Genomic DNA, 115,343 nt, shown 5'->3' on the forward strand with positions numbered 1-115,343 from the left:
CGCGCGTGCTGCGCACCGAAACAGCGGGCATCGCGATTCTTGCCGCGCTGGCGGCACGTTGGGGGGGGTGGTAGCTCGCTGGTTTTCCGCTGGCGCAAAAAAACAAAGAGCCCGCCGATCGGCGGGCTTGCTCTTTCATCGCGCCCGTTCAGGCGCGTCAATCACACATTACGCGAACGAATAGAACACGCGGAACGCCACCTTGCGCTCAGCCCAGAACTCGGCAGCTTCACGGAACACGTCGAGCAAGGTCTCACGGCCTTCCTTGTCGAACTTCTGCGCAACAGGCAATGCTTCGAGCACGATCACGAAACCCGGCTGCGTGCCTGCTTTCGCGACCAGATCGGTCAGACAATCGTATAGCGCGTCGTAGTTCTTGCCGAAGTGCTTCGGAAACGTGAACGACGTCGCGATCGTTTCCATCACTTCCTGCTTTGATTGCGCATTCCCACAACAGGCGTAAAGAAAATGCTGCCCGAGCTGCTGCGCTTCGTCAGCAAGATCCTGCACGCGGAACGCGCGGATCGACTGTACGATGTTCGGTCGTACGGTCTTGAAAAGACTCATGGGGCCCTCGTTCGATGAAAGCAAAGTGCTGGCTTCGTTCTGGTTGTCCCCGCCAGGCGTGGCACTGCGCATCTGCATGACGCGCTGGAACAGATTGCCGTCGCCAGCCGCGAAAAGATCCGTCGCGACCCCGGAGTCGTGCGCGTAGACGTTGTCGCTCATGCCGTTCATCCCGATGTCATTCAACAATACGTTTAAAACTCGTGTAGTGGTCGTCGGAGTAATAACAGTTGTCGGTTCGCCCGGGCGGACCACCGCAGACTATGCGGCGCGCGCCCCGATTGCGGGCACGTGGCGTAGGGACGGTGTATTCGTGGTAATAGCCGCGCTTATGCGGCGTCAGCAACCGCTCGTGATTGCCGAATACGATGCCGTCCTTCTCATACGGGTAAGGCCCGCCTGCTGCAATCAGGTTCAAAGTATTGACTGCTTCCGGCGGCAGTTGTGCCACCGCGATGGTGCCCTGCGCCTGATCCGTGGCCGCTGCGGTTTCCCGTGCGAAGGCGCCGGGAACGGCATTCCCAAGCAGGCTGACGACTATCAGGGCGGCCGGAAGCACGCCGTTGCGGAGCCACTTGCGTGCCATGAACCAAGGTTCCCGCTGTTAGATCACGAGTTCGACGACCATGAAAGGTGTAAGGGTATCGCTAATGGCCCCTGGAATCAACGTTCGTCAGGCCAATCTGAGGCTCCACTAAGCCGTCCACCTACCACGGGCGGGCGTCCCGGCGGCATTTCGACGATGAATTTATCTTTTGGGGAGCAATGATCTGGGGGTAAATTGACGACAAAAGGGGCCGGAATGCCGCGCCAATCCGAAAACGAAAGGAAATTGCAATATTCCGGGCAGGATTGCCCGAGGAGAGACCTCGGCAGGGCATTCCCAAAGCGGAAACGCCCTGCCGCTTCAAAACACCGCTTAACGCGAGGCGACCACGTCCGCCACCAGCAGCGCGGCCATGTTGACAATCCGGCGCACGGTTGCCGACGCCGTCAGCACGTGCACTGGCTGCGCGGCGCCTAGCAGCATCGGGCCGATCGCAATGTTGTTGCCCGCGGCCGTCTTGAGCAGGTTGTACGAGATGTTCGCTGCATCGATGTTCGGCAGGATCAGCAGGTTCGCATCGCCTTCGAGCGTCGAATCCGGCAGCACTTCGCGGCGCAGATTCGCGTCGAGCGCGACGTCGCCGTGCATTTCGCCGTCCACCTGCAGATCCGGTGCACGCTCCTTCAGGATCGCGAGCACATCGCGCATCTTCTGCGCTGACGGCGCATTGCTGGTGCCGAAGTTCGAATGCGACACAAGCGCGATTTTCGGCTCGATGCCGAAGCGGCGCACTTCTTCAGCCGCCATGACCGTGATCTCGGCAAGCTGTTCCGGCGTCGGGTCGACGTTCACGTGCGTGTCGACGATGAAAATCTGCCGGCCCGGCAGCACCAGCGCGTTCATGGCAGCATAGGTGCAGCAGCCTTCGCGCTTGCCGATCACCTGATCGATGAAGTGCAGATGGCGATGCGTGGTGGAAACCGTGCCGCAGATCATGCCGTCGGCCTCGCCCTTCTTCACCAGCATCGCGCCGATCAGCGTCGTGCGGCGGCGCATTTCGAGCTTGGCCATCTGCTCGCTGATGCCCTTTCGGACCATCATCTTGTAATAGGTCTTCCAGAAGTCGCGATAGCGCTCGTCGTGATCGGTGTTGACGACCGAGTAGTCCTGACCGGCGACGAGGCGCAGGCCATAACGCGTGATGCGCTGCTCGATTACCGCCGGCCGGCCGATCAGGATCGGCGTCGCGAGCTTTTCGTCGACGACGATCTGCACGGCACGCAGCACGCGCTCCTCTTCGCCTTCCGCGAACACGATGCGCTTTTTCTCAGCCTCGACACTGCGCGCGACCTGGAAGATCGGCTTCATCGTCGTGCCGCTGTGGTAGACGAACTGCTGCAGATGCTGCTCGTACGCGTCCATGTCCTCGATCGGACGGGTCGCGACGCCCGAATCCATCGCCGCCTTCGCGACGGCCGGCGCGATCTTCACGATCAGACGCGGATCGAACGGCTTTGGAATCAGGTATTCCGGCCCGAACGACAGATCCTGGATACCGTAGGCCGTCGCGACGATATCGCTCTGCTCCTGACGGGCCAGTTCGGCAATCGCGTTCACCGTGGCGATTTCCATTTCACGCGTGACCGTCGTTGCGCCGGCATCCAGCGCGCCGCGGAAGATGAACGGAAAGCACAGGACGTTATTGACCTGGTTCGGATAATCGGTGCGGCCGGTGCACAGCACCGCGTCCGGGCGCACTTCGAGCGCCAGTTCCGGCAGGATTTCCGGCGTCGGATTGGCAAGCGCGAGGATCAGCGGCTTGTCGGCCATCTTCTTTACCATGTCCTGTTTCAGGACGCCGCCGGCCGACAGGCCAAGGAAAATGTCCGCGCCTTCGATCGCCTCGGCGAGCGTGCGGGCGGACGTTTCGCGCGCAAAGCGCTCCTTGTCCGGATCCATCAGCTCGACGCGGCCCTTGTAGACCACGCCTGCGAGGTCGGTCACGAGGATGTTTTCGAGCGGCAGGCCGAGGTCGACGAGCAGGTCCAGACAGGCGAGCGCGGCGGCGCCCGCGCCGGATGCCACCAGCTTCACCTTCGAGATGTCCTTGCCGACCACCTTCAGCCCGTTCGAGATCGCGGCTGCAACGACAATCGCGGTACCGTGCTGGTCGTCGTGGAACACCGGAATCTTCATGCGCTTGCGGCATTCGCGCTCGACGATGAAGCAGTCGGGCGCCTTGATGTCTTCAAGGTTGATGCCGCCGAAGGTCGGCTCGAGCGCGGCGATCACGTCAACCAGCTTGTGCGGATCGGACTCGTTCAGCTCGATGTCGAACACGTCGATGCCGGCGAACTTCTTGAACAGCACCGCCTTGCCTTCCATCACCGGCTTCGACGCGAGCGGCCCGATGTTGCCGAGGCCCAGCACCGCGGTGCCGTTCGTCACGACGCCGACAAGGTTGCTGCGCGCGGTGAAGCGCGCCGCGTTCAGCGGGTTCTCGACGATCTCCTCGCACGCGAAGGCCACGCCGGGCGAATACGCCAGCGCGAGGTCGCGCTGGTTGATCATCTGTTTGGTTGGCGCAATCGCGATCTTCCCCGGGGTCGGGAACTCATGGTAGTCGAGAGCGGCTTCGCGAAGTTTGGTATTGGCGGGAGTCGACATAAGGCGGGCTTGGAAGTGCAGATTAGAATAGGTGTTCGACGCATTGTAGCGCCAATCCCGAGGCCAATTCCTTCAATAAGGGTACAACTGCCGCGACAGAAACAGCGCAAACGGCAGCGAATCCGCCGAATAGCCAGGTCGTCCGGGCACACTGGCGCCCGTACAATTCGCTTGCCGGCACGCGCTCCTGGGGCTTCCGCGTGCCTCGTGCGCTTTTCCGGCCTGGCGTCGCGGCACGACAATGTCGCTTACCCGCTGGCGCCGGTTACCCTGTACCCATCACCGCTCACTTGCCTTCAGCCGCCCTTCCGCGCAACGGACCCACACCATGCTTTCCGAGTTTTCGCTGATCGACCGCTTCTTTGCGCGCCGCGCACGCATCACGCCACGCGCCGTACTCGGCATCGGCGACGACTGCGCGCTATTTGCGCCGCGCGCCGGCGAGATACTGGCGATATCAACGGACATGCTGGTCGAAGGCCGGCACTTCCTTGCAGATGTCGATCCGCACGCGCTTGGTCACAAGGCTCTCGCGGTCAACCTCTCCGATCTCGCCGCAATGGGTGCAAAACCGCAGGCGTTCACGCTGGCGCTCGCGCTGCCGCAGGCGCGCGAGGAATGGCTCGCCGCGTTCAGCGAAGGTATGTTCGAGATCGCGGAGCGCTTCGACTGCGAACTGGTGGGAGGCGATACGACAGGCGGCCCGCTGAATATCTGCATCACCGTGTTCGGCGAGGTGCCGCCCCAGTTGGCGTTGCGCCGCGACGCCGCAAAGCCAGGCGACGACATCTGGGTTTCCGGCACGCTTGGCGACGCCCGCGCAGGCCTTGGCGTGCTGCGCCAGGAGTGGTCCGTCGATGCCGGCGATGCTGCGACATTCTGTCGCGCGCTCGAGCGGCCCGAGCCGCGTGTCGCGCTTGGCCTCGCGCTTCGCAGCCATGCGCGCGCCGCGCTCGACATCTCCGACGGACTCGCCGGCGACCTGCTGCACATCCTCGAACGCTCACGCGTCAACGCCACCGTCGATGTCGACGCGGTACCGCGCTCCGCCGCCCTGCGCCGCCTGCCGTCGGACCTGCAGCGCCGCTGCACGCTTGCCGGCGGCGACGACTACGAACTGTGCTTCACCGCTCCGGCTGCCGCACGCGTGGCAATCGAAGCGGCGGGCAACAGCGTCGCCGTACCGGTGACGCGCATCGGTACAATAAGCGCTCTCCAGAATGCGGCGGCCGAGCCTGCCATCACCTGGCACGACGCCGCAGGCATGCCACTCACCCTGACATTGCAAGGCTTCGATCACTTCCATGCGAACTGAACCCCCGCTCGGCCCCGCCGGCGACTTCAATCCTGGCCCCGATCCGCAACCGCCGCGACCGCGCCGCGCCACCGCGCGCTTCATGCTGTCGCATCCGCTGCACCTGATCTCGCTCGGCTTTGGGAGCGGCCTGTCGCCAATCGCACCGGGCACCGTCGGCACGCTGTTCGCATGGGCGTCGTTTGCGGTCTTCAATCACTATTTGACCGTGCTCGAGTGGGGCATCCTGATCGCCGTCGGTTTTGTCGCCGGAATCAGCATCACGGGCTTCACGGCAACGAAGCTCGGCATCGACGATCCGTCGCCTGTGGTGTGGGACGAAATCGTCGCGTTCTGGCTCGTGCTCCTGATGGTCACGCCAGTGACGTTCACCGGTCAGCTATGGGCGTTCGTCGTGTTCCGCTTCTTCGACATGGTGAAACCACCGCCGATCCGTTACTTCGACCGCAGACTGAAGGGTGGCTTTGGCATCATGTTCGACGATCTGGTTGCTGCGTTTTTCACGCTGCTCGTGATTGCGCTGTGGCGCATGTCGGTCTAACCGACGTACATCGAAGCAACGCACGTCCTCGCACGCCCACGGACCCCATATGCCTACCGACACCGTTGTCCATCAACTCGCCATCCGCGTCGGCAATCGTTTGCGCGACGAACGCCTGATGCTCACGACCGCCGAGTCCTGCACCGGCGGCATGGTCGCCACGGCCCTGACCGATATTTCCGGCAGCAGCGGCTGGTTCGAACGCGGCTTCGTCACTTACTCGAACGTGGCAAAAAGCGAAATGATCGGCGTCCCTGCCGAACTGATCGAAAAACACGGCGCGGTGAGCGAGCCTGTCGCCCGTGCGATGGCCGAGGGCGCGCTGCGCAATAGCCGCGCTCAGGTGTCGCTGGCTGTCACCGGGGTGGCCGGCCCGGGCGGTGGCACGGAAACGAAGCCAGTCGGCATGGTGTCGTTCAGCTGGAGCAACCGGTTGCACACGACAGTCGACACGGTTGTGTTCAAGGGCGACCGCGAACAGATCCGTGTGCAGGCCGCCGCCCACGCGCTGCGCGGCGTGCTGGCGTTGCTCGACGAACGTGAGCGCTGAAACGTCACGCCCTTGAACCCTCCGACAAACGCATTCCCGATGCCTACGACCGACGCTCAAAAAGACGAACTGATTCGCCGCTTCGATCTGCAGCCACATCCGGAAGGCGGATTCTTTCGCGAAACGTATCGTTCGGAAGCGGCGGTTTGCCGCGAAGGTTCGAAAGGGACGAGGTCCGCGTCGACGGCGATCTACTATCTGCTCGCCGATGGCGCCCACTCGGCCTGGCATCGGATCAGGTCCGACGAGGTCTGGCACTTCTACGCGGGCGAACCGTTGCTGGTTCACGTGCTCGATCACGTCGGAAACCTGACGTCGCACAGGCTCGGCAACGCGCTCACGCATCCCGGCGCGGCATTTCAGGCCGTCGTGCCGGCTGGGCTGTGGTTTGCCGCTGAATGTGCTGATCCGACAGGCTTTGCGCTTGTCGGGTGTACCGTTGCGCCGGGATTCGAATTCAGCGAATTCGAACTGGCCAGCGTGAATGCGCTGGTGGAGGCCTGGCCGGCGCATCGGGAGATCATTACGCGGATGGGTTCTGACGCGGGCTCGCCGAAGTGACGTCCCGCAGCATCACGCCCTCGCACGACGCCGGATCAACGCGTCCGAACCGCAGGCCCTTACCGCACGCCGCAACGTGATGCGGCAACCGGGGCAACCGGTTCGACCTGCGCCGGAACGCTCACCTCAACGATACTGATTGATCCGGTCCCGTGTGTCCCGGGCAGCCTTTGCCGCGGCATCCACAAAGTCGTCGCCCTTGCCGGCATAGATGATCGCGCGCGACGAATTGATCAACATCCCCGTGCCCGCTGCCGTGGCGCCAGCCCGTACTGTCGATTCGACATCGCCGCCCTGGGCGCCGATGCCAGGAATCAGCAAAGGCATGTCGCCGACAATCCCGCGCACGACTTCGATTTCCTTCGGAAACGTCGCGCCGACCACGAGGCCGAGCTGGCCGCTAGCGTTCCACTTTTCCGCAGCAAGCTGTGCGACGACCTGATACAGCGGACGTCCGCCGGTCTCGAGAAACTGCAAATCCGAGCCGCCCGCGTTCGACGTCCGGCACAGCACGATCACACCCTTGCCATGATGCTCGAGATACGGCTCGATCGAATCGAAGCCCATATACGGGTTCACCGTCACGGCGTCCGCACGGTAGCGTTCGAACGCCTCGCGCGCGTACTGCTCGGCGGTACTGCCGATATCCCCGCGCTTGGCATCGAGAATCACCGGCAGCCCAGGATGATGCGCATGAATGTGCGCGATCAACTGTTCGAGCTGGTCTTCCGCACGATGAGCGGCAAAGTAGGCAATCTGCGGCTTGAACGACGACGCGTACGGTGCGGTCGCATCGACGATCGCACGGCAAAATTCGAAAATCGCGTCAGGCCGGTTCGCGAGTGCGCCCGGAAACTTCGTGGGCTCGGGGTCGAGGCCGACGCACAGCAGCGAATTCGTGCGCTGCCACGCGTCGTTAAGCGTCTTGATAAAAGAGGTCATGATGAAGAACTCGCGACGAGCCATAAGCGGATGAGGCGCGTATTTTAACCGGCGGCAGGCCTGCTACCCCATGCAACCCCTTGTCAACGCTTTGCGCTGCGCGCCTCTGCCTTCCGGCGCCGGTTACCAGCCCCTTCCCGCCTACGACCGCTTGCTCCCTCGCCCACCCGCGGCTGCACGCATGCCGGTGCGTTGGACCGTGAACGTGAATTGCCGCGTCAGGCGCTCGCCGCGGGTCAACACTGTCATGCCGTTCGCCGTTGCGCCGCCGGGCAGATTCATCGCGTTGATTGGATGATCGACCGGTTCGAAACAGAAGAAGTCCTTGTCCGCAGGCGTGTACAGCACGTAATAGTCGGTGTCCGCTGCGATCGTCAACGACAGGTGCCGCTTCGGCCACACGACTGCCGAACGTCCACTCCAGCCGGTAAAGGCGTGATTGACGACGGTCTTCGGCAGCGGATAGGCGACACCGAATTGCCAGGCGGGCGGGGCCGGCACGTGTCGTACGGGCAGCCATTCGTCGTCGGCGAGCCACAGGCCGCCCGCGGCCGCCGACAGCTCCGTAACGGCATCGCGCGGCAAGAACGGATGAATGCCGAGACCGAACGGCAGCACCTCGCGTCCGGTGTTCTCGATTTCGAGCGTGACGATCAACGTCGGCCCGTCGAGCGTATAAGTTTGCGTCGCGTGATACGCGTACGGCTTGTGACGGCTGCGATCGAGCGTCAGGCGCACGCTCTCGTGATCCGCGTTCGCGACCTGCCAGGGCGCGAGCCAGCCGTCGCCGTGAATCGGCAACGGCTCGCAGTTGCGATTGCGGGGCACATCGATTGCGCGTCCGGAAAAGGTGAACTGTCCGCCGCCGATCCGGTTTGAATACGGCAGCAACGGATAACACGCAAGTTCGTTCGGATCGGTGTCGCTGGTGACGTGCCGGCAGCGTCGAAAGATCGGCGTGAGACCGCCGTCGCTGCGCCAGTCGAAGCGTGTGATGCCGCCGCCGAGCGTCGGCGCGACGTCGAGCCTGAGTTGTGCGTTGGCGAGCGTGATCGCGGCGACATCGCCCGTCACTGCCGACCCCACCGCCACGGCGGATGTGCCCGGACCCGCCAGCACGGGATTCGCGGCCGCGGAGAGTCTTGCGCGGCGCGACTGCGATGAAGACGAGCCAACGGAATTCGTGACGGTCATGTCAGTCTCCTCGAGAGGCGTAAAACGTTGCCGTCATGGCTGACGGAAGTTTCGTTCTGGGCGACTCGGCGAGCCGGCCGCCTCATTGGCGTCTACTACGTCGTACCGCGTGCTGCTCACTGCCGTGCGTCCCTCTGCCCTGGGTCCCTACCGGTAAGAGGAGGAAACTTCCCGGCGACGCGCAGGCGAGCCCTGAAAAAACGGTTCCTGCAAACCGCGTGCGCCCGGCGTGGCGATGAAAACGCCACCGGCGCGCGAATCTTTAGCGAGCGCCGCGGCGTCAAGACCGACACGCGCACTCGTGATGTACAGCGTACCCAGCTGCGCGCCGCCCAGCGCAACGCAACTCGGCTGCGCAGTCGGCACCGACACTCGCGCGGCTTCGACGCCGTCCGGGCCATAACGCACCACCCGGCCGCCACCCCACTGCGCATTCCACAGCCCGCCGTCACGGTCGACTGTCGAACCATCCGGTTCGCCGGTCGCGTCGGTCAGCGTCGCAAACACGCGGTCGTTCGTGATGCTCCCACCCGCGGCATCATATTCGCAGGTACGGATCGTGCGGGTCGGCGAATCGCAGTAGTACATCGTCGCGCCGTCCGGGCTGAACGCAATACTGTTCGCAATCGCGGGCGCTGGCAATGGTAAACGCTCAAGTGTCAGATCAGGATTCAGCCGGTAGAAGCCGCCGATTGCCTTCACGGGCGACGCCTCATCCTTCGTACCGAAGACAAAACGCCCCTGGCGGTCACAGCGCCCATCGTTCACGCGCGTGTTGATGCCCGGTTCGACGTCGACGATCTTCTGCGTTTCACCGGTCGACAGATCGAAGAACGCGAGGTGAGTCGCGAGACCCAACAGCAGATAGTGCGGATCGGCGCACAGCGCGAACGTCGCGAGCCGCTCGGGCATCGGCCAGCACGTGCTGCGGCCATCACGCGGATCGTAGCGCCACAGTCGCGCGCCTTCGATATCGGTCCAGTAGAAACGGCCCGTCCGCGCGCACCATGTCGCGCCTTCGCCCAGCGTGCATTTCGAGTCGATGAGGAGCGCGGCCTGCAACTCTCGCGCCGCCACGCTCATGCCCAGCCTCCGTCGACGATCACATCCTGCGCGGTGATCATGCGGCTATCGTCGGCGGCGAGGAAGAGCGCCATGCGGGCCAGATCCTCCGGCAGCAATTCGCTGTCAATGCACTGGCCTTCCTTGATCGAACGCCGTCCGGCGTCATCGAGCCACAGGCGCTTCTGTTTCTCGGTCATCACCCAGCCGGGCACCAGCGAATTGACGCGGATATTGAACGGCCCGAGATCGCGCGCGAGCCCGCGCGTGAGTCCCTGCACCGCCGATTTCGATATCACGTACACCGGGTAACCGCCGTTTTTCAGCATCCAGCTGATCGAGCCGAGATTGATGATCGAGCCGCGGCCAGCTGCTTTCATGTCGTCCATCACAGCCTGCGCCGCGAAGAACTGGTGACGGATGTTCACCGCAATACCCGCATCGAACGATTCCGGCGTGACTTCGGCGATCCTGTGACGGCGGTCATTCGCCGCGTTGTTCACCAGCACGGCGATCGGCCCGAGCGCCGCGCGCACATCGGCGATCGCTTTCCTGAGCGCATCGATATCGGTGAGATCGCACGGCAGAAAAAGCGGCTGGTGGCGCGAATCGCCCAGTTCATCTGCGAGCGCTTTACCCGCGCCCGCGTCGATATCGAAGAAGGCAACGCGCGCGCCCTGCGCCGCGAAGTGCTCGACGAACGATGCGCCGATGCCGGTTGCGCCGCCCGTGATCAACACCGTGCGGTCGGTCAGACTCGGATAGCGCGCGTAGACACTATCGGCCTCGCGTTCATTCGCATTGGCAGGAGACGACATCGTTCGATTCCTTTATGAGCAGATGGGTTGGGTCGCCGTTTCGGCAGCTTAATCGCGCGCACCGCGGTTCTTCAACTGGTCGAGCAGCACAGCGGCGAGCAGGATCGCGCCGCGCACGAGGTACTGGTAGAACGCGTCGATGTTCATCAGGTTCATCACGTTCTCGACCGTGCCCATGATCAGCACGCCGATCACGACACCCGAAATCGTCGCGCGGCCGCCGAGCAGCGACACGCCGCCCAGCACGCACGCCGAGATCACGTTCAGCTCGAAGCCTTCGGCGGCATTCGGCTGACCCGACGTGATACGCGATGCGAGTATCACGCCGGCAAGCGCGGTCACCGCGCCCTGAATCAGAAAAATGTAGACGCGCGTGCGCTCCACATTGATACCGGCAAGACGCGACGCCTCCGGATTGCCGCCGATGGCGAGCGTGTTGCGGCCATACACGGTCTGGTTGAGCATCACGCCGAACACGATGAAGCACAGCAGCGTGACCCAGATCGGCAGCGATACGCCAAACAATGTCAGGCCGCCCAACGCGATAAACGAATCCGACGACACGCCAACCGCCTGCCCGTGCGACACGATGAAGCCGAGCCCGCGGACGATTTCCATCGTCGCCAGCGTCGTGATCAACGCATTGATGCGCAAATACGCGATGACCGCGCCGTTCACGAAACCGATCACGCTGCCTGCGGCGACCGCTGCGACAATCGCGATGAACGTGTTGCCGGTCGCATTGAGCACCATCGCGCACAGCACGCCGGCGAACGCGACGATCGAGCCGACCGAAAGATCGAAGTCGCGTGACGCGAGACAGAACATCATCGTGCACGCGACCATGCCGATCTGCGAGATCGACAGTGCGAGGCCCAGCATGTTCTCGATCGAGAAGAAGTGATCGACGCTCAGGGACATCGTGATGAACATCACGACGAAGATCACGATCAGGCTGTACTCGGTGACGTGCTGCCACCATTTCTGCCTGTCGTTGCCCTGTGGAATGAGTGCTTCAGCGGCGCTCTTGGCGCCCTGTTGCGCGAGATTTTCTCTGGCTTGCATTTTGTTGACTCCTCCCGTTACCTACGGGTTGTCGGACAGATGATGGAACGATCGGCCCGGTGAATTCAGGCCGCCTGAGCGGCGGGTTCGGTCGCGCTTTGCGGCAGCGCAAGGCTCAAGACGGTCTGTTCGGTGGCCTCGCTGCGCGTAAGCTCGCCAGAGATCCGGCCCTGACGCATGACGACGATGCGATCCGATACGCCAAGCACCTCCGGCAACTCCGAAGAGATCATCACGATCGCGCAGCCGCGTTCGGCGAGCTGATAAATCACGTTGTAGATCTCGTGCTTGGCACCGACATCGATGCCACGCGTCGGCTCATCCAGAATCACCACTTTCAGATCCGGCTCCGCGAGCCAGCGCGACAGAATCGCTTTCTGCTGATTGCCGCCCGACAGAAAACGGATCTTCTGCCGGCGGCTCGGCGTCTTGATCTTCAGCAGTTTGATGAAGCGGTCGGCCGTTTCAGCTTCCTTCTTGCGATCCAGGAAGACCCCCGCGTGCAGATAGTGCCGGCGGCAGCTGATGTTGATGTTTTCCGACACGGTCGCCATCGCGACGATGCCCTCTTCCTTGCGATCTTCCGGGCACAGCACGATGCCGTGGCGAATCGCTTCGCCTGCGCTACGCACCTTGATCGGCTTGCCGTCGAGCAGCAGCTCGCCGCCCTTCTTGTGATCGGCGCCGTAGACGAGGTGCATGAGTTCGCTGCGCCCGGCGCCCACCAGCCCGAAAAAGCCGACGATCTCGCCACGGCGCACTTCGAAGCTCGTCGGTTCCTTCAACGCTTGACCTTCGATCGCCTTCGCCGCAAAGCGCACTTCGCCGAGCGGACGCGGCGAATAGTTGTAGATATCCGAGATTTCGCGGCCGACCATCTCGCTCACGATCGTGTCGCGCCTGACGCCTTCAAGTGTGGGGTGCGACGCGACCTTGCGACCATCACGGAAAATCGTGCATGCGTCGCACAGCTGATAGATCTCGTCCATCCGGTGCGAGATGTAGATCAGCGCACGGTTGTCCGCGCGCAGGTCGCGCACGAGCTTGAACAGCACTTCCGTTTCACGGTGCGACAGCGAACTGGTCGGTTCGTCGAGCGCGATCACGCGGGCGTTGCGCAGCAACGCCTTGCAGATTTCGACCATCTGCCGCTGGGCGATGGACAGTTTGCGCAGCTTCGCGTTGGGATCGAGATTGACGCCCATCGCGGCGAGCCGCTCGCGCACGAAGCGCTTCCCTTCGCGCTTGTTCACCCAGCCGAACGAATTCGGCAACTGGCCGAGCAGCAGATTTTCTGCCACGGTCAGATCGGGCACGTACTGCAGTTCCTGGTGAATCACGGCGATCCCGGCCGCAATCGACGAGGCAGCGCTCGAAAAGCGCACCTCCTTGCCGTCGATCATGATCTGACCGGAGTCCGGCTGATACTCGCCACCGAGAATCTTCAGCAGGGTCGATTTCCCCGCACCGTTCTCGCCCATCAGGCCGTGCACCTGGCCGACGTTGACCTCGAAGGACACACCGTCGAGCGCGCGCACGCCTGGAAACACCTTGCCGATATTGTCAAAACGCAGCGTCGCTGACACTTCGCTTCCCCTCACTTGATGGACACTTCGCTCACGTACTGGCCGTCACGCGCGGGCGAAAGCCCTGTCATCCTCCGGGCGACCGCGGACCTATGTCCAACGGATGCCGCCTGATACCGGTAGGGGCGACCCGATGCGTCACGCATCCGGCCGCCCGTCCGCTACTGCCTGTTACCTGCTTCGACTTACTTCGATGCGAGACCCATCTTTTCGCGCACTTCGCTGACGTTATCGCGCGTGGCCAGCATGCCGGACGTCAGCGTGAGCATCGGCGGTTCCTTGCCTTGCGTAATCCAGGCATACATCAAATCCGAGGTTTCCTCGCCGTGGCGCTTCGGGCTGATGATCACGGTACCGAAGAAGCCCGTCGGGTTCGGCTTCTTGAACTCATTCAAGGCCGATTCCGAGCCGCCGATACCGATGCCGATCATGTTGTCGGCCTTGAAGCCGCGGCCTTCTGCTGCGCGCACCGAGCCGAGCACGCCTTCGTCGTTCAGCGCGTAGGCCACCCAGTGCTTGTACTGCGGGTTCTTCGTGAGCGCGATGTTGGCGGCGTTGAAGGCGTTTTCCGTGTCGGTCTTCGCCTGCGGCGCCGCGACGATGTTCGCCTTCGGGAAGCCGGCGGCGACGAGCGCATCGGTCGCGCCGGTCGTGCGATCATGCGCGGTCGGCAGTTGCTCGTAGGTGACATCGATCGCGCCGACGTCCTTCATGTCCCAGCCGCGCTTCTTGATTTCAGCCGCGAGGCCATCGCCGACCTGCTTGCCGATGTTGTAGGCCGAAATGCCCATGTGCGGCACGGATTCGATCGGCTTGCCCGCACCGTCGACGAGGCGGTCATCGACCGTCATCATCTTCAGGCCGTCAGCCTTCGCCTTCGCGACGATGCCCGGCCCGAGCTTCACATCCGGCGTGCAGATCACGAAGCCCTGCGCCTTCTGTGCCGCGAGGTTGTCGATTGCGCTCATTACCTTCTCGCCCGACGGCGCGCCGATCTTCACCAGCGTGAAACCCTTCTCTTTTGCAGCGACCTCGGCAAACTTCCATTCGTCCTGGAACCACGGCTCTTCCGGCTGCTTCACCAGAAAGCCGATTTTGACCGGGTCGGCGGCCTGCGCAGCCGTTGCGCTGAAGAGCACACCCGTCGCCGCTGCTGCCAACGTGAGGAAAATTCTACGTTTCATGATGCGTGTCTCCTGACTAATTCGTTGATAACGAGAAGGTAGTGGCCGCGTCTTCTTTTATCGGCTTTCTGTGACGCACGCGGCCAGTGCGTCACCCGACTGAAACTATCCGTTCGTCCTTCGTTTTCCCAGCTCAGCTGCGCCCCGCTCAGTCGTGGTAAAGCGCCGAGCGCCCGCCATCGACCGTGATGCAACTCGCGTTGATAAACGGCGCCTCGTCCGACGCAAGGAACACCGCCGTCATCGCCACTTCCTCCGGACGGCCGATGCGTTTCATCGGCTGCAGATCGAGCGTCGCCTGTTGCGCGGAAGCCGGATCCGCTTGCGCGTCCCACCAGTCGCGCGTCAGCTGGGTTTCGATATAGCCCGGCGCGATCGCATTCACCCGCACATTGCGCGGCGCGTATTCGATGCCGAGCGCGCGCGTGAGACCCAGCACGCCGTGTTTCGCAACCGGGTACGGAAAGCAGCCCGGAATGATCTTGAAGGCATGCGTCGAGGCGATATTCACGATGCTGCCCGCGCCGCGCTCGACCATGCCCGGCAACACCGCGCGACAGCCGTTCCAGACGCCGTCCAGATCGACTGCGAAGCAACGGCGCCAGTCGTCGTCGGTCATTGTCAGCGGATCGCAGAACACGTTGATGCCCGCGTTGTTCACCAGCACGGAGAGCGGACCGAACGCGCGCTCGGCTTCGCTTACTGCGTGCTGTACCGACGCGGACTGCGTCACGTCGGTCTCTACCGCCAGCACTTTCACGCCGTGTTGCCCGTGTCGTGCGGCGATCTCGCGTGCGGTGCGCTGCGCCGTTTCGATATCCAGTTCCGCCAGCACGACCGCCGCGCCTTCCCGTGCGAACGCGTGCGCAATCGCCGCACCGATTCCGCGACCGGCCCCGGTGATCAACGCGACCTTGTCGGCGAGCCGGTTCATCGACTTGCACCTGCCTTCGCGATGCGCAGGCCGTTGATGAACGCCTTCGCGTGCGACGCCGTGACCGCTGCGCTCTGGCCCGGCTTGTAGAGTGCTGATCCGAGGCCGAAGCCGTTTGCGCCGGCCGACAGGAACGGGCCCATGTTGTCCGGCGTGACGCCACCGACCGGCACGAGCGGCACTTCCGCCGCGATTACCGCGCGCCATGCCTTCACGACATGTGCGCCGAGCTGTTCAGCGGGGAACATCTTCAGCACGTCCGCGCCGTTCTTCAGCGCGATGAAGGCTTCGGTTGGCGTCGCGACGCCCGGCGCGCAGGCGAGGCCCTGCGCTTTCGCGGCGCAGACGACTTCCGGGTCGCTGTGCGGCATCACGATCACTTCGCCGCCGGCCGCCTTGACGTCGGCGACGAAGCTCGGGTGCAACACCGTCCCCGCGCCGACTATCGCATCGGCGGGCAACGCCTGACGGATCGCGGCAATGCTGTCGAAAGGCTGCGGCGAGTTAAGCGGCACTTCGACGATCCGGAAGCCCGCTTCGTACAGCGCGCGGCCGTGATCGGCGGCGTCGGCCGGTGTGACGCCGCGCATGATCGCAATCAGCGGGCACGCCTCGAACGCCGCGATCAGTCTCGCGTGCGGCATGTACGGTGCGGGCAGATTGATGTGAGGTTGCATGTCGAGTCCTTGGGCGTGTCGTGGGCTACGTCAGCCGGCGGTGCGCGTGGTGTTGCCCGCGCCGGCCCCGTTCGCTTTCGCGTTGTCTGCTGAGGGCACGGCGGCCATTGCGTGCGGATCGACCAGACCCGCCTGGGTGGCGATGCGCCACAGGCCGTGTTCGGTCGCCTGCTGGACGAGAGCCGCCTGAGTGCAGCCGAACTGCGCCAGTGCAAGCCGGTAGCGTTCGCACAGCGCGTCGTTGCCGATGAGCAGCAGTGACTTGCTGGCGAGCGTCGTTCCCTGCTGTGTGAGTAAGGTGTCGAGACCAGCCAGTTCATGGCCGATCAAGAGCCCGGACAGATAGTCCGGCTGCTGGTCGGCCGGAAGCTGCCCGGTCAGGCCGAGCGTGCGCGTGCTGAAAATCGTCGCGAGCACACCGGCGCGGCCTCGGGTTCGCGCGACGTTCACACCCCGGAGAAAGGCTTCGGTATCAGGAAGGTCCGGTGCGACCATCGTGCGGCCAAGTATCGTGTGATCGCGCAGCGCGGCGAACACTTCGCCCGTCATGAAGGTGTGAAAGCGTTCGATGCGGTCATCGCGCGCGACCGCCCATTTGGCGTGCGTGCCGGGCAGGCCAATCAGTACGCCGGCGTCATCCGGCGCTGCAGGCCGGGCGCTCAGCGCACCGAAGATCTGCGTTTCCTCGCCGCGCATCACATTTGGCAGTTCGCCGTGTTCGAGCACGCCCGGCACGATGTGCAGGGTAACGCCGCGCGCGGTCTGCACGCGAACGATGCCGGCGACGAGCGCGTCGGCACTGGCTGGCGTGTCAACGTACGGCGCTTCGAGCCAGCCTTGCGCACTGCCGACCATGCCCGCTGCGATGACAGGCAGATCCGTCCGGTGGTCGAGCCATACACCGCAAACCGCCTCGAACGCGACATCGAAGCCGCCTTCGGCGGCGGGACGCGGCAGATTCATGATGCCGGCCGCCGATGCGCGCGTCGCGAGCACCTCGCCCGACGCATTGAACAGATACGCACGCAGTGACGTCGTGCCCCAGTCGAGCGCGATCAGCGCGGCATGCCCGAGGTTCGCGACATCGGCGGCACGCGGGGCGTTTGCCGTACCTGACGACGTGTTCGCCGCGCCTGCGACGTCCATTGCGGTGGCAGCGTCTGCGGCAGACGCGCCACCTGCGCGGACGACGGGCGCGCTCCTCGACTGAGTCATCGTTTGATCCTGCGTGTGGCGGGTTGCGGCGCACGCCAGCCGAGTTCTTCAGAGATCGCGCGCGCTTCGCGCTGCACGACCGGGATCAGTTCATCCATGCGTTCGAGCGACATATAGGGAATCGTGCTCGCCACCGATAGCGCCGCGACTATCGCACCCGACGCGTCGCGCACGGGCGCGGCGACGCAGCGGATCGACGCTTCGTTCTCTTCGAGGTCGAAGGTATAGCCGCCCGTCGAGTAGTTGGTCATGCGCTGCATGAAAGTCAGCGAATCGGGACGGTTGTCCGGCTTGAAGGTGACGCCCGCGAGCGCGCGCCGCGATGCCTCGAAGAGCGAACGCCACGCGTCCGGGGTGAGGTCGAGCATCATCGCCTTGCCGATGCCGGTCGACGCGAGCGGCATCCGGTGACCGACGCGCGAGCGCATTTCGAGGCCGCGGGTGCCGGGAATCTTGTCGATATAGAGCACGTCATCGCCATCGCGCACACCGAGGTGGATCGTGTCGAGGGTCTGCTCGGCGAGCGCTTCGAGATGCGGATGCGCGACGGCGGTGAGCGGCATCTGTTCCAGCGCGATGGTGCCGAGTTCGATCAGCTTGGGTCCGAGGAGGTAGCCGCCCTGCACCTGACGCAGGTAGCGCGCCTGGACGAGGCTGCTGACCAGGCGATGCGTCGTGCTGCGGGTCGTGCCGAGCGCGGCGCCGAAGGTACGCAGGTCGCGCACGCCGGCGGCGGCGGCTTCAAGGATCGCGAGACCGCGCAGTAGCGTTTGCGTGCCCGCCTGCTGCGGCGTGACGTCGAGGAGCGTGCTCGGCAAACCGATGGAGTCGCACTGAGCCGCCTGCCCGGAGTGCGGCGCGGCGGAGCCGTTCGATCTCGCTGCCGTGTGGGGCGACGACGGATGCGACGGAAGCGCGTCGGCGTCGCGCGTCTCTTCTCGCCTATCGATGACGGACATGGCTGGTTTTGTCTCCGATTCGTTTTCTTGTACCTGCCCTTTCTCGCTGCGGGGCAGCCGGCGGTACTTTTCGCCTTGCGGCTTTGCTGGTCTGGATTGTAGGGCGGTTTTTTTGAAATCTCCAATATGTGAGTGATGGATTCATATATTGGGATTTTTTTGCTGCGCGGGCTGGGGTGGGGTTTTTGGCCTTTCCTTGTTTTGCTTCTGGTTTATTGGCGTTGCCCCTGTGCGGGGCGGCACCTACTTTTCTTTGTCCCCCAAGGGGACTTCCTTCGGGGCGTCTTCCAAAGAAAAGTAGGCAAAAGAAAGGCGCTTCGAAAACTCACCTCTTCAGGGTGTGTCGCTGACGGAGAATGGCCACCCATGAAGTGTCGCCCTCGCAGAAATGGCGACATAGGTCCCACACCAGACCGTCCCTCGCACAGTACCGCCCGTGACAAAGGACTCATCCATCCCACTCCGCACTGCGTGCGTCGCGGACCGGGTTGCTTCGTGGTGGAATTCAACGCGGCAGCGGCGTGTGAAGCGCTGCCGCGCGGCATCCGCCTCTTGCAAACGGCCATCATCATTGTCAACGCTGGTAGCCAGTTGCCGGTTAGCGTTCACCTTTTGATTGTTTGATCGTCCAGGTCGTCCGTCGCGGCGAAGTCCCGATACTCGCCAGTCTTCAGTACAACTGCGACTGAAGCGGTCCGCGACGCACGCAGTGAGGAGTGGGATGGATGAGTGCGGTACTGTGCGAGGGACGGTCTGGTGTGGGACCTATGTCGCCATTTCTGCGAGGGCGACACTTCATGGGTGGCCAATCTCCGTCAGCGACACACCCTGAAGAGGTGAGTTTTCGAAGCGCCTTTCTTTTGCCTACTTTTCTTTGGAAGACGCCCCGAAGGAAGTCCCCTTGGGGGACAAAGAAAAGTAGGTGCCGCCCCGCACAGGGGCAACGCCAATAAACCAGAAGCAAAACAAGGAAAGGCAACAACCAGAACCAAACCAGAGAAAAAATTTCACTGCGGCAATTCAGCCGCCCCCATCCGCCGTGCAATCACCCCGGCCCGCTGGGCAAGATATCCAGACCCCCGATGCTCGTCGAAATACTTAGGCCTCGGCAACATCACAGCAAGCCTCGCGGACTGCGCCGCGCCAAGCTTCGCGGCCGAAGTCCTGAAATAGTAATGAGCCGCCGCCTCGGCGCCATACACGCCATTGCCCCATTCGACGGAGTTGAGATAAATCTCGAAGATCCGTTCCTTGTCCATCAGCGTTTCGAGCATCCACGTGATGATCAGCTCCTGCCCCTTGCGGATGTAGCTCTTCTCCCGCGACAGAAACAGGTTGCGCGCCAGCTGCTGCGTAATCGTCGATCCGCCCCGGACGATCTTTCCGCGCGCCTTGTTCTTCTCCCACGCCTGCAGGATGGCGTCGGTCTCGTAGCCGTTGTTGCTAACGAAATTCGCATCCTCGGACGCAATGATCGCCCGCTTCAGGTTGCGCGAGATCTGGTCGTACGGCACCCACGTGTGCTGCACCGACAGATCCGGCCTGTCTTCGGACAGGCGCCACGCATCCGAGCGCATAAACGCGGTCGACTGGGGATTCACCGTCGTCCAGATCGCGATCTGCGCGAAGTAGAACAGTTGCGTCGCCACCCACGCGCACGCAAATACCGCGAACACGTAGACAACCCAACGGATGCCGCCCCGGCCCGCGTGCCTCGTTCGTGTCATCGTCGAAGTCCCCGGTTCGCCTGATTCTGAAATGTTCTGGCCGGCTCGCGCCGCATCTGCCACGTATGTCACGCCCGCCGCGCCCTCTGCACTTCTGGCACGCACATCGTCAGGCCGCCGACACCCGCATCATCTCGCGCAGTGCCGCCAGTACCGGCGCACCGTCCGGACGCATGCCGCGCCATACAAAGAACGATTCCGCCGCCTGCTCGACCAGCATGCCCAGACCGTCCGCCGGGCGCGCGCCAAATGCCTGCGCGTGACGCATGAAAACCGTAGGTTGTGCGCCGTACATCATGTCGTACGCAAGCGTGCCCGCACCAAACGCGCGGTCGTCGCAATCTGGCAGCGACGCATCGAGACTGCCGGCCGTCGCGTTGACGATCACGTCGTAAGCGCCCGGTTCGATCGCGTGTACGCCACCACCTTTCAGACGACAGCCAGCCTCGCGCGCCGCCCCGGCAAATTGCGCGACGAGCTCTTCGGCTTTGGTTCGGGTACGGTTCACGATAGTCAGTGTGTGCGGCAGGCGTTCGAGTATCGGCAACACGACGCCGCGCGCCGCGCCGCCGGCACCGAGCAGCAAAATGCGCGCGCCCTTCAGCGGGACGCCGAGATTGCGCTCGATGTCGCTCACGAGGCCGACCCCGTCCGTGTTATCGCCATAGATACCGTCCGCGCCAAAGCGCAGCGTGTTGACTGCGCCCGCCGCCGCGGCGCGCGGCGACAGGGTGTCGGCCAGCGCGTGCGCTTCGAGCTTGAACGGGACGGTCACGTTCATGCCGCGGCCACCCGCTTCGATGAACGCACGCACATGTGGCACGAACGCATCGACGGGCGCCAGCAGATGGGTGTATTCAATGGGTTCACCCGTTTGCTCGGCGAACCGCGCATGGATCAGCGGCGACTTGCTATGCGCTATCGGATTGCCGATGACCGCATAACGGTCGCGTGGCGTGTTCGACTCGCTCATCGTCCGGGCTCCGTCACTTGCTGGTCGGCCGAGGCACTGTCGCCAGCGGCTTCGCTTTCGTTGTCCTGCTCGCCTTCACCGTTCGCACCGTCGGCTTCGGCCTGTGCTTCGGCTTCGCTTTCCGCGGATTCGTCGGCGGCGTCGATCAGCTCTTCTTCGGCTTCGTCCGCTTCTTCGGCTTCGGCGCCGCCCGTCACCTGCGGCGCATCAAGCACATGCAGCGGCCGCACGGATGCTTCGACCGTCAGCTCATCGATCGACATCACTTCGAGCATGATCCGCGTGCCCCGTGCGTGCACGCCGAGACCCGGCACATGCAGCAGCAAGGGCACTTCTTCGAGCCGCACCAGATCGCCCTTCACCACCGATGCGACCACCTGCTTGCGGCCTTCCTGACGGATCCAGCGCAAGCACCAGAAATACTCCATGCGCCGCTGATGATCGGCGTATGCGCTATAGGTATCGTCGAAACCCTGCACGACTGCGTACAGGTCCGCGTCCTTCGGTTTGAACGGTGCGGCGAGCTTCGCGGTCACACCGTGCTGCACGCAGGCGAACAGTTGCCACTGGTTCACGAGGTCGACATAGCGACGCAGCGGCGACGTGCTCCACGCGTACTGCGCCACGCCGAGACCTTCGTGCGGTGCGGCGGAAGTCTGCATGCGCGTGCGCTTCGGCCCGGTGGGCGCGCCGAACGCGCGTTGCGACCGGTAGATGCCCGGTACGCCGTGGTCGTGCAGGAACGCCCCCCACGACGAGTTCGCGAGAATCGCCAGTTCCGCGACGATCGTGTCGAGCGGCGAGCCGCGCCGGCGCGGCGTGATCGTTATATGCTCGCCTTCGACGTAGAAGTTGAAATCGGTGTTGCGCTGCACTTCGCGCCTCAGACCGTAGCCGGCGCGCGCCTGCTGGCGCTTTTCAAACAGCGCCTGCGCAAACGGCCACAGCACGGCGATGTCGTCCTTGTGCGGATACTCGCCGGTGCCGGCCGTGAGAGCCTCTTCGGTGACGAGCTCGTCCAGCGTGTTGTGCCGCAGGTTGTTCTTCACGAACACGAGTTCGGCGCGTGTCTCGGTCGCGACGATGTCCAGGGTTTCGCGATTGACGATCACATACAGCGACAGCGCCGGCCGCAGCCCGCCTTCCTTCAGCGTGAACGCATCGACCACGTCGTCCGGCAGCATCGTAATCTTGTCGCCGGGCATGTAGACCGTGGACAGACGCCCGCGCGCGATCGCATCGACCGCATCGCCGCGCTCGATGCCAAGCGCCGGCGCCGCGATGTGCACGCCGATCCGCACACGGCCGTCGGACAGATGCTCGACAGAGAAGGCATCGTCGATTTCAGTCGTGGTGATGTCGTCGATCGAGAAGGCTTCGACTTCGGCTTCCGGCAGATCCTCCGGCAATCCGCCGACCGTCACCGGTGGGAAACCTGTGCCGTGCGGGAAATATTCGGACAAAAAGCGCGCTTCGTGCAGCGCACGCGCCGACGGAATGCCACCGCAATCAAGCATCAAGCGCGCCATCGAAATGCCGCGCGCCGCAGCGGCCGCTTCGAGCGCCTTGTATTCGATCGCGTTCTTGTCAGGCTTCGTCAGGAGGCCGAGCGCCTTGCCGGCAAATGCCTCCGGCAGACGTCCCGCCTTCAGTTCATCTTCGTAGCCGGCCTGCACCAGCGCCTGCTGGCGCTTGCGCTCGAGACCCGCGAGCGCCATCTTCAGCTGCTCCTGCGGCGCGCGCTGATATTGCCCGCGCCCCTTGCGGCGGAAATACACTGGCGCGCCATGCATGCACAGCACCAGCGCTGCGCGCTCGATAGCGCCGAACGCGTCGCCGAAGTACTCCTTGCCGAGTTCAGCGAAGGCAAACTCCTCGTCCGGCGCGCATTCCCACAGGAAATCCAGATCGATGTCCTGCGCGGCGGCGTCGGCCTGCTGCATCAGTTCGGCGGCGGTGGGCTTTTCGAATTCGATCAATACGTCCTTGGCACGCACTTTCGCACGCCGGCCGCCTGGCAATTCGACCTGAAAGGCGTCACCTTGACGCGACAGCACGCTGCCCGCCTTGAAACTGCCCGATTCCTCAAAGAAAACGTTCACTCAATACTCTCGCTCAGACTTCCATCAACCGGCGCGCATCGCGGCGCGCGTCCGGCTTCGTGTTCGTGGTGGTGGTCCGCGTGCCGCCGCCCAGCCGGGTTAGCGTGCCTGGCGTGCGCCCGCGGAATAAGGAATCATGTCGCCTTCGGCTGCCGGCAGCGCATCGCAAAATGCGAGCACATCGTTGACATATTCCGGAAACTCGCTGATCGCGTGGTCGCTGCCTTGTATCAGTGTGGTCCGTGCGCCCGGATAATGCGCGAGCATTTCGCGGTAATCGAGCACTTCGTCGCCGGTTGCGGCAATCAGATAATAGCGTTCGGGCCGCGTGACCGCCTCAACTCCGAGCGCACGCAATTCGTCCAGATGATGCGGCTCGACGACGATGCTGCCGCCGCCGTGCCACAGCGGCTGCTCGCCGAGGTACTGGCTCAGGTCGCGCTGCGGCACGATTGCCGGATTCAGCAGCACCGCCGGCCAGCCGTGCTTTTCGGCGAGATGCGTCGCGAAATAGCCGCCGAGCGAACTGCCGATCACGGTCACCTTCGAGGCACCGGCGGCGAGCGATTCAGCAAGCGCTACCGTCTCGACCGGCGACACCGGGAGCATCGGGCAGCACCATTCGTCGCTGCGCCCCAGTTCAGCAAGGCGCGCCGCCAGCACGCGAGCCTTGAACGAGCCTGGCGACGAACGGAATCCGTGCAGATAAAGAATCACCCGACGCCTCGTTCGCGTACAGCCGGCCGTGCCGACAACGCATCGAGCAGCTTCTGGTGCACGCCGCCGAAACCGCCATTGCTCATTACCAGCACCTGATCGCCCGGCTGGGCGAGCGCAACGACGGCTTTGACGAGCCCGTCCAGATCGCTGAACGCCTGCGCCTTGTCGCCAAGCGGCGCAAGCGCTTCGCCGAGATCCCAGCCGAGCGCATCGCGGCCGGTCGGCGCGCCATAGCCAAAAACGAGATCGGCGTCCGCGAGACTCGCCGGCAGTTGCGCCTTCATCACACCGAGCTTCATCGTGTTCGAACGCGGTTCGAGCACCGCCAGAATCCGCGTGCGCTCACGCCCGACGCGCGTGCGCAGACCGGCGATCGTGGTTTCGATGGCGGTCGGATGATGCGCGAAATCGTCGTAGACGGTCACGCCGTCGACGCTGCCGCGCACTTCCATCCGGCGCTTCACGTTGCGGAAAGTCGCGAGCGAGCGCGCCGCCTGCGCGGGCGGCACACCAATGTGGCGCGCCGCGGCGATCGCGGCGATCGCATTCATCCGGTTGTGATCGCCCTGCACCATCCATTCGACGACGCCCGTGCGTTCGCCGTTGTGATACACGGCAAAACACTCGTCGACCGGCACGCCGTCTTCCGCCGGCAACGCCTGCCAGCCGCCTTCGACGCCGAAACGCTCCACCTCGCTCCAGCAGCCGCGCGCGAGGACACGCTCGAGCGCACTTTCGCGGCCGTTGGTGATGATCCGGCCAATGCCGGGAACCGTGCGGACGAGATGATGAAATTGCGTTTCGATCGCCGCCAGATCGGGAAAGATGTCGGCGTGATCGAATTCCAGGTTATTCAGGATCGCCGTGCGCGGCCGGTAGTGGACGAACTTCGAGCGCTTGTCGAAGAACGCTGTGTCATATTCGTCCGCTTCGATCACGAAGAAGCTCGAATCGGTGAGCCGCGCCGACACGCCGAAATTCAGCGGCACGCCACCGATCAGAAAGCCGGGGTTCATGCCGGCGTCCTCGAGAAGCCAGGTCAGCATCGACGTCGTCGTGGTCTTGCCGTGCGTACCGGCCACCGCAAGCACCCATTTGCCGTTTAGCACGTGCTCGCCGAGCCATTGGGGACCGGACGTGTACGGCAGGCCGCGATCGAGGATCGCTTCCATCAGGGGATTGCCGCGCGACACGACGTTGCCGATGACGAACAGATCAGGCTTCAGATCGATCTGCTCCTTGCCGTAACCCTCAATAAGCTCGATGCCGAGCGCCTCGAGCTGTGTGCTCATCGGCGGATAAACGCCGGCGTCGCAGCCGGTCACCTTGTGGCCCGCGGTGCGCGCGAGCGCGGCGAGGCCGCCCATGAAGGTGCCGCAGATGCCGAGGATGTGGATGTGCATAAGCCTGTCGTGCCGCGCGGGCGTATTTTTTGCGTGGGAAGGATTGCGCAGGACGGGTCTGCGCGACCGTCTGCAAAGGACGGTATTGTAACCGACGCCCTTTGCAGGCCCGCGCGCCGGCGTACCGCAGCCCCCGAAAAAGGCCGCCAGGCAATCTCTAGTATGATTGACGGATGGTTCGCAAATCACATTTCGATCCGCAGCGCGTGCGCGAGGAAATCGCGATCGCGGCTGCGAGGATGATCGCCGAAGACGGGTTGGACTACTCAACGGCCAAGCGCAAGGCTGCACGCCAGGTCGTCGGGGAAACGCGCGTCGCTGGCGAATGGCTGCCCGATAACGATCAGATAGAAGAGGAAATCCGCGAGTATCAGGTGCTGTTCCAGGGTGACAGCCAGCCGCACGTACTGCGCCGTCTGCGCGAAGTGGCGCTCGACTGGATGCAGCGCCTCGCTCCGTTCAATCCTTATCTGACAGGCGCCGTGCTGGGCGGCACGGCAGGCGAACATTCCGACGTGCATCTGCAGGCATTCTGCGACAACCCGAAGGAAGTCGCGATTTATCTGCTGAATGCGAACATCCCGTATGACGTCTCCGAGACGCGCCATTTTGCTGGGCGCGGTTACGTCGAGACCCTGAGTTTCATGTGGCGGCCGGAGCGCGAAGGTCGCGACGCGGACCCGGTTGGCGTACACATCGCGCTATACGATACCGACGATCTGCGCGGCGCCGTGCGCGCCGATGCGCGCGGCCGCCTCGCACGCGCGAACGCGCAGGCGGTCCAGACGCTGCTCGACGACAGCGGCGCGACCTCTTCAACCAGTTAGTAAGCAGACAGAGAACGATGAAGCGGATTCTGGCAGGCCTGACGGTAGCCATCATCGCCGCAGCGGGCGGCGCAACAGCAGGCCACTGGCTCATGCACGACAACGACGCCGAAACGGCGCATGCCGCCACACCTGCGGAGCGTGACGCGGTAGCCCGGTTGTGGACGGCCGCGGTGACCAACCCTGACGGCAAGCCGCAATCGCTCGAGATGTTCAAGGACCATCCGGTCGTGATCAATTTCTGGGCTTCGTGGTGCGGACCGTGCGTCGAGGAAATGCCAGCGCTCTCGCAGCTTCATCGCGAGTACGCAAAGAAGGGCATCGAGTTTGTCGGGCTCGGCGTCGACTCAGATAAAAACATCAAGGCGTTCCTTCAGAAAGTGAAGGTCGACTACCCGGTCTACGTCGCCGGTTTCGGCGGTGCGGATATCGCACGTGCTTTCGGCAACACGGCAGGCGGCCTACCCTATACGGTCGTTATTGACGCAAAAGGCACCGTTCTTTCGACAAAATTAGGACAAATCCAGCCAGCCGAGCTGAAGCGTACGCTCGACGCGCTTTGAGCGAAATATCCTGGAAGAATGCAACTTGTTCGCCGAACGGCTTTTTTTCGGGGTAGATTGAGCGAACTTACCCGATTATCGTGATATCGATCTGGCGCATGCGATGCGGCGGATCTCCGTGTACGACCGGGAAACTAGACAAGTTTCTCTAATCAGCGCTAAAGTTCGCGCAATTCCACGGAAAAAGAATCGACCATGACGCGACTGCTGGTTCTGCACGGCCCCAACCTCAATCTTCTCGGCACCCGGGAACCCGAGGTCTATGGCCGCGTGACCCTGCCGCAGATCGATCAGGCACTGGCCGATCGCGCAGCAGACGCCGGCGCCGAAATTGCGTCATTCCAGAGCAACCATGAGGGAGCGCTGGTCGATCGCATCCAGTCCGCACGGATCGAAAAAACCGATTTCATCCTGATCAATCCCGCCGCGTACACGCACACCAGCGTGGCGATTCGGGACGCACTTGCGGGGGTCGACATCCCGTTCGTCGAGATTCATCTCTCGAACGTGCATCGTCGCGAACCGTTCCGGCATCATTCGTATTTCTCCGACCAGGCTGAGGGCGTGATTTGCGGTCTTGGCTGGAAGGGATATCTGTACGCACTCGAATTCGCACTTGACCGGCTTTCCGCCGGCTCGGCGCGCGGCTGACACCAACACACTAATTCAGAGCCGGTCGGCGTCGACCGCCGGCACTTCACGCATTGAAAGGGGATGCCCAATGGATCTACGTAAACTGAAAACTCTGATCGACCTCGTCTCCGAGTCCGGCATTTCGGAACTCGAAGTCACCGAAGGCGAGGGCAAGGTCCGCATCGTCAAGAATGCGCCGCCGGTTTACGTGCAGCCGTCCACCCCGTATGCACCGCAGTACTCCGGTCCGGTTCCGGCGCCGGGCGGCGCGCTCGAAGCGCCCGCCGCCAGCGCGCCCGCCACGCCGGCTCCAGCCGCACCGCAGGGCCACGTCGTGACCTCGCCGATGGTCGGCACGTTCTATCGCGCGCCATCGCCGGGCGCCGATCCGTTCGTCCAGGTGGGCGACACGGTCAAGGAAGGCCAGACCATCTGCATCATCGAAGCGATGAAGCTCCTGAACGAGATCGAATCCGACATGTCGGGCGTGGTCAAGGAAATCCTCGTCGAAAACGGTCAGGCGGTCGAGTACGGTCAGCCGCTCTTCGTGGTCGGCTAACCGGCGCGTCTTTTTTCCGCCGCCCGCGTGTGCCCGTCCCGGCGTGCGCCACCGATCCTCTGAGGCAGCCGCTGCGTCGTGGTCACCCCCGCGCCGCGGCGCCCATTGATGAGTCGAAAATCCGCTATGTTTGAAAAAATCCTCATTGCCAATCGCGGCGAAATCGCGCTCCGTATCCAGCGCGCGTGCCGCGAACTCGGCGTCAAGACGGTCGTCGTCTATTCTGAAGCCGACAAGGAAGCCAAGTACGTGAAGCTCGCCGACGAGGCCGTCTGTATCGGCCCGGCGCCTTCGAACCTGAGCTATCTGAACATGCCGGCGCTGATCAGCGCGGCCGAAGTCACCGACGCCGAAGCGATTCACCCCGGCTACGGCTTCCTGTCTGAAAACGCCGATTTTGCCGAGCGCGTCGAACAGTCGGGCTTCGTGTTCATCGGCCCGCGTCCGGAGACCATCCGCCTGATGGGCGACAAGGTCTCGGCCAAGCAGACAATGATCAAGACGGGCGTGCCGTGCGTCCCGGGCTCGGAAGGCGCATTGCCGGAAGATCCGAAGGAAATCGTCAAGATCGCCCGCGCGGTCGGCTATCCGGTGATCATCAAGGCGGCCGGCGGCGGCGGCGGGCGCGGCATGCGCGTCGTCCACACCGAAGCGGCGCTCGTCAACGCGGTCAACATGACGCGCGAAGAAGCCGGCCGGGCGTTCGGCAATCCGCAGGTCTACATGGAGAAATTCCTCGAGAACCCGCGGCACATCGAGATCCAGGTGCTGGCCGATTCGTTCAAGAACGCGGTCTGGCTCGGTGAACGTGACTGCTCGATGCAGCGCCGTCACCAGAAGGTGATTGAAGAAGCGCCGGCGCCGGGCATCGCGCGCCGCCTGATCGAGCGCATTGGCGACCGCTGTGCGGAGGCCTGCAAGAAGATGGGCTACCTCGGCGCGGGCACGTTCGAATTCCTGTACGAAAACGGCGAGTTCTACTTCATCGAAATGAACACGCGCGTGCAGGTCGAGCATCCGGTGACCGAGCTGATTACCGGCGTCGACATCGTGCAGGAGCAGATCCGCATCGCGGCCGGCGAAAAGCTCGCGTTCCGTCAGCGCGACATCGTCTTCAAGGGTCACGCGATCGAATGCCGGATCAACGCTGAAGATCCGTTCAAGTTCATCCCGTCGCCGGGGCGTCTCACGTCATGGCATATGCCGGGCGGCCCGGGCATCCGTGTCGATTCGCACGTGTATAACGGCTATTTCGTGCCGCCGAACTATGATTCAATGATCGGCAAGCTGATCGCCTACGGCGCAACGCGCGAGCAGGCTATCAAACGGATGCGCATCGCGCTGTCGGAAATGGTGGTCGAAGGCATCCAGACCAACATCCCGCTGCATCGCGAACTGATGCTCGACGCGAAGTTCGTCGAGGGCGGCACGAGCATTCACTACCTCGAAAACCGGCTGGCCGCGAAGCTGCAGGCCGCACCGGAAGAGGCGTAAGGAATGAGCTACCGGGAACTCATCGTCGAGCTGGACCGCGCGCACGCGGAGGACCTTTCCGACGCGCTGCTCGATCTGGGCGCGCTGTCCGTGTCGGTGGAAGACGCCGATGCCGACACGCCCGACGAGCAGCCGCTCTTCGGCGAGCCCGGTCTTATACCTGAGCGCACCGCGTGGGAGCGCTCACGCGTGATAGCGTTGCTCGCAACGGAGCATGACCCGGCGGTGCTGCTCGCCGCCGCGGCCAACCAGCTCGGCCTTGCGTCGACGCCCACGTTCGCCGTGCGCGAAGTCGAGGAGCAGGACTGGGTGCGGCTGACGCAGTCGCAGTTCGATCCGATCTCGATTGGTCAGCGGATCTGGGTCGTACCCTCGTGGCACGATGCGCCGGATCCGGACGCCCTCGTTCTCGAACTCGATCCGGGTCTCGCTTTCGGCACCGGCAGCCATCCGACGACGCGTCTCTGCATGGAATGGCTCGAGCAGAACGTGAAGCCCAATCAATCGGTGCTCGATTACGGTTGCGGCTCCGGCATACTTGCAATTCTCGCGAAGAAGTGCGGCGCGAACCCGGTGATCGGCATCGACATCGACCCGCAGGCGGTTGAATCGGCTCGTCACAACAGCGAGCGCAACCGCGCGGAAGTCACCTACGGCCTGCCCGATGAGTGCCCGGACGGCGAGTTCGATATCGTCGTTGCGAATATTCTGTCGAATCCGCTGAAGCTGATGGCTTCGATGCTGTCGTCGAAGGTAAAACCTGGCGGCCGGATCGCCCTGTCGGGCATTCTCGCGCGGCAGGCGGAAGAAGTGGCACGCGTCTACGAGCGGTGGATCGACATCTCGGTCTGGCGCGAACACGAAGGTTGGGTCTGCCTCGGGGGGACCAGACGCGAAAGCCATTAGAATAGGCTGTATTGTCCATTCAACAGCCTTTTGGCGTCCCGGCTCAATATGCTCCTGGCAACTCGCTGCCCTTTTTGCGAAACGGTTTTCCGACTTCACCCGGCCCATCTTGCGTCGCGGCGTGGCCTTGTGCGTTGTGGATATTGCCAGGAAGTCTTCGACGCCTCGACCAGTCTGTTCGAAGTCGACCCCAACGGCGATTTCTCGACGGCGAAGCCGGTCATACCTGAGGCCATATCGACGCTGACGTCCGGTGAAAAACCGGGCGAAGCGGCTGCGCTTCCCACGAACGAGTCGCACGTTACGAAGGATGCCGGGCCGGCTGCGGACGAAATCGAGCCGCACGGCCCGGCGGCGAGCACTGCGCCGCAAACGTCGGACGAAGAAACGCACCAGAGCCCAGCAGGCCGACCCAACTTCAAGTCCGACGCCTGGAACCCCTGGGCACCCGTACCGGACGCCGTCATCGACGAGCGGCTCAAACACTCGGCGAAGAATCTCCCTTACCGTCCACTGTCGGAATCTGCGACAGCGGTGCTGAAGCAGGCACTGGAGCGCGAAGCACGGCATCGCAACAGCGAAAACGGAGCGGATCACTCACAGGAACACGACGTCCCGATCGTTGACGAACCCGTGCACGAAGCCTCGGGCGAACGCGCGCACGACCGGACACACGGTCATGAGATCAACGGGCGGCAGGCGCCAGCCTGGCCCACGGTTGAACCGGTCGCAGAAGGGCCGGTCGCAGCCGAACCGCTTCCCGGGCCGCATATCGAACCGGTTTTCGCAGTTTCGCCCGCGGCGGACATTCCGGCCCAAGGCCAGGTCTCCCCTGACAGCGAACCGCATTTCGGCAGGCCCGCCCCCGAACCGTTCGCCGCCATGACACCGGATAGCGGCGCGGAGCCGTTTGCCGTCGTACGCGAAGAGCGCGCGGCCGAACCGCGCCGGCTTGGCTGGCGTATCCTCGGGGCGCTCGTGGCGCTCGTGCTGCTGGTCGTGCTGCTTGCCCAGCTCGCGTGGTGGCAGCGCGAAACCGTCATGGTCTACTGGCCACGCTCGCAGATGCTGTTCGCACAAGCCTGTGCGCAAATGGGCTGTACGATCGCGCCGCCGCGCGACCTCGACGGCCTCCAGCTCGGTGCGTCGGATCTGCGGCAGGTGGACAGCCCGCATCAGCTCGAGCTGAGAATGCCGCTACGTAACCGTTTCGGCGTCCCGCTGGCGTATCCCGGGGTCGAACTGACGCTGCTCGACACGCACAACAACGTCGTGCTGCGCCGCGTGCTGCAGCCGAAGGACTACGTCGCACCCGGCACGCCGATCGAAGCCGGCCTGCCGCCACACACGACGCAAACCATGATCGTTCGCCTCGACACGGGGGACGCGGTCGCCTCTAATTTCCTCGTACAGATCTTCTATCCGTAACGGTCCTCTCGCGCGCCCGGGCTGAAGCGGGCGCGATTCTCGTCAAACCCTGACACATTTGGAGCACAACATGAGTCAAGTCACGCTGGGTGGCAACCCGATCGAAGTAGCCGGCACGTTCCCGTCCGTGGGCCAGAAGGCGCCCGCGTTCTCGCTCGTTGGCAAGGATCTGAAGCCGGTTTCGCTGGCGGATTTCGCCGGCAAGCGCAAGGTGCTCAACATCGTCCCGAGCCTCGACACACCGACCTGCGCCACGTCGACGCGCAAGTTCAACGAAGCGGCCGCGAATCTCTCGAACACGACAGTGATCGTCGTGTCCGGCGATCTGCCGTTCGCCGCATCGCGCTTCTGCACGACTGAAGGCATCGAGAACGTCGTCACGGCGTCGACGTTCCGCGGCCATGACTTCGCGAAGGCCTACGGCGTCGACGTAACGAGCGGCCCGCTGACCGGCCTTACGGCGCGCGCCGTAGTCGTCATCGACGAAAACGACAACGTCGTGCATACGGAACTCGTCAGCGAAATCAAGAACGAGCCGAACTACGACGCCGCGCTCAACGCACTGAAATAGACCTGTCGCACGTGAGCCCGCGCCGCGCAACCGCGCGGCGCTTTTGCATCGGGCTTCACATATCGGGCGCCATGCATCGGACCTGAACGCGCCGCGCCCTTTTCTTTCATCGATATTTACAGGAACGTTCGCCTTGGCCACCCTCATTTGCGGTTCGCTCGCCTACGACAACATCATGACCTTCGAGGGTCGCTTTCGGGAACACATCCTGCCTGAGCAGGTTCACATCCTGAACGTGAGCTTTCTCGTCCCGACGATGCGCCGCGAATTCGGCGGCTGCGCCGGCAACATCGGTTACGCGCTGAATCTGCTCGGCGGCGACGCGCGCATCATGGCCACGATCGGCGCCGTCGACGCGCAGCTCTATATCGACCGGCTCGACAGCCTCGGCCTGTCGAAAGAGCACGTGCGCGTTCTGCCGGACACGTACTCCGCGCAGGCGATGATCACGACCGATCTCGAGAACAATCAGATCACCGCGTTCCATCCGGGCGCGATGATGGAGTCGCACCTGAACCGCGCCGACCAGGCGAAGAACATCACGCTCGGCATCGTCGCGCCGGACGGCTACGACGGGATGGTGCAGCACTCGGAGCAGCTCGCGGCGGCCGGCGTGCCGTTCATCTTCGATCCGGGCCAGGGGCTGCCGCTCTTCGACGGCGCATCGCTGCGCCGCATGATTGAACTTGCCACTTACGTAGCGGTCAACGATTACGAAGTCAGGCTCGTGAGCAACAAGACGGGCTGGTCGGTTGAGGAAATCGCGAGCCGCGTCGATGCGCTGATCGTGACGCGCGGCGAGCACGGTGCGCAGATTCATCACGCTGGCGGCATCGAAGAAATTCCGGCGGTAACCGCGAAGCAGGTGCTCGACCCGACCGGTTGCGGCGATGCATTCCGTGGCGGCCTGCTCTATGGGCTGGAGAAGAGCCTGGGCTGGGCGACGACCGGCCGCCTGGCCAGCCTGATGGGCGCGCTCAAGATTGAGCATCAGGGGCCGCAAAACTACGCGCCGACGCGCGCGGAAATCAACGAACGATTCAAGCAGGCGTTTGGATATGACCTGCCGTAATTGGAGCAACGGGAAATGAAAGCGATGAGTCGCGTAGCAGTCGAAGTGGTGTTCGGCGGTTCGCTGATCATGACTGGATGCGCGTATAACAGCAGCTCGGCGGACGTCTACACGGCGTCGCAGGCGCAGCGCGAAGAGACGGTCCGGATGGCTGTCGTCGACAGCGTACGGGCGGTCAAGATCAGCTCGAATAACGGCCAGCCGAGCGGCATTGGCGCCATCGGCGGCGGTGCGCTGGGGGCGGTGGCAGGCAGCGCGATTGGCGGCGGCCGTGGCTCGATCCTGACGGGTATCGTCGGCGGTCTGGCGGGTGTGGTAGCAGGCAACGCAGTAGAAAACGGCGCAGCCATGCGCGACGGCCTCGAAATTACCGTGCGACTCGATAACGGCGACATGCGTGCCATCACGCAAACCGCCACGGGCGAAATCTTCCGCGCAGGCGATCGCGTTCGCCTGCTCTCCAGCGGCGGCGTGACACGCGTCACGCACTAGATCCGTTTCCCCTGAGCCGCCGCGGCACGGATTGCCGTTGCGGCGACCTCACGCGCATGCCCTCCCCTGTGCATGCGCTTTTTTTCGTCCGTCTGAGGCGTCGAGGTTGATGCAGTTCTTCGCGTGGCCTCGCGCGATCGTCGACGGCTCGACAAACGCACGCGCCGCCGCACGCCAACCCGGCAGACAAAAAAAATCCCGCCACCGGAGACCGGTGACGGGACGGTGATTGGGTCCTGTTCTACCCAATCATCGGGCACATTGCGAAGTGCCGAGTGACTGCTTCAGCTATTACGGACGGCTGCCAGTCGGAAACGGCCATGCAGCAGCCGGATTCAACGCAGTCTTCACCGTCGCAGCCGGCGCGGTCGATGCAGCAGGCGCAGCGGGAGCAGGTGCGGCCTTCTTCGCGACAGCCTTCTTCGCAGGGGCGGCCTTCTTGGCAGGGGCAGCCTTCTTCGCGGCAGCCTTCTTCGCAGGGGCAGCCTTCTTGGCAGCAGCCTTTTTCGCAGGCGCCTTCTTCGCAGCGGCCTTCTTGGCCGGTGCTGCCTTCTTCGCTGCAGCCTTCTTAGCCGGCGCGGCCTTCTTTGCAGCAACCTTCTTCACTGCGACTTTCTTTGCAGCGGCCTTCTTGGCCGGTGCTGCCTTCTTCGCTGCAACCTTCTTCACAGCGACTTTCTTGGCAGCGACCTTCTTCGCTGCAACCTTCTTCGCCGGCGCAGCCTTCTTCGCTGCGACCTTCTTCACTGCCACTTTCTTGGCAGCAACCTTCTTCACGGCGACCTTCTTGGCCGGTGCAGCCTTCTTCGCCGGAGCAGCTTTCTTGGCTGCAACCTTCTTCACAGCCGCTTTCTTCGCAGCTTTCTTTGCCATTGCCATCATTTTCTCCTTCAGGTTCAGATGAGAGTCAGTTCAAACAACACCCTTCGTCAAAACCCGCTTCCCGCTGACGCTTCTCACGGCGCGCGCTGCGAAGCGGGCTATTCATCGGCGTACGCAGATGCTGCGTGCTTACGCTAATGAATACGGTAAGGCGCGCCGTGCCACGAGGCACCGCGCGCCAGATCCAGTCGGCGTTGGATTTCAACGCCGGCAATCGCTTGATCGAGCCGTTGGCGGTTGAGCCAGCGACTTTTTCCGGGGGGAAGTTTGCCCATCCCACTGAAGGGTTCGCAAAGTACGTGTGGTCGTTGTGGGCCGATAAGGCACCGGGCACGCTTTGCATCAGGCGATCATGCTCCTAACCATGTCTGCCGCGGCCACTGCCAGCGGCATCCCCATCAATTTAGTCTACGACGCGTTCCCGATTATTCCCAGGAGAGTGCGCCGCCGGTCTGATATTCAATGACCCGCGTCTCAAAGAAGTTGCGTTCCTTCTTCAGGTCGATCATCTCGCTCATCCACGGGAACGGGTTTTCCTCGTTCGGGTACAGCGGATCGAGACCGATCTGCTGGCAACGGCGGTTGCAGATGAAGCGCAGATAGCTCTTGAACATCGACGCATTGAGGCCGAGCACCCCGCGCGGCATCGTGTCTTCTGCGTAGCGATATTCGAGATCGACAGCCTGCTTGAAGATTTCGCGGATTTCCGCGCGGAACTCAGCCGTCCACAGGTGCGGGTTTTCGAGTTTGATCTGGTTGATGAGGTCGATGCCGAAGTTGCAGTGCATCGATTCGTCACGAAGGATGTACTGGTACTGTTCCGCCGCGCCGGTCATCTTGTTCTGGCGGCCTAGTGCAAGAATCTGCGTGAAGCCGACATAGAAGAAGAGGCCTTCCATCACACAGGCGAACACGATCAGCGAGCGAAGCAGCGTCTGATCGGCCTCGACCGTGCCGGTCTTGAAGGCCGGATCGGTCAGCACATGGATGTACGGAATCAGGAATTCGTCTTTCGCGCGGATCGAGGAGACTTCGTGATACGCATTGAAGATCTCGCCTTCGTCCAGGCCGAGCGATTCGACGATGTACTGGTAAGCGTGGGTGTGGATCGCCTCTTCGAACGCCTGGCGCAGCAGGAACTGGCGGCATTCGGGCGCCGTGATGTGGCGGTAGGTGCCCAGCACGATGTTGTTCGCGGCGAGCGAGTCCGCCGTCACGAAGAAACCGAGGTTACGCTTGACGATCCGGCGCTCGTCTTCGGTCAGCCCGTTCGGGTCTTTCCAGAGCGCGATGTCGCGGGACATGTTGATTTCCTGGGGCATCCAGTGGTTCGCACAGCCCGACAGGTACTTTTCCCACGCCCACTTGTATTTGAACGGCACCAGTTGGTTGACGTCAGTCTGGCCGTTGATGATGCGCTTGTCGGCGACATTCACGCGCGCTTCGGAGACAGCGGCCGGTGCAGTCGGCGCAGTGCCTTGAGCGCCGTGACGGGTAACAGGAGGAGCGACGGCGATGTCGTTCGCGAAGATATCCTGAGCCGAGGGAGCCTGATGAGCGGCACGCGTTGCAGCCTGCGTCCCGACAGCCGATCCCGCAGCGTTGCGCAACATATCTTGTTGCGAAGCGCTCGAGGGAGTTACGGCAGTGATCTCGTCATCCCAGTTGAGCATAAATGTCACCATCAATTTAGAACGGTTTGTACCATCTTTTCGTTAGCGATAAAAGGGTTCGCTCACGAAAAATCCTGTTTTCGATTCACGCTGCGACCTACATACAACACTTTGCTCAACAGACTGTCTGCATCGCTTCGCGTGAAGCGATCAAAGCATGTGTGATCGTTGGTCTTCGCTTCATCAAAAGTGCCTCGCTTCGAACTGACCTGGCGAGACTCGAAGCAACGTTGAAGTGTCGTTGCTGCGATGTCGAAGCACCGGGTCGTGCATGCGTTGCGCCTGCGTCGCTCGTGCTCCGCCTGTGCGTTTCGAGGCACTTCAAATCTGTGTCGCCTGACTTTCTCTACTGCGCTACCTTCTCTATCGGGCTACGCGACGAGAGCAAGGTTCAGGGTTTTCTCGCAGTCATCGACTGGGCGTCGATGATGCCGCAATGCGCGTTGCGCAAGGTGTTGCCAGTTCGATGTCTTGCTGCTGCGAGGCAGAAGTCTTCCCTCTGCTTCACTTCGATGAGCGGCGCCTCTTTCCAGGAGCACCGCTCACCGCTTCCTTCACGACCGGCTTGCGCCGGCCGTCTGCCTTACTGGCACGCTTCGCACTCTTCGAAGCCCGGATCGCCCGGACGCATCATGCACACTGGACCGTCTGCTTCCGGCGCTGCTTCCACCGCGACTGCGGCGGGCGCCACGGAGGCTGCATGAGCCGCCGCTGCCTGCAAGCCACCCGACGATGCTGCACCGCCGCTCGCGCCGAAACCAGCCGCGCCGCCTGCCGCACCGCCCGAGCTTTCGCCGCCGCCCGAGGACACCGCGTTAAGGGCGCCGTGCGCGACCGTCGACTTCTCGACGTGCGTCGCCGCCATCGTGCGGAGGTAATAGGTCGTCTTCAGACCGCGCAGCCACGCGAGCTTGTAGACCTCGTCGAGCTTCTTGCCCGATGCACCGCCCATGTAGATGTTGAGCGACTGCGCCTGGTCGATCCACTTCTGGCGACGCGATGCCGCTTCGACCAGCCACTTCGGATCGACTTCGAACGCGGTCGCGTAGATCGCGCGGAGGTCCGCCGGGATGCGGTCGATGCGCGACAGCGTGCCGTCGAAGTACTTCAGGTCGGCGACCATCACTTCGTCCCACAGGCCACGTTCCTTCAGGTCGCGCACCAGGTAGTCGTTCACCACCGTGAATTCGCCCGACAGGTTCGACTTCACGTACAGGTTCTGGAACGTCGGCTCGATGCAGGCCGAGACGCCGATGATGTTCGAGATCGTCGCCGTCGGCGCGATCGCCACGCAGTTCGAGTTGCGCATGCCGTAGGTAGCGATGCGCCCACGCAGCTCCGTCCAGTCCATCGACTCGCTCGAATCCACCTCGACATAGCCGCCACGCGCTTCGGCGAGCAGCTTCAGCGTGTCCTGCGGGAGGATGCCGCGATCCCACAGGGAGCCGCGGTAGCTCGAATAGCGGCCGCGCTCGGCAGCCAGCTCGGTCGACGCGTAGTACGCGTAGTAGCAGACCGCTTCCATCGACGTGTCGGCGAACCTGACGGCCTCTTCCGACGCGTACGGCGTGCGCAGCAGGTGCAGGCAGTCCTGGAACCCCATGATGCCCATGCCGACCGGACGGTGCTTCAGGTTCGAGTTACGTGCCTTGGCGACCGCGTAATAGTTGATGTCGATCACGTTGTCGAGCATGCGCATCGCGACGCTGATGGTGCGCTTCAGCTTGTCGTGGTCGAGCGCCAGCGTGCCGTCGGCCTGCTTCGTCAGGTGAGCGACGAGGTTGACCGAGCCGAGGTTGCAGACGGCGATTTCGCTGTCGCTGGTGTTCAGCGTGATTTCCGTGCACAGGTTCGACGAGTGCACCACGCCCACGTGCTGCTGCGGTGAACGGATGTTGCACGGATCCTTGAAGGTGATCCACGGATGGCCGGTTTCAAACAGCATGCCGAGCATCTTGCGCCACAGTTGCGCCGCCGGGATCTTCTTGAACAGCTTGATCTCGCCGCGCGCCACCTTGTCTTCGTAAGCTGTGTAAGCCGCTTCGAACTCGGCGCCGAACTTGTCGTGCAGATCCGGGCAGGTGGACGGCGAGAACAGCGTCCAGTCGCCGCCTTCGTGCACGCGCTTCATGAACAGATCGGGAATCCAGTTCGCCGTGTTCATGTCGTGCGTGCGACGACGGTCGTCACCGGTGTTCTTGCGCAGCTCGAGGAACTCTTCGATGTCCAGGTGCCACGATTCGAGGTACGCGCAGACCGCGCCTTTGCGCTTGCCGCCCTGGTTCACGGCGACAGCCGTGTCGTTGACCACCTTGAGGAACGGCACGACGCCTTGCGACTTGCCGTTGGTGCCCTTGATATGCGAGCCGAGCGCCCGCACGCGCGTCCAGTCGTTGCCGAGGCCGCCGGCGAACTTCGACAGCAGCGCGTTCTCCTTCAGTGCTTCATAGATGCCGTCGAGGTCGTCGTCGACCGTCGTCAGGTAGCACGACGACAGCTGCGAGCGGCGCGTGCCCGAGTTGAACAGCGTCGGCGTCGAGCTCATGAAGTCGAAGCTCGACAGCACGTTGTAGAACTCGATCGCGCGTGCTTCGCGGTCGATCTCATTCAGCGCGAGACCCATCGCGACACGCATAAAGAATGCCTGCGGCATTTCAATCCGCACGCCGTCGCTATGCAGGAAGTAGCGGTCATACAGCGTTTGCAGGCCGAGGTAGCCGAACTGCAGGTCGCGCTCGGCGTCGAGCGCTGCGCCCAGACGCTTCAGGTCGAACTGCATCAGCTTGTCGTCGAGCAGTTCAACCTGCACGCCGCGCTTGATGAAGGTCGGGAAGTATTCAGCGTAACGCTCGCCCATTTCGCCCTGCGTGACTTCCTCTTCGAGGATCTCGCGGCGGATCGTGTGCAGCAGGATGCGGGCCGTGACCTGGCTGTAGGCCGGATCCTTTTCGATCATCGTGCGCGCAGCGAGGATGGCCGAGTCATAGACCTGGCTCATCGGCACGCCGTCGTACAGGTTCTTCACCGTTTCCGCGACGATCGGTTCGGCGCTCACGGCGTCGCCCAGGTTCGCGCAGGCCGATTCGATGATCGAGCGCAATGCGTTCATATCGAGCGGACGCGTCACGCCGCCGTCGACCACGTTCAAACCAGGCGCGCCCGCTGCCGCTTCCGGCTCATGGCTACGCTCCTGCGTGCGCTTCTCGCGATACAGCACGTACGCACGTGCGACGTTGTGTTCGCCGCCGCGCATCAGCGCGAGTTCGACCTGATCCTGGATGTCTTCGATGTGGAAGGTGCCGCCGTTCGGGCGGCTGCGCAGCAGTGCGCGCACGACGTTCTGCGTGAGCTGCTCCACCAGTTCGCGCACGCGTGCCGACGCCGCGCCTTGCCCGCCGTTGACGGCCAGAAATGCCTTCGTCACCGCGATGGCGATTTTCGACGGCTCGAACGACACGACGCTGCCGTTACGACGGATCACCTTGTAGTCGGCGAAGGTCGCCTGCGGGGTGAGCGGCTGGCCGCCCTGTGCCTGTCCGCCGAGGGAGTGACTGGGTGCGCCCTCGTACCGGGTCGTCACGTTGTCGGTCGTTTGCATGTGCAAAGCTCCTGGTCTTGGAATGGTGCGGAGAAACCCGCGGATTAGTACGATCGCCGCGCCGTATCCGGCGCGAACGTTGGGCTGCGGAGAATGGGCCAGCAAGGCCTGATGACCGGATGCGACACGGCGGACTGGACGACGGTCTTCATCATGCGAGTCGCGATCACTGGCTGTGCCCTTTTCCCGAATTTGCCGGCAGTGCCCGCTCTCATCGAGCCATGCCGGACCTGTATTTTTTCAATGCCTGGAATGCATGCGGCGCCATGCTCATGGAGCGGGGCGCCGCCTGATCTACACAACATTTAGTGCGAAATCGAATTCATGACACAAAGTATAGTGGAACTCGGGACTATCTCAAATTATTTTATTTGCGCTCCCCCGCTTGACTTTTCACATGGGCAAGCCGGACGGGACTGCCCGGAAAGCAAGGCTGTGCAACGTTTTCGGCCCGTTGCGCAAAGCCCTCCCGAATGCCCCTTATGACGCTGCGGAAAACTTGAGATAGGGGAAATACCGATCCGCGAGCCTGGTGTCGCGCTGAAGACGGGGCCACTCGAAATGCGGACCCGGATCGGTCTTGCGACCCGGTGCGATATCGGAGTGGCTGGCGAGGGCTTCGATGGGATAGTGTCCGACGAGGGCTGTCACAAGCGCGCTCAAGGTCCGGTATTGCGCCGGTTCGAACGCGGTCGTGTCGCTGCCTTCCAGCTCGATGCCGATCGAGAAGTCATTGCAGCGCTCGCGACCGAAGAAGCTCGAGACGCCCGCATGCCAGGCACGCTCATCGCACGATACGTACTGTTCGAGCGCGCCGTCGCGATGGATCACGAAGTGCGCCGACACCTTGACGCCGCGCAGGTGCGTGTCGAAGTACGGATGCGCGTCACAGTCGAGACGGTTCTGGAAGAGCTCAGCGATCGCGCTGCCGCCGAACTCGCCGGGAGGCAGGCTGATGTTGTGAACGACGATGAGCGTAGGCGGCACGCCCTCGGGGCGCGCTTCGAAATTCGAGGTTGGCAGTTTGCGTGCGGCTGCGACCCAACCGTCAGCATCGACGGTGAAATCGTCGCTCATCGGGCGTCGCGGCCCGACTGCCGGGCCGCGTTGCGCTGTGCATGATCCGCGCTGCAGAAGGGCTGACCGCCGACGACGACCGAGTCGCTTTCCGGCGCATGCACGCCGCACTCGGCGCAAAGGATCATGGGCTCGGCAAGTTGCGGCGCGGCGGACGAGCCCTGTGCGCCGGCGGCGCCCTTGCCCGCGCGCTGCCCGCTCCCGGCACCGGACGACGAGGCGCCCGTACGCGACGACGTACGCGCATCAGCGCGGCGCAGCGCCTTCACGAGCCAGTTCCCGACGATGAACAGCAGAATCAGCAGAAAGATTTGTCGCATGATGACGGTCAGACCACAGGGCGGTGCAACAGCACCTCGAAAACGAAACGGCTGCCGACATACGCAAGCAGCAACGCAACAAACGACGCGAGCACCCAGCGCAACGCCGCCCGACCACGCCAGCCGGACACCTTGCGGGCAGTCAGAAGCGCGCCGAACATCAGCCACGAGAGAATCGCGAACACGGTCTTGTGATCGAGGCTGAGCGCACGATCCACGAGCTGCTCGCTAAAGAGAATGCCCGACAGGAGCGTCAGCGTCAGCAGCACGAAGCCCGCGCCAATCAAACGGAACAGCAGCTTTTCCAGCGTCAGGAGCGGCGGCAGTGTATCGAGCCAGCTCGACAGCCAGCCGTTCCCCGCCGCCGAGCTCTGGCGTTGCAGTGCGGCGCCGCGCATCGCGTGCAGCCGGCGCTCGACGAGCAGCATCAATACAGCGTGCAACGCCGCAATCGCGAAGAGACCGTATGCGACGTTGGCGATCAGAAAATGCAACTTGAACATCGGCGCCGCCGAATACGGCAGCACGCGCGCGCCGTTGAACGCGAGCGGCATCAGCGACGCCACGCACGCGAGCGGCAGCACCAGCAGACGCAAGCCATCGAGCGGGAAGAAAAAGCTTTCGATCCAGTAGATGCCGGCACCAAGCCAGAACATCGCCGACAGCGCGAACGCGAACCCGAACACCATCGCGTTCTGCGGAAAGATGGTGGTGTGCAACAGCACCCCGTGCGCCAGCAGCGCGACCAGCAGCAGCCCGCGGCCCGCCGGACTCATTCCAGAGGCCACCGACAGGCCCGCCACAGCCGACACCGGCGGCACGCTCTCGAGCACCGGGCGCACGGCGGTGTGCCGGTGCGCGCGCCACCCGGCGACGGCGAGGCTGCCGTACAGGAGAGCGGTGAGGGCATACAGTACAATATCCATATTCGAAGTTTACACCAGGCCCCTGCCTAGCGACGTCTCCTGCTTCGCGCTGCACGGGCCGCACTGTCCATCGCTCCCCATGCTCGACAATCTGACTCAACGGATGGCGCGCGTCGTCAAGACGCTGCGCGGCGAAGCCCGGCTCACCGAGGCGAACACCCAGGAAATGCTGCGCGAAGTGCGCCTCGCGCTGCTCGAGGCCGACGTGGCGCTGCCCGTCGTGCGCGAATTCATCGCCAAGGTGAAGGAGAAGGCGCTCGGCGAGGAAGTGCTGAGCAGCCTCTCGCCAGGCCAGGCGCTCGTCGGTGTGGTGCAGCGCGAGCTGACAGCGGTCATCGGCGGCGACTACGAAGGCAAGGCGGCGGAACTGAATCTCTCCGTGACGCCGCCGGCTGTCATCCTGATGGCGGGTCTACAGGGCGCCGGCAAGACGACCACCGTCGGCAAGCTCGCCAAACTGCTGCGCGAGAAGTACAGGAAGAAAGTGCTGACCGTGTCCTGCGACGTCTACCGCCCCGCTGCTATCGCGCAGTTGAAGACGGTGACCGAACAGGTCGGCGCGGACTTCTTCCCGTCGGAACCCGACCAGAAACCGGTCGACATCGCGCGCGCCGCCGTCGACTGGGCGAAGCGCCACTATCACGACGTGCTGCTCGTCGATACGGCCGGGCGTCTTGGCATCGACGAACTGATGATGCAGGAAATCGCCGCGCTGCACAGCACGTTGAAACCGGCGGAGACGCTCTTCGTCGTCGATGCGATGCTCGGTCAGGATGCCGTCAACACGGCGAAGGCGTTTAATGACGCCCTGCCGCTCACCGGGGTCGTACTGACGAAGCTCGATGGCGACTCGCGCGGTGGTGCGGCGCTATCGGTGCGCCACGTGACCGGCAAGCCGATCAAGTTCGTCGGCGTCGCGGAAAAACTCGATGGCCTCGAAATCTTCTATCCGGACCGCATGGCGAACCGGATTCTCGGCATGGGCGACATTATGGCGCTCGTCGAGGAAGCCCAGCGCGGCGTCGATGTGCAGGCCGCGCAGAAGCTCGCCGACAAGGTCAAAAAAGGCGGCGACTTCGACCTCAACGATTTCCGCGCGCAGCTTTCGCAGATGAAGAACATGGGCGGCCTGTCGACGCTCATGGACAAACTGCCTGCCCAGTTCCAGCAGGCCGCAGCCGGCGCCGACATGAACCAGGCTGAAAAGCAGATGCGCCGCATGGAAGGCATCATCAACTCGATGACGCCGCAGGAGCGCGCCAGGCCCGAACTGATCAAGGCCACTCGCAAGCGTCGCATTGCAGCAGGCGCGGGCGTGCAGGTACAGGAAGTCAACCGCATGTTGAATCAGTACGACCAGATGCGCACGATGATGAAAAAGCTGAAGGGCGGCAACCTGCAGAAGATGATGCGCGGCATGAAAGGTATGCTCCCCGGCATGCGCTGATTGCGCACCCCCGGGCGGCGCGGCGGCGGCACGTGCCCGGCGCCGCTCCGATGCGGTACGCGCGTTTTGCGACGCGCGGGCTATGCGGGTTTATGCTATACCGTGTGCCGCCGTTCTCTCCCACACTATGTATACAGTTACCGCCTGCCAGACGTCATGAATCGCGAAGAAGCTCTCCACATTTTCAGCCACTCCGAAGAAATCGTTTCGGCCGGTGACGTCAGCGCGTCGATCACGCGGATGGCCAGCGCCATCGGCGCCGAAATGAGCGAGGATTTCCCGCTTGTGCTGTCGGTGATGGGCGGCGCGGCGGTGTTCACCGGCATGCTGCTGCCGCACCTCGATTTCCCGCTCGAATTCGACTACATCCACCTGACCCGCTATCGCAACACGACCAGAGGCGGTAACGAGATGCAATGGCGCGTCGCCCCGGCGGAATCGGTGAAGGACCGGGTGGTGCTCGTGCTCGATGACATCCTCGATGAAGGCGAGACGATGGCCGCGATCCGCGACCGTATCCTCGCGATGGGCGCAAAGCGCTTCCTGAGCGCGGTGCTGTGCGAAAAGATCATCCCGAAGGCCAAGCCGCTGCACCCGGACTTCTGTGGCTTCGAAGTGCCGGATCGCTATGTGTTCGGCTGCGGGATGGACGCGAAGGGTTACTGGCGCAATCTTCCAGCGATCCGCGCGTTGACCGAGGGCGCTTAATACGCCTTCTTCACCGGGTAGCGCCAATGAAAAAGCGGCCCGCGGGCCGCTTTTTTTTACACACTGACCGGCTGCAACCGGTTCGAATCAGAGCTGATGCACGAAAGCCTTGATACCCGCCAGCATCATCTCGACTGAAATGGCCACCAGCACGAGCCCCATCAGCCGCTCGAAGGCCATCACGGTACGCTCGCCAAGCAGGGCCTGAATCCGCTCCGCCAGCAGCAACACGATCGCGCAAACGATCATCGTGACGGTCAGCGCACCGATCCACTCGAAGGTCCTGCCCGGGGCCTGCGATGTCAGCAGCATCACAGTAGCCAACGCTGATGGGCCAGCGAGCGCGGGAATCGCAAGCGGCACGATCAGCGGCTCGCCGCCTCGAACATCGCCACCGAACGGGCCGTCCGGATGCGGGAAGATCATCCGGAGCGCGATCAGGAACAGCACGATCCCGCCACCGATCCGCAATGACAGGTCCGTGAGACTCATCATTCGCAGAAAGCGGTCGCCGACGACCATGAACACCAGCAGGATCACAAACGCGATCACGATTTCCCGCAGAATCACGACGACCCGCCGCTTCGGAGTCACGCCCCGCAGGCAGCCGATGAACAACGGAATATTGCCGAGCGGATCCGTGATCAGGATCAGCAGAACCGTCGCCGACAGGAAGTTGTACTCCACCGTCCGCTCCGCTTAGCGGACAATCGCTGCACGAATCTTCTCCGTCACTGTGACGGCTGCGCTGTCGACCGGCAGCAGCGTCGCCTCCGTATCGCGGCGGCCCTGATACTCGACCTTACCGTCCTTCAGGCCACGATCGCCGATCACGATCCGGTGCGGCACGCCAACGAGCTCCCAGTCGGCGAACATCACGCCGGGGCGCTCGCCGCGATCGTCAAGAATCACGTCGATGCCAGCGGCGACCAGTTCCGCGTACAGCTTGTCGGCCTGCTCGCGCACGGCTTCGCTGCGGTCATAGCCCATCGGGCACAGCACGACTTCGAACGGCGCGATCGATTCCGGCCAGATGATGCCCTTGTCGTCGAAATTCTGTTCGATCGCGGCGCCCAGGATACGTGTGACACCGATGCCATAGCAGCCCATGATCATCGGCTGCGGCTTGCCGGATTCGTCGAGGAAGGTCGCGTTCATCGCTTCCGAGTACTTGCTGCCGAGTTGGAACACGTGGCCGACTTCAATGCCGCGGCAGATGTCGAGCACGCCCTTGCCATCCGGCGACGGATCGCCCTTCACCACGTTGCGGATGTCCGAGACAATCGGCTCAGGCAGATCGCGGCCCCAGTTCACGCCAGTGGTGTGGAAGTCGATCTCGTTCGTGCCGACAACGAAGTCGCTCATGTTCGCCACCGTGCGGTCCGCGACCACCTTGACCGGCTTCTTCGTGCCGACCGGGCCGAGGTAGCCCGGTGGCGTGCCGAACCACTCGACGATCTCTTCTTCCGTCGCGAAACGGAATTCTTCGAGACCCGGGATCTTGTTCGCCTTGATCTCGTTCATCTCGTGATCGCCGCGCAGCATCAGCAGCCAGATGGTGGGCTCGGCGCCTTCGTTTTCCGTCGCGAGGACGATCGACTTGATCGTGCGTTCGAGCGGAATGTCGAGGTACTCGGCGACGGTTTCGCACTTGGCCTTGCCGGGCGTCGGGGTCTTGTTCATCGGCTCGGTGGGCGCCGCGCGTTGTACGATGAGCGGCAGCGCTTCTGCAGCTTCGACGTTCGCCGCAAAGTCGGAGGTGGGACAGTACGCGATTGCGTCTTCGCCGGTGTCTGCGATCACGTGAAATTCATGCGAGCCGCTGCCGCCGATCGAGCCGTTGTCGGCCGCGACTGCGCGGAAATCGAGGCCGAGGCGCGTGAAGATGCGCACGTAGGCGTCGTACATCTTCCGGTACGACTCGCGCAGACCGTCCATGTCCTTGTCGAACGAATAGGCATCCTTCATGGTGAACTCGCGGCCGCGCATCACGCCGAAACGCGGACGGATTTCGTCGCGGAACTTCGTCTGGATCTGATAGAAGTTCACCGGCATCTGCCGGTAGCTCTTGATCTGGTTGCGCGCAATATCGGTCACGACTTCTTCGTGCGTCGGCCCGATCACAAAATCGTTCTGCTTGCGATCCTTGAGGCGCAGCAGTTCCGGACCGTACTTCTCCCAGCGGCCCGACTCCTGCCACAGTTCGGCCGGCTGAACGGCCGGCATCAGGAGTTCGATGGCACCTGCCCGGTTCATCTCCTCGCGCACGATGGCTTCCACCTTGCGGATCGAGCGCAGCCCGACCGGCAGGTAGTTGTAGATGCCGCCGGCGACGCGACGGATCATGCCGGCGCGCACCATCAACTTGTGGCTGACGATTTCGGCGTCAGCGGGAGCTTCCTTCAGGGTGCCGATAAAGAAACGGGAGGCTTTCATTCAGAATTTTCCAAAAGCGGCGGCACAATCTGAGCCGTCCAAAGAGATCAAACGGGGAATTCGCGGACCATGGCGCGGACGCGGCGGCACCATGCGCGGACGGCTGTGCCAATCCGCAGGGTCTGATCCGGAGACTACCTCGACGACGCCCTGTTGCGGCAAATCGTTCCAATCTGGTGCGATTCGGTGCGTCAGGACCGTTATCTGTTTATAATCAAAGCAATTTTAAAGGATTCGAAGGTGGTTGTATGCTGGATCGTGAAGGCTTTCGCCCGAACGTCGGCATCATCCTCTTGAACGCGCACAACGAGGTGTTTTGGGGCAAGCGGCTCCGTGAACATTCCTGGCAGTTTCCGCAAGGGGGCATCAAATATGGTGAAACCCCCGTGCAAGCGATGTATCGGGAGTTACACGAAGAAACCGGCCTGCTTCCGGAGCACGTCAAGGTCATCGGTCGCACGCGCGACTGGTTGCGTTACGAGGTGCCGGACAAGTTCATCAAGCGTGAAGTACGCGGTCACTACCGCGGCCAGAAACAGATCTGGTTCCTTCTCCGGATGGTTGGGCGCGACTGCGATATTTGCCTGCGCGCCACCGATCACCCGGAGTTCGATGCGTGGCGCTGGAACGAGTACTGGGTGCCGCTCGACTGTGTGATCGAGTTCAAGCGGGATGTGTATCAGTTGGCGCTGACGGAATTATCGCGTTTTCTGCGCCGCGCGGCGCCACGTGGGGAAAAGCCAGGCGGGCATCATGCGCCGCGCTATCCCCGCATGGTAACGTCCGTGGCGGCGTCGGAAGACTCGTCAGAGCCGCTGGTGACGGTCGAGACGTCGATTCGCACGACGATCGAAACGGATTGTGGGGAAACCGAAAGCTCCATCGTCCGCACGTCGACGTACATGCGCGATTGAACCCCTGTGCGGCAATCCGGTTGCCGCATCTGCCGGCGCGGCAACCGGATTGCCGCGCCGGTGTTTCGAGGAAATCATATTGAAAGCATTTGGTCTCGCCGTGGCGTGTGTCGCCACGGGCGCTCTGCTGGCTGGCTGCGCACATTCGAACACCCCCAGCAACAAGGACGACAGCGCGTTCGCCTATCTGCTCGACAAACCGTCCACGTGGGTCGAAAACAAGGTCGACACCCTGCCGCCGTTGCCGCAGGATAGCGACCTTCTGCCGTTCGACGTGTCACAAAACACGCCGCTGCAGTTCTCGCTCGATGCCAAATCGGTGAGCGTCGGTTCGGATGGCGTTGTGCGGTACACCGTCGTGGTGACAAGCCCGAGCGGCGCGCGCAACGTGAACTACGAAGGCATTCGCTGCGATACCTACGAGTGGCGACTGTATGCTGGACTCAACGAGGATCACAACGGCTGGGACCGAACGGTTGCCAACGACTTTACTCGCATCGAAAACGGCAACTTGAACGCCTATCATGCGTCGCTATATCAGGACTATTTCTGCGCGAGCAAGATCCCGTTGGGGAAAGCGAAGCAGATCGTTGATAACGTTCGCTATCACCGCACTCAAAGCGTGCTGGTACGCTGAAATTCAGTTGCACCGGGCACACCCCGGCTGTGGATACGAAAAAGCCGCTTCGATCAGTTGAAGCGGCTTTTTTGCGTGTGTGACGCCGTTGGTCACGCTGCCTGCGTCGCTTACCGCGTCCGAATTTCCGTCATCTGGGCTATCGCTCGGCACAAACCTCGGTAAGACGAAGGGTACGCTCAGACGAGCACGAGGTTGTCCCGATGGATCAATTCCGGTTCCAGCATGTAGCCAAGCACCGCCTCGATATCACCGCTGGGCCGCCGCTGAATCAGCTTCGTTTCCGCGCTGCTGTAATTCGTCAGGCCGCGTGCCACCTCCCGTCCCGCAACGCTCAGGCAGGCAATGACCTCACCGCGGGCGAACGCACCCTGCACGCCAACAACGCCGATCGGCAACAGACTCTTGCCTCCCGCCGTCAGCTTCTCGACGGCCCCGTCGTCGATCACGACATGACCGCGCACCTGCAAATGGTCAGCCATCCACTGCTTGCGCGCAGCCATCCGCGCCGTGCGCGCAATCAGTTGGGTTCCAATTGCCTCACCGGATGCGAGCCGCGCGAGCACGTCGGCTTCCCGGCCGCTGGCGATGACTGTGTTTGCGCCGCTATGCGCCGCTCGCTTTGCAGCAAGAATCTTGGTCAGCATGCCGCCGCGGCCGATACTCGAACCAGCGCCGCCCGCCATCGCCTCGAGTTCAGGCGCGCCCGCGTCGGCCTGCTCAACGAGCGAGGCTGACGGATCCCTGCGTGGATCCGCGGTATACAGACCTTGCTGATCGGTGAGGATGATCAGCGCATCGCCTTCGATCAGGTTCGCGACCAGCGCCCCCAGCGTGTCGTTGTCGCCAAACTTGATTTCGTCGGTGACGACCGTGTCGTTCTCGTTAATGATTGGCACGACACCAAGACGCAGCAGCGTAAGCAGCGTCGAACGTGCATTCAGGTAGCGTTCGCGATCGGCCAGGTCGGCATGCGTAAGCAGGATCTGCGCGGTACGGATCGAATGCTGAGCAAACCGGCTCTCATACACCTGCGCGAGCCCCATCTGCCCGACTGCGGCAGCCGCCTGCAGTTCATCAATCTCGCGCGGCCGCTTTGTCCAGCCAAGGCGTTGCATTCCTTCCGCAATCGCGCCCGAACTGACGAGCACGACTTCCTTGCCCTGCGAGCGTAACGCGGCGATCTGCGCGGCCCAGCGGCCGATCGCCGCGTGATCGAGCCCGCGCCCGTCGTTGGTGACGAGGCTCGAGCCGACTTTCACTACAAGGCGCCGGGAATCGGCGATGACGGAACGCATTGTGCGCGGTCTCCCAAGATAATGCGTGGTGCCTGATAACGCTCCGCGAAACCGCGTCGCGGGAGCCTGAACGGTCAGAGGCTGCTATTCCTGTTGCTGCCCAGCTTCTCCGCCGGCCTCGCCTTCCTGCTTCTCGCGAAAGCGCACGTCTGCGGCGAGATCTTCGGCCTCGGCTGCACGCTGTGCGTCAGAGTGGGCCGCGATGTAGTCATAGATTGCGTAGCAAAGATTCTCGCAGCCCTGCCCGGTCAGTGCAGATATCTCGAACACCGGACCGTCCCATTCGTAGCGCTTGAGGAAATCCGCCACGCGCGCTTCGCGCTCTTCTTCGGGCACCATGTCGAGCTTGTTCAGCACCAGCCAGCGTGGCTTCTCGAAGAGCGTCTCGTCATATTTGCGCAGCTCGTTGACGATGGATCGAGCTTCCGCGACCGGGTCCACCGCGTCATCAAACGGTGCAAGATCGACGATGTGCAGCAGCACGCCCGTGCGCTGCAGATGGCGCAAGAACTGGTGGCCAAGTCCGGCACCTTCCGCCGCGCCTTCAATCAGACCTGGAATGTCGGCGATCACGAAGCTGCGGCTCGGCCCGACGCGCACGACACCGAGGTTCGGCGCGAGCGTGGTAAACGGGTAATCGGCGATCTTCGGTTTCGCGTTCGATACCGATGAAATAAAGGTCGATTTGCCGGCGTTCGGCATGCCGAGCAGACCGACATCCGCGAGCACTTTCAGCTCGAGACGCACCATGCGCCGCTCACCGGGTTTGCCATCGGTTTTCTGTCGCGGCGCACGATTCGTACTCGACTTGAAATGCAGGTTGCCGAGACCGCCCGCGCCACCCTTCGCGATCTGGACCGTTTGATTATGTTCGGTGAGGTCGGCGATCAGTTCGCCTGTGTCCATATCGGTAATGATCGTGCCGACCGGCATGCGCAGCGTAATGTCGTCGCCGCCTTTGCCATAGCAATCCGCACCGCGCCCGTTTTCTCCGTTGCGCGCCAGATGCTTCTTCGCATAACGATAGTCGATCAGCGTGTTGATGTTGCGATCTGCCACCGCATACACGCTGCCACCACGCCCGCCGTCGCCGCCGTCCGGACCACCGAATGGGACGAACTTCTCGCGGCGCATCGACGCGCTGCCATCCCCTCCGTCGCCGGCGATGACTTCAATCCTCGCTTCGTCAATGAACTTCATGAGTTACTCCGTCCCGTGTTTGATGCTATTTTGCCGCGCCCTTTGCGCGTTGACCAATCGTACGAATGGCCAGCCACCGTTGCAGGCGGCAATGAAAAAGGCCCCGCCAACTTCGCGGGGCCTTTGTTCCGGTCCTGAAGCCCGTGCCTGATTAAACTCAGGCGGCTGCCGGGACTACGTTGACCAGATGCTTCTTGTCAGCGCCTTTCGTGGTGAACTTGACGTGGCCGTCCGTCAGCGCGAACAGGGTGTGATCCTTGCCGATACCGACGTTTTCACCCGGGTGCATACGCGTGCCGCGTTGGCGCACGATGATGCCGCCAGCGTTGATGGCCTGACCGCCGTACACTTTCACGCCGAGACGTTTCGACTCGGAGTCGCGGCCGTTCCGGGACGATCCGCCTGCCTTTTTGTGTGCCATGTGATTGCTCCTTGACCGGTGCGCTTACGCGTTGATCGCGTCGATGCGCAGTTCGGTGTAGTTCTGGCGGTGGCCGCCATGCTTCTGGTAGTGCTTCCGGCGACGCATCTTGAAGATGGTCACTTTTGCATGACGACCTTGGGACACGACGGTAGCCTTGACGGAAGCCCCACTGACCAGCGGCGTACCGAACTTAATCGATTCGCCTTCGCCCACTGCGAGAACCTGGTCGAGCGTGATTTCAGCGTCAATGTCTGCCGGTATCTGTTCTACTTTAAGTTTTTCGCCGACAGCAACCTTATACTGCTTGCCGCCGGTTTTTATGACCGCGTACATTGAGAACCTCACTCTGTATTCATTTTCCCGACGCACCACGCGCGGAAACCCGTGATTATACATAGAGTTAGCTGTTCGGTCAAAAGCGGTTGACAACCGGCCGGAAGGCCGCCATTCCTGGCTGAATGGCCAAACAGGCGCGGATCTCGCGGTCTGCGGCGCGGAATGGACGCGATTCGCCTTATAATTCGCGGCACTACCCCTATTCGCCATCATGTCGTCGACTGCCACCCCTTCCCCCAACGCCGCCAGCCTCCTCGCCCCGATTGCCGAAGACATGCAACAGGTGAATCGCGTTATCCGGCACCGTCTGGCGTCCGAGGTGATGCTGATCAACCAGATCTCCGAGTACATCATCGGCGCCGGAGGCAAGCGCCTGCGCCCCGCGCTGCTGCTGCTCGTGGCTGGCGCACTTGGCGAGATGAGAGGCGCGAAACACGAACTGGCTGCGGTTGTCGAGTTTATCCATACGGCCACGCTGCTGCATGACGACGTCGTCGACGAGTCCGATCTGCGCCGCGGCCGCCAGACCGCCAATGCGCTGTTTGGCAACGCGGCGAGCGTGCTGGTGGGCGATTTCCTGTACTCGCGCTCGTTCCAGATGATGGTCGGGGTTGGCAAGATGCGCGTGATGGAGATTCTGTCCGAGGCGACCAACATCATCTCCGAAGGAGAAGTGTTGCAGCTTCTGAATATGCACGACGCCGACGTCGATGAAGCCCGCTACATGCAGGTGATCCGCTACAAGACGGCAAAACTGTTCGAGGCCGCGGCCCAACTCGGCGCCGTACTTGCCGGCGCCGACGCTACGATCGAATCGGCCGCCGCGGAATTCGGCCGCCGCATCGGCACTGCGTTCCAGATCATGGACGATTGGCTCGACTACACGGGCACGGCAGAATCAATGGGCAAAAACGCCGGCGACGACCTCCGCGAAGGCAAGCCCACGCTACCCCTCATTTATCTGATCGAGCGCGGCACACCGGAACAGTCAGCACTTGCGCGCGAGGCGATCGAACAGGGCGGCACCGACCGCTTCGAAACCATTTTCGAAGCCATCACACGCTCGGGCGCACTGGATCACACGCTCGAATGTGCGAAGAAGGAGGCACAGGCCGCCGCTGCCGCAATTTCTTCGTTTCCCAATTCCATTTACAAAGAAAGCCTGCTAGAATTATGCTCTTACTCGACGGCGCGGCAGTCCTAAACAAGACTGGAACGCTGTTGTAGTCCAAGCAGTACAATTCGGGGTGTAGCTTAGCCTGGTAGAGCGCTACGTTCGGGACGTAGAGGCCGGAGGTTCGAATCCTCTCACCCCGACCAGAATTTTGAAAAACCGCGCAGAGACTGCGCGGTTTTTTTTCGCCTGTACAGCGTGCACGGGCTACCTGCCTATGCCATTCGGCCGGGCCAGCGCATCTGGCACCCTCTGCTATATTCTGCCCATCCCATCTCCAATACTTCGCGACGCGTGGAACAAATTCCCTTATGGGCGCAAATAGGCGCCATCCTCCTGTTGCTTGTCTGCTCGGGTTTTTTTTCCATCTCGGAGACGGCAATGATGGCGCTGAATCGCCATCGCCTGAAGCACCTCGCAAATCAGGGCACGCTCGGCGCGAAGACTACGCAGGCGCTTCTGGCACACACCGACCAACTGCTGAGCGTCATCCTGATCGGCAACAATCTGTTGAACACGATCATTCCGGTGATGACCACGTCGATCGCTCTGCGCACCTTCGGCCATGATAATCTGGTGCTGTCGATCGCGACCGGCATCGTCGCATTTCTGATCATCGTATTTGCAGAAATCACACCCAAAATCGTCGGCGCAACGTTTCCGGAAAAAATCGCACTGCCTGCCAGCCTGCTGATCGCGCCGATGATGCGCATCGCGCGGCCTGTCATCTGGTTCGTCAATCTGTTCGCAAATGGCATCCTGCGCCTGCTGCACATCAACACAAAGGGGGGCCGCGACCAGCGCCTGTCCACCGAGGAACTGCGCACAATCGTGCTTGAATCCGGCAGTTTCATGCCGACCAAGCACCGCAGCATCCTGTTGAACCTGTTCGACCTCGAAAACATCTCGGTCGAAGACGTGATGATTCCGCGCCGCCGCATTGAGGCACTCGACTTCGACGCACCGTTCGAGCAGATCCTGCATCAGCTCGAGACCTGCTATCACAACAAGCTTATCGTCTATCAGGGCGACATCGACCGGGTGCTCGGCGTTCTGCACGTGCGCAAGACGCTAGCGGCGCTTCACAACCAGGAGCTGGAGCGCGAAACGTTGCGTGAACTGCTGGCCGAGCCTTATTTCGTACCGACTGGTACCCCGGTGTTCCAGCAACTCCAGTATTTTCAGGAAAGCCGTCAGCGCACCGCGCTCGTCGTGAATGAATACGGCGAGCTGCAAGGTCTGGTGACACCGGAAGACATCATCGAGGAACTGATCGGTGAGTTCACCACGTCGATCCCGCGTAGCGCAAGTTCACGTGGTGGCTGGGATGAGAACGGCGAATGTATCGTGGCCGGCAGCATGCCTTTACGCGAGTTGAACCGCTGGCTGCACCTCACGCTGCCCACCGACGGCCCGAAGACGCTCAACGGCCTTATTCTCGAGATCCTCGAAGAGATTCCCGAAGGCGACGTCTGCGTGCGCATCGGCGACGTGAAGCTCGAAGTCATGCGTAGTGACGATCAGGCTATTCGCACCGTCAAGATATTCCGTCCGGGCCCAGGTGCTGGCACAAAAGTAAAAAAAACACATCGAGACTAGCCGGATGGCCGAATGGTGCATCGGCACGCGATTCACGATGATGGAGCCATCGTGTTCTACAGGCGGCTTCCGGCCGGTTTTCGATGCACTCCTCCGCTCCTCATTTCAAGCCCTCCAACGCTGCGTGGTCTCGCCCGGCAACTACCGCTGGATCGCCGGTCAACTCCGTCGGCGGTGCCCCGGATGCTCCATCTGCAGCAGCGCCGCATGCAAACCGCGCTTTCGCCGTTTCAGTGACTGAAGCGTCCCCCGCTGTCGGCGCCGACAGCACTCCCGCCGTTCAGCTCCTGACCGATACGCTCCTGGAAGCAACACGCCGCGACGCGTCGGATCTGCACATTGAACCCGCTGAACAAGGTTGGCGGATACGCCTGCGGATTGACGGCGTATTGCATGAGTTCGCACGGCCGCCCTCCCATCTGCGCGATGCGTTTATCACGCGCGTGAAAGTGCTCGCCCGCATGGATATCGCCGAGCGTCGTATCCCGTTGGACGGCCGGCTGCGCCTCACGGTGGCACCAGGTCGGACCGAAGACTATCGCGTCAACTCACTTCCGACGCTGCACGGTGAAAAGCTCGTCCTGCGGCGTCTGGAAGCGCTGCCGTCGACTTTGTCGCTCGACGCGCTCGGACTTGATCCCTTGCAGGGCGAAGCAGTCGCCGCAGCGATCCGTGCACCACACGGCCTCGTGCTGGTAACCGGACCGACCGGTAGCGGAAAAACGCTGTCGCTGTATTGCTTCCTGCAGATGCTCAACGCAGAAACGCGCAACATCTGTTCGGTCGAAGACCCCGCCGAAATCCAGCTGGCAGGCATCAATCAGGTCAGCGTCCGCGAGAACGCGGGACTTACGTTCGCCGTCGCGCTGCGGGCGTTCCTCCGCCAGGATCCGGATGTGATCATGGTCGGCGAAATTCGCGACGAAGAAACGGCGGATGTCGCGGTGAAGGCCGCGCAGACCGGCCACCTCGTACTCTCGACGCTGCATACAAACGATGCGCCCGCCGCCATCGCGCGCCTGATCGACATCGGCGTGGAGCCGTACAACCTCGCGGCAGCATTGCGTATGGTGACGGCACAACGTCTCGTCCGACGGCTCTGCGAAGCGTGCCGGACACCGGAGAACGAGTCGGGGACCGCCCTGCGCGCGGCCGGCTTTTCGGCGGATCAGGTCGGCGGCTGGCATCCCTATGCGGCGCGCGGCTGCCCCGCGTGCCACCGTATCGGCTATCGCGGTCGCATCGGCGTACATCAGGTGATGGCGGTGTCCGACGCGACCCGCGAACTGATCGTCGCGCGCGCGGGCGCTCATGCCGTCGCGAAGCAGGCACATGCCGAGCATGTCACTACGCTCCGCGAAGCCGCCCTGGCGCGGGTGCGGGACGGTACAACCAGTCTCGCAGAAGCGCTCGCAGCCACCGAGATCGCATGAGGACCTCCGGCTCATCCCTCGAGGCATCGCCCGATCTGCGCTTTTCCTGGCGTGCCGTTGATGCCAACGGTCTGCGACGTGCGGGCAGCGTGATTGCGCCGGATGCAGGCACCGCCCGCGCAATGCTAAAGCGTGACAGCCTGTACGTGTACGAACTCGACGCACGTGGTGAAGCGCCTCGCCCGAAAGCGCGCGCCACCGAAGTCACCTTGTTCACGCGCCAGCTCGCAAGTCTTCTTCGCGCCGGTTTGCCGCTCGCGCCAGCGCTTGAACTCCTCGCGCAATCATCGGGACGACGCGACGGGCGCGGCATGTCGCGAATCGTCGGTGCCCTCGCTCGCGATATTACCTCGGGGCTGCATTTTTCCGACGCGCTCGCGCGACACCCCACGCAGTTCAATTCACTTTATTGTCAGTTGATAAGAGTAGGTGAAGCATCGGGTGCGCTGGCTACGGTGTTGGCGCGCGTCGCCGACGACCGCGAACGCGCCGCCGCGCAGCGTGCGAAGGTGCGCGCCGCCCTCACCTATCCGGCAGCGATCCTGCTGCTCGCACTCGCCATTACAGCTGCGCTGCTGGTCTGGGTTGTGCCGACGTTCCAGCAGATCTTTGATGGCTTCGGTGCAAAGCTCCCTCTGCCGACCCAGTTCGTGATCGCGCTATCTGCGGGCGTCGCAAGATGGAGCGTGCCCACGCTCGCATGCATCGTGATGACTGTGCTCGTGACGGCATACGTGCTACGGCGATCCGACACCGCGCGTAAATCGTTCGCACGCTTTTCGCTCCGGCTGCCCATCGCAGGGGCTCTGCTGACGACGCTCTGCGCGGCCCGCTGGAGCCGTGCCCTCGGCACATTGCTGTCCGCGGGCACGCCGCTTATGGACGCATTCGACTCACTGACACACGCCACCGGCAATGCTTTCTTCGACAGCGCTACAGTCGACATTGCCGCACGCCTGCGGCGCGGGGAACGGCTCGCAGCCGCGATGCGCGCAACGCGCTGTTTTCCAGCAGAGATCGTTCAGCCCGTCGCCGTTGCCGAGGAGTCAGGCGCCCTGGGAGCGATGCTGAACGACGTGGCTTCGCTTGGCGACCGTCAGGTCGACGAAAAGATCGGCACGCTCGCAAGCCTGTGCGAACCGCTCGTCATCGTGGTACTGGGTGGGCTGGTCGGCGGCCTTGTAATCGCGATGTATCTTCCCATCATTCAACTCGGCAACGTGGTGTAGCATCGCTGCCAAATCCAAATCATTTTGCCATGCGCGCTATCCTGTCCGTGCCCGAGTCCCCGTTCAACAACCCGTTGAGCCACATCACAGCCAACCTGAGCGCGGCGTTCGGTACGCTCCCCACGGGGTTACAGATCGCGTTCGCGATTGTGTTCGGACTCGTCATCGGCAGCTTCCTGAACGTCGTTGTACATCGGTTGCCTATCATGCTCGAACGTGCCTGGCGTGCCGAGGTCAGCGAAACGACTGGACAGCCGCCCGCAGACGACGGTTTGCCCGGCCGCTACAACCTGTGGCTGCCACGCAGCGCCTGCCCGCACTGCGGCCATACGCTGAAGGCGTGGGAAAACATTCCGTTGTTGAGCTATCTGGTGCTGCGTGGCCGTTGTTCGCAATGCCACACGCGGGTCAGCCGGCGCTATCCGGCAATCGAACTCGTCAGCGCCGCGTGTGCGGCAGGTGCACTCGTCACGTTCGGCGCGACGGGCGCAGCGCTGGCCGCGTTCGGTCTGTGCGCCGCACTGCTCGCCATGAGTGCCATCGACATCGATACGCACCTGTTGCCGGACTCCATAACGTTGCCGCTGCTATGGGCCGGGCTGATCATCAACTTCGACGGCACGTTCGCAACGCTGCATGACTCAGTGCTCGGCGCGATCGCAGGATATCTTGCGCTATGGTGCGTGCATTGGCTGTTCAAGCTCGTGCGGGGTATCGAAGGGATGGGCTACGGCGACTTCAAGCTTCTCGCCGCTTTGGGCGCGTGGCTCGGCTGGGCCGCGCTGCCTCAGATCGTGTTGATTTCGGCCGTGACGGGCGCGGTGGTTGGTCTCCTGGCAACCTGGCGCGGCCGCATGCGCTTCGAAGAGCCGCTGCCGTTCGGTCCGTACCTTGCCGCCGGCGGCGCTGCTACGCTCTTTCTCGGCACGCCGCTTTATCAGATTCTCGGAGGCTGAGACATGTTTGCTGTGGGACTGACGGGCGGAATCGGCAGCGGCAAATCGACAGTCGCGGATCTTTTCGCCGCGCGCGGCGTTCCGATCATCGACACCGATCTGATCGCGCATCGCATTACAGCATCCGGCGGTGCAGCGATGCATAAGATCACGAGCGAATTCGGCACACCGTTTGTGGCGCCGGACGGCTCGCTCGATCGCGCGAAAATGCGCGCGCTGATCTTCAGCGACGACACCGCCCGGGAACGGCTCGAAGCGATCACGCATCCGCTGATCCGCGGCGAGACCGAACGCGAACGCAACGAAGCGCGTGGCCCGTACCTGATGGTCGTGGTACCGCTGCTCGTCGAATCGGGCAACTGGAAGACACGCGTGAACAGGGTGCTGGTCGTCGACTGTGCAGTCGAAACGCAGATTGCGCGCGTGATGCGCCGCAACGCGTTCACGCGCGAACAGGTCCTCGCGATCATCTCGCGGCAGGCGACCCGGGACGAGCGCATCGCTGCTGCTGACGACGTGATCGTCAATGAAGGTGCGTCCGTCGAATCACTTGCTGAAGAAGTCGATGAACTGCATCGCCGGTATGTTGCCCTTGCTGGCGGTCCGTGACACGTTGACGTCACCCGACCAGCACGGATGACTGCAGCCGTATTGCGCACGCCGCAGCGAAGACGCTGGCAAGCAAAGGCAACGCTCATGCTGCGCAAGGCGTGCAGAACACGGGCGACGCGCCTTGCGCAGCACCCGTCCACCGCAAGCGTAAATGCCGCGCAGAAAATGCGCGCGAACCCGCGGAAAAAGTGTGTGATTGCTAGGGTAGTCGCACGGCATTAGAATGTCCTGCAATCCCGTCACCGACCACGCCAGAGGCGAGCGCGCTTGATCCTTTACGAGTATCCCTTCAACGAGCGAATCCGTACGCTGTTGCGCCTCGAGGACCTGTTCGAGCGTTTCACGTTCTTTCTGACCCAGGAGGACGCCAGGGAGCACCACGTCGCGCTGACAACCCTGTTTGAAATCTCCGAAGTCGCGGGCCGCGCGGATCTGAAGTCGGATCTGATGAAAGAGCTCGAGCGGCAACGTCAGACGCTTGTGCCGTTCCGCGGCAATCCGGGTATCGAGCAAAATGCGCTCGAGGCTGTCCTCGGTGAGATCGAGCAGACGCTGGCAGGACTGACGCAGATGCAGGGTAAGACTGGCCAGCATCTTGCAGACAATGAGTGGCTCACTAGCATTCGCAGCCGCGCCATCATTCCCGGCGGAACCTGCAAGTTCGATCTGCCGTCTTATTACGCATGGCAGCAGACGCATCCCGATCAGCGCCGGCAGGACATTGCCAAATGGGTTACTCCGTTGCTGCCGCTGCGGGACGCCGCAACGATCGTGCTGCGGCTCGCGCGCGAATCCGGTCAGGCGTCGAAAGTGATGGCGATGCAGGGAAGCTACCAGCAGATGCTATCCGGCCGGTCGTATCAGCTAATGCAGGTGCGTGTGGTGCCCGAATTGCGAGTGATCCCTGAAGCGAGCGCCAACAAGTACATGCTGTGGGTGCGCTTCACCGTTCAGGATGGGGATCTGCGACCGCGCGCAGTCGACGTTGATGTGCCGTTCCAGCTGACTCTGTGCAGCCTGTGAAGTTAAGCGAAGCAGGTCGTGCAGAACCGGCCCTTTGAACGGGCTAAAGCCGCCCCCATATTTGGGCTTGCCCCTGTTTTCGATTGATCGCCTGACCGTATGCCCACTGTCGTCAAATGCCCAACTTGCGGAAAGGACGTCCGCTGGACACCCGAAAACCGCTTCCGCCCATTCTGTTCCGAGCGCTGCAAGCAGATCGACCTCGGCGCCTGGGCTGCCGAGAAGTACAAGATCGGCGGCACTGATGAAGAACCGCCTTCTGACGAAACACCTTCGAGCGGCTACAACCCGCATTGATACCAGGCGACTGGTCTCGACCGGCCGCGAGACAATCCTCTACTTCTCCGCCGCGAGCCACTCCAGCACCGGAATGGTCGCCGGCAAAAGAGGCGACACGTCTGCGGGCAACGTCTGCCAGACGAAGGCCTGACCTTCCCGTCCGTGCGGCTCGCCGCTCCAGTCCGTCACCTTGCAGAAATAGAGCCGCACGTATGCATGCGGGTAATCGTGTTCGAGCGTATGCCAGCGATGGCTCGTCTTGACGTCGATCCCCAGTTCTTCATGCAGTTCGCGGCTCAGTGCGGCTTCGACCGATTCACCGTGCTCCAGCTTGCCACCGGGGAATTCCCAGTAGCCTTCATACGGCTTGCCGGCCGGCCGCTGCGCGAGCAGATAGCGTCCGTCCGGCTGCACCAGCACGCCGACGGCCACTTCCGTCACCGGCCGGGTGCCGGACTTCTCCGCCGCGCCGGTCATGCCAGGGGCGCCGGCGAAGCCTGCGACTTCCGGCCGGACCAGTCGCGCGCGAACTGCCACGCCACGCGGCCCGAGCGCGACCCGCGTTCCAGCGCCCACACCAGCGCATCGCCTCGCGCCGCTTCGACTTCGCCGTCACCGCAGCCGAAATGCCGCAGCCAGTGACCGACGATCGACAGATAGTCGTCCTGTTTGAATGGATAGAAGCTCACCCACAGCCCAAAGCGCTCAGACAGTGAAATCTTTTCTTCGACCACTTCGCCGGGATGAATCTCGCCATCGGATGTGTGCTTGTACGTCTCGTTGTCGCTCATGTATTCGGGCAACAGATGGCGTCGGTTCGAAGTCGCGTAGATCAGCACGTTGTCCGACTGCGCGGCCACCGAGCCATCGAGCGCCACCTTCAACGCCTTATAGCCCGATTCACCTTCCTCGAACGAAAGATCGTCACAGAACACGATGAAACGCTCCGGGCGCTGTGCGATCAGATCGACGATATCGCCGAGATCGTGCAGATCGTCCTTGTCGACTTCGATCAGGCGCAACCCGTCTTTCGCGTAGGCGTTCAGGCAGGCCTTGATCAGCGACGACTTGCCCGTGCCGCGTGCGCCCGTCAGCAGCACGTTGTTCGCCGGCTGCTTCTGCACGAACTGGCGAGTGTTCTGTTCGATCAGCGATTTCTGCCGCTCGATGTTCTGCAGGTCGTCGAGCGTGATGCTCGAGATAGCAGGCACAGGCTGCAAATAGCCTCGGCGTTGCCGCTTGCGCCAGCGGAAAGCGACGGCCGCGGACCAGTCGATACTGAGGGCTGCTGGCGGAAGCATGGCTTCCAGACGGCCGAGCACCGCTTCGGCGCGAGTCAGGAACTGTTCGAGTTTGTCCATCGTTTATGCGTATTGGGATCGGAGTCAGGAGCGGTAGTCGGCGTTGATGCTGACGTAGTCATGAGAAAGGTCACAGGTCCAGATCGTGGCCTGTGCGTCACCTCGGCCCAGCACGACCCGAATCGCGATCTCGCTCTTCTTCATCACGCGCTGGCCGTCTTCCTCGCGGTAGTCAGGGTTACGACCACCGGCCTTCGCGACCAGCACGTCGTCGAGATACAGGTCGATCTTGTCGACATCGAGATCGTTCACGCCGGCATAACCGATTGCGGCGAGAATCCGGCCCAGGTTCGGATCCGAGGCGTAGAACGCGGTCTTGACCAGCGGCGAGTGTCCGATTGCGTAGGCGATCTGCCGGCATTCGGCCATGTCCTTCCCACCCTGGACCTGCACCGTCATGAACTTCGTCGCGCCTTCGCCATCGCGTACGATCAGTTGAGCGAGGGTCTGCGCGACTTCGGTGACGGCATCGCGCAACGCCGCGTAGGCTGGCGAATCGGTCGACGTCACAGCCGGCAGGCTCGACTTGCCCGATGCAATCAGGATGAACGAGTCGTTGGTCGATGTATCGCCGTCGATCGTGATGCAGTTAAACGAGCGGTCGGCCACATGCTTCACGAGCGCGTCGAGCACGGGTTGCGCGACGGCAGCGTCGAACGCGAGGAAGCCGAGCATGGTCGCCATATTCGGCTTGATCATGCCGGCGCCCTTACTGATGCCGGTCAGTGTGACCGTGTGGCCGTCGATCGTCACCTGGCGCGACGTCGCTTTGGGCAGCGTGTCGGTCGTCATGATCGCCTCGGCTGCGTCGAACCAGTGCGCGGACTGGCGGTTCGCAAGCGCAGCGGGCAGCCCGGCCTTGAGACGGTCGACCGGCAGCGGCTCGAGAATCACGCCCGTCGAAAACGGCAGGATCTGTTCCGGCGTAACCTCCATCAGGCGTGCGAGTTCGACGCAGGTTTCGCGTGCATGCGCGAGGCCCGGCTCTCCGGTGCCTGCATTCGCGTTGCCGGTGTTCACCACCAGTGCGCGAATGCCCTTGCCGCCCGCGCGCACGCGGTCCAGATGCTCACGGCACACCGTCACGGGCGCCGCGCAGAAGCGGTTCTGTGTGAACACGCCCGCGACCGTCGCACCGTCTTCGACGGAAATGACGAGCACGTCCTTGCGGTTCTGCTTGCGGATATTCGCCTCCGCCCAGCCTAGCGTGACGCCAGCGATGGGATAGAGTTGGGCGGGATCGATCGAGGGAAAATTGACAGCCATGTTCGCGACCTGTCGGAGCTGAAAATGCCGGCTTGCAACCGGCATCGGGGATAGACATGAGCGGACCGGACCGGTGCCGGACCGCCGGGAATCGGCAAGAGCCTGGAATCAGGCCGCGCAGAAACGACGCGGCGCGCTATTCGCGCGCCGCCTTCGATCTTACGCAATCTTGCCGTGGCACTGCTTGTACTTCTTGCCGCTGCCGCATGGACAGGGGTCGTTGCGGCCGACCTTCGGCACGCCGCCGTCGCCGGGCGACGGCGACACCGCATGCGAGCCGTGGCTCATCGCATCGCCGATCATCGCAGCAGCGGCATCGGCCGCGACCGGAATCGCAGCCGCTGCTTCACCGGCTTCCGCGAACTCGGCGTGACGGAATTCGACGTTCTCCAGATGGCTGCCCTGCTCTTCATATTGCTCGGCCGCCTGCTCCAGCTGTTCCGGCGACTGGATCTGCACGTTCATCACCACCCGCGTGACTTCGAGCTTCACCGCGTCGAGCATTGCGGCGAAGAGTTCGAACGCCTCGCGCTTGTATTCCTGCTTTGGGTTCTTCTGAGCGTAACCGCGGAGATGGATGCCCTGACGCAGGTGATCGAGCGCCGCGAGGTGTTCGCGCCAGTTGCGATCGAGCGTCTGCAGCATGATCGAGCGCTCAAACGCGCTGAACGACTCACGGCCGACCAGTTCGACCTTCGCTTCATAGGCCTCGTCCGCGGCAGCGAGCACGGCGTCAACGATTTCTACGACATTGATCGATTGCGATTCATTGATCATTTCCTGAATCGCGAGGTCGAGCTGCCATTCGTTGCGCAGCACTTCTTCCAGTTCAGGCACATCCCACTGCTCTTCGATGCTGCCTACCGGCACGAACTGATGGACGATGTCCGAGATCACACCATGACGCATGGCGCCGATGGTTTCCGTGATGTCATGCGCTTCGAGCAACTCATTGCGCTGCTGGTAGATGACCTTGCGCTGATCGTTCGACACATCGTCGTATTCGAGCAATTGCTTGCGAATATCGAAGTTGCGCGCTTCGACCTTGCGCTGCGCCGATTCGATCGAACGCGTGACGATCCCCGCTTCGATTGCCTCGCCTTCCGGCATCTTCAGACGATCCATGATCGAGCGCACGCGGTCGCCCGCAAAAATGCGCAGGAGCGGATCGTCGAGCGACAGATAGAAGCGCGACGAACCCGGATCGCCCTGGCGGCCCGCACGGCCGCGCAGCTGATTGTCGATCCGGCGGGATTCGTGGCGCTCGGTGCCGATGATGTGCAGACCGCCCGCGGCTTTCACCTGGTCGTGCAACATCTGCCATTCATCGTGCAGATGCTGGATACGGCGGCCCTTTTCGTCCGTGGGAATCGATTCGTCGGCTTCGATGAATGTCGCCTGCTTCTCGACGTTGCCGCCAAGCACGATGTCGGTTCCGCGGCCGGCCATGTTGGTCGCGATCGTCACACGCTTCGGACGACCCGCTTCCGCGACAATCGCTGCTTCCCGCGCGTGCTGCTTGGCGTTCAGCACTTCATGCGGCAGACCCGCCTTCTCCAGGAGGCCGGAGAGCAGTTCGGAATTTTCGATCGACGTCGTGCCAACCAGCACCGGCTGGCCGCGCTCATGGCAATCGCGAATATCGCAAATGACCGCGTCGTAACGTTCCTTCGCCGTCTTGTAGATCTGGTCCTGCCTATCGTTCCGCTTCGGCGGCCGGTTCGTCGGAATGACGACCGTTTCGAGCCCGTAGATCTCGTTGAATTCGAACGCTTCGGTATCGGCCGTGCCGGTCATGCCGGACAGCTTTGCGTACATGCGGAAGTAGTTCTGGAACGTGATCGATGCGAGCGTCTGGTTTTCGCTCTGGATCTTGACGTGTTCCTTCGCCTCAACAGCCTGGTGCAAACCATCCGACCAGCGACGACCCGACATCAGACGGCCGGTAAATTCGTCGACGATCACCACTTCGTTGTTCTGCACGACGTAGTGCTGATCCTTGAAGAACAGCGTGTGTGCGCGCAACGCGGCATACACATGGTGCATCAGGGTAATGTTCTGTGGTGCGTAGAGGCTTTCACCTTCACCGATCAGACCCCACTCGGAGAGCAGACGTTCGGCCTTCTCGTGGCCCGATTCGGTGAGGAACACCTGGCGCGCCTTTTCGTCGAGCGTGTAGTCGCCCGGTTTTTCGACGCCCGTGCCGTCGGCCTTCTCTTCGCCGATCTGGCGCTCGAGCAGCGGCGGCAGTGCGTTCATGCGCACGTACAGTTCGGTGTGATCTTCCGCCTGGCCGGAAATGATCAACGGCGTACGCGCTTCGTCGATCAGGATCGAGTCGACTTCGTCGACGACCGCGAAGTTCAGGGCCCGCTGCACGCGCGCGTCGGTCTCGTAGACCATGTTGTTACGCAGGTAGTCGAAGCCGAATTCGTTGTTCGTGCCGTAGGTGATGTCCGCGGCGTACGCTTCCTGTTTCGCGCCGTGGTCCATCTGCGACAGGTTGATGCCGACCGTCAGACCGAGGAAGTTGTACAGCCGCCCCATCCATTCGGCATCACGCTGTGCGAGGTAGTCGTTCACCGTCACGACGTGCACGCCGCGCCCGGAGAGCGCGTTCAGGTAGGCCGCGAGCGTTGCGACGAGCGTCTTGCCCTCGCCGGTGCGCATTTCCGCGATCTTGCCGTAGTGCAGGACCATGCCGCCCACTAGCTGCACGTCGAAGTGACGCATATGCAGCACGCGCCTGCTTGCCTCACGGCAGACCGCGAAGGCCTCCGGCAGCAGCTTGTCGAGCGATTCGCCGCTCGCCACCCGCTGACGAAACTCACCGGTCTTCGCGCGCAGTTGATCATCCGTCAACTGCTCGATCTGCGGCTCGAGCGCATTGATCGACGTGACGGTCTTTTGATATTGCTTGACGAGCCGCTGGTTGCGGCTGCCAAAAATCTTTTGTAGAAAACCGGTGGTCATCGGATCGGTGTCTGCGTCGCGGCTTCGCCTGGTCACACGGTGTGTGCATCCGGGAACGGAGGGGCCTCGGCGGCTTAGGTCCAAAAGTGAATTCGAATCGGGGATTTTAGCACGCAGCCCCGGTTGCGCCTGTGTCAGTGGCGAGGTGGCAAAGGGCCGCGCGACACGCGGTCCGGCTGACGTCGGCGCCGGCCTCGCGCGCACGTCACAGGGTACAATCCTGACACCGTCGCGCACGCGGTGCGACGACACCGTCACCGGAAAATATGAGCCGCTTTTCGTCGTTTTCAAGGCCGCTTTCAAAGCAGAACAACGGGTGCCGTCCGCAGGCGGTCGCCGAGGTGCTCGATCGCACCGAAGCGTTTGCGGCGCTGCGCGCCGGGGTCAAGCAGATCGCCGCGCTGGAACGCGACCTTGCCCAATTGCTCCCCGATTATCTGGCGACGAGCGTCGAACCGGGTTTCATCAAGGACGGCGTGCTTGCGCTGTTCGCGGCGCACAACGCGCTGGCGGCACGCTTGCGGCATCTCGAACCACGACTGTTGTCTGAGCTCCAGCAGCGCGGGTGGGCCGTCGATTCGTTGCGCGTTCGTGTCCGCCCGCAAGCCGTAAAGGAACCACCGCCGCCCAAGCAGGCACGCATGACCGCACGTGGCGCCGAAGCGCTGCACGAACTCAGTCAGGCGCTCGAACCTTCGCCGCTGCAGGCCGCGCTGGCCAGAATGGCCGCCCGCCACCGCATTAGCAGCGGGCCAAAAAAATAAGCGGCCCATGTGGGCCGCTTATTGCCATTCTCCGCCGGGGCGCGAGATCCGTCGCCTCGCACAATCACGCAAATGCGGTCTGCGTCTCGTAGCCGAAGCCGCGCGGCGCCGTCTGCGTGTCGTCGAAGGTGACGAGTTCGTACGAATCCTCGTGGGCCAGCAATTCGCGCAGCAGCGCATTGTTCAGCCCGTGGCCCGACTTGTACGCCGTGTACGACGCCAGCAACGGATGACCGACCACATACAGGTCGCCGATCGCGTCGAGCATCTTGTGTTTCACGAATTCGTCGTCATAACGCAGGCCGTCGTTGTTCAGGATGCGGTATTCGTCGAGCACGATTGCATTGTCCATGCTGCCGCCACGCGCCAGCCCCAGCTCGCGCATCATTTCTACTTCATGCGCGAAGCCAAACGTGCGTGCGCGTGCGATTTCCCGCACATACGACGTATTCGCGAAATCGACCTCCAGCGCCTGTCCGGTCTTGTCGACGGCCGGATGACGGAAATCGATCGTGAACTTCAGCTTGAAGCCGAAATACGGGTCGAGACGCGCGAACTTGTCGCCGTCGCGGATCTCAACCGGCTTTTTCACCTTGATGAATTTCTTCGGCGCGTTTTGCTGCTCGATGCCTGCCGACTGGATCAGGAACACGAACGACGCTGCGCTGCCGTCCATGATCGGAATTTCCTCTGCGGTGACATCGACATAAAGGTTGTCGATGCCGAGCCCGGCACAGGCGGACATCAGGTGTTCGATCGTCGATACCCGCGCACCGTCCTTCTGCAGCACGGAAGCGAGACGCGTATCGCCGATCGCCATCGCTTGCGCAGGGATGTCCACCGGCGTGGGCAGATCCACGCGCGTGAAGACGATGCCCGTATCAGGTGCGGCCGGGCGGAGCGTGAGCTCAACCTTGCGGCCGGAATGCAAGCCGATGCCGACCGTTTTGACGATCGATTTGATAGTGCGCTGCTTCAACATGATGGTCTTCTGTTCGATTGAAAATCCCAATCGGGACTTTTTATTTCATAGCGCGAATTATACTCCATCCACTCGACATCGGGTTTTCACCGAACGTATCAATCTGTTTCTCATCATTACCTGGTGGAAAGCGTGACGGGCCGATGTCCGGAACGGAGGCGTTTCCAGTCATCGGCCCGCGTAACGGCCCGTCACAAAAGCGTCATTTCGCCGTTGTCCGCGTGCAACACGCGGTACAACCCGCAGCGAAAAACGCCGCTTACGACTGGCTCAACGTAGCGAGAATACGCGCGGCATCGCTGACTTCGAACTTGCCGGGTGCCTCGACGTTCAGCGTCTTGACCACGCCGTCGTCGACCACCATTGCGTAGCGCTGGGAACGGATTCCCATGCCGCGCGCCGACAGGTCCTGCTCCAGACCAAGCGCCCTGGTAAAAGCTGCACTGCCGTCCGCCATCATGCGCACCTTGCCCGAGGTGTGCTGATCGCGCGCCCACGCACCCATCACGAAGGCGTCGTTGACGGACACACACCAGATCTCGTCAATGCCGGCCGCACGCAACGCGTCAGCCTGCTCAACGTAACCCGGTACATGTCTGGCTGAACAGGTCGGCGTGAACGCGCCCGGCAACCCGAAGATCACCACGCGCTTCCCCGCTGTCTGTTCGCGCACGTCGAAGCTGTTCGGCCCGATCGTGCAGCCCTCGCGCCCGTCTTCGATCAACTCAAAGACGATCGCGTCGGGCAGCTTTTCACCCACCTTAATCATGGCCCTGATCCTTTGCATCGATGCGGTGCAAACCCGCACGTCATCGTGTCGCAGTGGAACCTTCTTCCGGCGACAGTCCCCCGATCCGCTTCGCGAATACGAAGAGGGCACCTGTCCTGGCGGCGCTTCTGCTGAAACGCAGCTTCGTTAGCTGTTCCACCCGCCACGCCTGTGCATCCGCCTGGAGGCACGCGCGAAACGTGCCGCGGCGAAGGCCTGCCCGCGGTTAGTCCGCCTGCTTGCGCAGGAACGCCGGAATATCGTACGTGTCGACACCCTTTTCCTGCAGCGCCTGCACGTGCGAAGCCGCCGTATCGCGCGACGTGCGCCACACGGCCGGCGTATCCAGCGAACCGTAATCCGCCACGCTCGTGTGATGCTGTTGCGGAGCATACGCGTGCTGGTGCGCGCCGACCGGCTGGTTGTCGGTGCCGGTGCGCAAGAGCGTCATCGGTGTCGATTGCTGCTTCTTCGCCGCACGGCCCAGACCCGTTGCCACGACCGTCACGCGCAGCGCGTCGCCCATCGCATCGTCGTACACTGCACCGAAGATCACGGTTGCATCTTCCGCAGCATAGCTCTTGATCGTGTTCATCACTTCGCGCGTTTCCGACAGACGCAGCGAACGGCTCGATGTGATGTTCACGAGCACGCCACGCGCACCCGACAGATCCACCCCTTCCAGCAGCGGGCTCGCCACGGCCTGTTCGGCCGCAAGACGCGCGCGATCGACGCCGGCAACTGTCGCCGTGCCCATCATCGCCTTGCCCTGCTCGCCCATCACCGTCTTCACGTCTTCAAAGTCGACGTTCACCAGACCGTCCACATTGATGATTTCCGCGATACCGGCGACTGCGTTGTTCAGAACATCGTCTGCGCACTGGAAGCATTTATCCATCTCGGCGTCATCGCCCATCACCTCGAACAGCTTGTCGTTCAGAACGACGATCAGCGAGTCGACGTGATCCTCCAGTTGCTGCGAACCAGCTTCTGCCACGCGCATCCGCTTGCCGCCTTCGAATTCGAACGGCTTGCTGACGACGCCAACGGTCAGGATCCCCATTTCCTTGGCGATCTGCGCGACGACCGGTGCCGCACCCGTACCGGTGCCGCCACCCATGCCCGCGGTGATGAACACCATATGCGCGCCGCGCAACGCGTCAGCGATGCGCTCGCGTGCTTCTTCTGCCGCCGAGCGGCCCATCTCCGGCTTGGCGCCAGCGCCGAGACCGGTATTGCCAAGCTGGATCACATGCGTGGCGCGCGAACGCGACAGGGCTTGTGCGTCCGTGTTCATCACGATGAAGTCGACGCCTTGCACGCCGCGGTTGATCATGTGCTGCACGGCATTGCCGCCAGCGCCACCTACACCGACGACCTTGATAACCGTGCCGTTGGTTTCGGTTTCCAGCATCTGGAATTCCATGTTGCCTCCGTCAAGAAAAAAAGTATTGCCGTTCGGCCGTTATTCGGCAGGAGATCGGGCAATCCCCTGTCGCGCGCCAGCCGCCGGCACCAGCGCGTATTTCCGAAAACTTAAAAGTTGCCGAGGAACCAGTCCTTCATCCTCGACAGCACCTGTCCCATCGATCCCGACTGCACCGCGACCTTGCGGCCGCGCATGCGTTGCGCGCGGCCTTCGACGAGCAGCCCCATCGCCGTCGAGAAGCGCGGATTGCGCACCACGTCCGCAAGACCGCCCGCGTATTCCGGCACGCCGATACGCACCGGCTTCAGGAAAATGTCCTCGCCGAGTTCGACCATGCCTGGCATCATTGCCGCGCCGCCGGTCAGCACCACGCCGGAACTCAGCAGCTCTTCGTAACCCGACTCGCGCACGACCTGCTGCACGAGCGAGAACAGTTCTTCGACACGCGGCTCGACCACCGCCGCCAACGCCTGACGCGACAGCGTGCGCGGACCGCGCTCGCCGAGACCCGGCACTTCGATCATTTCGTCCGGGTCGGCAAGCGCCTGCTTCGCGATGCCGTAGCCCACCTTGATGTCTTCCGCATCCGGCGTCGGCGTGCGCAGCGCCATCGCGATGTCGCTCGTGATCTGGTCGCCAGCGATCGGAATCACCGCCGTGTGACGGATCGCGCCTTCGCTGAAAATCGCGATATCCGTCGTGCCGCCGCCGACGTCCACCAGCACCACGCCCAGCTCTTTCTCGTCTTCCGTCAGGACCGCCAGCGACGACGCCAGCGGTTGCAGGATCAGATCGTTCACTTCAAGACCGCAGCGGCGCACGCACTTGACGATGTTCTGTGCGGCGCTCACTGCGCCCGTCACGATATGCACCTTTACTTCGAGCCGGATGCCGCTCATGCCGATCGGCTCGCGCACGTCTTCCTGACCGTCGATGATGAATTCCTGCGTCAGGATGTGCAGCACCTGCTGATCGGTCGGGATGTTGATCGCCTTCGCCGTCTCGATCACGCGCGCGACGTCCGTCTGCGTCACTTCCTTTTCCTTGATCGCCACCATGCCGCTCGAATTGAAGCTGCGGATATGGCTGCCGGCGATCCCGGTGAATACGTTTGTGATCTTGCAGTCCGCCATCAGTTCAGCTTCTTCGAGCGCCCGCTGAATGGACTGCACCGTGGCCTCGATGTTCACCACGACGCCTTTCTTGAGCCCCTTCGATTCGCTCTGGCCGAGGCCGATCACTTCGTAGTGACCTTCGCCCTTCAGCTCCGCGACGATGGCCACGACCTTCGACGTCCCGATGTCGAGGGAGACCAGCAGATCTTTATAGTCTTTACTCATAGCGTGCTCATTGCGTGTGATGTTCTCTTACTTCTTGCCCTTGTCGGGTTCGCTGATGAAGCGCATGCCTGCCGCACGAATCGCGAAACCGTTCGGATAGCGCAAGTCCGCATACTCGATATCCTTCCCCCAACGTTGCGTCACCGCCCCCCACGCCGCGGTCAACCGGCGCGAACGATCAAGAAGCGTGTCCTGGTTTCGCTCGCGGCCGAATTCCACCTCCGTTCCGTTCGACAGCTTCACCGTCCATGCGTAACGCGGCGACAGCGTCACTTCTTCCGGCGTCGCGCCAAGCGGTGCAAACCACTTCGTGAAGTCGTGATAGCGCGCGACGACTTCCTTCGCTGTGCCGTCCGGACCGTCGAAGGCCGGCAGTTCCTGCTCGAGTTCGCCCTGGTTCGCGGTGAACAGGTCGCCGTCCACGCTGACCAGCTGATCGCTGCCCCACGTCCCAAGCGGTTTGTACTCTTCCAGCGTGACAGCCAGTGCGTTCGGCCAGACACGCCGCACGCTCGCGTGACGCACCCACGGCATCTGCTCGAACGCCTGACGCGCGACATCCAGATCGACGGTGAAGTAGTTGCCCTTCAGCCGGCCGACCACACCTGCTCGAACGGTCGGCGAATTGATGTGTTCGGTGTCGCCGTCGATGCGGATCTCGCGCAGCGCGAAATTCGGGCGCTGGATCAACCAGTAAGCGCCTGCCGCCAGCAGCACGAGCACCAGCAACGCATGCAGCGCGTTGGCGGCGAAATTGAGCTGGCGAACGTTGTTCCACATATCTAACGGTCAGTCCTTCAGGGTCAGCGACAGCACTTTCACCACCAGTTCCTTGTAGCTGATGCCGACCGCGCGCGCCGCTTTCGGCGGCAGCGAGTGATCGGTCATGCCAGGCGCGGTGTTCACCTCGAGAAAATAGGGGTTGCCGTCCGCATCGAGCATGAAATCGGCGCGGCCCCAGTCGGTGCAGCCGAGCACGTCGAACGCGCGGCGCGCGAGCGTCTTCATGCGCGCTTCTTCGGCCGGCGCGAGGCCGCACGGAATCAGGTATTGCGTGTCGTCGGCGATGTACTTCGCGTGATAGTCGTAGAACTCGCCCGCCGGCACGATCCTGATCACCGGCAGATCGAGATCGCCGGCGATACACGCGGTGTATTCACCGCCACCTTCGATGCTCTTTTCCACGACGACGATGCGATCGAACTTCGCGGCTTCTTCGAGTGCCGCCGGCAATGCGTCGGCGCTCTTCACCTTGATTACCGCGACGCTCGACCCTTCACCCGCCGGCTTCACGAAGAGCGGCAGGCCGAGCTTCGTGATGATGTCGGTGGCACGCGCCGCGTAGTCGTCGCCGCGCAGCACGGTCTCGAACGGAGGGGTCGGTACACCAAGCTGCTGCCACACCAGCTTCGTGCGGAACTTGTCGAGCCCGAGCGCCGAGCCCAGCACGCCGCTGCCCGTGTAACGGATGCCGTAGAAATCGAGTGCGCCCTGAATCTGGCCGTTCTCGCCGTAGCCGCCGTGCAACGCGTTGAACGCACGCACGAACCCTTCTTCCTTCAATGCGGCAAGCGGACGCTCTGCCGGATCGAACGGATGTGCGTCGACGCCGGCATCGCGCAGGCCTTGCAGCACGAGGCGACCGGAATTGAGCGACACTTCGCGTTCGGCGGAATGACCGCCGAGCAAAACTGCCACCTTGCCAAACTGTTTTGCGAGCTGTTTCGCATCCACACTACTACTCATCTCACACCTTCTCCTGAGCGATTCGACCCGGCACGCCGCCGATCGAACCCGCACCCATCGTGATCACCACATCGCCGTTGCGCACGACAGACGCGAGCGCGTCCGGCATTTCATCCACCGTTTCGACAAAGACCGGCTCGACCTTGCCTGCCACACGGATCGCGCGTGCGAGCGCCCGGCCGTCGGCGGCGACGATCGGCGTTTCGCCGGCAGCATAGACTTCGGTCAACACGAGCGCGTCGACCGTAGACAGCACTTTCACGAAATCTTCGAAACAGTCACGCGTACGCGTGAAGCGGTGCGGTTGGAACGCCAGCACGAGACGCCGGCCGGGAAACGCACCACGCGCCGCCGCAACCGTGGCGGCCATTTCGACCGGGTGATGACCGTAGTCGTCGACCAGCGTGTAAGTGCCGCCGTCCGCCGTCGGCACTTCGCCGTAGCGCTGGAAGCGCCGGCCGACACCGTTGAAATCCGCGAGTGCTCGCTGGATATCGGCATCTTTCACCTCAAGTTCAGTCGCAATTGCAATTGCGGCCAAAGCATTCTGGACATTGTGCGTGCCCGGCAGGTTCAAAACGATGTCGACAGGCGCCGCGTCTTCGCGCATCGCCGTGAAATGCATGCGGCCATCTTTGGCGACGACGTTCACTGCGCGCACCTGCGCGTCGGCCGCAAAGCCATAGCGGATGATCGGCTTCGACACGAACGGCAGGATCTCCTTCACGTTCGGATCGTCGACGCACAGCACGGCGATGCCGTAGAACGGCAGACGGTGCGTGAACTCGATGAACGCCTGCTTGAGCCGCGCGAAATCGTGGCCGTAGGTGTCCATGTGGTCGGCGTCGATGTTCGTGATGACTTCGATTACCGGGAACAGGTTCAGGAACGAGGCGTCGGATTCGTCGGCTTCGGCGACAATGAAGTCGCCCGTGCCGAGCCGCGCATTCGCGCCCGCGCTGATCAGCCGGCCGCCAATCACGAAGGTCGGATCGAGGCCGCCCGCGGCAAGCACGCTCGCGACGAGCGACGTGGTCGTCGTCTTGCCGTGCGTGCCGGCGATCGCGATACCCTGCTTAAGCCGCATCAGTTCCGCAAGCATGACCGCGCGCGGCACGATCGGAATGCGCCGGTGCCGCGCGGCCAGCACTTCCGGGTTGTCGCTACGCACGGCCGTCGAAACGACGACCGCATTCGCGCCTTCGATATTTTCGGCGTCATGGCCGATCGCGATGCGCGCGCCGAGCGCGGCGAGACGGTCGGTCACCCCGTTGCGCGACAGGTCGGAGCCGCTTACCTGATAACCCAGGTTGACGAGTACCTCGGCGATACCGCTCATCCCGGCGCCGCCGATGCCGACAAAGTGAATGTGTTTGACGATATGTTTCATTGCTTTCCTTCTGGGCTCGCGCCCGCCACAGTCGCGCATATCTGCGCGACCTGTTCGGTGGCATCAGGTTTCGCGAGCGAGCGCGAACGCTCCGCCATCTCCGCGAGGCTCTCCCGCGTCTGGCTGCGCAACCAGTCGGCGAGACCTTCCGCCGTCAGATCGCGTTGCTGCACGAGCAGCGCCGCGCCGTGGCCGGCGAGGAACGCTGCATTGGTTGTCTGGTGATCGTCTACTGCATGCGGGAACGGCACGAAAAGCGCTGCCACGCCCACCGCCGCAATTTCAGCGACCGTCATCGCGCCAGAACGGCAGATCACGAGATCCGCTTTCGCGTACGCCGCCGCCATGTCGTCGATGAACGGCACGAGTTGCAGGTTGTCGCCCGTCGCGAGGCCCGCTTCCGCGTAGTTCGCCCGCAATGCGTCTATATGCTTCGCACCCGCCTGATGCACGATGGCCGGACGCTGCGCCGCTGGCATGAGTGCAAGCGCGCGCGGCACGACTTCGTTCAACGCGGTGGCCCCCAGACTGCCGCCGACCACCAGCACGTTCAACGGCCCACTACGTTGCGCGTAGCGTGCTTTGGGTGCCAATGTAAGCGCAAGTTCCTCACGAATCGGATTGCCGGTCCATTCGGCATGCGGCAACGCATCCGGGAACGCGACGAGCACCCGCTTCGCGACTTTCGCGAGCACCTTGTTGGCAAGGCCGGCGATTGAATTCTGTTCATGCAGCACAAGCGGACGGCCGCTTAGCGCCGTCATCAATCCAGCGGGGAACGTGATGTAGCCGCCCATGCCGAGCACGACGTCGGGCTTCACGCGGCGCAGCACCGAGAGGCTCTGCGCGCACGCACGCAGCAGGTTGACCGGCAGCATCAGCTTCGTCTTCAGCCCCTTGCCGCGCAGGCCGCCAAACCGCACGTACTCCATCGGAATGCCGTGTTTCGCGACAAGCGTCGCTTCCATTCCAGCGGGATTGCCGAGCCACACGACGCGCCAGCCCAACGCCTGCATCCGGTGCGCGACCGCGAGCCCCGGGAAGACGTGCCCCCCGGTGCCACCGGCCATCACCATCAACGTGCGCGAGACTGCGGTCATACCTTGCCTCCGCGCATCAGCACACGGTTTTCATAGTCGACGCGCATCAGCACCGCCAGCGCGACGCAGTTCAGCAAGATGCCGGAGCCGCCGTAGCTGACGAGCGGCAGCGTCAAACCCTTGGTCGGCAGCAGGCCGAGGTTCACGCCCATGTTGATGAAGGTTTGCGCGCCGAACCAGATGCCGACGCCCTTCGCGACCAGCCCCGCGAACGTGCGGTCGAGCGCCAGCGCCTGACGGCCGATCTCGAACGAGCGGCGCACGATCCAGTAGAACAGCAGGATCACGACCAGCACGCCGACAAAGCCGAGTTCTTCGCCAATCACCGCGAGGATGAAGTCGGTATGCGCTTCCGGCAGATAGTTGAGCTTTTCGACGCTGCCGCCGAGGCCCACGCCGAACCACTCGCCGCGCCCGAAAGCGATCAGCGAGTGCGTCAATTGATACGCCTTGCCCTGCGCATAGCGGTCGTCCCACGGATCGAGGTAGGCGAAGATCCGCTCACGACGCCACGGCGATGCCCACACCAGCAAGGTGAACGTGCCCACGGCCGTCGCCACCAGGCCGCCGAACAGCTTGCCGTTCACGCCGCCGAGAAACAGCACGCCCATCGCGATCGCCGCGATCACCATGAACGCGCCCATGTCCGGTTCGAGCAGCAGCAACGCGCCGACCACGCCGACCGCGAACGCCATCGGAAGGAAGCCCTTCGCGAAGCTGTGCATGTATTCCTGCTTGCGCACCGTGTAGTTCGCCGCGTAGATCGTCACCGCGAGCTTCATGATTTCCGACGGCTGCATGTTGGTAATGCCGAGCGGAATCCAGCGACGCGCACCGTTCACGCCCTTGCCGATGTGCGGAATCAGCACGATCACGAGCGCAACGAGCGCAATCAGGAAGAATTTGGGCGCGTATTTGTCCCACACCGAGATCGGAATCCGGAACGTGACGACCGCCGCGACCATCGCCACGGCGAGCGACGCCAGATGGCGCACAAGGAAGGCGTAGTCGTGGTACGACGCATACTTCGGCGAATCCGGCATTGCGATCGACGCCGAATACACCATCACAACGCCGAGGCCGAGCAGCGCGATCGCCACCCATAACAGCGAGTGGTCGTAATCGAGCATCCGGGAGCGCAGCGGGCGCACACCATTGACGGCGCTCGCGAGACCGCTCGCCGTCGACCGGCCGGCCATCGCTTCTCCGCCAGCGGAGCCGCGCTGTTTCGCGAGTCGTGAGCCGAAGCGTTCGGACCAGCTCATATCATCGTCCCCCGTTCAGCCGCGATGTCCTCGACGGTGCTGCGGAACACCGCTGCGCGATGTGCGTAACCCTTGAACATGTCGAAGCTCGCGCAGGCCGGCGACAGCAGCACCGCGTCGCCCGGCTGGGCGAGCGCGCCCGCCGCGCGTGTGGCGTCTTCGAGCGTGGCGTGATCGGTGAGCGTGATGCCGGTGTCGGCGAGCGCGGCGCGGATCTGCGGTGCGTCGCGGCCAATCAGCATGACTGCGCGACACCAGCGGGCCACCGGTGCTGCGAGCGGCTCGAAATCCTGGCCCTTGCCGTCACCGCCAGCGATCAGCACCGCGCGCTGCGCGAGACCGTCGAGCGCGGCGACCGTTGCGCCGACGTTCGTACCCTTGCTGTCGTCCACATAGTCGACGCCTTCGATCGACGCGATCAGCTCCACACGGTGCGGCTCGCCGCGATACTCGCGCAGGCCGTGCAGCAGCGGCGCGCCGGGCAGGCCGATCGCGCGGGCCAGCGCAAAGGCTGCGAGCGAGTTTCCCGCGTTGTGCAGGCCACGGATGCGCAACGCGTCGGCGGGCATCAGGCGCTTGATGCCAATGTTCGGCGCAGCGGTGACCTGGTGCTTGCGACGGCGTACAGGTTGCGGTTCTTCGTGAGCGTCGCGGTCATGTGCTTCGACGAGCCAGACCATGCCGTTGTCGCGCAGCAGACCGTAGTCGCCATCGCGGGTCGGTTCGTTCAGACCGAACGTGACCATTGACGCAGAACCTTCGGCTGTCGGCGCGAGCGCCATCACGCGCGCGTCGTCCCGGTTCAGCACACGCACAGTCTGCGGCCCGAAAATCTTGCCCTTCGCCGCTGCATACGCATCGAGGCCGCCATGCCAGTCGAGATGGTCCTGCGTGATGTTGAGCACCACCGCGGCATCCGGTGCGAACGTGTGCGCCGTCTCCAGCTGGAAGCTGGACAGTTCGAGCACCCAGACGTCGGGTAGCGCAGTGTTGTCGATTGCTTCGGTCAGCTTGTCGAGCGCGGCCGGGCTGATGTTCCCCGCCACCGCGACCTTCCTGCCGGCGCGTTCGCACAGCAATCCCGTGAGACTCGTCGTCGTGGTCTTGCCGTTCGTGCCGGTGATCGCAATCACCTTCGGCGCGTAGCCGCTTTCACCGAGGGTCTTCAGCGCCTGCGCGAAGAATTCGAGTTCGCCCCACACGGGGATATCACGCTCACGTGCCTCGGTAATCAGCGGCAGGAGGTCGGCCGCGAGCGGCGAGAGCCCTGGGCTGATCGCAACCAGTTCCACCCCTTCCAGCAGCACGGACGAAAACGGGCCGCCGACAAAGTCGGCATCGATGCCATGCGCTTCGAGCCCGGACAGGTTCGGCGGCACCTCGCGCGTGTCAGCAACGCGCAGCCGACACCCGTGCCGCGCGCACCAGCGCGCCATCGCGAGACCCGATTCACCGAGTCCCAGCACGAGCACCATCGGCTTTTGCCGATCCCGAAACTTCTCGCCAAACATCGCTTCCTTCCCTTTCGTTGCTTCGACTGCTTAACGCAACTTGAGCGTGGACAAACCGAACAGACACAACATCAGCGTGATAATCCAGAAACGCACGACCACCTGCGTCTCCTTCCACCCTGACAATTCGAAGTGGTGATGCAACGGCGCCATCTTGAAGAGGCGCCGCCCTTCGCCGAAACGGCGCTTGGTGTACTTGAACCACGTGACCTGCAGCATCACCGAAAGCGTCTCCGCGACGAAGATGCCGCCCATGATGAAAAGCACAATCTCCTGACGCACGATCACCGCGACCGTGCCGAGCGCGCCGCCCAGCGCCAGTGCGCCGACGTCGCCCATGAACATCTGCGCGGGGTGCGTGTTGAACCAGAGGAACGCAAGCCCGGCCCCGCCCATCGCGGAACAGAAGATCAGCAGTTCGCCCGCGCCTGGAATGTGCGGAAAGAGCAGGTACTTCGAATAGACCGAACTGCCCATCACATACGCAAACACACCGAGCGACGCACCGACCAGCACGACGGGCATGATCACAAGGCCGTCGAGACCGTCGGTGAGGTTCACCGCGTTGCTCGCCCCCACGATCACCAGATACGTCAGCACGATGAAGCCCCACACGCCGAGCGGATAGGAGATCGACTTGACGAACGGCAGCAGCAGGTCGGCGCGCGCGGGCAGCCCCATCGACAGGCCGCTCCTCACCCAGGCCATGAACAGGTCGAACACCCGCACGTTGCTCGCTTCCGATACGCTGAAGGCGAGATACACCGCGGCGAAGAGGCCGATCACCGACTGCCAGAAATACTTTTCGCGCGACGACATGCCGCGCGGATCCTTGTAGACGACCTTGCGATAGTCGTCGACCCAGCCGATCACGCCGAAGCCGAACGTGACGAGCATCACGATCCAGATGAAGCGGTTCGTGAGATCGCCCCACAGCAGCGTCGATACCGCGATGCCGAGCAGGATCAGTACGCCACCCATTGTGGGCGTGCCGGATTTCACCAGATGCGTCTGCGGACCTTCCTTGCGCACGGCCTGGCCGACCTTCATCGCGGTCAGCTTGCGAATCACCGCCGGGCCACAGACGAGCCCGATCAACAGTGCGGTGATGGTTGCCATCACCGCACGAAACGTCAGATAACTGAACACGCGCAAGAAGCTTGCGTCATTCTGCAGCCATTGCGCCAGCGCCAGTAGCATGCCTCGGTCCTTCTATTTCAGTGTGCAGCGGGCGCTTCGCCCGCTGCGTTGGGTTGTGGACTCGTTACGGCGTCCACCACGCGCTCCATCTGCATGAAGCGCGAGCCTTTCACGAGAATCGTTGCAGCCGATCCGAAGCCAGCCTGCAGTAAATGCGCAACCAGCGCGGGAACGCCGTCAAAGTGACGGGCCTCCGCGCCGTAAGCGCTGCATGCATCGCGCGACGCGTCGCCCATGGCGACGAGCGCATCGATGCCGCGTTCTTTCGCGTACGCACCGACTTCGCGATGAAATGCCGGGCCGTCGTCGCCCACTTCGCCCATGTCGCCCATCACGAGTACGCGCGGCGACGGTTGCGAAGCGAGAACGTCGATCGCGGCGCGCATCGAGTCGGGGTTCGCGTTGTAGGTGTCGTCGATGACGGTTGCGCCAGCGAGCGCGCCGAGCGCCGCGCGCTTGACCTGCAGGCGGCCCTTCACCGCACCGAACGCTTCGAGACCGCGACGGATCGCATCCAGCGACACACCTGCTGCGAGCGCGGCTGCCGTCGCTGCAAGCGCATTGCGGGCGTTGTGTTCGCCGAGCACCTGCAGCGTGATCTCGACGCGGCCTTGCGGCGTGTCGATCGTCAAACGGTTGCCTGCGAACGTAGCGGTTATCGCGGCGTCGGTCGCGCGCTCCGCACTGTTGAGTGCGAAGTCGAGGATGGGGTTGCCGGTGGCCGCGACCCGCCAGATGCTTGCATATGCGTCGTCGGCGGGGAACACCGCGACGCCGTCGGGCCGCAACGCGTGAATCACGCTGGCATGTTCGAGCGCGACCGCTTCGACAGTCGCCATGAACTCCTGGTGCTCGCGCTGCGCATTGTTCACAACGGCCACAGTCGGTTCGGTGATTTTCGCGAGCAGATCGGTTTCGCCCGGATGATTCATCCCGAGTTCGACGACCGCCAGTTGATGCGCTTCCGTCAGGCGGAAAAGCGTCAGCGGCAAACCGATGTCATTGTTGAAGTTGCCCGCAGTCGCGAGGCGCGCTTCGCTGCCCACAGCGGCCGCGAAAATCGACGAGATCATTTCCTTGACCGTCGTCTTGCCGTTGCTGCCCGTCACCGCGACAAGCGGCATCGAGAAGCGACGGCGCCAGCCGCGCGCAAGCGCGCCCAACGCGACGCGCGTGTCGGCGACGCGCAATGCCGGTATGCGCCAGTCGCCCGGGCTACGGGTGACAAGCGCGGCGCTCACGTGACGCGTCGCAACTTCCGGCAGGAAATCGTGCGCGTCGAAGCGGTCGCCCTTCAGCGCGACGAACAGGTCGCGCGGACCTGCGGTGCGGCTGTCGGTCGACACGCGGTCGAAGGTGGCGGACTCGTCGCCGAGGACGGTCGCGCCCGGAATCAGTAGAGCGGCTTCGCGCAGGGAGAACATCGTCATTCGCCACCTCCGCGGGCCTGCGTCGCACGCGCGGCGAGCGCGAGGCGTGCGTGATCCTGATCGGAGAAAGCGCGTTTCTTGCCCATGATTTCCTGTGTCGCTTCGTGCCCCTTGCCGGCCAGCACGATCACGTCTTCGCGTGCCGCGTGACGGATCGCCTGCAGGATCGCACTGGCGCGGTCCTCGATGCGGCGCACCTTCGACGCGTCCTGCATGCCCGCGACGATCTGGTCGATGATCGCGGCCGGCTCTTCGCTACGCGGGTTGTCGCTCGTGACGACCACACCGTCTGCCAGCTTTTCCGCAATCGCACCCATCAGCGGACGTTTGGTCGCGTCGCGATCGCCGCCGCAGCCGAACATGCAGACAAGCTCGCCGCCGCGCGCCTGCGCCATCGGGCGCAACGCTTCGAGTGTTTTTTCGAGCGCGTCCGGTGTGTGCGCGTAATCGATCACGACGAGCGGTTCGTCGTTCTGCAGTCGCCCGCCGAGACGCTGCATGCGGCCGTTCACGGGTTCGAGTTTCTGCAATTCGGCAAGTGCGGCTTCGAACGGCACGTCGGCCGCTAGAAGCGCGCCCAGCACGCCGAGCAGATTGCTGACGTTGAACGCACCGAGCGTCGCGACTTCGACATCGGCGTTGCCCCAGTCCGAAGTCAGATGAAAGGCGGTGCCGGTTGTTGTCGCGCGGACGTTCGACGCCAGCAGCACGGCGTCGGCGGGCGCGTCTTCGCGGTCATTGAGACCATAGGCGATCGTGCGGACCCTGCCTTTTACGTTCCCGATCAGGCGGCGGCCGGTTTCATCGTCACGATTGATCACCGCACAGCGCAGGTCCGGCCAGTCGAACAGACGCGCTTTCGCCGCCTCGTACGCAGTGAACGTGCCGTGGTAATCGAGGTGATCCTGAGTGAGGTTCGTGAAGACGGCGATATCGAACGAGGTGCCGTTCACGCGGCCCTGATGCAATGCATGCGACGACACTTCCATCGCGATCGCCCGCGCGCCAGCGTCGCGGAACTGCGCGAGGCTGCGCTGCAGTTGCGGCGCGTCGGGCGTCGTGAAGCCCGTGTGGACGAGCTGGCCCGGCATCCCGCTGCCGAGCGTGCCGATGATCGCGCAGCGCTTGCCGACCGCCGTCAGCGCCGCGGCGATCCACTGGCTGCACGACGTCTTGCCGTTTGTGCCCGTGACGCCGACCATCAGCATCGCGTCGCTCGGATCCCCGTACCAGCCGCTCGCGATCGAACCGGCGAGTTCATCGAGCGCAGGCACGGCAAGCGTCGTCGCCGGATCGATGGCTCCGGTGAAGTTTTCAGGCTGAACGAGCACGGCTGCCACGCCGCGTTCAATCGCGTTGTCGATGAACGGCCGGTTGTCGGCGCCCTCGACGGCGTACGCGAGAAAGACGTCGCCCGCAGCCAGTGGACGCGTGTCGGCATGCAGATGCGCCGCTGGCTGCACGCGGGCGTGCAGCCAGTTAAGCGCGTCGGCGATCTGCCGGTGCGCGGGATGCCCCGAACGCAGTGCGCTCATCTGAGCACTCCAGGACGGTTCTTTGCGTTATTGGCGATCGTCAGCTTCTTCGCCGCGCCACCGGTGGCGAGTTTCCTGGCCGCGGGTGCAGGCGCAGCGGGCGTGGGCGGAGGCGCCGTATCGTCGGACACGACCATCTGCTTGACCGGCATATCCGGCGGCACATTCAGCGTGCGCAGCGTGTCGCCGACGATCGACGAGAACACCGGACCCGACACCTGACCGCCGAAGTGGCTGCCTGCCGTTGGTTCGTCGACCGAAACGGCGACGACGATGCGCGGATTCGGCATCGGCGCCATGCCGACGAACGATGCGCGGTACTTGGATTTGTCGTAGCCGTGAGCGCCGTGTTTGTACGCCGTGCCGCTCTTGCCGCCGACGCGATAACCCGGCACCGCCGCATCCGGCGACGTGCCGCCTGGCGCGGTCACGGTTTCGAGCATTGCTCGGACCTCACGCGCGGTGGTCGGCGAGAAGATCTGCGGGCCCGTCACCGGCTGGTCGCCCGGCGTGCGGAAGATCGACACCGGCAGAATCTGGCCGTCGTGCGCGATCGCGGTGTACGCGCGAGCGAGCTGGAACAGCGACGCCGACAGGCCGTAGCCATATGACATCGTCGCCTGTTCGATCCGCCGCCAGTTGCGCCACGGACGCAGACGTCCCGCCACCGCGCCGGGGAAGCCGACCTTCGGCGCCTGACCGAGACCGATGCTCGTATACATATTCCACATCTCTTCCGGCTTGAGCGTCATCGCGATCTTGGTCGCACCGATGTTGCTCGACTTCTGGATCACGCCGCCGACCGTCAGCACGCCGAACGCGCTGTCATCCGTGATCTGCGCGCCGTCGAGGACGAAGCGGCCCGGACCCGTGTCTACCAGTGTACTCGGCGAGACGCGGTGCAGATCGAGTGCCAGCGAGATCGTGAACGGCTTCATGATCGAGCCCGGCTCGAACACGTCGGTCAGCATGCGGTTGCGCAGCTGTTCGCCGGTCAGATGCGAGCGGTCGTTCGGGTTATAGGTCGGATAATTGACAAGGGCGAGCACTTCGCCCGTGCGGACGTCGATGACCATTGCCGTACCGGCCTTCGCCTTGAATTTCTCGACGGCGGCCTTCAGGTTCGTGTACGCGATGTACTGGATCTTGCTGTCGATCGACAGGTCGACATCGGCGCCGTTGTGCGGCACGACCTGCTCGTCGACGTCCTCGATGACGCGCCCCATCCGGTCCTTGATCACGCGGCGGATGCCGGAGGTGCCGGCGAGCATCTTCTGGTCACCGAGTTCGACGCCTTCCTGGCCTTCGTCTTCGACGTTGGTGAAGCCGATCAGATGAGCGGTGATCTCGCCTTCCGGATAGAAGCGTTTATATTCTGCACGCTGATAGATACCGGGAATGTCGAGTTCGGCGACCTTCGCGGCGACGTCGACGGGTACCTGGCGCTTCACGTAGACGAACGTCTTGTCTTCGGACAGCTTCGCGCGCAGTTCCTTCTGCGTCATGTCGAGCAGTTTGCCGAGCACGGCGAGCTTGTCCGCGCCGAGATCGTCTGGCACCGATTCGGGAATCGCCCAGATGGCGCGCACCGGCAGGCTGGTCGCGAGCACCAGCCCGTTACGATCGAGAATCTTGCCGCGTGTGGCCGGCAGTTCGAGTGTGCGCTGATAGCGACTCTCCCCCTGCTTCTGATAGAACGCGTTGCCCGGCCCCTGGATCCAGAACGCCCGCCCGGCGAGCGCGACGAACGCCATGAACAGCAGGAACACGACGAGCCGCGAGCGCCACATCGGCAGGCGCACGGACAGAATCGGATTGGCAGAAAACGCGACGCTCTTGCGCGTCGTCGACTTTCTCATCGCACACCTCCGCGGCGCGAGGCGGCAGCCGGCGCGGAGTCAGGCGCCGACGTCGGCACCGGTGCATCTTCGGCTCTGGCGGCTCCCGGGTCGAGCGTCAGATATTGAGTGCGCCCGGTCGTGGCGGACTGCATCTTCAGCGAAGTCGTGGCGATCTGCTCGATGCGCGAAGTCTTCGACAGCGAGCTCTGCTGATATTGAAGCTGTGCGTAGTCCTGCTGCAACTGACGCTCCTGCGACTGGGCGCGCTGCAACTGGATAAAAAACTGACGCTGCTGATTGGTCGCGTTGACGACGGAAAGCGCACATCCCATCACGACGATCAGCAGGAAGATATTGAGGCGGCTCATGGCGCGATCCGCTCCGCGACACGCATCACGGCCGAGCGGGCGCGCGGGTTTGCAGCGACTTCCGCGTCACTCGCGAACACGCGACCAATGATCCTGAGCGGCGGGCTGGGCAGATCGACGGCACGGATCGGCAGGCGGCGATCGACCGCAGGCGCACTGGCGTGCGCCTGCATGAATCGCTTGACGATCCGGTCCTCGAGCGAATGAAAGCTGATGACCACCAGCCGCCCCCCTTGCTCCAGCAACGACAATGCGGCCTCTAAAACGACTTGCAGCTCCGCAAGCTCTTGATTGACGTGAATCCGTATAGCCTGAAAGGTGCGGGTTGCCGGATCCTTGCCCTTCTCACGGGTTTTGACGACGTTAGCCACGATTTGGGCAAGCTCGCCCGTGCTGACGAGAGGCCCAAGACGGTCGGACTCTGCCCGGCGAGCAACAAGCGCCTTTGCAATCTGAAAAGCAAACCGTTCTTCCCCATAATCTCGTATCACCTCCGTCAGTTCCTGCACCGTGGCCCGCGCCAGCCAGTCAGCGGCAGACTCGCCGCGCGTCGGGTCCATCCGCATGTCGAGGGGGCCATCGGCGCGGAAACTGAAACCCCGCTCCGGATCGTCGACTTGCGGCGACGACACACCCAGATCCAGCAACACTCCCGACACGCGCCCTACCCCGCGCTCCGCAACCGCGTCGCGCAGCGAAGCAAAACTCTCATGCACGATTTCGAAGCGCGGATCGGCAATCTGCCGTGCGGTCGCGATGGCAAGCGGGTCCTTGTCGAACGCAATCAAACGACCTGCCTCGCCCAGCTTGCCCAGCACCGCCCGACTATGACCGCCGCGCCCGAACGTGCCGTCCACATAGACGCCGTCCGTGCGCGTAACCAGCGCATCGACCGCTTCTTCCAGCAGCACCGTGCGATGCTGCAACTCGTTTCCCATCGCAGGTGCCATATATGTAAACCGCGATCAGAACGTGAAATTCTTCAGCGCATCGGGCATGCCCTGCGCCATGGCCGCCTGTTCCTTGGCGGCGTAGGTTTGCGCATCCCACAACTCGAAGTGGCTACCCATACCGAGCAGCATCACTTCCTTTTCCAGCATTGCAGCCAGCCGCAGTTCCGGCGAAACGAGGACGCGACCCGCACCATCCAGGTCGACGTCCGATGCATTACCAAGGAAGATCCGCCGCCACCAGTGAGCGTCCATGGGCAGCGCGGCGATCTTCGTGCGAAAGACCTCCCATTCCGGGCGCGGAAAGAGCAACAGGCAGCCGTCCGGGTGCTTGGTAATCGTCACCCGGCCTTCTGCCTGTCCTTGCAGCGCATCCCGATAGCGCGACGGAATCGACATCCGTCCTTTCGCATCGAGCGTCAGCGCCGACGCCCCTTGGAACACTTCTGCTCTCCCCTGCCGGACACCGAAGGCGGTCCGTCTGTTCTTAAAAATTTACCCGAAAAGGCCCTGTGAATCACACAAAAATACACTTTCTCACACTGTCTCCCACTTTAGAGGAACGCTAAACACGGGTCAAGGGAGATACGTGCTTTTTCAGCGAATTTTGTTTGCTAGAACAAGGACTTAGCGCCCCTCGCTCACGTCAGGCGTAAAAATGGAAAATCGTTATAAATGAATGGACTAGTGCAGTTTGTGAAGGTGATACGTGAAAAGTGCGAGGGAAACGCGTGGCGCGCAAGCGAACTGGGAGGAAGAAAAAGGCAGATCGGCGGACGATTGTCGGTGGGCTGGGTGGGACGGCGCGTAGGCGCTGTCCCACCTGAAGAACGACTATACGTAGTAGGCGGTGCGGGTCATGATCTTCGATGCGGCGCGCATCAGCGCCCGGGCGGGAAACGGCAGTTCGATGCCACCGGCATCGGTGGCGGCCTTGCCATGCGCCGCTTCGTCGACGCGCATCTGCTCGACGATCGCCCGTGATTCGACGTCCGCTTCCGGCAGCTTGTCCAGATGGCCATCCAGATGGTGTTCCACCTGTCGCTCTGTTTCGGCCATGAAGCCAAGACTCACGCGATCGCCGCAACGACCCGCGGCAAGTCCAATGGCCAGCGCGCCGGCATACCAGAGCGGATTGAGCAGGCTCGGCCGGGAATCGAGCGCTTCAAGGCGACGCGCGGTCCACGCGAGGTGATCTTCTTCCTCGCGGGCCGCATGCTCGAAGGCCTCTTTGAGGGCGGGCGAGCGCGCGGTGAGTTTCTGGGCCTGATATAGCGCCTGCGCGCACACCTCTCCAACGTGATTCACGCGCATCAGACCTGCGGCGTGCGAACGCTCTTCCGGCGACATTTCGACGGCTCCGACAGAGGGTGGCGGCACCGGCACCGGCCTGGACATCCGCGAGACACCTGTCATTGAGCGTAAACCCCGGTCCAACTCGGTAATCAATTCATCGAGCGTCATCCAGGCCTCCCTCAATCGACGTCTCATCCACTGCGCGCCAGCCCCCGCAAGCCTCTGTATTCAGCGCCCAAAACAGGTGCATACGGGCTCCTCATCTGACCCGGAATCGCGGGCCAAACTGCGATTCTAGACCATGTTGCGTAAACGAAACAGCGAGTTACACCACGGTCTGCTTTTACTTTGAGCACATTAGGCGTTTTGTTACATTACGGGCAACTTCTCGCGAAGTTACTGCAAGGCAGCAACGCAAGACAACTATTCGCCTTGTTAAAAAAATTCGCAATTCCTTGGAGATCATTCGATGAAAAAGTCGCTTCTCGCTCTGGCAGCACTGGGCGCGTTTGCTGGCGTCGCCCATGCGCAGAGCAGCGTGACCCTGTACGGTATTATTGACGAAGGTTTCAACATCAATACGAACGCGGGTGGCAAACATCTGTACAACCTGTCGAGCGGCGTTCTGCAAGGTAGCCGTTTCGGCCTGCGTGGCACGGAAGATCTGGGCGGCGGTCTGAAGGCGCTCTTCGTGCTGGAAAACGGCTTTGACGTGAACACCGGCAAGCTGGGTCAAGGTGGCCTGATGTTCGGTCGCCAAGCTTACGTTGGTATGTCGAGCCAGTTCGGCACGGTTACGTTGGGCCGTCAGTATGACTCCGTCGTCGACTACGTTGGTCCGCTGGAAGCGGGCGACCAGTGGGGCGGCTACATCGCGGCACACCCGGACGACCTCGACAACTTCAACAATGCGTACCGCACCAACAATACGGTCAAGTACACGAGCGCAAACTACGGCGGCTTGACGTTCGGCGGCACGTACAGCTTCGGCGGCCAGGCTGGCAATTTCTCTGCCAATCAGATCTGGTCGTTGGGTGCTGGCTACTCGAACGGTCCTCTCGTGCTTGGTGCGGGTTACCTGAATGCGCGCACGCCGGCAAATCCGGGTGGTCTGTTCAACACCGCTAGCACGACCAGTCCGGCCGCGTCGGCAGTGTCGTTTACGACAAACCCGGTTTACGCCGGCTACCAGTCGGCAAACACGTACCAGGTAGCCGGTTTAGGCGGCGCTTACACGTTCGGCGCAGCGACGGTTGGCCTGACGTACTCGAACGTCCAGTTCTACGGGCTCGGTACGACGTCAGCAACGATCTTCAACCGCGGCTCGACAGCTACGTTCAACAACGGCGAACTCAACTTCAAGTACCAGTTGACCCCGGCACTGCTGGTCGGTGCAGCGTTTGACTACACGCGCGGCACCGCCGTGAACCGCACAAACGGCGCGCCGACCGAGCACGCCGATTACTACCAGGGCGCACTGGGCATCGACTACTTCCTGTCGAAGCGCACCGACGTCTATGTGATCAGCGTGTTCCAGCAAGCTTCGGGGACGGACTCGACCGGCAATTCCGCTCACGCTTCAATCAACGGCCTGACCGCATCGTCGAACAACCGTCAGTTCACGGCTCGCGTCGGTATCCGTCACAAGTTCTAATAAGTCGTAATAAAGCGGTTCACCTCAAAGGCGCCTACGGGCGCCTTTTTTTATGCTCTCGAGGTTTGGCTCCGTGACAGATTGCCTAGCCGGTGGCGACGCCGACCACTCGTGTGACGAAGTTTCCGTCGAAAAGGAAACGGCCCAACGGGTTCGATCCGTCAGGCCGCTTTCTAGAATCTACTGGTCGTTCCGGCTAAGCTTTTGCGTTCTCAAGCGTCGGCATGGGCTGCCAGGAGCCCGCTAACCGCCAGCCAGCTTGAGAGTCGTATCCCGAAAAGCCGGGCCTCACACCCGTCCATCACGCAACTCCCGCCGCAGGATCTTGCCGACATTGCTCTTCGGCAACTCCGTGCGAAACTCGATCAGTTTCGGACGCTTGTATCCCGTCAGTCGCGTCTTGCAGAATGAGAACAGGTCCTCGTCCGTGAGCGCGGGATCCTTTTTAACAATGAAAAGCTTCACTGCTTCACCCGAACGCTCGTCCGGCACACCAACGGCCGCGACCTCAAACACGCCCGGATGCTTCGCGACAACGTCCTCGATCTCGTTCGGGTAGACGTTGAACCCAGACACAAGAATCATGTCTTTCTTCCGATCTACGATTTTCACGTACCCTTTGTCATTCATGACGCCGACGTCGCCCGATTTGAAGAAGCCGTCCGGGGTCATCACCTTCGCGGTTTCGTCCGGACGGTTCCAGTAGCCGGCCATCACTTGAGGTCCGCGAATACAGATTTCGCCCGGTCGGCCGAGAGGCACTTCGTTGTCCTCGTCGTCGCGAATAGACACTTCCGTCGAAGGCAAGGGAAGGCCGATCGTCCCGCTATATTCGGTGACGGTTGCCGGATTGCATGTCACGCACGGCGCAGTTTCCGACAGACCGTAACCTTCGATGATCGGTGTATGAGTTCGTTCGTACCAACGCTTCGCCACCGCTTCCTGCACGGCCATGCCACCGCCGTTCGCGACAAGCAGTTTCGAGAAATCGAGTCGCGAAAACTCCGGGCTGTTCAGCAGCGCATTGTAAAGAGTGTTCACTGCGGGAATCGTTGTAATCGCGTATCCACGCAGCGCCTTGATCATGCCGCTGATGTCGCGTGGATTTGGAATCAGCACGCCCAGACCACCGGTACGGATGGTCAGCAGTCCGCAGACGGTCAACGCGAACACGTGATAGAGCGGCAGTGCCACGACTGTGACGAATTGGTCGATATCCGACCGGTTTGCGCGCGCCGGATCCAGCCACGCCTGTGACTGCAACACGTTGGAGACGAGGTTGCGATGCAGGAGCGTCGCGCCTTTCGCGACGCCCGTCGTGCCCCCTGTGTACTGCAGAAAGGCGACGTCGTCGGGGCCTTGCTGGACGGGCTTGAACGTCTGACGTGCGCCTTCGGCTACGGCGTCATTGAATCCAATGTGACCCGGCAGGCTCCATGCCGGCACCATCTTTTTTACCTTGCGCACGACAAAGTTTACGATGAGCCCTTTCGCACCCATCAGATCGCCCATCGTCGCGACAACGACATGCTTGACGGACGTATTGCCTACGATCGCCTGCAGCGTGACTGCGAAATTCTCGAGAATGATGATGGCTTCGGCACCGCTGTCCTTAAGCTGGTGTTCTAGTTCGCGCGGCGTGTACAGCGGGTTCACGTTCACAACGACGTAGCCAGCGCGCAGAATCGCGGCAATCCCGACTGGGTACTGAAGCACGTTCGGCATCATGATGGCGATGCGAGCACCGCGCGGAATCCCTTTCGACTGAAACCAGCCTCCGAGCTTGCGCGACAGCGCGTCGAGCTCGCCATACGCGATCTGCTTGCCCATGCAGGCAAAAGCCGGCTTGGCCCGGTGTTCGCGAAAACTCTCTTCAAGCAGGGCGGTAACCGACGCGTACCGCGTCGGATCAATTTCTGCTGGAACGCCGGGCGGGTACGATTTCAGCCAGATTTTTTCCATGCGGCGTCTCCTCCTTATATTTTCGAATGGTCGTGCTAAAAACGCATCGTAGCATGCGCGTTCCGGCGATATCCGCGAAAAATCACCGGGTTAGACGCGACCCTCGAACCGCATCGGCCGCTATCTGCAGCCTTGAGCACCGCTGTTGTTTGAGCCGCAATCAGGCGCGCTCGACTTCCACCAGACAATCGTAAAAAGTCGCCGAGCCACCGAGGTCCGTCAAAGCCTGGCTGGTGACCTGATTGGCGTTCCGACCATCCGGTGCAAGCTTTTTCCACCAGATCGACAGGCCGACAACGAGGCCCTCGCGGGCCCGCTCAGTGACCCGGGCGCGCGCCTGCATCGATCCACGATCGTTGAAGATACGCACCAGATCGCCGTCATTGACGCCACGATGGAGGGCGTCGGCGGGATGAATGTCGAGGTGAGGCTCCCCTTCCGTCGAGCGGAGGCTTTCGACATTGACGAACGTGCTATTCAGGAAGTTGCGGGATGGAGGCGAGATCATCGCCAGCGGATACCGGGCGGCCAGTTCAGGCGCCGCATCGGCGGATTCATAGGGTGGCAGATAGTCAGGCAACGGATCGCACCCTTCGTTGGCCAGTCTTGCGCTATAGAACTCGCATTTGCCCGACGGTGTACGAAACGCGCCATCTGCGAACGGCGCATCGGGGAGATTCAGCCTGGCCCACCCAGTTTTTTTCAGCGTCTCCCAGTCGAATCCCTTGAGCACCGGGTCGCTCCAGCGGAACGCGCCTGATGCAACCGCTTCGTCGCTGTCGTAAAGCGCCGGCTCCTGCAGCCCCATGGAGCGAGCAATGCCGCGGAAGATTTCGGTGTTCGGGCGCGCGTCGCCGACAGGTGGAATCGCCGGCAGATTCACCATTACGTGGGTGTGGCCGTATGACTTGTGTACATCCAGATGCTCGAGCTGTGTTGTCGCGGGGAGGAGCAGATCGGCATAGTCGGCGGTATCTGTCTGGAAATGTTCGAGCACGATCGTGAACAGATCCTCCCGCGCAAATCCGGCTGCGACGCGTTCCGAGTCTGGCGCGACGGCAACCGGGTTCGAGTTGTAGACGATGATCGCCTCGACCTTCGGCCCGAACGTTGTGTCGCCGGGATGCAGCAGCGCATCGCCGATGCCGTTCATATTGATCACGCGCGGCTGTTTCGCCGGCCAGCCCGGCATCAGATCAGGGCGCTCGAGCGCGTACGAGTCGACCGGCGTCCAACCAGACGACGACAACAGCAAACCGCCGGCCCGATCGCGCCAGGCGCCGGTCAGCGACGGTAAACAGGCGATCGCCCGTACCGCGTTGCCACCGCCACGGACACGCTGCATGCCATAGTTCAGCCTGATCGCAGCCTTCTTCGTGCGGCCGTACAGCCGGGCAAGGTCGACGATCACCTGTTCCTCGATTCCGCAAATCTGCGCGACGCGTGATGGCGGATAGGCCATGGCACGCGCTTTCAGTTCACGGAAGCCGAGCGTGTGGTCCGTGACGTAAGCGTGGTCGATCAGGTCCTCGGTGATCAGCACATGCATCATGCCGAGGGCCAGCCCGCCATCGGTGCCTGGCTTGAGCGCAATGTGCTGATGGCACTTTTCCGCAGTTAACGAGCGGTATGGGTCGATTGCAATCAGACGCGCACCTCGCCGCTTGGCCTCCTGCGCTCTGGTCCAGAAGTGCAGGTTTGACGCAATCGGGTTCGATCCCCAGATCAGGATGAGTTCGCTTTTGTCGAAAAACTCCGTGAGCATGCCAACGCTCGCGCCATACGTGTACTTGAGACCCGCCGCGCCTGCTGCGGCGCAGATCGTCCGGTCAAGTTGCGATGCGCCCAGTTTGTGGAAGAAACGCTGTGCGATGCTGTCGCCTTGCACGAGTCCCATCGTGCCGGCATAGCTGTAGGGCATGATCGCCTCGGGCTCACGCCGCGCGATTTCAGTCAGACGCGCTGCGGCCAACCCGAATGCTTCGTCCCAGCTTATCGGCTCAAAACGCCCTTCCCCTTTCCGGCCAGCGCGCTTCATCGGCGTCGTGAGGCGCCTCGGGTGGTGAACGCGTTCCGCATAGCGACTTACCTTTGTGCACAGGACCCCTTGTGTCGGTGGATGATCGGGGTCGCCCGTCACCTTGATCGCCCGCCCATTTTCGACGGTTACGCGCATGGCGCAGGTATCCGGGCAGTCGTGCGGACAAACAGCACGGGCAAAGTCGGCAGGAGCGTTCATCAGATGATCCGTCAGAGGGTGCGAGGGGCGTGTGTGCCGCAATTTTATTACGTGAGCGCAGCGGCAGTCGTTCCGTGTCGCCAAAAATGCGGTTCGGCGTAGAATTGATTTCCCCGGGCTCGAACGATCAAGTCTCGAGCGATATCACGCACGATGAAGCCTAACGCACCATGAAACTGATTCCGGAAATTGAAGCCGCCCGCGGCGAGATTCAGGCGCTGCGACGAACGATCCACGCTCACCCCGAACTGCGTTACGAAGAAACACACACCTCGGACCTGGTCGCCAAAAACCTTGCTGCATGGGGCATCGAGGTGCATCGAGGGTTGGGCAAGACGGGCGTTGTCGGGATTCTGAGACGCGGCAGCAGCCCCCGGTCGATTGGTCTACGTGCGGACATGGATGCCCTCCCGATTCACGAGCTCAACACGTTCGAACACCGTTCGCGCAACAAAGGCAAGATGCACGCATGCGGTCACGACGGCCACACGGCGATGCTGCTGGGTGCTGCGCGACATCTGGCCAGACACGGCGACTTCGATGGCACCGTGGTGTTTATATTTCAGCCCGCCGAAGAGGGTGGTGCCGGCGCACAAGCGATGATCGACGACGGCCTGTTCACGAAGTTTCCCGTCGACGCGGTATTTGGCATTCACAACTGGCCGGGAATGCCTGCCGGTCACTTTGGTGTAACCGAAGGCCCGATTATGGCGTCGAGCAACGAATTCCGCATTGAAATCAAGGGAGTGGGGTCACACGCGGCGTTGCCGCATAACGGCCGCGACCCCGTCTTTACGGCGGTTCAGATTGCGAATGGCCTGCAGGGCATCATCACCCGCAACAAGAAGCCGCTCGATACGGCAGTACTCTCAATTACGCAGATTCACGCCGGAGACGCGGTGAATGTCGTTCCCGACGAGGCATGGATTGCGGGCACGGTTCGTACATTCACGACTGAGACGCTGGACCTGATCGAAACACGTTTGCGCAAGATCGCGGAAAGTACGGCTGACGCTTACGACTGCTCGGTGAACATCAGCTTTCATCGTAACTATCCGCCGACAATCAACAGCAGCGAGGAAGCGCAATTTGCGGCGGAGGTTATGAGGGATGTCGTCGGAGCAGAAAACGTCGATGACGCTGTCGAACCCACGATGGGCGCAGAGGACTTCTCCTTCATGCTGCTCGCCAGACCAGGGTGCTATGCGTTTCTAGGCAACGGAGAGGGCGGACATCGGGATGCGGGCCACGGTGCCGGTCCCTGCATGCTGCACAACGCGAGCTACGATTTCAACGATGATTTGCTGTCGGTAGGGTCCACGTACTGGGTGAGGCTGGCGCAGTCGTATCTGCACAAGCAGTGAAGTTTGACGGTGCGTGGAGAGGTCACTGCTGCGGTGAGGTCATGCCGTCAAGAAGAGCGAATACGCCGACGAACAGAAGATCGCATACGCTTGAAGCAGACGGAGTCGGATACAGCGGCCGCGACGCTGCATGGTGCCGCTTACTTTGCTGCTGCGGGCAGGGTGTGTAAACGCAGAAACCCCACCTTTTCGGGGTGGGGTTTCTGGTGCTGCAGGGGAGCCTGACGATTACCTACTTTCACACGGGCAATCCGCACTATCATCGGCGTGGAGTCGTTTCACGGTCCTGTTCGGGATGGGAAGGGGTGGTACCGACACGCTATGGTCATCAGGCATGACTTGTTGTCGCGCTGCGGGGGTTCTGGGCCCGGGGCAGCACAACCAATCGGGAAGAAGTAGTTGCCGATGATGGCTCATCAGCGGGATGCGGGCTGTGATGTGTCGGGCACAACACCGGTCTCAACCTGAGCGCGTTACCCCCTTCGGGGGTGGGATCACTGTAAGCGCTGAAGCGCTAACATTGATCGACACAAAACACACTGGTTATAGGATCAAGCCTTACGGGCAATTAGTATCAGTTAGCTTAACGCATTACTGCGCTTCCACACCTGACCTATCAACGTCCTGGTCTTGAACGACCCTTCAAGGGGCTCGAAGCCCCGGGGATATCTCATCTTAAGGCGAGTTTCCCGCTTAGATGCTTTCAGCGGTTATCTCTTCCGAACATAGCTACCCGGCGATGCCACTGGCGTGACAACCGGTACACCAGAGGTTCGTCCACTCCGGTCCTCTCGTACTAGGAGCAGCCCCCTTCAAATATCCAGCGCCCACGGCAGATAGGGACCAAACTGTCTCACGACGTTTTAAACCCAGCTCACGTACCTCTTTAAATGGCGAACAGCCATACCCTTGGGACCGGCTACAGCCCCAGGATGAGATGAGCCGACATCGAGGTGCCAAACACCGCCGTCGATATGAACTCTTGGGCGGTATCAGCCTGTTATCCCCAGAGTACCTTTTATCCGTTGAGCGATGGCCCTTCCATACAGAACCACCGGATCACTATGACCTGCTTTCGCACCTGCTCGACTTGTCGGTCTCGCAGTTAAGCACGCTTATGCCATTGCACTATCAGCACGATTTCCGACCGTACCTAGCGTACCTTCGTACTCCTCCGTTACACTTTGGGAGGAGACCGCCCCAGTCAAACTGCCTACCATGCACTGTCCCCGACCCGGATCACGGGCCAAGGTTAGAACCTCAAACAAGCCAGGGTGGTATTTCAAGGACGGCTCCACGCAAACTGGCGTTCACGCTTCATAGCCTCCCACCTATCCTACACAGACCGGTTCAAAGTCCAATGCAAAGCTGCAGTAAAGGTTCATGGGGTCTTTCCGTCTAGCCGCGGGGAGATTGCATCATCACAAACACTTCAACTTCGCTGAGTCTCGGGAGGAGACAGTGTGGCCATCGTTACGCCATTCGTGCAGGTCGGAACTTACCCGACAAGGAATTTCGCTACCTTAGGACCGTTATAGTTACGGCCGCCGTTTACCGGGACTTCAATCAAGAGCTTGCACCCCATCATTTAATCTTCCGGCACCGGGCAGGCGTCACACCCTATACGTCCACTTTCGTGTTTGCAGAGTGCTGTGTTTTTATTAAACAGTCGCAGCCACCAGTTTATTGCAACCCCTTCACCCTTCTGGCGCAGGCCAGTCAAGCTACCGGGGCGTACCTTATCCCGAAGTTACGGTACCAATTTGCCGAGTTCCTTCTCCCGAGTTCTCTCAAGCGCCTTAGAATACTCATCTCGCCCACCTGTGTCGGTTTGCGGTACGGTCATCGTGAAACTGAAGCTTAGAGGCTTTTCCTGGAACCCCTTCCAGTTGCTTCGCCGCCTAAGCGGCTCGTCCCATGCCCTTGAATTACGCGCCCGGATTTGCCAAAGCGCCTTCTCCAACACAGGAACCGGGACTTCCAACACCCGGACAACCTTCCGCGATCCGTCCCCCCATCGCATTTCACAATGGTGCAGAAATATTAATCTGCTTCCCATCAGCTACGCATTTCTGCCTCGCCTTAGGGGCCGACTCACCCTACGCCGATGAACGTTGCGTAGGAAACCTTGGGCTTACGGCGAGGGGGCCTTTCACCCCCTTTATCGCTACTCATGTCAGCATTCGCACTTCCGATACCTCCAGCACACTTTCCAGTGCACCTTCGCAGGCTTACGGAACGCTCTCCTACCATGCACATTGCTGTGCATCCGCAGCTTCGGTATATTGCTTAGCCCCGTTACATCTTCCGCGCAGGACGACTCGATCAGTGAGCTATTACGCTTTCTTTAAAGGGTGGCTGCTTCTAAGCCAACCTCCTGACTGTTTTAGCCTTCCCACTTCGTTTCCCACTTAGCAATATTTGGGGACCTTAGCTGGCGGTCTGGGTTGTTTCCCTCTTGACACCGGACGTTAGCACCCGATGTCTGTCTCCCGTGATTGCACTCTTCGGTATTCGGAGTTTGCTATGGCGAAGTAATCCGCAATGGACCCTTCAACCATGACAGTGCTCTACCCCCGAAGGTGATACACGAGGCACTACCTAAATAGTTTTCGGAGAGAACCAGCTATTTCCAGGTTTGTTTAGCCTTTCACCCCTATCCACAGCTCATCCCCTAACTTTTCAACGTTAGTGGGTTCGGACCTCCAGTACGTGTTACCGCACCTTCATCCTGGCCATGGATAGATCACCTGGTTTCGGGTCTACACCCAGCGACTGAACGCCCTGTTCGGACTCGCTTTCGCTACGCCTGCCCTAATCGGTTAAGCTTGCCACTGAATGTAAGTCGCTGACCCATTATACAAAAGGTACGCCGTCACCCCCTTGCGAAGGCTCCGACTGTTTGTATGCATGCGGTTTCAGGATCTGTTTCACTCCCCTCCCGGGGTTCTTTTCGCCTTTCCCTCACGGTACTGGTTCACTATCGGTCGATCACGAGTATTTAGCCTTGGAGGATGGTCCCCCCATCTTCAGACAGGATTTCACGTGTCCCGCCCTACTTCTCGTACACCCAGTTCTTCCAAACTGTTTTCGCCTACAGGGCTATCACCTGCTATGGCTGCACTTTCCAGAGCATTCGGCTAACAGTAAGGATAAAGAGTACAGGCTGGTCCCATTTCGCTCGCCACTACTCTGGGAATCTCGGTTGATTTCTTTTCCTGCGGTTACTTAGATGTTTCAGTTCACCGCGTTCGCTTCACGTGGCCTATGTATTCAGCCACGGATACCTCAAAAGAGGTGGGTTTCCCCATTCGGACATCTTCGGATCAAAGCTCGTTTGCCAGCTCCCCGAAGCTTTTCGCAGGCTACCGCGTCCTTCATCGCCTGTGATCGCCAAGGCATCCACCACATGCACTTGTTCGCTTGACCCTATAACGAGTGTGTCTTCCCGCCCTGTCCTCTGGGAACAGCAGCAGTTCAACATCGCTACAGGTTGAGTATTCGTGTTGCGCCGTATTCCAAAGCAATCTTTCGATCACCTTTAAAATACATCGATACAATCACAACCCTGATTCACCTACTCGGACACCCATCTCGAGGCACCCTTTCGTGAATCTCTTTACTACTTCTTCCTGATTGTTAAAGAACGACAGCCGATAGCATGATCACCGATCACCTATCACTCTGACTGGCTCAATCGCCAATGCAAAACGCTCTGCACCGCATACCGCCGGCAGAACACTGCGCATTGAGGATTGGTGGAGGATGACGGGATCGAACCGACGACCCCCTGCTTGCAAAGCAGGTGCTCTCCCAGCTGAGCTAATCCCCCAGTCATGCACGCACACCGCTGTGCGCATCCGCTACCCCAGGGGTGCACCGATCAGCCACCGCAGACAATGGTGGGTCTGGATGGATTCGAACCATCGACCCCCGCCTTATCAAGACGGTGCTCTAACCGACTGAGCTACAGACCCCTGAGTCTGTCTTTTTCACAGCCGATAAGCGTGAGCGCTCAACGTTGAACACGTGTTGGCTCGAGAAAGGAGGTGATCCAGCCGCACCTTCCGATACGGCTACCTTGTTACGACTTCACCCCAGTCATGAATCCTACCGTGGTGACCGTCCTCCTTGCGGTTAGACTAGCCACTTCTGGTAAAACCCACTCCCATGGTGTGACGGGCGGTGTGTACAAGACCCGGGAACGTATTCACCGCGGCATGCTGATCCGCGATTACTAGCGATTCCAGCTTCACGCAGTCGAGTTGCAGACTGCGATCCGGACTACGATCGGTTTTCTGGGATTGGCTCCCCCTCACGGGTTGGCAGCCCTCTGTTCCGACCATTGTATGACGTGTGAAGCCCTACCCATAAGGGCCATGAGGACTTGACGTCATCCCCACCTTCCTCCGGTTTGTCACCGGCAGTCTCCCTAGAGTGCTCTTGCGTAGCAACTAGGGACAAGGGTTGCGCTCGTTGCGGGACTTAACCCAACATCTCACGACACGAGCTGACGACAGCCATGCAGCACCTGTGCGACGGTTCTCTTTCGAGCACCCCGGCCTTTCAGCCAGGCTCCGTCCATGTCAAGGGTAGGTAAGGTTTTTCGCGTTGCATCGAATTAATCCACATCATCCACCGCTTGTGCGGGTCCCCGTCAATTCCTTTGAGTTTTAATCTTGCGACCGTACTCCCCAGGCGGTCAACTTCACGCGTTAGCTACGTTACCAAGTCAATGAAGACCCGACAACTAGTTGACATCGTTTAGGGCGTGGACTACCAGGGTATCTAATCCTGTTTGCTCCCCACGCTTTCGTGCATGAGCGTCAGTATTGGCCCAGGGGGCTGCCTTCGCCATCGGTATTCCTCCACATCTCTACGCATTTCACTGCTACACGTGGAATTCTACCCCCCTCTGCCATACTCTAGCCCGCCAGTCACAAATGCAGTTCCCAGGTTAAGCCCGGGGATTTCACATCTGTCTTAACGAACCGCCTGCGCACGCTTTACGCCCAGTAATTCCGATTAACGCTCGCACCCTACGTATTACCGCGGCTGCTGGCACGTAGTTAGCCGGTGCTTATTCTTCCGGTACCGTCATCCCCCCGCCGTATTAGGGCTGAGGTTTTCTTTCCGGACAAAAGTGCTTTACAACCCGAAGGCCTTCTTCACACACGCGGCATTGCTGGATCAGGGTTGCCCCCATTGTCCAAAATTCCCCACTGCTGCCTCCCGTAGGAGTCTGGGCCGTGTCTCAGTCCCAGTGTGGCTGGTCGTCCTCTCAGACCAGCTACAGATCGTCGCCTTGGTAGGCCTTTACCCCACCAACCAGCTAATCTGCCATCGGCCGCCCCTTGAGCGCGAGGTCTTGCGATCCCCCGCTTTCCTCCTCAGAGCGTATGCGGTATTAATCCGGCTTTCGCCGGGCTATCCCCCACTCCAGGACACGTTCCGATGTATTACTCACCCGTTCGCCACTCGCCACCAGGGTTGCCCCCGTGCTGCCGTTCGACTTGCATGTGTAAGGCATGCCGCCAGCGTTCAATCTGAGCCAGGATCAAACTCTTCAGTTCAAACCTGTTACTGTTTTCGGTTGTTTTACCAACCGGTCGCTCACTCAACGTACTGACGAATGATCCAACCGTCTCGCGACGGTCAAACCTTCCTTTCATTACTGTGTGAGACTTGATACTTTCGCCTTGTCCTGACCGGCCCCGAAGAACCCGCCAGCGCGTCGCCATCAAGCGCCCACACTTATCGGCTGTTAATTTTTAAAGATCGATCCGCCTCGCGCGCCGCACCGGTCAGACCACCCTCCGGCACCGCTTCGCCCTGCGTCGCTGCATCAGCAGCAGAGAAACGAGATTATGAAGAACTTCCGCTATGTCGTCAACAGGTTTCTTTAACCACCCCAGCCCGCCAACCACCTCGCAAAGCCTTGCCAACCCTGGCTTCCCGCTTCCCCGCACCTTCTTCCGAAAGCGCGAAAGACCGGAATTCTAGCCAGCCTCCCGCACCCTTGCAAGCGTTATTTTGCTGTGCCTGTTTAACGGTGCTTAAACACGGGTTTGCGCTTCGCGACGAATGCAGCCATCCCCTCTTTCTGATCCTCCGTCGCAAAGAGCGAATGGAACAGGCGCCGCTCGAAATGCACGCCTTCGGCAAGCGTCGTTTCATAAGCACGATTCACCGACTCCTTGACCATCATCACAGCCGGCAACGGAAATTCCGCGATCGTCGCTGCGGCAGCCACTGCCTCCTCGAGTAGCGATGCGGCGGAAACCACACGAGATACCAGCCCAGCTCGCTCGGCTTCCGCTGCATCCATAAAGCGCCCCGTCAGACACATGTCCATTGCCTTCGCCTTGGATACCGCGCGCGGCAGCCGCTGCGTCCCCCCGGCACCTGGCATGATTCCGAGTTTGATTTCTGGCTGACCAAACTTTGCGGTGTCGGCGGCAAGAATGATGTCGCACATCATCGCAAGCTCGCAGCCGCCACCCAACGCAAATCCAGCGACTGCCGCAATGATGGGTTTGCGGATCGAACGCACGGACTCCCAATTGCGCGTGATGTAGTCGCCTTTGTAGACATCCATATAGCTGTACGTGGCCATCATGCCGATATCGGCTCCGGCGGCGAAGGCCTTTTCGCTCCCTGTGATGACAACCGCGCCAATTCCTTCGTCAGCGTCAAATGCTTCGAGCGCCGCGCCCAGTTCGTCCATCAACGCATCGTTTAACGCGTTCAGCGCCTTCGGGCGGTTCAACGTCACCAATCCAACCCGCCCCCGAGTCTCAACCAGAATGTTTTCGTAACTCACGCGTCCTCCCTGTTTTGAATGAAGCGCGAAAACGCTTCGCGCGCCCGTCCCAATGATGCTACCATTCACCAACCAACCGGTCGGTTAATTATTTGACTTAGCTCCCCCAACCTTCAGCATCATCTCCGCCATGACACATCCGCTATTCAAGAAGCATGAAGACACGCTCCAGAAGGCGCTTGCAGCCATCGAGACGCGTGGCTACTGGAGCCCGTACGCCGAAATGCCCAGTCCAAAAGTGTACGGGGAAACTGCAAACGCGGATGGCGAAGCGGCGTTCAAGAGCCATCTGAACAAAACGTTCGAACTCGATCAACCGGCGACCGGGCAAACCGTAGGCGCCGAGGTATCGCCATTCGGCTTCCCGCTTGGCATCCGTTACCCGAAAGCAGACCCCAATGCACTAATTGCGGCAGCAGCGAACGCCCAGCCCGCGTGGCGCGTCGCCGGACCACAGGCATGGGTGGGCGTCAGCCTCGAAATTCTCGAACGTGTCAATCGCGCCAGTTTCGAGATCGGCTACAGCGTCATGCATACGACCGGACAGGCGTTCATGATGGCGTTCCAGGCGGGCGGTCCGCACGCACAGGATCGTGCGCTGGAGGCGGTTACATACGCATGGGACCAGATGCGCCGCACTCCCGCAGATTCGCACTGGGAAAAGCCACAAGGCAAGAACCCGCCTCTTGCAATGCACAAACGCTACACGGTTGTGCCGCGCGGCACCGGTCTCGTCCTCGGATGTTGTACCTTCCCGACCTGGAACGGATATCCCGGCCTCTTCGCCGATCTCGCAACCGGCAACACGGTCATCGTCAAGCCGCATCCGGGCGCGATCCTGCCGCTGGCAATCACAGTACGCATCGCACGTGAGGTTCTGCGCGAAGCGGGATTCGACCCGAATGTCGTCACGCTGCTTGCGACAGATCCGAACGACGGCGCTCTTGTCCAGGATCTCGCACTACGCTCCCAAATCAAGCTGATCGATTTCACGGGCAGCACTCAGAACGGCACGTGGCTTGAACACAACGCGCATCAGGCGCAAGTGTTCACGGAAAAGGCCGGCGTCAACCAGATCGTGATCGACTCAGTAGACGACCTCAAATCGGTGGCCCGCAACATCGCCTTCTCGCTGGCGCTGTATTCCGGACAGATGTGCACAGCGCCACAGAACATCTACGTCCCGCGCGACGGCATCAACACTACTGAGGGCACGATCAGCTTCGATGCCGTTGCCGAAGCGCTCGCCACCGCCGTGCAAAAGCTGGTGGCCGACCCAGTTCGGGCCGTCGAATTGCTTGGTGCGATCCAGAATGACGGCATCGCGCAACGTATTGACGACGCACGCAAACTCGGACGCGTGCTTGCAGACAGCAAAGCGCTCGCGCATCCGGCATTCGCGCAAGCGCGCGTGCTCACACCGCTCGTGCTCCAACTCGACGCTGCGAAGGACGCCGCGCAGTTCACCCGCGAATGGTTCGGTCCGATTTCGTTCGTGATCGCAACCGATTCGACCGCACAGTCGCTGGAGCTTGCCGGCGCCATCGCGGCCGAACACGGGGCACTCACGCTGTCCGTCTACAGCACAGACGACGCCGTCCTGGAAGCCGCACACGAAGCATCGATCTGTGGAGGCGTCGCGCTATCCATCAACCTGACTGGCGGCGTGTTCGTCAATCAGTCGGCGGCGTTCTCCGACTTCCACGGCACCGGTGCGAACCCCGCTGCGAACGCAGCACTCGCCGATTCAGCGTTCGTCGCGAACCGCTTCCGTGTGGTGCAAAGCCGAATCCATGTTGAACCAAAGGCGGTCCCCGCGTAATTCGACCAAATGGCATATGCCGTTTGGCCGAATAGAACGCCGCCTTACGCCCCACTAATATGAACTGACGGCCCGGATTGCAGGCCGGCCGTCACTTTCTGGAACCGGACATGACAGACGCCTTCATTTGCGATGCGATTCGTACTCCCTTCGGCCGCTACGGCGGTGCACTCAAAGACGTGCGTGCAGACGACCTTGGCGCGGTACCTATCAAGGCGTTGATCGAACGCAACCCTGGCGTCGACTGGCGCGCGCTTGACGACGTCATTTATGGTTGCGCCAACCAGGCGGGCGAAGACAACCGCAATGTCGCGCGCATGTCGGCATTGCTCGCGGGACTACCAACCGAAGCGCCCGGCGCGACGCTGAACCGACTGTGCGGCTCAGGCATGGACGCGGTCGGCACTGCGGCGCGCGCGATCAAGGCTGGCGAGGCAGGTTTGATGATTGCGGGTGGCGTCGAGAGCATGACGCGTGCGCCGTTTGTCATGGGCAAGGCGACCAGCGCATTCTCGCGTCAGGCCGAAATTCATGACACGACAATTGGCTGGCGCTTCGTCAATGCACTGATGAAACGCGACTACGGCGTCGACTCCATGCCTGAAACGGCGGAGAACGTGGCCATCGAATTCGGCGTGAGTCGCGCCGATCAGGATGCATTCGCGCTGCGAAGCCAGCAGAAGGCAGCGCGCGCGCAACGTGACGGCACGTTGGCGCAGGAAATCGTTGCCGTCGAAATTCCGCAGAAGAAAGGTGACCCGGTCCGCGTGACAGTCGACGAGCATCCCCGCGAAACGTCACTCGAAGCACTCGGCAAACTCAAAGGTGTTGTGCGAAGCGATGGCACCGTGACGGCGGGTAACGCATCTGGAGTGAACGACGGCGCATGTGCACTGCTGCTTGCAGGCAAGGAAGCCGCAGAAGCATACGGACTGCGCCCGCGAGCGCGCATCGTCGGCATGGCGACTGCCGGCGTGGAACCGCGTGTGATGGGCATCGGTCCTGCGCCCGCCACGCAAAAACTGCTGAAACGGCTCGGCATGTCGCTTGAACAGTTCGACGCGATTGAACTGAACGAAGCATTCGCCTCCCAGGGGCTGGCAGTGTTGCGTACGCTCGGCCTGCGGGATGACGACCCGCGCGTCAATCCGAATGGCGGAGCGATCGCCCTCGGTCATCCCCTCGGCGCGTCGGGGGCAAGGCTCATCACGACCGCGCTCTACCAGCTGGAACGGACAAATGGCCGCTTCGCGCTGTGCACGATGTGCATCGGCGTCGGCCAGGGTATCGCCATCGCCATCGAACGCGTTTGACAAGCCCGCGTTCTGCGCGTGCAAGAGCTGGACACAAAGAGGAGACAACCGATGTCCTATGAAGCGATCCTCGTCGACTTCGACGCGTCAACCTGCGTTGCCACCGTGACGCTGAACCGCCCGGACAAGCTGAACAGCTTCACGCGAGCGATGCACAAGGAACTCAGCGCCGCCCTCGATGAAGTCGAAGCCTCCGGCGCCCGCTGCATCGTGCTGACGGGCGCGGGCCGCGGATTCTGTGCCGGTCAGGATCTTGCCGACCTGGATTTCACACCAGGCGCGATGACCGACCTCGGCCAGGTGATCGACGATCACTTCAACCCGCTGATCCGTCGCTTGCAGGCGCTGCCGTTGCCTGTCATCGCAGCGGTCAATGGTGCGGCCGCAGGCGCAGGCGCAAATCTCGCGCTAGCGTGCGATCTGGTGCTAGCGGCGCGGTCGGCCAGCTTCATCCAGGCATTCGTGAAGATCGGCCTCGTTCCCGACTCCGGCGGTACGTGGTTCCTGCCGCAGCGCATCGGCATGGCGCGCGCACTCGGACTTGCGATCACCGGCGACAAACTTCCCGCCGAGAAAGCGGAAAGTTGGGGCCTCGTCTGGCAAGTTGTCGACGATGCCGAACTACAGAACCATGCAGCAAAACTCGCAACGCAGCTTGCGCAGCAGCCAACCCTGGCGATAGCCGCCATCAAACGGGCGATGCGGGCAGGTGCCACGCAAACACTCGACCAGCAACTCGATCTCGAACGCGATCTGCAGCGCGATCTTGGCGCATCGCATGACTACGCAGAGGGCGTACGCGCCTTTATCGAACGGCGCGTACCACGCTTTGAGGGTCGCTGACATGTCCGCACAGCCCGACGCCAGAATGACACCCGACGAACTCGCACGCGCCACCGCGCAGTCCATGTACGACGCGGACGCCTGCAGCCAGGCGCTTGGCCTCAAACTCCTTGAAGTCCGCGCCGGATACGCGCGAATGCACATGAAAGTTCGCCCCGACTTCCTGAACGGCCATCAGATCTGCCATGGCGGCCTGATCTTCACGCTAGCCGATTCCACGTTCGCATTCGCCTGCAACTCATACAACGTCAACACCGTAGCGTCGGGCTGCTCGATCGAGTTCCTGCGTCCGGTTCCAGCCGATGACGAGCTGACGGCCGAAGCCACCGAACAGACGCTGAGCGGACGCAACGGTATCTACGACATCCGGGTGACGAACCGCGCGGGCGAGACAGTCGCGATGTTCCGCGGCAAGTCCGCGCAAATCCGCGGCACCGTGATTCCAGGCGACCGGTAGGTCGCCATAGCTTTTGCTGCCTGGCAACGGGCGAACCGCGTCCTATTCTAATGACTGAAGATGCAAAGGAGACATTCGATGACAACCACGCTCCCGCTCGACCCGATCGAAACGGTGAGTCGCGACGAACTCGCCGCACTCCAGCTGGAACGACTGAAATGGTCGCTCGCGCACGCGTATGAAAATTCGCCCGTCTACCGACGCAAATTCGATGAAGCCGGCGTTCACCCTTCTGAAGTGAAGACGCTGGCCGACCTGTCCCGCTTCCCGTTCACCACCAAGAAGGATCTGCGCGACAGCTACCCGTTCGGTATGTTCGCCGTTCCGCAGGAACAGATCTCGCGAATTCATGCATCGTCGGGAACGACCGGCAAACCGACCGTCGTCGGTTACACCGCACGAGACATCGACACGTGGGCCAATCTCGTTGCCCGCTCGATTCGCGCCGCCGGCGCGCGGCGTGGCGATAAGGTGCACGTGAGCTACGGCTACGGCCTCTTCACCGGCGGCCTCGGCGCGCACTACGGAGCCGAACGCGCCGGCCTCACGGTGATTCCGTTTGGCGGCGGCCAGACCGAAAAGCAGGTCCAGCTGATCCAGGACTTCCGGCCAGACATCATCATGGTGACGCCGAGCTACATGCTGTCGATCGCGGACGAACTGGAGCGACAAGGCGTCGATCCGGCGCAATGCTCGCTTCGTATCGGCATCTTTGGCGCTGAGCCCTGGACAAACGACATGCGCCTCGCCATCGAACAACGCATGGGCATCGATGCAGTCGATATCTACGGCCTGTCTGAAGTAATGGGTCCAGGTGTCGCATCGGAATGCGTGGAAACAAAGGACGGGCCGACGATCTGGGAAGATCACTTCTACCCCGAGATCATCAATCCGCAAACTGGCGAGGTCATGCCCGATGGTGAATTCGGCGAACTCGTCTTCACGTCACTGACGAAGGAAGCGCTGCCGATCATTCGCTACCGCACACGCGACCTTACGCGTCTGTTGCCGGGCACGGCGCGCACGATGCGCCGCATGGAAAAGATCACGGGGCGCTCTGACGACATGATGATCGTGCGCGGCGTCAACGTGTTTCCGACGCAGATCGAAGAACTGCTGCTTAAACAGCACGCGCTCGCACCGCACTATCAGATCGTTCTGACGAAGGAGGGCCCGCTGGACGTGCTGACATTGAATGTCGAGCCATGCCCTGAAACCGCACCGGATACTGCGGCGCTCAACGCGGCGAAGCAGGCTCTCGCGTACGACATCAAGGCGCTGATCGGCGTGAGTGCGGTGGTCAACGTCCTGGCGGTGAACGGTATCGAACGATCGGTTGGTAAAGCCCGGCGCGTAGTCGATAAACGCTTTGCCGGCGGCTGAGAAACAAAAAGCCGCTCCGGAAAGGCAAGAGGGACGCGATTCGCTGCGTACAGTTGCGAATCGCAAATCGAACCGCGCGCCCGATCACGGACCGAAGGCCCGGCGACCAGATCACGAGTTTGGAAGCAGCAACCACATACGCCCGGCCTGCTTCATCTTGCCGGCAAGGTCACCTGCGTCGTCGCCCAAACCCCAGAAGTAGTCGGCACGCACGCCGCCCTTGATGGCCGAGCCGGTGTCCTGCGCGAACACGAGACGATTCATCGGAGAGTTGGTCAATGGACGCGTCGTCTGCAGGAATACCGGCGTGCCGAGCGGAATCGAAGACGGATCGACGGCGATGGAACGCTCAGGTGTTAGCGGCACGCCCAGCGCACCGATCGGACCATCGGCACCGCCTTGCGGCACCGCTTCATTCGATGGCATTTCCCGGAAAAAGACAAACCGGGGATTCGTGTCCAGCAATGCGTCGACTCGCGCCGGATTGGCAAGCGCCCAGGCCTTGATGCCCTGCATCGTCGCCTGCGCGGGCGTGAGTTCGCCACGATCCAGCAGCCAGCGCCCGATCGACTTGTACGGCTGGTTGTTCGTGCCGCCAAAGCCGACCCGCATCACACTGCCGTCCTCCATTACGACCCGGCCGGAACCCTGCACCTGCAAGAAGAACGCCTCAATCGGATCGTCGACCCACACAAGTTCGTTACCGTTCAGCACGCCGCTACGCTCCAGTTGCGCGCGCGCGGGTAGCGGCGCACCGGCGCGATAGCCGGCCGGCCAACGGTACAGCGCCGTCTGATACACGCCATGCCGCACGCGCGAGCCGCGCAGCAACGGCTCGTAGTAACCCGTCACAAGGCCGTCGAGGGTCCCGTCGGTGTTGGCGAACTGGAACGGCGTGAAATAGGCTTCGAAGAAAGCCCGCGCGCTCGCGACATCGAGGTCGTCGAGTTGGGCCGCCGCTGCGCACGCGCGCTGCCAGTTCGACTGCCCCGCGAGCCGCACGCAGTTCTGCCGCAAAGCCGCCGCTGCACCGATCAGCGAGTCGTCCTCCCAACCCGGCACCTGTTGCCACGCGACCTTGGTCAGCCTCGCCGTGGCGATCTGGCCGGGAATGATTGCGGCGCCCATGGGCGGCGTCAGTCTTACCGCACCGCCTCCGCCGCATGAAGCAAGCATCACCGCCACTGCCACCGCACCGGCCCACCCCGCTGCCTGACGGACAAAACGCATACAATGTTCGTTCTTGATGGAAACCGCCATGTCTGATCTGTTCGACGAATACCCGATGCTTATATTTGCGCTGGAGTCGCTTCTGGCGCTGTTTCTGCTGATTTTCATCGTTGTCTGGACGGCGTCCGGCAAGAAGAAAAATGCACAGAAAGCCACGCGCGACAAGCAGCAGTCGCAGCAATAACTCCGTCAGCTGACCGAGAAACGAGCGACCGGTTCAATGCAGCGTGCGCGGCATGCGCAGAATGAATTCGGGCACGGGCGCCTCGAAACGCTCGCCGTCCTCGGCGACGCAGAAATACTCGCCGCGCATGGTGCCGACCGGCGTCGCGATCACCGCCCAGCTGGTGTACTCGAATTGCTCGCCCGGTTTCAAAAGGGGCTGGTGTCCGACCACGCCGAGACCTTTCACTTCCTGAACGTGATCTTCGCTGTCGGTGATCACCCAGTGGCGGGCAATCAATTGCGCGGGAACCTGGCCAGTGTTGCGGATGGTCAGCGTGTAGGCGAACGCATACTTGCGGCGCTCCTGGTCCGATTCATCGGGCAGGTATTGCACCTGCGACGACACGCTGAATTCGTACTGACTCATCCTGATTCCGGTGTGAAGAAATTCTGCGGGAGGCTCGCGGAAAGCCCAAGCGCCAATGGTTTGCGGCCAGTCGGTGGGGAGCCGCTCTGGTTTCGCATTCTGCTTGATCGAGCGTATGCCCGCAACCGGACAATCCCATCAGGATAAGGCTTCGAAGCGTACAAACCGCTAAAATGACGGTTTTCCGCCTGCCTCCTTCACGTCATGACGCAATTCCGCATCGCTCCCAGCATCCTGTCGGCCGACTTCGCGCGGCTCGGCGAAGAAGTCCGCAATGTTGTCGCCGCCGGCGCCGACTGGATTCACTTCGACGTGATGGACAACCACTACGTGCCGAATCTCACGATCGGACCGCTCGTCTGCGAAGCAATCCGCCCGCACGTGCAGGTGCCGATCGACGTGCATCTGATGGTGCGCCCGGTCGACCGGATCGTGCCGGATTTCGCCAAGGCCGGCGCGAACCTGATCAGTTTTCACCCGGAAGGCTCGGACCACATCGACCGCACGCTGTCGCTGATTCGCGATCACGGCTGCAAGGCGGGTCTGGTGTTCAATCCGGCGACGCCCCTCAATTACCTCGATCACGTGATGGATCGCGTCGACCTGGTGCTGATCATGTCGGTGAATCCGGGTTTCGGCGGCCAGTCGTTTATTCCTGAGGCGCTGAACAAGCTGCGCGAGGCGCGCGCACGCATCGACGCCTACAAGAACAGGACCGGCCGCGAAATCCATCTCGAAGTGGACGGCGGCGTGAAGGTCGACAACATCGCGGAAATCGCCGCGGCGGGCGCCGATACGTTCGTCGCCGGTTCGGCGATCTTCGGCAAACACGACTACAAGACCGTGATCGACGAAATGCGCAGCGCCCTCGCCGGCATCGAGCACTGACATGGCCGCGACGCCTCCGTTCCCCGCCCCCCGATTTACTGGCCCCCGTCTGCAGGCAGCGATCATCGACCTCGACGGCACGATGGTCGACACCGCCGACGATTTCACCGCCGGCCTGAACGGCATGCTCGCGCAACTCGACGCGGCGGAAACCTCGCGCGAGGAAGTGATCGACTACGTGGGCAAGGGCTCGGAGCATCTGATCCGCAGCGTGCTCGCACCTCGCTTCGAGACGGAGCATGCGCAGGAGCGTTTCGACGAGGCGCTCGCGATCTATCAGGAAGAGTATGCAAAGATCAACGGCACGCACACGCGGCTCTATCCGGATGTCGAAGCTGGGCTGAAAGCCATGCGTGACGCGGGCCTGAAGCTCGCGTGCGTCACCAACAAGCCGCGTCGGTTCGCGGTGCAGCTGCTCACGCAATACGGCCTGATCGGCTATTTCAGCCTCGTGATCGGTGGCGACACGCTGCCGAAAAAGAAGCCCGACCCGCTGCCCATGCTCACTGCCTGCGCGCAGATGCAGGTTGCGCCGGAAGCGGCGGTCGCGATCGGCGACTCCGAAAACGATGCGCTGGCCGGCCGCGCGGCCGGTCTGGCAACGCTGACCGTTCCCTACGGCTACAACCATGGGCAATCTGTACAAACGATAAAATCGGATGGTATAGTTGCCTCGCTGCTTGATGCCGCCAAGGCAATCGCAGCGCACCACTCAACGACTTGATAAGTCCTTCTTCCTCATGTTTCTGAATAAAAAACGGAGTCTGAGCAGCATCGACCGGGGAGCCTGGCCCTGGCGTCGCTGGTCGCGCTAACCTCACCCGAGGTACGCTGAAGCTCGTCTTCGGCACCCGTTTTTTACTTCGCTGCGCTCCTGCGCGCTTCCCGTTACAAACTGCTGCAGTGTTTCATCTGGCCATCGTTGTGTCACGTGACCCTGCGCGCATCTCGGGACAGCACGCGCCGATCGGTCTCTCCGTGTCGCAAGACAAAGACCGCCTGACCGGCAGCGCGACGCCCCCGCTTTGTCCGACGCACACCTCACGCGCTGCTGCCGGACGCTCGAACAGGATCGGAACATGACCGAACTCGAATTTCAGTCCCTCGCGAACGAGGGCTACAACCGAATCCCGATGATCGCCGAGGCGCTCGCCGATCTCGAAACCCCGTTGTCGCTCTACCTGAAGCTCGCGCAACCCGAGCGCAACGGCGCCAACTCCTTCCTGCTGGAATCGGTAGTGGGTGGCGAGCGGTTCGGACGCTATTCGTTCATCGGCCTGCCGGCTCGCACGCTCCTGCGCACCCGAAATGGCGTGTCCGAAGTGGTAAGAGATGGCAAGGTCGTCGAAACGCACGAAGGCGATCCGCTCGATTTCATCCAGCAGTTCCAGGCTCGCTTCAAGGTCGCGCAACGCCCTGGCCTGCCGCGCTTCAGTGGCGGTCTGGCTGGCTATTTCGGCTATGACGCGGTGCGCTACATCGAGAAAAAACTCGCGCACACTGCACCGCCGGACGACCTCGACCTGCCCGACATCCAGTTGCTCCTGACTGAAGAAGTCGCGGTAATCGACAACCTGGCGGGCAAGCTGTATCTGGTCGTGTACGCCGACCCGTCGACGCCCGAAGCCTACACCCGCGCGAAGCAGCGTCTGCGCGAACTGCGCCAGCGCCTGCGCACGACCGTTCAGCCGCCGGTGACGTCGGCAAGTGTGCGAACCGAGATTTACCGCGAATTCGCCAGGGACGATTACCTCGCCGCCGTGCGCAAGGCCAAGGAATACGTCGCAGCCGGCGAATTGATGCAGGTTCAGGTCGGCCAACGTCTGACGAAACCGTATCGCGACAATCCGCTTTCGCTATATCGCGCGCTGCGTTCGCTCAACCCGTCGCCGTACATGTACTACTACAACTTCGGCGATTTTCATGTGGTCGGCGCATCGCCGGAAATTCTGGTGCGCCAGGAAAAACGTGGCGAAGACCGCATCGTGACGATCCGCCCGCTCGCCGGCACGCGTCCGCGTGGCAACACGCCGGAACGCGACGCCGAACTCGCAACCGAACTGCTGAACGACCCGAAGGAAATCGCCGAACACGTCATGCTGATCGACCTCGCCCGTAACGACGTCGGCCGCATTGCGCAGATCGGTTCGGTTGCCGTGACCGACAAGATGGTCATCGAAAAGTACTCGCACGTGCAGCACATCGTGAGTTCGGTCGAAGGCAAGCTGAAGCCCGGCACGACCAATTTCGACGTGCTGCGCGCGACGTTCCCGGCCGGCACGCTGTCCGGCGCGCCGAAGGTTCGCGCGATGGAACTGATCGACGAACTCGAACCGGTGAAGCGCGGCCTGTACGGCGGTGCAGTCGGCTACCTGTCGTTCACTGGCGAAATGGATCTGGCGATCACGATCCGCACGGGCGTCATTCACAACGGCAATCTGTATGTGCAGGCGGCGGCCGGCATCGTCGCGGATTCGGTGCCTGAATCGGAATGGCAAGAGACCGAGAACAAGGCTCGCGCAGTGCTGCGTGCCGCCGAGCAGGTGCAGGACGGCCTCGATAGCGACTTCTGACCACAGACAGACCACGCCGGGGATGATCGACAGCGATCATCCGCGTTGCGGCCTATCCAGCAACATGCAATCGCTCATTCAGTCAGGGAGCCGCTGAGCCGCCCGGCTGCTGGCTCCTGCGGTGTCGTCAAACGAGACAGCAGGCGCGGGCAAATCTTCCGCGCATGCTGCAAGGCGCAAGGCGGCACAATGGCGGTCAGCCAGGACCGGCTTTAGCCCCCGGCCCGCCGGATCTGCATCTGCTCGAAAGCATCGACGATACGCTGCACAAAAGCGTTCTTGTGAGCAATCACGCCGTCGGCGTCTTCGCGATGAACCAGCATGGTCGCGTTGGCTTCGAACACGAGTACCCGCCCGTCCGGAAGCAACGTGAAGTCGATCCCGCAGTAGTCGAGACCGAGACGCCGGCCAATCCCGACAATCGCGTTCATCGCCAGTTCGCCAAGCACCCCGCGCGCATCTTCCAGAAAGCGCCGCTCTTCGTCGATCTTCCACTGATGTCCGGTCATGTCGGCAGACACGTAATGCACGATCCAGTGCGGCGAAATGGCAAGATGATAGGCATACGGCTCGCCATCGACGAACACGATGCGGTACTTGCGGCAGAAGCCGTCGGCACTTCGGAAGTCGTGGTACTGCGTCACATAGCATGGTTCACCCAGGGTCGCGATCGCGGACCACAGCGCGTCCAGCGACGTTTGCAGCGTGAGCCCATCCCCGCCGTGGGTCGCAAGCGGACGCATCAGCAGCGGAAACGCGAGGCCCTCTCCGGCAAGGCGGGTCGCGAGCGCGGTGGACGACGCAGGCGTATCGTCAATGCGCATGCACGGCGGCACAACGACGTTGTCGAGGCCCGCAAGCAACAGCGCAGTCCGATGCCGCTGGGTTCGCGCCACAAGGTCGGGGCGGTTGATCACGGGCCGGCCGCAGCGCTGCGTCAGTTTCTCGAGACGCCGCGTCAAAGGCTGCGCGATGTCCGGTTCGCCGATCGCGTTGAACACGAGGTCGAACGGTGGCAACTGCGCGTCTTCCGCCTCGTCGGCGTAATCTATCGCGTACTTGATGCGGGACGCTGTCCCACTCCCAAGCAGCGTATCAAAGGGAACATTGCCCAACGCGCGCCCCGAGCACAGGATCAACAACTGCCGCCGCGGCTGCTGCACCGGTTCGATGAATACACGCTGCAGACTGTACGCACGCGTGCGATGCCTCTCCCCTTCGTCCGTCTGGCCCTCCGCCAGCAGGATCGCCGCCAGGTTTTGATGCGCAATCGCAAGATCGGCATGAACCCTCAAAGCGTATCGTGTACCGGCTCCGGTTGTCTGGACACGCTTTTGCAGCTCAGGCGGCCAGCTTCATCAGCCGTTCCTGACGGGCTTCGAGGGGTGATTTGAAGCCCAACTTTTCAAGACGCCAGTCGCGATTGTATCGATCCTTGAACGCGATGGCGGCGGCACGAACTTCCTCCAGGTTTTTGAAGATGCGTCCATGAATAGCCTGTTCCTTCATTGTCCGGTTGAATCGCTCGGCGACGCCGTTGGTCTGGGGTTCGGCGACGAAGGCATAGCTCGGCGCGATGCCCCAGAACCGGATCTGGTTACGGAAGTCGTCCGACGTGTACTGCGAACCGTGATCCATACGCAGCGACAGCCCGCGGCCCGCATCGGCGAGCACGGAACCGAATTCGTCCAGCAGCCCCTGGGAGATCGGCTCAAGGGCAGCAAAGCGGTCGCCAATCTTCGCGGCATGAATGCCGGTACACATGCCGTCGCAATGATCAACGGCCGAGAAGATCCACACCATGCCGTCGTCCACGGTCGCGATGCGCACGCCGTCGGTGCCCCACATCTCATTCGGGCAATCGGTTGTGATCCGGCCATCGTGATGGTTGGGTTCGCCTCGCGCTTGCCGGTGCGGCGACAGCAGGCTGTGCTCGCGCATCAGTCGCAGCACGCGGGTCCGGGAGACCCGGATGTCGTGCAGGATACGCAAGCGCGCCCAGACCTTGCGATGCCCCTCGCCGATGAAGGGGGAAGCCACCAGATCGTCGCGGATGGCCTTCAGCAGGTCAGCATCGGGCATCTTCGGTTTCGGGCCGCGGCGGCCCGGGATGATCGGCACCACGTTGTCCGCTGTCCTCGCGCGGACAGCATAGATCGTCGAGCGGGGGAATCCGAGCACCTGGCAAACCCGTTGCAATCCAAAGGGCTTGTTCGCACTAACGGAGATCGCGCGGCTCATGTCGACGATCTCCGAGCGGTCAAAGGGCGACGGGCCTGCAGTTCACGTTCCTTGCGCAGGATCTCGTTTTCCATAGACAACTCGCCGACGCGCCGCACGGCGTCATTGAGCCGGGCTTCCAGGGGATCGCTGGTGCGTGCCTTCAGGCCGGCCTCCATGCCGGCCAGTGCCAGCTCACGCCATTGCTCGAGCACGGCGATCGTCACACCGACTTCACGGGACACGGCGTCGACGGGTTCGCCACGCAGCAACCGAAGCACCACGCCGCGTTTGCGACCGGTCGACCAACGCTTGACTTCGGCGGCGCCAGAGGCGCTTCCAGTCGCGCTACGCGCTCCTTCCAGCGCCTCTGGCGCAACCCCGTTTACATCTGTTTTCTTCAACATCAACAACTCCAGTTTGGGACCCACGTTTTACCCCAAATCTGTGTCCAGAAAAACAGGAGGCGCGGCACTCAAAGCGTATCGATACCAGCGCTTCGCCGCCGTGTGTTCGCCGTTCGCGTAGTACACGGTCGCGATGTTGTAGAGCGGGAGCGCGGTGATCGCCGGATCGGTGGAACCCGCCACGATCTCGTCGAATGTCATGAGCGCGATCTGGTGCGCGAGCGTGCCCACTTCGTCATGCGCGGCTCGCAGCGCTTCGACCATCGCACGATGAAGCGCCATGTCGAGCGGGTCTGCGTCAAGCGCCTGCGCAACGGTTGCGAGCGCCGCTTGCCTGTCGCGCTGCTGATTGAGCTCCGACGGGTCGGAGACTGGCGTGGTCGCACAGTCGGACGGCACGTGGGCGGGGCTTGGGTCGGGTTTGAGGGAAAGCGTCATATCGATCCTCCGGTCCTCCATGACGACCGGTTCACGCGCGTTGCAGACAGAATTCCGTTAGCGCGTCACTCAGCGTATCGACGGCTTGCGGGGTGACCGCGTTATAGAGCGACGCACGCAGGCCGCCGAGCGAACGGTGCCCTTCCAGCCCGACTATGCCCTGCTCCCGTGCGGCAGCGATGAATTCGTCGTCGAGCCGGCTGTCGCCGAACGTGAATGCGACGTTCATCTGCGAGCGCCACGGGCGCTCGGCATGAATCGTGACCACGTTGGCCAGCGCATCGAGCGTGTCGTACAGCCGCTTCGCTTTTCCTTCGTTGATTCGCTGCATCGCCTGTAAACCGCCGATGTCGAATCGCATCCAGCGCGTAATGAGCGTCAGCACATAGATGGCAAACACGGGCGGCGTGTTGTAGTTGGACCCGTGCAAAACGTGAGTGCGAAAGTCGAGGATGGCCGGCAACCCGTCCGGGATCCGCTCCAGCAATCCGCGGTGTAGCACCGCGACGGTGACGCCCGCCGGTCCGAGGTTTTTCTGCGCGTGCGCGTAAATCATCGAGAACCGGTCGGTGCACAACGGCTTC

The 115,343-nt window shown here is 62.2% G+C and carries 102 protein-coding genes, 3 tRNA genes and 3 rRNA genes (2 of these 108 running past the window's edge); 39 read left to right on the plus strand and 69 right to left on the minus strand.

Annotation, left to right across the window (positions count from 1 at the left end; translation table 11 throughout):
• A protein-coding gene (locus B0G77_RS04255; RefSeq protein WP_133660994.1) for a 16S rRNA (uracil(1498)-N(3))-methyltransferase crosses the window boundary here: on the plus strand, positions 1–74 show its final stretch. 667 nt of this gene lie to the left of the window's left edge; only the last 74 of its 741 coding nucleotides appear in the window; its start codon lies beyond the left edge, outside the window; it ends in the stop codon at positions 72–74.
• Between the two features lie 94 nt (positions 75–168).
• Here B0G77_RS04255 and B0G77_RS04260 read toward each other — a convergent pair whose 3' ends face one another.
• The 3 genes from B0G77_RS04260 to B0G77_RS04270 form a co-directional block, all read right to left on the minus strand.
• Positions 169–738: a barstar family protein gene (locus B0G77_RS04260; RefSeq protein ID WP_208116394.1), complete on the minus strand. Its 570-nt coding sequence runs from the start codon at positions 736–738 to the stop codon at positions 169–171.
• A gap of 7 nt (positions 739–745) precedes the next feature.
• A complete protein-coding gene (locus B0G77_RS04265; protein WP_133660996.1) occupies positions 746–1,153 on the minus strand; it encodes a ribonuclease in 408 nt (135 codons plus the stop codon).
• Positions 1,154–1,486: 333 nt separating this feature from the next.
• Entirely contained in the window at positions 1,487–3,781 is a 2,295-nt protein-coding gene (locus B0G77_RS04270) for an NADP-dependent malic enzyme (protein ID WP_133660997.1), read from the minus strand.
• A gap of 328 nt (positions 3,782–4,109) precedes the next feature.
• On the opposite strand from B0G77_RS04270, the gene thiL reads away from it, so the two are divergent.
• The 4 genes from thiL to B0G77_RS04290 are packed head-to-tail and all read left to right on the plus strand — an operon-like array spanning position 4,110 to position 6,748.
• Complete coding sequence (thiL, locus tag B0G77_RS04275; protein WP_133660998.1) at positions 4,110–5,096, plus strand: thiamine-phosphate kinase; 987 nt, start codon at positions 4,110–4,112, stop codon at positions 5,094–5,096.
• Positions 5,086–5,637: a phosphatidylglycerophosphatase A gene (locus tag B0G77_RS04280; protein WP_208116395.1), complete on the plus strand. Its 552-nt coding sequence runs from the start codon at positions 5,086–5,088 to the stop codon at positions 5,635–5,637. The genes thiL and B0G77_RS04280 overlap by 11 nt, the downstream gene beginning before the upstream one ends.
• 49 nt (positions 5,638–5,686) lie before the next feature.
• The gene (locus B0G77_RS04285) at positions 5,687–6,187 is read left to right on the plus strand and encodes a CinA family protein (RefSeq protein ID WP_133660999.1); all 501 of its coding nucleotides are present in this window, start codon (positions 5,687–5,689) and stop codon (positions 6,185–6,187) included.
• A gap of 39 nt (positions 6,188–6,226) precedes the next feature.
• Complete coding sequence (locus B0G77_RS04290) at positions 6,227–6,748, plus strand: cupin domain-containing protein (RefSeq protein WP_133661000.1); 522 nt, start codon at positions 6,227–6,229, stop codon at positions 6,746–6,748.
• A 126-nt stretch (positions 6,749–6,874) separates the two neighbouring features.
• On the opposite strand, the gene pyrF is transcribed toward B0G77_RS04290, so the two are convergent.
• From pyrF to mpl, 16 genes are all read right to left on the minus strand, one after another.
• Positions 6,875–7,690 (minus strand): orotidine-5'-phosphate decarboxylase, encoded by an 816-nt coding sequence (pyrF, locus tag B0G77_RS04295; protein ID WP_133661001.1) that lies wholly within the window; start codon positions 7,688–7,690, stop codon positions 6,875–6,877.
• Positions 7,691–7,831: 141 nt separating this feature from the next.
• Positions 7,832–8,884, minus strand: a complete 1,053-nt coding sequence (locus tag B0G77_RS04300; RefSeq protein WP_133661002.1) for an aldose 1-epimerase — start codon at positions 8,882–8,884, stop codon at positions 7,832–7,834.
• Between the two features lie 147 nt (positions 8,885–9,031).
• Positions 9,032–9,967 (minus strand): SMP-30/gluconolactonase/LRE family protein, encoded by a 936-nt coding sequence (locus B0G77_RS04305; protein ID WP_133661003.1) that lies wholly within the window; start codon positions 9,965–9,967, stop codon positions 9,032–9,034.
• A complete protein-coding gene (locus B0G77_RS04310; protein WP_133661004.1) occupies positions 9,964–10,764 on the minus strand; it encodes an SDR family oxidoreductase in 801 nt (266 codons plus the stop codon). Before B0G77_RS04310 ends, B0G77_RS04305 begins: the two co-directional genes overlap by 4 nt.
• Before the next feature lie 48 nt (positions 10,765–10,812).
• Positions 10,813–11,829, minus strand: coding sequence for an L-arabinose ABC transporter permease AraH (gene araH, locus B0G77_RS04315; protein ID WP_133661005.1), 1,017 nt, complete (start codon positions 11,827–11,829; stop codon positions 10,813–10,815).
• 65 nt (positions 11,830–11,894) lie between these two features.
• The gene (gene araG, locus B0G77_RS04320) at positions 11,895–13,415 is read right to left on the minus strand and encodes an L-arabinose ABC transporter ATP-binding protein AraG (RefSeq protein WP_133661006.1); all 1,521 of its coding nucleotides are present in this window, start codon (positions 13,413–13,415) and stop codon (positions 11,895–11,897) included.
• A 185-nt stretch (positions 13,416–13,600) separates the two neighbouring features.
• Positions 13,601–14,599 carry an arabinose ABC transporter substrate-binding protein gene (locus B0G77_RS04325; protein ID WP_133661007.1) on the minus strand — a complete coding sequence of 333 codons (999 nt, stop codon included), beginning with the start codon at positions 14,597–14,599 and terminating at the stop codon, positions 13,601–13,603.
• Between the two features lie 148 nt (positions 14,600–14,747).
• Positions 14,748–15,533: an SDR family oxidoreductase gene (locus B0G77_RS04330; protein WP_133661008.1), complete on the minus strand. Its 786-nt coding sequence runs from the start codon at positions 15,531–15,533 to the stop codon at positions 14,748–14,750.
• Positions 15,530–16,210, minus strand: a complete 681-nt coding sequence (locus tag B0G77_RS04335; protein ID WP_133661009.1) for a 2-dehydro-3-deoxy-6-phosphogalactonate aldolase — start codon at positions 16,208–16,210, stop codon at positions 15,530–15,532. Before B0G77_RS04335 ends, B0G77_RS04330 begins: the two co-directional genes overlap by 4 nt.
• A gap of 30 nt (positions 16,211–16,240) precedes the next feature.
• Positions 16,241–17,356 (minus strand): 2-dehydro-3-deoxygalactonokinase, encoded by a 1,116-nt coding sequence (locus B0G77_RS04340; RefSeq protein WP_133664036.1) that lies wholly within the window; start codon positions 17,354–17,356, stop codon positions 16,241–16,243.
• A gap of 65 nt (positions 17,357–17,421) precedes the next feature.
• Entirely contained in the window at positions 17,422–18,384 is a 963-nt protein-coding gene (locus B0G77_RS04345; protein WP_243750931.1) for an IclR family transcriptional regulator, read from the minus strand.
• A gap of 1,007 nt (positions 18,385–19,391) precedes the next feature.
• A complete protein-coding gene (gene mtgA, locus B0G77_RS04350; RefSeq protein WP_133661010.1) occupies positions 19,392–20,111 on the minus strand; it encodes a monofunctional biosynthetic peptidoglycan transglycosylase in 720 nt (239 codons plus the stop codon).
• Positions 20,112–20,220: 109 nt separating this feature from the next.
• Positions 20,221–21,084, minus strand: a complete 864-nt coding sequence (gene aroE, locus B0G77_RS04355) for a shikimate dehydrogenase (protein ID WP_133661011.1) — start codon at positions 21,082–21,084, stop codon at positions 20,221–20,223.
• Positions 21,081–23,186 carry an RNB domain-containing ribonuclease gene (locus tag B0G77_RS04360; RefSeq protein WP_133661012.1) on the minus strand — a complete coding sequence of 702 codons (2,106 nt, stop codon included), beginning with the start codon at positions 23,184–23,186 and terminating at the stop codon, positions 21,081–21,083. The genes aroE and B0G77_RS04360 overlap by 4 nt, the downstream gene beginning before the upstream one ends.
• Before the next feature lie 99 nt (positions 23,187–23,285).
• A complete protein-coding gene (locus B0G77_RS04365; RefSeq protein WP_133661013.1) occupies positions 23,286–23,903 on the minus strand; it encodes a YqiA/YcfP family alpha/beta fold hydrolase in 618 nt (205 codons plus the stop codon).
• The gene (mpl, locus tag B0G77_RS04370) at positions 23,900–25,309 is read right to left on the minus strand and encodes a UDP-N-acetylmuramate:L-alanyl-gamma-D-glutamyl-meso-diaminopimelate ligase (protein ID WP_133661014.1); all 1,410 of its coding nucleotides are present in this window, start codon (positions 25,307–25,309) and stop codon (positions 23,900–23,902) included. Before mpl ends, B0G77_RS04365 begins: the two co-directional genes overlap by 4 nt.
• Positions 25,310–25,482: 173 nt before the next feature.
• Between mpl and B0G77_RS04375 the strand changes: the two genes are divergently transcribed.
• From B0G77_RS04375 to B0G77_RS04420, 10 genes are all read left to right on the plus strand, one after another.
• The gene (locus tag B0G77_RS04375) at positions 25,483–26,136 is read left to right on the plus strand and encodes a UDP-N-acetylmuramate--alanine ligase (RefSeq protein ID WP_133661015.1); all 654 of its coding nucleotides are present in this window, start codon (positions 25,483–25,485) and stop codon (positions 26,134–26,136) included.
• Between the two features lie 17 nt (positions 26,137–26,153).
• On the plus strand, positions 26,154–26,699 hold the full coding sequence (locus tag B0G77_RS04380; RefSeq protein WP_133661016.1) for a TlpA disulfide reductase family protein: 546 nt from the start codon (positions 26,154–26,156) through the stop codon (positions 26,697–26,699).
• Between the two features lie 195 nt (positions 26,700–26,894).
• Positions 26,895–27,350, plus strand: coding sequence for a type II 3-dehydroquinate dehydratase (gene aroQ, locus B0G77_RS04385; RefSeq protein ID WP_133661017.1), 456 nt, complete (start codon positions 26,895–26,897; stop codon positions 27,348–27,350).
• A 70-nt stretch (positions 27,351–27,420) separates the two neighbouring features.
• Positions 27,421–27,891, plus strand: coding sequence for an acetyl-CoA carboxylase biotin carboxyl carrier protein (accB, locus tag B0G77_RS04390; RefSeq protein ID WP_133661018.1), 471 nt, complete (start codon positions 27,421–27,423; stop codon positions 27,889–27,891).
• A gap of 126 nt (positions 27,892–28,017) precedes the next feature.
• A complete protein-coding gene (gene accC, locus B0G77_RS04395) occupies positions 28,018–29,385 on the plus strand; it encodes an acetyl-CoA carboxylase biotin carboxylase subunit (protein ID WP_133661019.1) in 1,368 nt (455 codons plus the stop codon).
• A gap of 3 nt (positions 29,386–29,388) precedes the next feature.
• Positions 29,389–30,291 carry a 50S ribosomal protein L11 methyltransferase gene (prmA, locus tag B0G77_RS04400; RefSeq protein WP_133661020.1) on the plus strand — a complete coding sequence of 301 codons (903 nt, stop codon included), beginning with the start codon at positions 29,389–29,391 and terminating at the stop codon, positions 30,289–30,291.
• A 48-nt stretch (positions 30,292–30,339) separates the two neighbouring features.
• Complete coding sequence (locus B0G77_RS04405) at positions 30,340–31,719, plus strand: zinc-ribbon and DUF3426 domain-containing protein (RefSeq protein WP_133661021.1); 1,380 nt, start codon at positions 30,340–30,342, stop codon at positions 31,717–31,719.
• 70 nt (positions 31,720–31,789) lie between these two features.
• The gene (gene tpx / locus B0G77_RS04410; protein ID WP_133661022.1) at positions 31,790–32,290 is read left to right on the plus strand and encodes a thiol peroxidase; all 501 of its coding nucleotides are present in this window, start codon (positions 31,790–31,792) and stop codon (positions 32,288–32,290) included.
• A gap of 133 nt (positions 32,291–32,423) precedes the next feature.
• Positions 32,424–33,362 (plus strand): carbohydrate kinase family protein, encoded by a 939-nt coding sequence (locus B0G77_RS04415; RefSeq protein WP_133661023.1) that lies wholly within the window; start codon positions 32,424–32,426, stop codon positions 33,360–33,362.
• 15 nt (positions 33,363–33,377) lie between these two features.
• Positions 33,378–33,854 (plus strand): glycine zipper 2TM domain-containing protein, encoded by a 477-nt coding sequence (locus B0G77_RS04420; protein ID WP_133661024.1) that lies wholly within the window; start codon positions 33,378–33,380, stop codon positions 33,852–33,854.
• A gap of 291 nt (positions 33,855–34,145) precedes the next feature.
• On the opposite strand, the gene B0G77_RS04425 is transcribed toward B0G77_RS04420, so the two are convergent.
• The 7 genes from B0G77_RS04425 to ccsA all read right to left on the minus strand — a co-directional run bounded on the left by B0G77_RS04425 (position 34,146) and on the right by ccsA (position 42,330).
• Positions 34,146–34,733 (minus strand): histone H1-like DNA-binding protein, encoded by a 588-nt coding sequence (locus tag B0G77_RS04425; protein WP_133661025.1) that lies wholly within the window; start codon positions 34,731–34,733, stop codon positions 34,146–34,148.
• Positions 34,734–34,761: 28 nt separating this feature from the next.
• Positions 34,762–35,079 (minus strand): hypothetical protein, encoded by a 318-nt coding sequence (locus B0G77_RS44090; RefSeq protein WP_133661026.1) that lies wholly within the window; start codon positions 35,077–35,079, stop codon positions 34,762–34,764.
• Positions 35,080–35,161: 82 nt separating this feature from the next.
• Positions 35,162–36,409 (minus strand): ribonucleotide-diphosphate reductase subunit beta, encoded by a 1,248-nt coding sequence (locus B0G77_RS04435; protein ID WP_133661027.1) that lies wholly within the window; start codon positions 36,407–36,409, stop codon positions 35,162–35,164.
• A 583-nt stretch (positions 36,410–36,992) separates the two neighbouring features.
• Positions 36,993–40,007 (minus strand): ribonucleoside-diphosphate reductase subunit alpha, encoded by a 3,015-nt coding sequence (locus tag B0G77_RS04440; protein WP_133661028.1) that lies wholly within the window; start codon positions 40,005–40,007, stop codon positions 36,993–36,995.
• 480 nt (positions 40,008–40,487) lie between these two features.
• Complete coding sequence (ampD, locus tag B0G77_RS04445; RefSeq protein ID WP_133661029.1) at positions 40,488–41,084, minus strand: 1,6-anhydro-N-acetylmuramyl-L-alanine amidase AmpD; 597 nt, start codon at positions 41,082–41,084, stop codon at positions 40,488–40,490.
• Positions 41,081–41,404 carry a PP0621 family protein gene (locus B0G77_RS04450; RefSeq protein WP_133661030.1) on the minus strand — a complete coding sequence of 108 codons (324 nt, stop codon included), beginning with the start codon at positions 41,402–41,404 and terminating at the stop codon, positions 41,081–41,083. Before B0G77_RS04450 ends, ampD begins: the two co-directional genes overlap by 4 nt.
• Before the next feature lie 8 nt (positions 41,405–41,412).
• Entirely contained in the window at positions 41,413–42,330 is a 918-nt protein-coding gene (gene ccsA, locus B0G77_RS04455) for a cytochrome c biogenesis protein CcsA (protein WP_133661031.1), read from the minus strand.
• Between the two features lie 79 nt (positions 42,331–42,409).
• Between ccsA and ffh the strand changes: the two genes are divergently transcribed.
• Positions 42,410–43,777, plus strand: coding sequence for a signal recognition particle protein (ffh, locus tag B0G77_RS04460; protein WP_133661032.1), 1,368 nt, complete (start codon positions 42,410–42,412; stop codon positions 43,775–43,777).
• A gap of 156 nt (positions 43,778–43,933) precedes the next feature.
• On the plus strand, positions 43,934–44,485 hold the full coding sequence (locus B0G77_RS04465) for a hypoxanthine-guanine phosphoribosyltransferase (protein WP_133661033.1): 552 nt from the start codon (positions 43,934–43,936) through the stop codon (positions 44,483–44,485).
• A gap of 87 nt (positions 44,486–44,572) precedes the next feature.
• Here the strand turns inward: B0G77_RS04465 and B0G77_RS04470 are convergent, their stop codons facing one another.
• A complete protein-coding gene (locus B0G77_RS04470; protein WP_133661034.1) occupies positions 44,573–45,172 on the minus strand; it encodes a MarC family protein in 600 nt (199 codons plus the stop codon).
• A gap of 12 nt (positions 45,173–45,184) precedes the next feature.
• A complete protein-coding gene (locus B0G77_RS04475; RefSeq protein WP_133661035.1) occupies positions 45,185–46,921 on the minus strand; it encodes a proline--tRNA ligase in 1,737 nt (578 codons plus the stop codon).
• 248 nt (positions 46,922–47,169) lie between these two features.
• Between B0G77_RS04475 and B0G77_RS04480 the strand changes: the two genes are divergently transcribed.
• Together B0G77_RS04480 and B0G77_RS04485 are read left to right on the plus strand one after the other, a co-directional pair.
• Complete coding sequence (locus B0G77_RS04480; RefSeq protein ID WP_133661036.1) at positions 47,170–47,835, plus strand: RNA pyrophosphohydrolase; 666 nt, start codon at positions 47,170–47,172, stop codon at positions 47,833–47,835.
• Between the two features lie 79 nt (positions 47,836–47,914).
• Positions 47,915–48,472: a CNP1-like family protein gene (locus B0G77_RS04485; protein ID WP_133661037.1), complete on the plus strand. Its 558-nt coding sequence runs from the start codon at positions 47,915–47,917 to the stop codon at positions 48,470–48,472.
• 179 nt (positions 48,473–48,651) lie between these two features.
• Here the strand turns inward: B0G77_RS04485 and proB are convergent, their stop codons facing one another.
• The 4 genes from proB to rplU form a co-directional block, all read right to left on the minus strand.
• On the minus strand, positions 48,652–49,770 hold the full coding sequence (proB, locus tag B0G77_RS04490) for a glutamate 5-kinase (RefSeq protein WP_133661038.1): 1,119 nt from the start codon (positions 49,768–49,770) through the stop codon (positions 48,652–48,654).
• Positions 49,771–49,854: 84 nt separating this feature from the next.
• Positions 49,855–50,970 carry an Obg family GTPase CgtA gene (gene cgtA, locus B0G77_RS04495; protein ID WP_133661039.1) on the minus strand — a complete coding sequence of 372 codons (1,116 nt, stop codon included), beginning with the start codon at positions 50,968–50,970 and terminating at the stop codon, positions 49,855–49,857.
• A 157-nt stretch (positions 50,971–51,127) separates the two neighbouring features.
• A complete protein-coding gene (gene rpmA, locus B0G77_RS04500; protein WP_090538089.1) occupies positions 51,128–51,391 on the minus strand; it encodes a 50S ribosomal protein L27 in 264 nt (87 codons plus the stop codon).
• A 24-nt stretch (positions 51,392–51,415) separates the two neighbouring features.
• Positions 51,416–51,727 (minus strand): 50S ribosomal protein L21, encoded by a 312-nt coding sequence (gene rplU, locus B0G77_RS04505; protein ID WP_007180329.1) that lies wholly within the window; start codon positions 51,725–51,727, stop codon positions 51,416–51,418.
• Positions 51,728–51,941: 214 nt separating this feature from the next.
• On the opposite strand from rplU, the gene B0G77_RS04510 reads away from it, so the two are divergent.
• The 9 genes from B0G77_RS04510 to yacG all read left to right on the plus strand — a co-directional run bounded on the left by B0G77_RS04510 (position 51,942) and on the right by yacG (position 60,053).
• Positions 51,942–52,934 carry a polyprenyl synthetase family protein gene (locus tag B0G77_RS04510; RefSeq protein ID WP_133661040.1) on the plus strand — a complete coding sequence of 331 codons (993 nt, stop codon included), beginning with the start codon at positions 51,942–51,944 and terminating at the stop codon, positions 52,932–52,934.
• A gap of 39 nt (positions 52,935–52,973) precedes the next feature.
• Positions 52,974–53,050 (plus strand) — tRNA-Pro (locus B0G77_RS04515).
• Between the two features lie 148 nt (positions 53,051–53,198).
• Positions 53,199–54,503 carry an HlyC/CorC family transporter gene (locus tag B0G77_RS04520; protein ID WP_208116396.1) on the plus strand — a complete coding sequence of 435 codons (1,305 nt, stop codon included), beginning with the start codon at positions 53,199–53,201 and terminating at the stop codon, positions 54,501–54,503.
• 233 nt (positions 54,504–54,736) lie between these two features.
• Positions 54,737–55,936, plus strand: coding sequence for an ATPase, T2SS/T4P/T4SS family (locus B0G77_RS04525; protein ID WP_347814154.1), 1,200 nt, complete (start codon positions 54,737–54,739; stop codon positions 55,934–55,936).
• Positions 55,933–57,165: a type II secretion system F family protein gene (locus tag B0G77_RS04530; RefSeq protein WP_133661042.1), complete on the plus strand. Its 1,233-nt coding sequence runs from the start codon at positions 55,933–55,935 to the stop codon at positions 57,163–57,165. The genes B0G77_RS04525 and B0G77_RS04530 overlap by 4 nt, the downstream gene beginning before the upstream one ends.
• 29 nt (positions 57,166–57,194) lie before the next feature.
• On the plus strand, positions 57,195–58,121 hold the full coding sequence (locus tag B0G77_RS04535) for an A24 family peptidase (RefSeq protein WP_133661043.1): 927 nt from the start codon (positions 57,195–57,197) through the stop codon (positions 58,119–58,121).
• 3 nt (positions 58,122–58,124) lie between these two features.
• Entirely contained in the window at positions 58,125–58,730 is a 606-nt protein-coding gene (gene coaE / locus B0G77_RS04540) for a dephospho-CoA kinase (protein WP_133661044.1), read from the plus strand.
• Positions 58,731–59,000: 270 nt separating this feature from the next.
• Positions 59,001–59,756, plus strand: coding sequence for a cell division protein ZapD (gene zapD / locus B0G77_RS04545; protein WP_133661045.1), 756 nt, complete (start codon positions 59,001–59,003; stop codon positions 59,754–59,756).
• A 99-nt stretch (positions 59,757–59,855) separates the two neighbouring features.
• On the plus strand, positions 59,856–60,053 hold the full coding sequence (gene yacG / locus B0G77_RS04550; RefSeq protein ID WP_133661046.1) for a DNA gyrase inhibitor YacG: 198 nt from the start codon (positions 59,856–59,858) through the stop codon (positions 60,051–60,053).
• A 39-nt stretch (positions 60,054–60,092) separates the two neighbouring features.
• On the opposite strand, the gene B0G77_RS04555 is transcribed toward yacG, so the two are convergent.
• The 4 genes from B0G77_RS04555 to secA all read right to left on the minus strand — a co-directional run bounded on the left by B0G77_RS04555 (position 60,093) and on the right by secA (position 65,635).
• On the minus strand, positions 60,093–60,512 hold the full coding sequence (locus tag B0G77_RS04555; protein ID WP_133661047.1) for an NUDIX domain-containing protein: 420 nt from the start codon (positions 60,510–60,512) through the stop codon (positions 60,093–60,095).
• The gene (locus B0G77_RS04560; RefSeq protein WP_133661048.1) at positions 60,509–61,396 is read right to left on the minus strand and encodes an ATP-binding protein; all 888 of its coding nucleotides are present in this window, start codon (positions 61,394–61,396) and stop codon (positions 60,509–60,511) included. Before B0G77_RS04560 ends, B0G77_RS04555 begins: the two co-directional genes overlap by 4 nt.
• Positions 61,397–61,420: 24 nt before the next feature.
• Complete coding sequence (gene argJ / locus B0G77_RS04565) at positions 61,421–62,662, minus strand: bifunctional glutamate N-acetyltransferase/amino-acid acetyltransferase ArgJ (protein WP_133661049.1); 1,242 nt, start codon at positions 62,660–62,662, stop codon at positions 61,421–61,423.
• A 159-nt stretch (positions 62,663–62,821) separates the two neighbouring features.
• Complete coding sequence (secA, locus tag B0G77_RS04570; protein WP_133664038.1) at positions 62,822–65,635, minus strand: preprotein translocase subunit SecA; 2,814 nt, start codon at positions 65,633–65,635, stop codon at positions 62,822–62,824.
• Positions 65,636–65,901: 266 nt separating this feature from the next.
• On the opposite strand from secA, the gene B0G77_RS04575 reads away from it, so the two are divergent.
• Positions 65,902–66,399: a DUF721 domain-containing protein gene (locus B0G77_RS04575; RefSeq protein ID WP_133661050.1), complete on the plus strand. Its 498-nt coding sequence runs from the start codon at positions 65,902–65,904 to the stop codon at positions 66,397–66,399.
• A gap of 64 nt (positions 66,400–66,463) precedes the next feature.
• Here the strand turns inward: B0G77_RS04575 and lpxC are convergent, their stop codons facing one another.
• The 18 genes from lpxC to coq7 all read right to left on the minus strand — a co-directional run bounded on the left by lpxC (position 66,464) and on the right by coq7 (position 86,719).
• The gene (gene lpxC, locus B0G77_RS04580; protein ID WP_133661051.1) at positions 66,464–67,381 is read right to left on the minus strand and encodes a UDP-3-O-acyl-N-acetylglucosamine deacetylase; all 918 of its coding nucleotides are present in this window, start codon (positions 67,379–67,381) and stop codon (positions 66,464–66,466) included.
• Positions 67,382–67,640: 259 nt separating this feature from the next.
• The gene (locus B0G77_RS04585) at positions 67,641–68,150 is read right to left on the minus strand and encodes a peroxiredoxin (RefSeq protein ID WP_133661052.1); all 510 of its coding nucleotides are present in this window, start codon (positions 68,148–68,150) and stop codon (positions 67,641–67,643) included.
• A 226-nt stretch (positions 68,151–68,376) separates the two neighbouring features.
• A complete protein-coding gene (gene ftsZ / locus B0G77_RS04590) occupies positions 68,377–69,576 on the minus strand; it encodes a cell division protein FtsZ (protein WP_133661053.1) in 1,200 nt (399 codons plus the stop codon).
• A gap of 110 nt (positions 69,577–69,686) precedes the next feature.
• A complete protein-coding gene (gene ftsA, locus B0G77_RS04595) occupies positions 69,687–70,919 on the minus strand; it encodes a cell division protein FtsA (RefSeq protein WP_133661054.1) in 1,233 nt (410 codons plus the stop codon).
• A 27-nt stretch (positions 70,920–70,946) separates the two neighbouring features.
• Positions 70,947–71,699 carry a cell division protein FtsQ/DivIB gene (locus B0G77_RS04600; RefSeq protein ID WP_133661055.1) on the minus strand — a complete coding sequence of 251 codons (753 nt, stop codon included), beginning with the start codon at positions 71,697–71,699 and terminating at the stop codon, positions 70,947–70,949.
• A gap of 9 nt (positions 71,700–71,708) precedes the next feature.
• The gene (locus B0G77_RS04605) at positions 71,709–72,665 is read right to left on the minus strand and encodes a D-alanine--D-alanine ligase (RefSeq protein WP_133661056.1); all 957 of its coding nucleotides are present in this window, start codon (positions 72,663–72,665) and stop codon (positions 71,709–71,711) included.
• A 1-nt stretch (position 72,666) separates the two neighbouring features.
• Positions 72,667–74,055: a UDP-N-acetylmuramate--L-alanine ligase gene (gene murC, locus B0G77_RS04610; protein WP_133661057.1), complete on the minus strand. Its 1,389-nt coding sequence runs from the start codon at positions 74,053–74,055 to the stop codon at positions 72,667–72,669.
• Positions 74,052–75,155, minus strand: coding sequence for an undecaprenyldiphospho-muramoylpentapeptide beta-N-acetylglucosaminyltransferase (murG, locus tag B0G77_RS04615; protein WP_133661058.1), 1,104 nt, complete (start codon positions 75,153–75,155; stop codon positions 74,052–74,054). The genes murC and murG overlap by 4 nt, the downstream gene beginning before the upstream one ends.
• Positions 75,152–76,420 carry a putative lipid II flippase FtsW gene (gene ftsW / locus B0G77_RS04620; RefSeq protein WP_133661059.1) on the minus strand — a complete coding sequence of 423 codons (1,269 nt, stop codon included), beginning with the start codon at positions 76,418–76,420 and terminating at the stop codon, positions 75,152–75,154. Before ftsW ends, murG begins: the two co-directional genes overlap by 4 nt.
• Positions 76,417–77,931: a UDP-N-acetylmuramoyl-L-alanine--D-glutamate ligase gene (gene murD / locus B0G77_RS04625; RefSeq protein WP_133661060.1), complete on the minus strand. Its 1,515-nt coding sequence runs from the start codon at positions 77,929–77,931 to the stop codon at positions 76,417–76,419. The genes ftsW and murD overlap by 4 nt, the downstream gene beginning before the upstream one ends.
• A gap of 30 nt (positions 77,932–77,961) precedes the next feature.
• Positions 77,962–79,131, minus strand: coding sequence for a phospho-N-acetylmuramoyl-pentapeptide-transferase (gene mraY / locus B0G77_RS04630; protein ID WP_133661061.1), 1,170 nt, complete (start codon positions 79,129–79,131; stop codon positions 77,962–77,964).
• Between the two features lie 17 nt (positions 79,132–79,148).
• Positions 79,149–80,561: a UDP-N-acetylmuramoyl-tripeptide--D-alanyl-D-alanine ligase gene (murF, locus tag B0G77_RS04635; RefSeq protein WP_133661062.1), complete on the minus strand. Its 1,413-nt coding sequence runs from the start codon at positions 80,559–80,561 to the stop codon at positions 79,149–79,151.
• Positions 80,558–82,096: a UDP-N-acetylmuramoyl-L-alanyl-D-glutamate--2,6-diaminopimelate ligase gene (locus tag B0G77_RS04640; protein ID WP_133661063.1), complete on the minus strand. Its 1,539-nt coding sequence runs from the start codon at positions 82,094–82,096 to the stop codon at positions 80,558–80,560. The genes murF and B0G77_RS04640 overlap by 4 nt, the downstream gene beginning before the upstream one ends.
• On the minus strand, positions 82,093–83,955 hold the full coding sequence (locus tag B0G77_RS04645) for a penicillin-binding protein 2 (protein WP_133661064.1): 1,863 nt from the start codon (positions 83,953–83,955) through the stop codon (positions 82,093–82,095). Before B0G77_RS04645 ends, B0G77_RS04640 begins: the two co-directional genes overlap by 4 nt.
• Positions 83,952–84,305, minus strand: coding sequence for a cell division protein FtsL (gene ftsL / locus B0G77_RS04650; RefSeq protein ID WP_133661065.1), 354 nt, complete (start codon positions 84,303–84,305; stop codon positions 83,952–83,954). The genes B0G77_RS04645 and ftsL overlap by 4 nt, the downstream gene beginning before the upstream one ends.
• The gene (gene rsmH / locus B0G77_RS04655) at positions 84,302–85,255 is read right to left on the minus strand and encodes a 16S rRNA (cytosine(1402)-N(4))-methyltransferase RsmH (protein WP_133661066.1); all 954 of its coding nucleotides are present in this window, start codon (positions 85,253–85,255) and stop codon (positions 84,302–84,304) included. Before rsmH ends, ftsL begins: the two co-directional genes overlap by 4 nt.
• A gap of 15 nt (positions 85,256–85,270) precedes the next feature.
• Positions 85,271–85,699 carry a division/cell wall cluster transcriptional repressor MraZ gene (gene mraZ / locus B0G77_RS04660; protein WP_133661067.1) on the minus strand — a complete coding sequence of 143 codons (429 nt, stop codon included), beginning with the start codon at positions 85,697–85,699 and terminating at the stop codon, positions 85,271–85,273.
• A gap of 390 nt (positions 85,700–86,089) precedes the next feature.
• Positions 86,090–86,719 carry a 2-polyprenyl-3-methyl-6-methoxy-1,4-benzoquinone monooxygenase gene (gene coq7, locus B0G77_RS04665; RefSeq protein WP_133661068.1) on the minus strand — a complete coding sequence of 210 codons (630 nt, stop codon included), beginning with the start codon at positions 86,717–86,719 and terminating at the stop codon, positions 86,090–86,092.
• 301 nt (positions 86,720–87,020) lie between these two features.
• Here coq7 and B0G77_RS04670 point away from each other — a divergent pair, with 301 nt between their 5' ends.
• Complete coding sequence (locus B0G77_RS04670) at positions 87,021–88,205, plus strand: porin (protein WP_133661069.1); 1,185 nt, start codon at positions 87,021–87,023, stop codon at positions 88,203–88,205.
• Between the two features lie 288 nt (positions 88,206–88,493).
• On the opposite strand, the gene B0G77_RS04675 is transcribed toward B0G77_RS04670, so the two are convergent.
• Together B0G77_RS04675 and B0G77_RS04680 are read right to left on the minus strand one after the other, a co-directional pair.
• Positions 88,494–90,167, minus strand: coding sequence for a long-chain fatty acid--CoA ligase (locus B0G77_RS04675; protein ID WP_133661070.1), 1,674 nt, complete (start codon positions 90,165–90,167; stop codon positions 88,494–88,496).
• 160 nt (positions 90,168–90,327) lie between these two features.
• A complete protein-coding gene (locus tag B0G77_RS04680) occupies positions 90,328–92,406 on the minus strand; it encodes a molybdopterin oxidoreductase family protein (protein WP_133661071.1) in 2,079 nt (692 codons plus the stop codon).
• 170 nt (positions 92,407–92,576) lie between these two features.
• Between B0G77_RS04680 and B0G77_RS04685 the strand changes: the two genes are divergently transcribed.
• Complete coding sequence (locus B0G77_RS04685; RefSeq protein WP_133661072.1) at positions 92,577–93,770, plus strand: M20 aminoacylase family protein; 1,194 nt, start codon at positions 92,577–92,579, stop codon at positions 93,768–93,770.
• A gap of 219 nt (positions 93,771–93,989) precedes the next feature.
• Here B0G77_RS04685 and rrf read toward each other — a convergent pair.
• The 6 genes from rrf to B0G77_RS04715 form a co-directional block, all read right to left on the minus strand.
• Positions 93,990–94,103, minus strand: a 5S ribosomal RNA gene (rrf, locus tag B0G77_RS04690).
• Positions 94,104–94,317: 214 nt separating this feature from the next.
• A 23S ribosomal RNA gene (locus B0G77_RS04695) occupies positions 94,318–97,199 on the minus strand.
• Positions 97,200–97,526: 327 nt separating this feature from the next.
• Positions 97,527–97,602 (minus strand) — tRNA-Ala (locus tag B0G77_RS04700).
• A gap of 68 nt (positions 97,603–97,670) precedes the next feature.
• Positions 97,671–97,747: transfer RNA gene (locus B0G77_RS04705), tRNA-Ile, on the minus strand.
• A gap of 65 nt (positions 97,748–97,812) precedes the next feature.
• Positions 97,813–99,343, minus strand: a 16S ribosomal RNA gene (locus B0G77_RS04710).
• The 16S, 23S and 5S rRNA genes sit together here with 2 tRNA genes alongside, the layout of an rRNA operon.
• Positions 99,344–99,816: 473 nt before the next feature.
• On the minus strand, positions 99,817–100,593 hold the full coding sequence (locus B0G77_RS04715) for an enoyl-CoA hydratase (RefSeq protein WP_133661073.1): 777 nt from the start codon (positions 100,591–100,593) through the stop codon (positions 99,817–99,819).
• Between the two features lie 130 nt (positions 100,594–100,723).
• Between B0G77_RS04715 and paaN the strand changes: the two genes are divergently transcribed.
• The 5 genes from paaN (at position 100,724) to paaK (ending at position 106,411) form a co-directional block, all read left to right on the plus strand.
• Positions 100,724–102,415: a phenylacetic acid degradation protein PaaN gene (paaN, locus tag B0G77_RS04720; protein WP_133661074.1), complete on the plus strand. Its 1,692-nt coding sequence runs from the start codon at positions 100,724–100,726 to the stop codon at positions 102,413–102,415.
• Positions 102,416–102,525: 110 nt separating this feature from the next.
• A complete protein-coding gene (pcaF, locus tag B0G77_RS04725; RefSeq protein ID WP_133661075.1) occupies positions 102,526–103,728 on the plus strand; it encodes a 3-oxoadipyl-CoA thiolase in 1,203 nt (400 codons plus the stop codon).
• A 51-nt stretch (positions 103,729–103,779) separates the two neighbouring features.
• The gene (gene paaG, locus B0G77_RS04730; protein ID WP_133661076.1) at positions 103,780–104,571 is read left to right on the plus strand and encodes a 2-(1,2-epoxy-1,2-dihydrophenyl)acetyl-CoA isomerase PaaG; all 792 of its coding nucleotides are present in this window, start codon (positions 103,780–103,782) and stop codon (positions 104,569–104,571) included.
• Position 104,572: 1 nt separating this feature from the next.
• Positions 104,573–105,028 (plus strand): hydroxyphenylacetyl-CoA thioesterase PaaI, encoded by a 456-nt coding sequence (paaI, locus tag B0G77_RS04735; RefSeq protein ID WP_133661077.1) that lies wholly within the window; start codon positions 104,573–104,575, stop codon positions 105,026–105,028.
• A 78-nt stretch (positions 105,029–105,106) separates the two neighbouring features.
• Positions 105,107–106,411, plus strand: coding sequence for a phenylacetate--CoA ligase PaaK (gene paaK / locus B0G77_RS04740; protein ID WP_133661078.1), 1,305 nt, complete (start codon positions 105,107–105,109; stop codon positions 106,409–106,411).
• Between the two features lie 111 nt (positions 106,412–106,522).
• Here paaK and B0G77_RS04745 read toward each other — a convergent pair whose 3' ends face one another.
• Together B0G77_RS04745 and apaG are read right to left on the minus strand one after the other, a co-directional pair.
• The gene (locus B0G77_RS04745; RefSeq protein ID WP_133661079.1) at positions 106,523–107,749 is read right to left on the minus strand and encodes an MltA domain-containing protein; all 1,227 of its coding nucleotides are present in this window, start codon (positions 107,747–107,749) and stop codon (positions 106,523–106,525) included.
• Between the two features lie 109 nt (positions 107,750–107,858).
• Positions 107,859–108,233: a Co2+/Mg2+ efflux protein ApaG gene (gene apaG / locus B0G77_RS04750; protein WP_133661080.1), complete on the minus strand. Its 375-nt coding sequence runs from the start codon at positions 108,231–108,233 to the stop codon at positions 107,859–107,861.
• A 204-nt stretch (positions 108,234–108,437) separates the two neighbouring features.
• On the opposite strand from apaG, the gene rpe reads away from it, so the two are divergent.
• The 3 genes from rpe to trpE all read left to right on the plus strand — a co-directional run bounded on the left by rpe (position 108,438) and on the right by trpE (position 111,694).
• The gene (gene rpe / locus B0G77_RS04755; protein WP_133661081.1) at positions 108,438–109,121 is read left to right on the plus strand and encodes a ribulose-phosphate 3-epimerase; all 684 of its coding nucleotides are present in this window, start codon (positions 108,438–108,440) and stop codon (positions 109,119–109,121) included.
• Position 109,122: 1 nt separating this feature from the next.
• Complete coding sequence (locus tag B0G77_RS04760) at positions 109,123–109,845, plus strand: phosphoglycolate phosphatase (RefSeq protein WP_133661082.1); 723 nt, start codon at positions 109,123–109,125, stop codon at positions 109,843–109,845.
• Positions 109,846–110,200: 355 nt separating this feature from the next.
• Positions 110,201–111,694: an anthranilate synthase component I gene (gene trpE / locus B0G77_RS04765; protein WP_133661083.1), complete on the plus strand. Its 1,494-nt coding sequence runs from the start codon at positions 110,201–110,203 to the stop codon at positions 111,692–111,694.
• Between the two features lie 212 nt (positions 111,695–111,906).
• Here the strand turns inward: trpE and B0G77_RS04770 are convergent, their stop codons facing one another.
• The 5 genes in view from B0G77_RS04770 to serC are tightly spaced (at most 46 nt apart) and all read right to left on the minus strand, a layout consistent with a single transcriptional unit that may run on beyond the window.
• The gene (locus B0G77_RS04770; RefSeq protein WP_133661084.1) at positions 111,907–112,989 is read right to left on the minus strand and encodes a hypothetical protein; all 1,083 of its coding nucleotides are present in this window, start codon (positions 112,987–112,989) and stop codon (positions 111,907–111,909) included.
• Positions 112,990–113,035: 46 nt separating this feature from the next.
• Complete coding sequence (locus B0G77_RS04775; protein ID WP_133661085.1) at positions 113,036–113,935, minus strand: integrase core domain-containing protein; 900 nt, start codon at positions 113,933–113,935, stop codon at positions 113,036–113,038.
• Positions 113,932–114,321, minus strand: a complete 390-nt coding sequence (locus B0G77_RS04780; protein ID WP_133661086.1) for a transposase — start codon at positions 114,319–114,321, stop codon at positions 113,932–113,934. The genes B0G77_RS04775 and B0G77_RS04780 overlap by 4 nt, the downstream gene beginning before the upstream one ends.
• A 27-nt stretch (positions 114,322–114,348) precedes the next feature.
• Positions 114,349–114,759, minus strand: coding sequence for a hypothetical protein (locus tag B0G77_RS04785; protein WP_133661087.1), 411 nt, complete (start codon positions 114,757–114,759; stop codon positions 114,349–114,351).
• A gap of 31 nt (positions 114,760–114,790) precedes the next feature.
• Positions 114,791–115,343, minus strand: the 3' portion of a protein-coding gene (gene serC / locus B0G77_RS04790) for a 3-phosphoserine/phosphohydroxythreonine transaminase (protein ID WP_133661088.1). 542 nt of this gene lie beyond the right edge of the window; the window shows 553 of its 1,095 coding nt (coding positions 543–1,095); its start codon lies beyond the right edge, outside the window; it ends in the stop codon at positions 114,791–114,793.

Origin of the sequence: Paraburkholderia sp. BL10I2N1 (assembly GCF_004361815.1) — a bacterium.
In the GTDB taxonomy this organism is placed as follows: domain Bacteria; phylum Pseudomonadota; class Gammaproteobacteria; order Burkholderiales; family Burkholderiaceae; genus Paraburkholderia.

Coding starts and splice junctions, on each gene's coding strand:
- ftsA (WP_133661054.1), bottom strand. CDS start 70,919: ATGAGTAAAGACTATAAAGATCTGCTGGTCTCCCTCGACATCGGGACG.
- B0G77_RS04420 (WP_133661024.1), top strand. CDS start 33,378: ATGAAAGCGATGAGTCGCGTAGCAGTCGAAGTGGTGTTCGGCGGTTCG.
- trpE (WP_133661083.1), top strand. CDS start 110,201: ATGACCGAACTCGAATTTCAGTCCCTCGCGAACGAGGGCTACAACCGA.
- B0G77_RS04265 (WP_133660996.1), bottom strand. CDS start 1,153: ATGGCACGCAAGTGGCTCCGCAACGGCGTGCTTCCGGCCGCCCTGATA.
- paaI (WP_133661077.1), top strand. CDS start 104,573: ATGTCCGCACAGCCCGACGCCAGAATGACACCCGACGAACTCGCACGC.
- B0G77_RS04405 (WP_133661021.1), top strand. CDS start 30,340: ATGCTCCTGGCAACTCGCTGCCCTTTTTGCGAAACGGTTTTCCGACTT.
- B0G77_RS04380 (WP_133661016.1), top strand. CDS start 26,154: ATGAAGCGGATTCTGGCAGGCCTGACGGTAGCCATCATCGCCGCAGCG.
- murG (WP_133661058.1), bottom strand. CDS start 75,155: ATGACCGCAGTCTCGCGCACGTTGATGGTGATGGCCGGTGGCACCGGG.
- B0G77_RS04465 (WP_133661033.1), top strand. CDS start 43,934: ATGAATCGCGAAGAAGCTCTCCACATTTTCAGCCACTCCGAAGAAATC.
- proB (WP_133661038.1), bottom strand. CDS start 49,770: ATGCGTTCCGTCATCGCCGATTCCCGGCGCCTTGTAGTGAAAGTCGGC.
- B0G77_RS04285 (WP_133660999.1), top strand. CDS start 5,687: ATGCCTACCGACACCGTTGTCCATCAACTCGCCATCCGCGTCGGCAAT.
- B0G77_RS04325 (WP_133661007.1), bottom strand. CDS start 14,599: ATGAAACGTAGAATTTTCCTCACGTTGGCAGCAGCGGCGACGGGTGTG.
- thiL (WP_133660998.1), top strand. CDS start 4,110: ATGCTTTCCGAGTTTTCGCTGATCGACCGCTTCTTTGCGCGCCGCGCA.
- B0G77_RS04775 (WP_133661085.1), bottom strand. CDS start 113,935: ATGAGCCGCGCGATCTCCGTTAGTGCGAACAAGCCCTTTGGATTGCAA.
- B0G77_RS04475 (WP_133661035.1), bottom strand. CDS start 46,921: ATGAAAGCCTCCCGTTTCTTTATCGGCACCCTGAAGGAAGCTCCCGCT.
- B0G77_RS04425 (WP_133661025.1), bottom strand. CDS start 34,733: ATGGCAATGGCAAAGAAAGCTGCGAAGAAAGCGGCTGTGAAGAAGGTT.
- B0G77_RS04290 (WP_133661000.1), top strand. CDS start 6,227: ATGCCTACGACCGACGCTCAAAAAGACGAACTGATTCGCCGCTTCGAT.
- B0G77_RS44090 (WP_133661026.1), bottom strand. CDS start 35,079: ATGCAAAGCGTGCCCGGTGCCTTATCGGCCCACAACGACCACACGTAC.
- B0G77_RS04330 (WP_133661008.1), bottom strand. CDS start 15,533: ATGAACCGGCTCGCCGACAAGGTCGCGTTGATCACCGGGGCCGGTCGC.
- accC (WP_133661019.1), top strand. CDS start 28,018: ATGTTTGAAAAAATCCTCATTGCCAATCGCGGCGAAATCGCGCTCCGT.
- B0G77_RS04375 (WP_133661015.1), top strand. CDS start 25,483: ATGGTTCGCAAATCACATTTCGATCCGCAGCGCGTGCGCGAGGAAATC.
- B0G77_RS04745 (WP_133661079.1), bottom strand. CDS start 107,749: ATGAAAATCAGCAGAAACAGCGCCAGAAGCGACTCCAGCGCAAATATA.
- argJ (WP_133661049.1), bottom strand. CDS start 62,662: ATGGCTGTCAATTTTCCCTCGATCGATCCCGCCCAACTCTATCCCATC.
- B0G77_RS04260 (WP_208116394.1), bottom strand. CDS start 738: ATGAACGGCATGAGCGACAACGTCTACGCGCACGACTCCGGGGTCGCG.
- rpmA (WP_090538089.1), bottom strand. CDS start 51,391: ATGGCACACAAAAAGGCAGGCGGATCGTCCCGGAACGGCCGCGACTCC.
- pcaF (WP_133661075.1), top strand. CDS start 102,526: ATGACAGACGCCTTCATTTGCGATGCGATTCGTACTCCCTTCGGCCGC.
- B0G77_RS04785 (WP_133661087.1), bottom strand. CDS start 114,759: ATGACGCTTTCCCTCAAACCCGACCCAAGCCCCGCCCACGTGCCGTCC.
- B0G77_RS04510 (WP_133661040.1), top strand. CDS start 51,942: ATGTCGTCGACTGCCACCCCTTCCCCCAACGCCGCCAGCCTCCTCGCC.
- prmA (WP_133661020.1), top strand. CDS start 29,389: ATGAGCTACCGGGAACTCATCGTCGAGCTGGACCGCGCGCACGCGGAG.
- B0G77_RS04605 (WP_133661056.1), bottom strand. CDS start 72,665: ATGAGTAGTAGTGTGGATGCGAAACAGCTCGCAAAACAGTTTGGCAAG.
- B0G77_RS04560 (WP_133661048.1), bottom strand. CDS start 61,396: ATGGACAAACTCGAACAGTTCCTGACTCGCGCCGAAGCGGTGCTCGGC.
- ftsW (WP_133661059.1), bottom strand. CDS start 76,420: ATGAGCTGGTCCGAACGCTTCGGCTCACGACTCGCGAAACAGCGCGGC.
- B0G77_RS04760 (WP_133661082.1), top strand. CDS start 109,123: ATGGCCGCGACGCCTCCGTTCCCCGCCCCCCGATTTACTGGCCCCCGT.
- paaN (WP_133661074.1), top strand. CDS start 100,724: ATGACACATCCGCTATTCAAGAAGCATGAAGACACGCTCCAGAAGGCG.
- secA (WP_133664038.1), bottom strand. CDS start 65,635: ATGACCACCGGTTTTCTACAAAAGATTTTTGGCAGCCGCAACCAGCGG.
- B0G77_RS04535 (WP_133661043.1), top strand. CDS start 57,195: ATGCGCGCTATCCTGTCCGTGCCCGAGTCCCCGTTCAACAACCCGTTG.
- aroQ (WP_133661017.1), top strand. CDS start 26,895: ATGACGCGACTGCTGGTTCTGCACGGCCCCAACCTCAATCTTCTCGGC.
- B0G77_RS04340 (WP_133664036.1), bottom strand. CDS start 17,356: ATGGACGTCGCAGGCGCGGCGAACACGTCGTCAGGTACGGCAAACGCC.
- coaE (WP_133661044.1), top strand. CDS start 58,125: ATGTTTGCTGTGGGACTGACGGGCGGAATCGGCAGCGGCAAATCGACA.
- B0G77_RS04435 (WP_133661027.1), bottom strand. CDS start 36,409: ATGCTCAACTGGGATGACGAGATCACTGCCGTAACTCCCTCGAGCGCT.
- ampD (WP_133661029.1), bottom strand. CDS start 41,084: ATGAGCGACGATTTCACCGTCGATGCTGACGGTTGGGTCGCAGCCGCA.
- B0G77_RS04585 (WP_133661052.1), bottom strand. CDS start 68,150: ATGATTAAGGTGGGTGAAAAGCTGCCCGACGCGATCGTCTTTGAGTTG.
- B0G77_RS04640 (WP_133661063.1), bottom strand. CDS start 82,096: ATGAGCGCACTGCGTTCGGGGCATCCCGCGCACCGGCAGATCGCCGAC.
- paaG (WP_133661076.1), top strand. CDS start 103,780: ATGTCCTATGAAGCGATCCTCGTCGACTTCGACGCGTCAACCTGCGTT.
- B0G77_RS04270 (WP_133660997.1), bottom strand. CDS start 3,781: ATGTCGACTCCCGCCAATACCAAACTTCGCGAAGCCGCTCTCGACTAC.
- ftsZ (WP_133661053.1), bottom strand. CDS start 69,576: ATGGAATTCCAGATGCTGGAAACCGAAACCAACGGCACGGTTATCAAG.
- B0G77_RS04305 (WP_133661003.1), bottom strand. CDS start 9,967: ATGAGCGTGGCGGCGCGAGAGTTGCAGGCCGCGCTCCTCATCGACTCG.
- B0G77_RS04555 (WP_133661047.1), bottom strand. CDS start 60,512: ATGACCGGCGCGGCGGAGAAGTCCGGCACCCGGCCGGTGACGGAAGTG.
- B0G77_RS04600 (WP_133661055.1), bottom strand. CDS start 71,699: ATGTGGAACAACGTTCGCCAGCTCAATTTCGCCGCCAACGCGCTGCAT.
- murF (WP_133661062.1), bottom strand. CDS start 80,561: ATGACGATGTTCTCCCTGCGCGAAGCCGCTCTACTGATTCCGGGCGCG.
- mtgA (WP_133661010.1), bottom strand. CDS start 20,111: ATGACACGAACGAGGCACGCGGGCCGGGGCGGCATCCGTTGGGTTGTC.
- B0G77_RS04645 (WP_133661064.1), bottom strand. CDS start 83,955: ATGAGAAAGTCGACGACGCGCAAGAGCGTCGCGTTTTCTGCCAATCCG.
- B0G77_RS04310 (WP_133661004.1), bottom strand. CDS start 10,764: ATGTCGTCTCCTGCCAATGCGAATGAACGCGAGGCCGATAGTGTCTAC.
- paaK (WP_133661078.1), top strand. CDS start 105,107: ATGACAACCACGCTCCCGCTCGACCCGATCGAAACGGTGAGTCGCGAC.
- araH (WP_133661005.1), bottom strand. CDS start 11,829: ATGCAAGCCAGAGAAAATCTCGCGCAACAGGGCGCCAAGAGCGCCGCT.
- rpe (WP_133661081.1), top strand. CDS start 108,438: ATGACGCAATTCCGCATCGCTCCCAGCATCCTGTCGGCCGACTTCGCG.
- B0G77_RS04480 (WP_133661036.1), top strand. CDS start 47,170: ATGCTGGATCGTGAAGGCTTTCGCCCGAACGTCGGCATCATCCTCTTG.
- murC (WP_133661057.1), bottom strand. CDS start 74,055: ATGAAACATATCGTCAAACACATTCACTTTGTCGGCATCGGCGGCGCC.
- B0G77_RS04685 (WP_133661072.1), top strand. CDS start 92,577: ATGAAACTGATTCCGGAAATTGAAGCCGCCCGCGGCGAGATTCAGGCG.
- yacG (WP_133661046.1), top strand. CDS start 59,856: ATGCCCACTGTCGTCAAATGCCCAACTTGCGGAAAGGACGTCCGCTGG.
- ftsL (WP_133661065.1), bottom strand. CDS start 84,305: ATGAGCCGCCTCAATATCTTCCTGCTGATCGTCGTGATGGGATGTGCG.
- rplU (WP_007180329.1), bottom strand. CDS start 51,727: ATGTACGCGGTCATAAAAACCGGCGGCAAGCAGTATAAGGTTGCTGTC.
- B0G77_RS04345 (WP_243750931.1), bottom strand. CDS start 18,384: ATGTCCGTCATCGATAGGCGAGAAGAGACGCGCGACGCCGACGCGCTT.
- B0G77_RS04670 (WP_133661069.1), top strand. CDS start 87,021: ATGAAAAAGTCGCTTCTCGCTCTGGCAGCACTGGGCGCGTTTGCTGGC.
- aroE (WP_133661011.1), bottom strand. CDS start 21,084: ATGAGCGAGTCGAACACGCCACGCGACCGTTATGCGGTCATCGGCAAT.
- mpl (WP_133661014.1), bottom strand. CDS start 25,309: ATGCACATCCACATCCTCGGCATCTGCGGCACCTTCATGGGCGGCCTC.
- ccsA (WP_133661031.1), bottom strand. CDS start 42,330: ATGGATATTGTACTGTATGCCCTCACCGCTCTCCTGTACGGCAGCCTC.
- lpxC (WP_133661051.1), bottom strand. CDS start 67,381: ATGTTGAAGCAGCGCACTATCAAATCGATCGTCAAAACGGTCGGCATC.
- coq7 (WP_133661068.1), bottom strand. CDS start 86,719: ATGACGCTCGATGAATTGATTACCGAGTTGGACCGGGGTTTACGCTCA.
- B0G77_RS04675 (WP_133661070.1), bottom strand. CDS start 90,167: ATGGAAAAAATCTGGCTGAAATCGTACCCGCCCGGCGTTCCAGCAGAA.
- B0G77_RS04780 (WP_133661086.1), bottom strand. CDS start 114,321: ATGTTGAAGAAAACAGATGTAAACGGGGTTGCGCCAGAGGCGCTGGAA.
- tpx (WP_133661022.1), top strand. CDS start 31,790: ATGAGTCAAGTCACGCTGGGTGGCAACCCGATCGAAGTAGCCGGCACG.
- B0G77_RS04280 (WP_208116395.1), top strand. CDS start 5,086: ATGCGAACTGAACCCCCGCTCGGCCCCGCCGGCGACTTCAATCCTGGC.
- B0G77_RS04575 (WP_133661050.1), top strand. CDS start 65,902: ATGAGCCGCTTTTCGTCGTTTTCAAGGCCGCTTTCAAAGCAGAACAAC.
- pyrF (WP_133661001.1), bottom strand. CDS start 7,690: ATGACCTCTTTTATCAAGACGCTTAACGACGCGTGGCAGCGCACGAAT.
- rsmH (WP_133661066.1), bottom strand. CDS start 85,255: ATGGCACCTGCGATGGGAAACGAGTTGCAGCATCGCACGGTGCTGCTG.
- B0G77_RS04300 (WP_133661002.1), bottom strand. CDS start 8,884: ATGACCGTCACGAATTCCGTTGGCTCGTCTTCATCGCAGTCGCGCCGC.
- apaG (WP_133661080.1), bottom strand. CDS start 108,233: ATGAGTCAGTACGAATTCAGCGTGTCGTCGCAGGTGCAATACCTGCCC.
- B0G77_RS04530 (WP_133661042.1), top strand. CDS start 55,933: ATGAGGACCTCCGGCTCATCCCTCGAGGCATCGCCCGATCTGCGCTTT.
- accB (WP_133661018.1), top strand. CDS start 27,421: ATGGATCTACGTAAACTGAAAACTCTGATCGACCTCGTCTCCGAGTCC.
- B0G77_RS04335 (WP_133661009.1), bottom strand. CDS start 16,210: ATGCAACCTCACATCAATCTGCCCGCACCGTACATGCCGCACGCGAGA.
- B0G77_RS04680 (WP_133661071.1), bottom strand. CDS start 92,406: ATGAACGCTCCTGCCGACTTTGCCCGTGCTGTTTGTCCGCACGACTGC.
- mraY (WP_133661061.1), bottom strand. CDS start 79,131: ATGCTACTGGCGCTGGCGCAATGGCTGCAGAATGACGCAAGCTTCTTG.
- B0G77_RS04440 (WP_133661028.1), bottom strand. CDS start 40,007: ATGCAAACGACCGACAACGTGACGACCCGGTACGAGGGCGCACCCAGT.
- cgtA (WP_133661039.1), bottom strand. CDS start 50,970: ATGAAGTTCATTGACGAAGCGAGGATTGAAGTCATCGCCGGCGACGGA.
- ffh (WP_133661032.1), top strand. CDS start 42,410: ATGCTCGACAATCTGACTCAACGGATGGCGCGCGTCGTCAAGACGCTG.
- B0G77_RS04450 (WP_133661030.1), bottom strand. CDS start 41,404: ATGCGACAAATCTTTCTGCTGATTCTGCTGTTCATCGTCGGGAACTGG.
- murD (WP_133661060.1), bottom strand. CDS start 77,931: ATGTTTGGCGAGAAGTTTCGGGATCGGCAAAAGCCGATGGTGCTCGTG.